At 63.7% G+C, this 111274-nt stretch carries 95 protein-coding genes, 2 tRNA genes, 1 other RNA gene and 1 riboswitch (1 of these 99 only partly in view); of the genes, 29 read left to right on the top strand and 69 right to left on the bottom strand.

Annotated features, from left to right (window positions below; translation table 11 throughout):
• Nucleotides 1-309: 309 nt before the first annotated feature.
• From HNP46_RS19860 to rlmE, 16 genes are all read right to left on the bottom strand, one after another.
• Nucleotides 310-1728, bottom strand: coding sequence for a DUF4013 domain-containing protein (locus HNP46_RS19860; RefSeq protein WP_184592305.1), 1419 nt, complete (start codon nucleotides 1726-1728; stop codon nucleotides 310-312).
• A 94-nt stretch (nucleotides 1729-1822) separates the two neighbouring features.
• Nucleotides 1823-3928 (bottom strand): polyribonucleotide nucleotidyltransferase, encoded by a 2106-nt coding sequence (gene pnp, locus HNP46_RS19855; RefSeq protein ID WP_184592303.1) that lies wholly within the window; start codon nucleotides 3926-3928, stop codon nucleotides 1823-1825.
• A 169-nt stretch (nucleotides 3929-4097) separates the two neighbouring features.
• Nucleotides 4098-4367: a 30S ribosomal protein S15 gene (gene rpsO / locus HNP46_RS19850; protein WP_045216763.1), complete on the bottom strand. Its 270-nt coding sequence runs from the start codon at nucleotides 4365-4367 to the stop codon at nucleotides 4098-4100.
• Between the two features lie 98 nt (nucleotides 4368-4465).
• A complete protein-coding gene (gene truB, locus HNP46_RS19845) occupies nucleotides 4466-5380 on the bottom strand; it encodes a tRNA pseudouridine(55) synthase TruB (protein WP_184592301.1) in 915 nt (304 codons plus the stop codon).
• Between the two features lie 3 nt (nucleotides 5381-5383).
• Nucleotides 5384-5770 (bottom strand): 30S ribosome-binding factor RbfA, encoded by a 387-nt coding sequence (gene rbfA / locus HNP46_RS19840; RefSeq protein ID WP_045216758.1) that lies wholly within the window; start codon nucleotides 5768-5770, stop codon nucleotides 5384-5386.
• Between the two features lie 106 nt (nucleotides 5771-5876).
• Nucleotides 5877-8405, bottom strand: coding sequence for a translation initiation factor IF-2 (gene infB / locus HNP46_RS19835; protein ID WP_184592299.1), 2529 nt, complete (start codon nucleotides 8403-8405; stop codon nucleotides 5877-5879).
• A 27-nt stretch (nucleotides 8406-8432) separates the two neighbouring features.
• The gene (nusA, locus tag HNP46_RS19830; protein ID WP_184592297.1) at nucleotides 8433-9914 is read right to left on the bottom strand and encodes a transcription termination factor NusA; all 1482 of its coding nucleotides are present in this window, start codon (nucleotides 9912-9914) and stop codon (nucleotides 8433-8435) included.
• 45 nt (nucleotides 9915-9959) lie between these two features.
• The gene (gene rimP / locus HNP46_RS19825; RefSeq protein WP_184592295.1) at nucleotides 9960-10418 is read right to left on the bottom strand and encodes a ribosome maturation factor RimP; all 459 of its coding nucleotides are present in this window, start codon (nucleotides 10416-10418) and stop codon (nucleotides 9960-9962) included.
• 126 nt (nucleotides 10419-10544) lie between these two features.
• Nucleotides 10545-10621: transfer RNA gene (locus HNP46_RS19820), tRNA-Met, on the bottom strand.
• A gap of 92 nt (nucleotides 10622-10713) precedes the next feature.
• Nucleotides 10714-10799: transfer RNA gene (locus HNP46_RS19815), tRNA-Leu, on the bottom strand.
• Between the two features lie 16 nt (nucleotides 10800-10815).
• On the bottom strand, nucleotides 10816-11208 hold the full coding sequence (gene secG, locus HNP46_RS19810) for a preprotein translocase subunit SecG (RefSeq protein ID WP_017518945.1): 393 nt from the start codon (nucleotides 11206-11208) through the stop codon (nucleotides 10816-10818).
• Nucleotides 11209-11210: 2 nt separating this feature from the next.
• A complete protein-coding gene (tpiA, locus tag HNP46_RS19805; RefSeq protein WP_184592292.1) occupies nucleotides 11211-11966 on the bottom strand; it encodes a triose-phosphate isomerase in 756 nt (251 codons plus the stop codon).
• 65 nt (nucleotides 11967-12031) lie between these two features.
• Nucleotides 12032-13372 carry a phosphoglucosamine mutase gene (gene glmM / locus HNP46_RS19800; protein ID WP_184592290.1) on the bottom strand — a complete coding sequence of 447 codons (1341 nt, stop codon included), beginning with the start codon at nucleotides 13370-13372 and terminating at the stop codon, nucleotides 12032-12034.
• A complete protein-coding gene (gene folP, locus HNP46_RS19795; RefSeq protein WP_184592288.1) occupies nucleotides 13369-14235 on the bottom strand; it encodes a dihydropteroate synthase in 867 nt (288 codons plus the stop codon). Before folP ends, glmM begins: the two co-directional genes overlap by 4 nt.
• 9 nt (nucleotides 14236-14244) lie before the next feature.
• Nucleotides 14245-16164 (bottom strand): ATP-dependent zinc metalloprotease FtsH, encoded by a 1920-nt coding sequence (gene ftsH / locus HNP46_RS19790; protein ID WP_184592286.1) that lies wholly within the window; start codon nucleotides 16162-16164, stop codon nucleotides 14245-14247.
• Between the two features lie 201 nt (nucleotides 16165-16365).
• Entirely contained in the window at nucleotides 16366-16989 is a 624-nt protein-coding gene (gene rlmE / locus HNP46_RS19785; protein ID WP_045216738.1) for a 23S rRNA (uridine(2552)-2'-O)-methyltransferase RlmE, read from the bottom strand.
• A gap of 78 nt (nucleotides 16990-17067) precedes the next feature.
• Between rlmE and HNP46_RS19780 the strand changes: the two genes are divergently transcribed.
• Complete coding sequence (locus tag HNP46_RS19780) at nucleotides 17068-17382, top strand: YhbY family RNA-binding protein (protein ID WP_184592284.1); 315 nt, start codon at nucleotides 17068-17070, stop codon at nucleotides 17380-17382.
• A 42-nt stretch (nucleotides 17383-17424) separates the two neighbouring features.
• Here HNP46_RS19780 and HNP46_RS19775 read toward each other — a convergent pair whose 3' ends face one another.
• The 9 genes from HNP46_RS19775 to grpE form a co-directional block, all read right to left on the bottom strand.
• Nucleotides 17425-17829 carry a DUF4149 domain-containing protein gene (locus tag HNP46_RS19775; protein ID WP_184592317.1) on the bottom strand — a complete coding sequence of 135 codons (405 nt, stop codon included), beginning with the start codon at nucleotides 17827-17829 and terminating at the stop codon, nucleotides 17425-17427.
• Nucleotides 17830-17839: 10 nt separating this feature from the next.
• The gene (gene greA / locus HNP46_RS19770) at nucleotides 17840-18316 is read right to left on the bottom strand and encodes a transcription elongation factor GreA (RefSeq protein WP_017518953.1); all 477 of its coding nucleotides are present in this window, start codon (nucleotides 18314-18316) and stop codon (nucleotides 17840-17842) included.
• Nucleotides 18313-21534: a carbamoyl-phosphate synthase large subunit gene (gene carB / locus HNP46_RS19765; RefSeq protein WP_184592282.1), complete on the bottom strand. Its 3222-nt coding sequence runs from the start codon at nucleotides 21532-21534 to the stop codon at nucleotides 18313-18315. The genes greA and carB overlap by 4 nt, the downstream gene beginning before the upstream one ends.
• A 19-nt stretch (nucleotides 21535-21553) precedes the next feature.
• On the bottom strand, nucleotides 21554-22207 hold the full coding sequence (gene leuE, locus HNP46_RS19760) for a leucine efflux protein LeuE (protein WP_026079047.1): 654 nt from the start codon (nucleotides 22205-22207) through the stop codon (nucleotides 21554-21556).
• 29 nt (nucleotides 22208-22236) lie between these two features.
• A complete protein-coding gene (gene carA / locus HNP46_RS19755) occupies nucleotides 22237-23373 on the bottom strand; it encodes a glutamine-hydrolyzing carbamoyl-phosphate synthase small subunit (RefSeq protein WP_184592275.1) in 1137 nt (378 codons plus the stop codon).
• A gap of 187 nt (nucleotides 23374-23560) precedes the next feature.
• The gene (gene dapB / locus HNP46_RS19750; protein ID WP_184592267.1) at nucleotides 23561-24367 is read right to left on the bottom strand and encodes a 4-hydroxy-tetrahydrodipicolinate reductase; all 807 of its coding nucleotides are present in this window, start codon (nucleotides 24365-24367) and stop codon (nucleotides 23561-23563) included.
• 79 nt (nucleotides 24368-24446) lie between these two features.
• Nucleotides 24447-25577 (bottom strand): molecular chaperone DnaJ, encoded by a 1131-nt coding sequence (gene dnaJ / locus HNP46_RS19745; RefSeq protein ID WP_184592265.1) that lies wholly within the window; start codon nucleotides 25575-25577, stop codon nucleotides 24447-24449.
• A 122-nt stretch (nucleotides 25578-25699) separates the two neighbouring features.
• The gene (dnaK, locus tag HNP46_RS19740; RefSeq protein ID WP_184592263.1) at nucleotides 25700-27616 is read right to left on the bottom strand and encodes a molecular chaperone DnaK; all 1917 of its coding nucleotides are present in this window, start codon (nucleotides 27614-27616) and stop codon (nucleotides 25700-25702) included.
• A 90-nt stretch (nucleotides 27617-27706) separates the two neighbouring features.
• A complete protein-coding gene (grpE, locus tag HNP46_RS19735) occupies nucleotides 27707-28270 on the bottom strand; it encodes a nucleotide exchange factor GrpE (protein WP_184592253.1) in 564 nt (187 codons plus the stop codon).
• 199 nt (nucleotides 28271-28469) lie between these two features.
• Here grpE and recN point away from each other — a divergent pair, with 199 nt between their 5' ends.
• Complete coding sequence (gene recN / locus HNP46_RS19730) at nucleotides 28470-30146, top strand: DNA repair protein RecN (RefSeq protein ID WP_184592251.1); 1677 nt, start codon at nucleotides 28470-28472, stop codon at nucleotides 30144-30146.
• Between the two features lie 153 nt (nucleotides 30147-30299).
• On the opposite strand, the gene fur is transcribed toward recN, so the two are convergent.
• Nucleotides 30300-30704, bottom strand: coding sequence for a ferric iron uptake transcriptional regulator (gene fur, locus HNP46_RS19725; RefSeq protein WP_009613072.1), 405 nt, complete (start codon nucleotides 30702-30704; stop codon nucleotides 30300-30302).
• A 96-nt stretch (nucleotides 30705-30800) separates the two neighbouring features.
• Here fur and HNP46_RS19720 point away from each other — a divergent pair, with 96 nt between their 5' ends.
• Nucleotides 30801-31337, top strand: a complete 537-nt coding sequence (locus HNP46_RS19720; RefSeq protein WP_184592249.1) for an outer membrane protein assembly factor BamE — start codon at nucleotides 30801-30803, stop codon at nucleotides 31335-31337.
• 88 nt (nucleotides 31338-31425) lie between these two features.
• Here HNP46_RS19720 and HNP46_RS19715 read toward each other — a convergent pair whose 3' ends face one another.
• Complete coding sequence (locus HNP46_RS19715; RefSeq protein WP_184592247.1) at nucleotides 31426-31734, bottom strand: RnfH family protein; 309 nt, start codon at nucleotides 31732-31734, stop codon at nucleotides 31426-31428.
• On the bottom strand, nucleotides 31727-32161 hold the full coding sequence (locus HNP46_RS19710; RefSeq protein WP_184592244.1) for a type II toxin-antitoxin system RatA family toxin: 435 nt from the start codon (nucleotides 32159-32161) through the stop codon (nucleotides 31727-31729). The genes HNP46_RS19715 and HNP46_RS19710 overlap by 8 nt, the downstream gene beginning before the upstream one ends.
• Before the next feature lie 164 nt (nucleotides 32162-32325).
• Between HNP46_RS19710 and smpB the strand changes: the two genes are divergently transcribed.
• Nucleotides 32326-32805 (top strand): SsrA-binding protein SmpB, encoded by a 480-nt coding sequence (smpB, locus tag HNP46_RS19705; protein ID WP_017518965.1) that lies wholly within the window; start codon nucleotides 32326-32328, stop codon nucleotides 32803-32805.
• A gap of 75 nt (nucleotides 32806-32880) precedes the next feature.
• Here smpB and HNP46_RS19700 read toward each other — a convergent pair whose 3' ends face one another.
• Nucleotides 32881-33648 (bottom strand): FCD domain-containing protein, encoded by a 768-nt coding sequence (locus HNP46_RS19700; RefSeq protein ID WP_184592242.1) that lies wholly within the window; start codon nucleotides 33646-33648, stop codon nucleotides 32881-32883.
• Between the two features lie 342 nt (nucleotides 33649-33990).
• Between HNP46_RS19700 and HNP46_RS19695 the strand changes: the two genes are divergently transcribed.
• The 13 genes from HNP46_RS19695 (at nucleotide 33991) to ssrA (ending at nucleotide 50903) form a co-directional block, all read left to right on the top strand.
• Nucleotides 33991-35667 (top strand): lactate permease LctP family transporter, encoded by a 1677-nt coding sequence (locus tag HNP46_RS19695; protein WP_184592240.1) that lies wholly within the window; start codon nucleotides 33991-33993, stop codon nucleotides 35665-35667.
• Nucleotides 35668-35778: 111 nt separating this feature from the next.
• On the top strand, nucleotides 35779-36924 hold the full coding sequence (gene lldD, locus HNP46_RS19690) for an FMN-dependent L-lactate dehydrogenase LldD (RefSeq protein WP_184592238.1): 1146 nt from the start codon (nucleotides 35779-35781) through the stop codon (nucleotides 36922-36924).
• A 184-nt stretch (nucleotides 36925-37108) separates the two neighbouring features.
• Nucleotides 37109-39922, top strand: a complete 2814-nt coding sequence (locus HNP46_RS19685) for an FAD-binding and (Fe-S)-binding domain-containing protein (RefSeq protein ID WP_184592229.1) — start codon at nucleotides 37109-37111, stop codon at nucleotides 39920-39922.
• A gap of 151 nt (nucleotides 39923-40073) precedes the next feature.
• On the top strand, nucleotides 40074-40556 hold the full coding sequence (speD, locus tag HNP46_RS19680) for an adenosylmethionine decarboxylase (protein ID WP_184592227.1): 483 nt from the start codon (nucleotides 40074-40076) through the stop codon (nucleotides 40554-40556).
• Nucleotides 40556-41677 carry a fused MFS/spermidine synthase gene (locus HNP46_RS19675; protein ID WP_184592225.1) on the top strand — a complete coding sequence of 374 codons (1122 nt, stop codon included), beginning with the start codon at nucleotides 40556-40558 and terminating at the stop codon, nucleotides 41675-41677. The genes speD and HNP46_RS19675 overlap by 1 nt, the downstream gene beginning before the upstream one ends.
• A gap of 2 nt (nucleotides 41678-41679) precedes the next feature.
• The gene (locus tag HNP46_RS19670; RefSeq protein WP_184592223.1) at nucleotides 41680-42540 is read left to right on the top strand and encodes a hypothetical protein; all 861 of its coding nucleotides are present in this window, start codon (nucleotides 41680-41682) and stop codon (nucleotides 42538-42540) included.
• A gap of 11 nt (nucleotides 42541-42551) precedes the next feature.
• Nucleotides 42552-43229: a response regulator gene (locus tag HNP46_RS19665; protein WP_184592221.1), complete on the top strand. Its 678-nt coding sequence runs from the start codon at nucleotides 42552-42554 to the stop codon at nucleotides 43227-43229.
• Nucleotides 43226-44623 carry a sensor histidine kinase gene (locus HNP46_RS19660; protein WP_184592219.1) on the top strand — a complete coding sequence of 466 codons (1398 nt, stop codon included), beginning with the start codon at nucleotides 43226-43228 and terminating at the stop codon, nucleotides 44621-44623. The genes HNP46_RS19665 and HNP46_RS19660 overlap by 4 nt, the downstream gene beginning before the upstream one ends.
• A 91-nt stretch (nucleotides 44624-44714) precedes the next feature.
• Nucleotides 44715-44975, top strand: a complete 261-nt coding sequence (locus HNP46_RS19655; RefSeq protein ID WP_184592217.1) for a hypothetical protein — start codon at nucleotides 44715-44717, stop codon at nucleotides 44973-44975.
• 177 nt (nucleotides 44976-45152) lie between these two features.
• The gene (locus tag HNP46_RS19650; RefSeq protein ID WP_184592214.1) at nucleotides 45153-48437 is read left to right on the top strand and encodes an acetyl-CoA carboxylase family protein; all 3285 of its coding nucleotides are present in this window, start codon (nucleotides 45153-45155) and stop codon (nucleotides 48435-48437) included.
• A gap of 37 nt (nucleotides 48438-48474) precedes the next feature.
• Nucleotides 48475-48642: riboswitch (yybP-ykoY riboswitch) on the top strand.
• Between the two features lie 51 nt (nucleotides 48643-48693).
• Nucleotides 48694-49707, top strand: coding sequence for a sodium:calcium antiporter (locus HNP46_RS19645; protein WP_184592212.1), 1014 nt, complete (start codon nucleotides 48694-48696; stop codon nucleotides 49705-49707).
• 86 nt (nucleotides 49708-49793) lie between these two features.
• Nucleotides 49794-50471, top strand: a complete 678-nt coding sequence (locus HNP46_RS19640; protein ID WP_184592210.1) for a type 1 glutamine amidotransferase domain-containing protein — start codon at nucleotides 49794-49796, stop codon at nucleotides 50469-50471.
• Nucleotides 50472-50545: 74 nt separating this feature from the next.
• Nucleotides 50546-50903, top strand: a transfer-messenger RNA (tmRNA) gene (gene ssrA, locus HNP46_RS19635).
• A 127-nt stretch (nucleotides 50904-51030) separates the two neighbouring features.
• On the opposite strand, the gene HNP46_RS19630 is transcribed toward ssrA, so the two are convergent.
• From HNP46_RS19630 to HNP46_RS19565, 14 genes are all read right to left on the bottom strand, one after another.
• Nucleotides 51031-52752, bottom strand: a complete 1722-nt coding sequence (locus HNP46_RS19630; RefSeq protein ID WP_184592208.1) for a hypothetical protein — start codon at nucleotides 52750-52752, stop codon at nucleotides 51031-51033.
• Nucleotides 52753-52852: 100 nt separating this feature from the next.
• The gene (locus HNP46_RS19625) at nucleotides 52853-53308 is read right to left on the bottom strand and encodes a hypothetical protein (protein ID WP_184592205.1); all 456 of its coding nucleotides are present in this window, start codon (nucleotides 53306-53308) and stop codon (nucleotides 52853-52855) included.
• A gap of 32 nt (nucleotides 53309-53340) precedes the next feature.
• Nucleotides 53341-54057 (bottom strand): alpha/beta fold hydrolase, encoded by a 717-nt coding sequence (locus HNP46_RS19620; RefSeq protein ID WP_184592203.1) that lies wholly within the window; start codon nucleotides 54055-54057, stop codon nucleotides 53341-53343.
• Nucleotides 54057-55661, bottom strand: a complete 1605-nt coding sequence (locus tag HNP46_RS19615; RefSeq protein ID WP_184592201.1) for a heparinase II/III family protein — start codon at nucleotides 55659-55661, stop codon at nucleotides 54057-54059. Before HNP46_RS19615 ends, HNP46_RS19620 begins: the two co-directional genes overlap by 1 nt.
• The gene (locus HNP46_RS19610) at nucleotides 55661-57838 is read right to left on the bottom strand and encodes a glycosyltransferase family protein (RefSeq protein WP_184592199.1); all 2178 of its coding nucleotides are present in this window, start codon (nucleotides 57836-57838) and stop codon (nucleotides 55661-55663) included. The genes HNP46_RS19615 and HNP46_RS19610 overlap by 1 nt, the downstream gene beginning before the upstream one ends.
• A 2-nt stretch (nucleotides 57839-57840) precedes the next feature.
• Nucleotides 57841-59931, bottom strand: coding sequence for a CgeB family protein (locus HNP46_RS19605; protein WP_184592197.1), 2091 nt, complete (start codon nucleotides 59929-59931; stop codon nucleotides 57841-57843).
• A 200-nt stretch (nucleotides 59932-60131) separates the two neighbouring features.
• A complete protein-coding gene (locus tag HNP46_RS19600) occupies nucleotides 60132-61316 on the bottom strand; it encodes a glycosyltransferase family 4 protein (RefSeq protein ID WP_184592195.1) in 1185 nt (394 codons plus the stop codon).
• On the bottom strand, nucleotides 61313-62542 hold the full coding sequence (locus HNP46_RS19595) for a glycosyltransferase family 4 protein (protein ID WP_260403215.1): 1230 nt from the start codon (nucleotides 62540-62542) through the stop codon (nucleotides 61313-61315). Before HNP46_RS19595 ends, HNP46_RS19600 begins: the two co-directional genes overlap by 4 nt.
• A 189-nt stretch (nucleotides 62543-62731) precedes the next feature.
• Nucleotides 62732-63994 (bottom strand): UDP-N-acetyl-D-mannosamine dehydrogenase, encoded by a 1263-nt coding sequence (gene wecC / locus HNP46_RS19590; RefSeq protein WP_184592191.1) that lies wholly within the window; start codon nucleotides 63992-63994, stop codon nucleotides 62732-62734.
• Complete coding sequence (gene wecB / locus HNP46_RS19585) at nucleotides 63991-65145, bottom strand: non-hydrolyzing UDP-N-acetylglucosamine 2-epimerase (protein WP_184592189.1); 1155 nt, start codon at nucleotides 65143-65145, stop codon at nucleotides 63991-63993. The genes wecC and wecB overlap by 4 nt, the downstream gene beginning before the upstream one ends.
• A 544-nt stretch (nucleotides 65146-65689) precedes the next feature.
• Nucleotides 65690-65989, bottom strand: a complete 300-nt coding sequence (locus HNP46_RS19580; RefSeq protein WP_184592187.1) for a hypothetical protein — start codon at nucleotides 65987-65989, stop codon at nucleotides 65690-65692.
• Nucleotides 65990-66102: 113 nt separating this feature from the next.
• On the bottom strand, nucleotides 66103-66774 hold the full coding sequence (locus HNP46_RS19575; RefSeq protein ID WP_184592185.1) for a YceH family protein: 672 nt from the start codon (nucleotides 66772-66774) through the stop codon (nucleotides 66103-66105).
• Nucleotides 66775-66835: 61 nt separating this feature from the next.
• The gene (locus tag HNP46_RS19570; protein WP_260403214.1) at nucleotides 66836-67630 is read right to left on the bottom strand and encodes a cache domain-containing protein; all 795 of its coding nucleotides are present in this window, start codon (nucleotides 67628-67630) and stop codon (nucleotides 66836-66838) included.
• A gap of 91 nt (nucleotides 67631-67721) precedes the next feature.
• Nucleotides 67722-68468 carry a FadR/GntR family transcriptional regulator gene (locus HNP46_RS19565; protein WP_260403213.1) on the bottom strand — a complete coding sequence of 249 codons (747 nt, stop codon included), beginning with the start codon at nucleotides 68466-68468 and terminating at the stop codon, nucleotides 67722-67724.
• Between the two features lie 294 nt (nucleotides 68469-68762).
• On the opposite strand from HNP46_RS19565, the gene HNP46_RS19560 reads away from it, so the two are divergent.
• Nucleotides 68763-70256: an aldehyde dehydrogenase gene (locus tag HNP46_RS19560; protein ID WP_184592183.1), complete on the top strand. Its 1494-nt coding sequence runs from the start codon at nucleotides 68763-68765 to the stop codon at nucleotides 70254-70256.
• Nucleotides 70257-70388: 132 nt separating this feature from the next.
• Nucleotides 70389-71873 (top strand): APC family permease, encoded by a 1485-nt coding sequence (locus HNP46_RS19555; RefSeq protein WP_184592181.1) that lies wholly within the window; start codon nucleotides 70389-70391, stop codon nucleotides 71871-71873.
• An 88-nt stretch (nucleotides 71874-71961) separates the two neighbouring features.
• On the opposite strand, the gene HNP46_RS19550 is transcribed toward HNP46_RS19555, so the two are convergent.
• From HNP46_RS19550 to HNP46_RS19520, 7 genes are all read right to left on the bottom strand, one after another.
• Nucleotides 71962-72633, bottom strand: a complete 672-nt coding sequence (locus HNP46_RS19550; RefSeq protein WP_184592179.1) for a flavin reductase family protein — start codon at nucleotides 72631-72633, stop codon at nucleotides 71962-71964.
• 11 nt (nucleotides 72634-72644) lie between these two features.
• Nucleotides 72645-74135, bottom strand: coding sequence for an amidohydrolase family protein (locus HNP46_RS19545; RefSeq protein ID WP_184592176.1), 1491 nt, complete (start codon nucleotides 74133-74135; stop codon nucleotides 72645-72647).
• Nucleotides 74132-75331 carry an amidohydrolase family protein gene (locus tag HNP46_RS19540; protein WP_184592168.1) on the bottom strand — a complete coding sequence of 400 codons (1200 nt, stop codon included), beginning with the start codon at nucleotides 75329-75331 and terminating at the stop codon, nucleotides 74132-74134. The genes HNP46_RS19545 and HNP46_RS19540 overlap by 4 nt, the downstream gene beginning before the upstream one ends.
• 212 nt (nucleotides 75332-75543) lie before the next feature.
• Nucleotides 75544-76596, bottom strand: coding sequence for an extracellular solute-binding protein (locus HNP46_RS19535; protein WP_184592165.1), 1053 nt, complete (start codon nucleotides 76594-76596; stop codon nucleotides 75544-75546).
• Between the two features lie 50 nt (nucleotides 76597-76646).
• Nucleotides 76647-77438, bottom strand: a complete 792-nt coding sequence (locus HNP46_RS19530; protein ID WP_038803366.1) for an ABC transporter permease — start codon at nucleotides 77436-77438, stop codon at nucleotides 76647-76649.
• Complete coding sequence (locus tag HNP46_RS19525) at nucleotides 77435-78346, bottom strand: ABC transporter permease (RefSeq protein WP_184592163.1); 912 nt, start codon at nucleotides 78344-78346, stop codon at nucleotides 77435-77437. The genes HNP46_RS19530 and HNP46_RS19525 overlap by 4 nt, the downstream gene beginning before the upstream one ends.
• Before the next feature lies 1 nt (nucleotide 78347).
• Nucleotides 78348-79418 (bottom strand): ABC transporter ATP-binding protein, encoded by a 1071-nt coding sequence (locus tag HNP46_RS19520; protein ID WP_017516843.1) that lies wholly within the window; start codon nucleotides 79416-79418, stop codon nucleotides 78348-78350.
• Nucleotides 79419-79558: 140 nt separating this feature from the next.
• Between HNP46_RS19520 and HNP46_RS19515 the strand changes: the two genes are divergently transcribed.
• Nucleotides 79559-80245: a GntR family transcriptional regulator gene (locus tag HNP46_RS19515; RefSeq protein WP_184592161.1), complete on the top strand. Its 687-nt coding sequence runs from the start codon at nucleotides 79559-79561 to the stop codon at nucleotides 80243-80245.
• Between the two features lie 256 nt (nucleotides 80246-80501).
• Here the strand turns inward: HNP46_RS19515 and yjiA are convergent, their stop codons facing one another.
• The 4 genes from yjiA to HNP46_RS19495 form a co-directional block, all read right to left on the bottom strand.
• Entirely contained in the window at nucleotides 80502-81500 is a 999-nt protein-coding gene (gene yjiA, locus HNP46_RS19510) for a GTPase (protein WP_184592159.1), read from the bottom strand.
• 93 nt (nucleotides 81501-81593) lie between these two features.
• Nucleotides 81594-81797, bottom strand: coding sequence for a YbdD/YjiX family protein (locus HNP46_RS19505; protein WP_015478970.1), 204 nt, complete (start codon nucleotides 81795-81797; stop codon nucleotides 81594-81596).
• Nucleotides 81798-81809: 12 nt separating this feature from the next.
• Entirely contained in the window at nucleotides 81810-83876 is a 2067-nt protein-coding gene (locus HNP46_RS19500; protein WP_184592157.1) for a carbon starvation CstA family protein, read from the bottom strand.
• Nucleotides 83877-84062: 186 nt separating this feature from the next.
• Entirely contained in the window at nucleotides 84063-84572 is a 510-nt protein-coding gene (locus HNP46_RS19495; RefSeq protein WP_184592155.1) for a DUF3015 domain-containing protein, read from the bottom strand.
• A gap of 179 nt (nucleotides 84573-84751) precedes the next feature.
• On the opposite strand from HNP46_RS19495, the gene HNP46_RS19490 reads away from it, so the two are divergent.
• Entirely contained in the window at nucleotides 84752-85120 is a 369-nt protein-coding gene (locus HNP46_RS19490; RefSeq protein WP_184592153.1) for a PilZ domain-containing protein, read from the top strand.
• Between the two features lie 112 nt (nucleotides 85121-85232).
• On the opposite strand, the gene radA is transcribed toward HNP46_RS19490, so the two are convergent.
• The 3 genes from radA to HNP46_RS19475 all read right to left on the bottom strand — a co-directional run bounded on the left by radA (nucleotide 85233) and on the right by HNP46_RS19475 (nucleotide 87220).
• Nucleotides 85233-86612 (bottom strand): DNA repair protein RadA, encoded by a 1380-nt coding sequence (gene radA, locus HNP46_RS19485; protein ID WP_184592150.1) that lies wholly within the window; start codon nucleotides 86610-86612, stop codon nucleotides 85233-85235.
• A gap of 54 nt (nucleotides 86613-86666) precedes the next feature.
• On the bottom strand, nucleotides 86667-86900 hold the full coding sequence (locus HNP46_RS19480; RefSeq protein ID WP_184592141.1) for a hypothetical protein: 234 nt from the start codon (nucleotides 86898-86900) through the stop codon (nucleotides 86667-86669).
• A 77-nt stretch (nucleotides 86901-86977) separates the two neighbouring features.
• Complete coding sequence (locus tag HNP46_RS19475) at nucleotides 86978-87220, bottom strand: YdcH family protein (protein ID WP_184592138.1); 243 nt, start codon at nucleotides 87218-87220, stop codon at nucleotides 86978-86980.
• Nucleotides 87221-87404: 184 nt separating this feature from the next.
• Here HNP46_RS19475 and mscL point away from each other — a divergent pair, with 184 nt between their 5' ends.
• On the top strand, nucleotides 87405-87821 hold the full coding sequence (mscL, locus tag HNP46_RS19470) for a large-conductance mechanosensitive channel protein MscL (RefSeq protein ID WP_184592134.1): 417 nt from the start codon (nucleotides 87405-87407) through the stop codon (nucleotides 87819-87821).
• A gap of 28 nt (nucleotides 87822-87849) precedes the next feature.
• Here mscL and HNP46_RS19465 read toward each other — a convergent pair whose 3' ends face one another.
• From HNP46_RS19465 to HNP46_RS19455, 3 genes are all read right to left on the bottom strand, one after another.
• Nucleotides 87850-89400, bottom strand: coding sequence for a TerC family protein (locus HNP46_RS19465; protein ID WP_184592131.1), 1551 nt, complete (start codon nucleotides 89398-89400; stop codon nucleotides 87850-87852).
• Between the two features lie 229 nt (nucleotides 89401-89629).
• A complete protein-coding gene (locus tag HNP46_RS19460; protein ID WP_184592127.1) occupies nucleotides 89630-90406 on the bottom strand; it encodes a ferredoxin--NADP reductase in 777 nt (258 codons plus the stop codon).
• A gap of 120 nt (nucleotides 90407-90526) precedes the next feature.
• The gene (locus HNP46_RS19455; protein ID WP_184592125.1) at nucleotides 90527-91519 is read right to left on the bottom strand and encodes a TRAP transporter substrate-binding protein; all 993 of its coding nucleotides are present in this window, start codon (nucleotides 91517-91519) and stop codon (nucleotides 90527-90529) included.
• A 335-nt stretch (nucleotides 91520-91854) separates the two neighbouring features.
• Between HNP46_RS19455 and HNP46_RS19450 the strand changes: the two genes are divergently transcribed.
• Entirely contained in the window at nucleotides 91855-92979 is a 1125-nt protein-coding gene (locus HNP46_RS19450) for a methyltransferase (RefSeq protein ID WP_184592123.1), read from the top strand.
• 64 nt (nucleotides 92980-93043) lie between these two features.
• Nucleotides 93044-93907, top strand: a complete 864-nt coding sequence (locus HNP46_RS19445) for an alpha/beta hydrolase (protein ID WP_260403212.1) — start codon at nucleotides 93044-93046, stop codon at nucleotides 93905-93907.
• Nucleotides 93908-94087: 180 nt separating this feature from the next.
• Here HNP46_RS19445 and HNP46_RS19440 read toward each other — a convergent pair whose 3' ends face one another.
• From HNP46_RS19440 to HNP46_RS19420, 5 genes are read right to left on the bottom strand one after another with little or no spacing between them, the layout of a single operon-like run.
• Entirely contained in the window at nucleotides 94088-94654 is a 567-nt protein-coding gene (locus HNP46_RS19440) for a nucleotidyltransferase family protein (RefSeq protein ID WP_184592119.1), read from the bottom strand.
• On the bottom strand, nucleotides 94651-95622 hold the full coding sequence (locus HNP46_RS19435; RefSeq protein WP_184592117.1) for an XdhC family protein: 972 nt from the start codon (nucleotides 95620-95622) through the stop codon (nucleotides 94651-94653). Before HNP46_RS19435 ends, HNP46_RS19440 begins: the two co-directional genes overlap by 4 nt.
• Before the next feature lie 3 nt (nucleotides 95623-95625).
• Nucleotides 95626-96837, bottom strand: coding sequence for a cytochrome c (locus tag HNP46_RS19430; protein ID WP_184592115.1), 1212 nt, complete (start codon nucleotides 96835-96837; stop codon nucleotides 95626-95628).
• Nucleotides 96838-96839: 2 nt separating this feature from the next.
• On the bottom strand, nucleotides 96840-97379 hold the full coding sequence (locus HNP46_RS19425) for a (2Fe-2S)-binding protein (RefSeq protein ID WP_184592113.1): 540 nt from the start codon (nucleotides 97377-97379) through the stop codon (nucleotides 96840-96842).
• Nucleotides 97372-100203, bottom strand: a complete 2832-nt coding sequence (locus HNP46_RS19420; protein WP_184592111.1) for a xanthine dehydrogenase family protein molybdopterin-binding subunit — start codon at nucleotides 100201-100203, stop codon at nucleotides 97372-97374. Before HNP46_RS19420 ends, HNP46_RS19425 begins: the two co-directional genes overlap by 8 nt.
• 321 nt (nucleotides 100204-100524) lie before the next feature.
• Between HNP46_RS19420 and HNP46_RS19415 the strand changes: the two genes are divergently transcribed.
• On the top strand, nucleotides 100525-101736 hold the full coding sequence (locus HNP46_RS19415; RefSeq protein ID WP_184592109.1) for an MFS transporter: 1212 nt from the start codon (nucleotides 100525-100527) through the stop codon (nucleotides 101734-101736).
• A 449-nt stretch (nucleotides 101737-102185) separates the two neighbouring features.
• Here the strand turns inward: HNP46_RS19415 and HNP46_RS19410 are convergent, their stop codons facing one another.
• From HNP46_RS19410 to HNP46_RS19400, 3 genes are read right to left on the bottom strand one after another with little or no spacing between them, the layout of a single operon-like run.
• Nucleotides 102186-102335, bottom strand: coding sequence for a DUF2474 domain-containing protein (locus HNP46_RS19410; protein ID WP_184592107.1), 150 nt, complete (start codon nucleotides 102333-102335; stop codon nucleotides 102186-102188).
• A gap of 11 nt (nucleotides 102336-102346) precedes the next feature.
• Nucleotides 102347-103354 (bottom strand): cytochrome d ubiquinol oxidase subunit II, encoded by a 1008-nt coding sequence (cydB, locus tag HNP46_RS19405; RefSeq protein WP_184592105.1) that lies wholly within the window; start codon nucleotides 103352-103354, stop codon nucleotides 102347-102349.
• A 3-nt stretch (nucleotides 103355-103357) separates the two neighbouring features.
• Entirely contained in the window at nucleotides 103358-104797 is a 1440-nt protein-coding gene (locus HNP46_RS19400; protein ID WP_184592103.1) for a cytochrome ubiquinol oxidase subunit I, read from the bottom strand.
• Between the two features lie 477 nt (nucleotides 104798-105274).
• Between HNP46_RS19400 and HNP46_RS19395 the strand changes: the two genes are divergently transcribed.
• The 3 genes from HNP46_RS19395 to HNP46_RS19385 all read left to right on the top strand — a co-directional run bounded on the left by HNP46_RS19395 (nucleotide 105275) and on the right by HNP46_RS19385 (nucleotide 108342).
• Nucleotides 105275-106054 (top strand): MetQ/NlpA family ABC transporter substrate-binding protein, encoded by a 780-nt coding sequence (locus tag HNP46_RS19395; RefSeq protein ID WP_184592101.1) that lies wholly within the window; start codon nucleotides 105275-105277, stop codon nucleotides 106052-106054.
• Between the two features lie 118 nt (nucleotides 106055-106172).
• Nucleotides 106173-107363 (top strand): trans-sulfuration enzyme family protein, encoded by a 1191-nt coding sequence (locus HNP46_RS19390; protein ID WP_184592099.1) that lies wholly within the window; start codon nucleotides 106173-106175, stop codon nucleotides 107361-107363.
• Between the two features lie 19 nt (nucleotides 107364-107382).
• On the top strand, nucleotides 107383-108342 hold the full coding sequence (locus tag HNP46_RS19385; protein ID WP_184592097.1) for a sigma 54-interacting transcriptional regulator: 960 nt from the start codon (nucleotides 107383-107385) through the stop codon (nucleotides 108340-108342).
• Between the two features lie 66 nt (nucleotides 108343-108408).
• On the opposite strand, the gene HNP46_RS19380 is transcribed toward HNP46_RS19385, so the two are convergent.
• Nucleotides 108409-108744: a hypothetical protein gene (locus HNP46_RS19380; protein ID WP_138214175.1), complete on the bottom strand. Its 336-nt coding sequence runs from the start codon at nucleotides 108742-108744 to the stop codon at nucleotides 108409-108411.
• Nucleotides 108745-109513: 769 nt separating this feature from the next.
• On the opposite strand from HNP46_RS19380, the gene betT reads away from it, so the two are divergent.
• Nucleotides 109514-111274 carry the 5' portion of a choline BCCT transporter BetT gene (gene betT / locus HNP46_RS19375; protein ID WP_184592311.1) on the top strand. It continues 198 nt past the right edge of the window, so 1761 of the gene's 1959 nt are visible here — the first part of the coding sequence; its start codon is at nucleotides 109514-109516; its stop codon lies beyond the right edge, outside the window.

Here is a 111274-nt window from a genome sequence, read left to right as displayed (position 1 = left end):
CGAGGACTATGAAGCCCTGCTGCCCTGGATCCTCAACGCGACTGAGTAACTGCGCCTACTCGCATCGCAAGGACGTCGTCAATCAAGCGCTTACGTTTGTTGAAACGTTTCATGGCGATTTCTCCTGAATTATTGGAAAACTGCGGCCCGTGCCTGGCAGCAGTTGCACAAGGACTATCGCAAGGCCTGTGCCAGCTTTTTGAATTCAGTAAAAACCTTTTAAATCAGCAACTTACAATTTAATCAAACTCCCGCCCCGCTTGCAGTTTGCACAGCCCGCCGTTGCGCTTCATGCAAGTTGCATGATCTTCATCCGGACTTTTTGCCCAACTTGGCCAGCACCGCTTCGAGTTGAACCACTTCGCCCATCTGCTCGAACGCCGGGTAGCGCTGGCGGATGAACGCCAGCAACTGCTGGGCCGGCTCGACCTGCCCGAGCTCCTCGGAGAAGCCGCGCGCGGCGAGCAGGTAGGCGCGGGGAATGCCGGGATAGTCCGGGAAGCGCTTGTGCAGGTTGCGCAGCAGGCTCAGGCCTTCGCGCGCCTTGTGCCGCTGCAGCAGGACCTCGGCCAGGCGTTCGCAGACCGAAGGGTCCTCCGGCAGGTAGTCGGCCTGCAGCTGTCGGGCATTGAGGAAGGCATTGGCGGCCAGCTGCGGATTGAGCCGGCTGGCCAGCGCCAGGTAGTGCGGCAGGTGGTTCAGGCATTCCGCCCGATCGTGGGTGGCGAACAGCAACTGGTGGTAGCGCTCGTTGAGCTTGAGGTCCTGGCGGCCTTCGCGCAGGGCTGCCAGCAGGATCTCCAGGGCGGCGCCGGTCTGCCCTTCCTTGACCCGCACCTCGGCCTCGGCCAACGCCTTGCGGCGATGCCATTCCGGCGCGGCAAACCCGGCAGGCGCATCCTCGCCGGCCGACACGTAGCCCAGCTCGCCCTGATACTGGAACACCGCATAGCCCATCATGGCGCACATCACCACGCTGAAATAACCGGTCAGCGCCGCCACCACTGGCACCATCACCACCCGCGGCAGGCCGTGGGACAGCAGCCAGCCCACGTAGGTGGGCGATTGCCAGAGGATGAACAGGAACACACAGAGGATCAGGTAGCGCCAGCCCATGGCGGCGATCACCTGGCCCACCTCGGCAGGGCTGAGCGCCGCCCCCAGGCTCTTGTCCAGGGACAGGCGGATGATGCTCGCCGGCAGCACCAGCATGATGGCGATATTGACCGCCCAGTAGATCGCCTCGCTGTGGAAGTCCGCCGCGATCCACAGCAGCACCAGGGCGATCAGGAACACCGCCAGTTGCTGGAAGAAGGTGCGCAGGCTGTCGGCACTGAAGGCCTCCAGCAGGCCGGGGGCGTCCTGGCCGCCGAAGCTCGCCGCTTCGATCACGCTGTGCAGGTACTTGGTCGCCACGCTGAGCAGCGCGATCCACAGCAGGAAGATCTTCGGCATGAACACACAGGCCAGGGCCAGCAAGGCACAGAAGGCCAGCGGACCGGTCTGGAAGGCGTAGGCGAAGAACTTCGGCAGGCGCTCCCAGAAGGGTTGCGCGGTATTTGCCGCGCCGAGGAAGCGCAGATGGCCACGGCACAGCGGGCACGCCGGCGCGTACTCCGGAGCGTCGGCATTGAGGGGAATGCAGCAGTCGCCGTAATGACGCTCGCAAGGCTGGCAATGCCAGGTCGCGGGCTGGGCGCTGTGGTAGTGGCAGTAACGCTTGTCCATCTCGGGGCATCCTTGGAGCGAGATCGGCGAATGGCGCATTCTCCAGGCAAAAAAAGAGGGCCCGCAAGGGGCCCTCTTTCATTTCACCGATCGCTTACACGCCAGAGGCTTCAGCAGCGGCGACGTCCTTGATGGACAGCTTGATGCGGCCACGGTTGTCGACGTCCAGAACCAGGACTTTGACTTCCTGGCCTTCCTGCAGAACGTCGGTGACCTTGTCGATGCGCTTGTCGCTGATCTGCGAGATGTGCACCAGACCATCCTTGCCCGGCAGGATGTTGACGAAGGCACCGAAGTCCACGATGCGCTCGACCTTGCCGACGTAGATCTTGCCGATCTCGGCTTCCGCGGTGATACCCAGGACGCGCTGCTTGGCGGCCTCGGCAGCTTCCTTGGTTTCGCCGTAGATCTTCACGCTGCCATCGTCTTCGATGTCGATCGAAGCCTTGGTCTCTTCGCAGATGCTGCGAATGGTGGCGCCGCCCTTGCCGATGACGTCGCGGATCTTGTCGGTGTCGATCTTCATCTGGATCATGGTCGGAGCGTTTTCCGACAGCTCGGCGCGCGGAGCGGCGATGATCTGGTTCATCTGGCCGAGGATGTTCAGGCGAGCTTCCAGGGCCTGGCCCAGGGCGATCTCCATGATCTCTTCGGTGATGCCGTTGATCTTGATGTCCATCTGCAGGGCGGTAACGCCCTTGTCGGTACCGGCGACCTTGAAGTCCATGTCGCCCAGGTGGTCTTCGTCACCCAGGATGTCGGTCAGGATGGCGAACTTCTCGCCTTCCTTCACCAGGCCCATGGCGATACCGGCAACCGGCGCCTTGACCGGTACACCGGCGTCCATCAGAGCCAGGGAAGCGCCGCAGACCGAAGCCATGGAGCTGGAGCCGTTGGACTCGGTGATCTCGGAAACCACACGGATGGTGTAGGGGAACTCGTCCTGGGTCGGCAGCATGGCCGCGACGCTGCGACGGGCCAGACGGCCGTGGCCGATTTCACGACGACCAGCGCTGCCCATGCGGCCACACTCGCCTACCGAGAACGGCGGGAAGTTGTAGTGCAGCATGAAGGGGTCTTTGCGCTCGCCTTCCAGGGTGTCCAGCAGCTGCGCATCACGGGCGGTGCCGAGGGTGGCAACGACCAGGGCCTGGGTTTCGCCACGGGTGAACAGCGCCGAACCGTGGGTCTTGCCCAGTACGCCGACTTCGATACGCAGCGGGCGTACGGTGCGGGTGTCGCGGCCGTCGATACGCGGCTTGCCGTTGACGATGTTCTCGCGAACGGTGCGGTATTCCAGCAGACCGAAGACTTCCTTGACTTCACCAGCGGAGAACTGGCCTTCGCCTTCACCGGCGAACTTGGCGACGATCTCTTCGCGCAGGGCGTCCAGGGCCGCGTAGCGATCCTGCTTGATGGTGATGGTGTAAGCCTCGGAGATGGCAGCACCGAACTCGGCCTTGATGGTGTTGACCAGAGCGGTGTTCTCGACCGGAGCGGACCAGTTCCAGGTCGGCTTGCCGGCTTCGGTGGCCAGTTCGGCAACAGCGCGGATAACCGCCTGGAATTCTTCGTGGGCGAACAGAACGGCGCCCAGCATCTGGTCTTCGGTCAGCTCGTCGGCTTCGGATTCAACCATCAGCACGGCGTCGGAGGTACCGGCCACGACCATGTCGAGGCTGGAGCTCTGCTGCTGCTCGTAGGTCGGGTTGAGGATGTAGCCGATTTCCGGGTGGAAGCCAACGCGGGCTGCACCGATCGGGCCGGCGAACGGAATGCCGGAGATCGCCAGGGCGGCGGAGGTGCCGATCATGGCAGCGATGTCCGGATCGGACTTCTTGTTGGTGGAAACGACGGTGCAGACGACCTGCACTTCGTTCATGAAGCCTTCCGGGAACAGCGGACGGATCGGACGGTCGATCAGGCGCGAGGTCAGGGTTTCCTTCTCGGAAGGACGGCCTTCACGCTTGAAGAAACCACCGGGGATGCGGCCGGCTGCGTAGGTCTTCTCCTGGTAGTGCACGGAGAGCGGGAAGAAGCTCTTGCTCGGGTCGGCCTGCTTGGCGCCCACCACGGTGCAGAGCACGGTGACGTCGTCCATGGTGACCAGGACAGCGCCGGTGGCCTGGCGGGCGATGCGGCCAGTCTCGAGGGTGACGGTCGACTGACCGAACTGGAATTTCTTGGTTACCGGGTTCACGGTTTCTCTACCTTCGCTTTAGTTGCCTTGGGGGAAATGGTGGAAATGCCGGGAGTCGGACCCGTTTTCATTCCCTGTAAAAGCGAGAAAGCCGGGAGCCAGGGCCGATGAGCGGTATACACCGCCCATCGACCCCGGACTCCCAGCTTCCCACTTCAGGCTTGCCGTCTTAGCGACGCAGGCCCAGGCGACCGATCAGGGCGCTGTAACGAGAGGTGTCCTTGCCCTTCAGGTAGTCCAGCAGCTTACGACGCTGGTTAACCATACGGATCAGGCCACGACGGGAGTGGTGGTCTTTGCCGTTGGCCTTGAAGTGGTCCTGCAGCTTGTTGATGTTGGCGGACAGCAGTGCAACCTGCACTTCCGGGGAACCGGTGTCGCCTTCAGCTTGCTTGTACTCGTTAACGATCTGGGCTTTTTCTTGGACGCTCAGTGCCATGATGGGGCTTCCTCTGAGGTAACAGGCCAGGGACTTCTCCCTGTGTTCATAGTAAGAGGAGTGACCGTGCCTGCTGACAGCCACCCTCGGTTTCGGCCTTAAGACCGAATCAGTCGACGCGGCGCCAGGCGCCCGTCTTCGACCACTTCACCGATACCGATGAAACGGCCTTCATGATCCTGCACCCGCAGCATGCCGAACTTCGGCATATCCGGGGCGCGTACCGGCTGACCATGCAGCCAGTAATAGGCGCTGTGCTCGGACAACTGCAGCAGCGGCCAGTGCTCCAGGCCGGCATCCACCGGCAGCAGGAAGCGGTCGAGGGCTTCGTTGCCACCCTCGGCATGGGCTTTCTCGAGTTCCTCCAGCGTCACCGACTGGTTCAGCTGGAAGGGACCTGCCTGTGTCCGGCGCAGGGCGGCGACGTGTGCGCCACAACCGAGTTCGCGGCCGAGGTCTTCAACCAGGGTGCGAATATAGGTGCCCTTGCTGCAGGAAACCGCCAGGGTCGCACGGGGCGACTCGAACGCGAGCATTTCCAGGCGCGCAATAGTAACAGAACGCGCCTCGCGCTCCACTACCTCTCCTGCACGGGCCAGCTTGTACAGCGGCTGGCCGTCCTTCTTCAGGGCCGAGTACATCGGCGGCACCTGCTCTATGTCGCCACGGAAGCGCGGCAACTGGGCCTCGACAGCTTCCCGACCGGCGGTCACTTCGCGCTGCTCGAGCACCTCACCTTCGGCATCGCCGGTGGTGGTCGTGGTGCCCAGCAGGGCGATGGTCTCGTAGGCCTTGTCGGCATCGAGCAGGTACTGGGAGAACTTGGTCGCCTCGCCAAAGCACAACGGCAGCACGCCGGTGGCCAGCGGATCGAGGCTGCCGGTATGCCCGGCCTTCTCGGCATTGAGCAGCCAGCGCACCTTCTGCAGGGCCTGGTTGGAGCTCATGCCCAGGGGCTTGTCAAGAATCAGCACACCGTTGACCGCACGGCGAATGCGTTTCACCTGGGCCACGCGTTACTCCTCGGAATCGCCGCCGCGACGATCGGCAGCCACTGCGCGCTCGATCAGCGCCGACAGCTCGGCACCACGGCGGATGCTGGCGTCGTAGCTGAAGTGCAGTTGCGGCACGGTGCGCAGCTTCATCGCCTTGCCCAGCTGCATGCGCAGGAAGCCGGCAGCATCGTTGAGGATGCTGGTGTTCTGCTTCACCACTTCGGCGTTGTCGTCCTGGCCCATTACGGTGACGTACACCTTGGCATGGGACAGGTCGCGGGCCACATCGACACCGGTGATGGTCACCAGGCCAAGGCGCGGGTCCTTGATTTCACGCTGGATCAGCAGCGCCAGTTCGCGCTGCATCTGGTCGCCGATACGCTGGGTACGGCTGTACTCTTTAGCCATTTTTCTAACCTGCTTGCCCGAGCCACGAGGCTCCTGGCCTGAAAGCGGCAAACGCCCGGGACGACTGGAAAGCCGGCCCGGGCGCTGCGTTCACGCTCGAATACCCTTACAGAGTACGAGCGACTTCGACCTTCTCGAACACTTCGATCTTGTCGCCGACGCGCACGTCGTTGTAGCTCTTCACGCCGATACCGCATTCCATGCCGGCACGCACTTCGGAGACGTCATCCTTGAAGCGACGCAGGGATTCCAGCTCGCCTTCGAAGATGACCACGTCGTCGCGCAGGACACGGATCGGACGGTTGCGGTGCACCAGACCCTCGGTGACCATGCAGCCGGCGACCGCGCCGAACTTCGGCGAACGGAACACGTCACGCACTTCGGCGATACCCAGGATGTTCTCGCGAACATCGCTGCCGAGCATGCCGGTCAGGGCTTTCTTGACGTCTTCGATGATGTCGTAGATCACGTTGTAGTAACGCATGTCGAGGCCTTCGGACTCGACGATCTTGCGCGCACCGGCGTCAGCACGGACGTTGAAGCCGAACAGCACCGCGTTGGAGGCCAGCGCCAGGTTGGCATCGGACTCGGTGATACCACCGACGCCGCCACCGACCACGCGAACCTGCACTTCGTCGTTGCCCAGGCCGCTGAGCGAGCCCTGCAGGGCTTCCAGCGAACCACGGACATCGGACTTGAGCACGATGTTGAGGGTCTTCTTCTCTTCCTGGCCCATGTTCTCGAAGATGTTTTCCAGCTTGCCGGCGTGGGCACGGGCCAGTTTCACTTCGCGGAACTTGCCCTGGCGGAACAGAGCGACTTCGCGGGCCTTCTTCTCGTCGGCGACCACGGTCATCTCGTCACCGGCGTCCGGGGTGCCATCCAGGCCGAGGATCTCGACCGGAATGGACGGACCGGCTTCCTTGATCGGCTTGCCGTTCTCGTCGAGCATCGCACGGACGCGGCCGTAGTTGACGCCGACCAGAACCATGTCGCCCTGACGCAGGGTGCCGTCCTGGACCAGCACGGTGGCTACCGGGCCACGGCCCTTGTCCAGACGCGACTCGACCACCACGCCACGGCCCGGGGCCGACGGAGTGGCTTTGAGTTCGAGTACTTCAGCCTGCAGCAGCACGGCTTCGAGCAGCTCGTCGACGCCGGTACCCATCTTCGCGGAGACGTGGACGTACGGAGCATCGCCGCCCCACTCTTCCGGGATCACGTCCAGAGCGGCCAGGCCGTTCTTGATGTTGTCCGGGTTGGCATCGGGCTTGTCGATCTTGTTCACCGCGACCACGATCGGCACGCCAGCCGCTTTCGCGTGCTGCACGGCTTCCTGGGTCTGCGGCATCACGCCGTCGTCCGCTGCCACCACGAGGATGACGATGTCGGTCGCCTGGGCACCACGGGCACGCATCGCGGTGAACGCGGCGTGGCCGGGGGTGTCGAGGAAGGTGACCATGCCGCGGTCGGTTTCCACGTGGTAGGCGCCGATGTGCTGGGTGATGCCGCCGGCTTCGCCAGCTGCCACCTTGGCACGACGGATGTAGTCGAGCAGCGAGGTCTTGCCGTGGTCGACGTGGCCCATGACGGTCACGACCGGCGCGCGGGAAACCGCCTCACCTTCGAACTTCAGGGATTCGGCCAGTTGCTCTTCCAGGGCGTTCTCGCTGACCAGCTTGACCTTGTGGCCGAGTTCTTCGGCGATCAGCTGGGCGGTCTCCTGGTCGAGTACCTGGTTGATGGTCACCGGGGTGCCCATCTTGAACATGAACTTGACGACCTCGGCGCCCTTCACCGACATCTGGGCAGCGAGCTCGCCCACGGTGATGGTCTCGCCGATATTCACTTCACGCACAATCGGTCCTGTCGGGCTCTGGAACCCGTGCTGGTTACGCTTCTTCAGCTTGCCCTTGCCGCGGCCACCGCCGCGACGGCCGAAGCTGTCGTCGTCGTCGCCACCACTGCGCACAACGCGCGGCGCGGTGGTCTTTTCCTTTTCCTTGATCGACGGGCGATGCTGCGCATGCTTGCGATCACGGCGCTCGTCTTCGTCATCGCGCTTGGGAGCACGACGAGGCTCTTCCTTCTTGTGGCCATCCGCAGCAGGAGCAGCAGCGGCCGGAGCAGCCGGCGCAGGAGCCGCGGCACGCGGCGCATCGGCAGCAACCGGAGCGACAGCAGCAGGCGCAGTGTCAGTGGCCTGGCGAGCGGCGTCCGCCTGACGACGGGCCTCTTCTGCGGCAGCGCGCTGACGGGACTCTTCCTCGGCCTTCAGACGAGCAGCTTCTTCAGCGGCACGCTGTTCTTCCAGCTCACGCTGGCGTTCGGCCTCGACTTCCGCGGGATCGCGCTTGACGTAGGTCTTCTTCTTGCGGACCTCGACGCTGACGGTCTTGCTGCCAGCGACCCGAATGGTCGAGGTGGTCTTGCGTTGCAGGGTGATCTTGCGCGGCTCTTCCGCGCGATCACCATGGCTGCCCTTCAGGTGGGCCAGCAGCGCCTGTTTCTCGCTGTCGGTCACTACCTGCTCGGCATCGTTATGGGGCAGACCCGCTTCACGCATCTGCAGCAGCAGGCGCTCCACCGGCGTATCGACCGTCTTGGCCAGTTCTTTCACCGTGACTTGCGTCATGCACTTCTCTCCTCAGGCCGCGAATGCTTACTCGAACCAATGGGCCCGGGCGGCCATGATCAACTTGCCGGCACGCTCTTCGTCCATGCCGTCGATGTCGAGCAGGTCGTCAATAGACTGCTCGGCAAGATCTTCACGGGTGGTTACGCCACGCAGTGCCAGGTCAACGGCCAGCTCTTTGGTCATGCCATCGAGGCTGAGCAGGTCTTCGGCAGGTTGTGCGTCAGCGAGTTTCTCTTCAGTGGCGATGGCTTTGGTCAGCAGACGGTCCTTGGCGCGCGAGCGCAGCTCATTGACGATGTCCTCGTCAAAGCCGTCGATGTTGAGCATCTCTTCCATCGGTACGTAGGCAATCTCTTCCAGGGTGGTGAAACCTTCTTCCACCAGAACCTGGGCGAGTTCTTCATCGACATCCAGCTCGTCGACGAAGCGCTGCAGGATGTCGCCAGTTTCAGCCTGCTGTTTGGCCTGGATATCGGCCTCGGTCATCACGTTCAGGGTCCAGCCGGTGAGCTGGCTGGCCAGACGGACGTTCTGGCCACTACGGCCGATGGCCTGTGCCAGGTTGTCCTCGGCGACGGCGATATCCATGGTGTGGGTATCTTCGTCGACGATGATCGCCGCCACTTCGGCCGGAGCCATGGCGTTGATCACGAACTGCGCGGGGTTGTCGTCCCACAGGACGATGTCCACGCGCTCGCCGCCCAGTTCGCCGGAGACGGCCTGGACGCGGGAACCACGCATACCGATGCAGGCGCCCTGCGGGTCGATACGCTTGTCCTTGGAGCGAACGGCGATCTTGGCGCGCGAACCCGGATCACGGGCGGCGGCCATCACGTCGATCAGTTGCTCGGCGATTTCCGGTACTTCGATGCGGAACAGCTCGATCAGCATTTCCGGCGCGGTACGCGACAGGACGAGCTGCGGACCGCGGTTCTCGCTGCGGATTTCCTTGAGCAGGGCACGCACGCGGGTGCCAACGCGGAAGGTCTCGCGCGGGATGATCTGGTCGCGGGCCAGCAGCGCTTCGGCGTTGTTGCCCAGGTCGACGATCACGTTGTCGCGAGTCACTTTCTTCACGGTACCGGAGATGATCTCGTTGACCTTCTCGCGGTAGGCGTCGACCACCTGGGCGCGCTCGGCCTCGCGGACCTTCTGCACGATGACCTGCTTGGCGGTCTGGGCGGCAATGCGACCGAACTCGATGGACTCGATCTTCTCTTCGATGACCGCGCCGGCCTTCATGCCCGGATGATCTTCCTGCACGTCTTCGACGGTCAGTTCCGATGCCGGGTTGGAGTAGTCCTCGTCCTCGACGATGGTCCAGCGACGGAAGGTTTCGTAGTTGCCGTTGGCGCGGTTGATTTCCACGCGCAGGTCAACCTCGTCCTCGAAACGCTTTTTGGTCGCGGTCGCCAGGGCCAGCTCCAGCGCTTCGAAAATCACGCCAGGCGGTACACCCTTCTCGTTGGATACCGACTCAACAACCAGCAGTACTTCTTTGCTCATCGTACGCCTCGCCTTTCAATCCATTGGAATCCGCGCTCTGGCGGCTCACTCAAATCGGGGAATGATGTTGGCCTTGTCGATCGAGTCGACCGGCAGCAGGTATTCATGGTCATCCACCAGGACCACCACATCCTGCTCCTCCACACCACGGAGAATGCCCTGGAAATTGCGCCGCCTTTCGAAGGGCGTGCGCAGCTTGATCTTCACCTGCTCGCCGACATAGCGGGCGAACTGTTCAAGTGTGAAGAGTGGCCGATCCATGCCGGGCGACGACACCTCCAGGGTGTACTCGCCGGTGATCGGGTCTTCCACATCCAGGATGCCGCTGACCTGACGACTGACGATCTCGCAGTCATCGATCAGGATGCCTTCCGGACGATCGATATAAACCCGGAGCAGGGAATGGCGACCTTGGGAAATGTATTCAAGGCCCCAGCACTCATAGCCGAGCGCTTCTACTACAGGGGCCAACAAGGCCTGCAACTGTTCTAGCTTGCTCGACACCTGATCGCCTCGCGTATGCTGTAGAAATAAAAAATGGGCGAAACGCCCATCCTTAAGGACCGCCCTACTCTGGCGGCACGGACTGTCCAGCTAGCAAAAAGCCCCTGAAAAGGGGCTCTGCCAAACTGGTTGCGGGAGCTGGATTTGAACCAACGACCTTCGGGTTATGAGCCCGACGAGCTACCAGACTGCTCCATCCCGCGTCAAAGCTGGTGCGAAATTATACGGTCGAGCCCCTTCAAGGTCAACCGAAACACCGAAACGACAAGGCCCGCACAGCGGGCCTTTTCGTATATGGTACCGAGGAGGGGACTCGAACCCCTACAGCCTATGGCCACTACCACCTCAAGGTAGCGTGTCTACCAATTCCACCACCTCGGCAAAAACTCTTGCCTGCTTACTTCTGCTCAGGAGCCGCCGGAACGTCGCCGTTACCGCCTGCAGGGGCTTGAGGTTGCCCTTGCGCGCCCGGCACATCGCTAGCTGCCGGAGCTTGTTCCTGCTTCTGCTCCATCACCGCTGGATCAGGAAGCCCAGCGTGACGAATTATATCAGCTTTTTCTTTAGCAAAATACGCTAAACCCAAGCTGGTAATGAAAAAAACTGCAGCCAGTACAGCAGTGAAGCGACTCAGGAAGGTAGCCGAACCCTGGCTACCAAAAACAGTACCCGAAGCGCCGGCACCAAACGACGCACCCGCGTCGGCCCCCTTGCCTTGCTGAAGCAGGACCAGCACAACCAGACCCAGCGCCATCAGCAGGTGAATCACGATTACAACTGTTTCCAGCATCTTCAGTTTCCTGCGGCGCGACAGATCGCACCGAACTCATCTGCATTCAGGGAAGCTCCACCAATGAGCCCCCCATCGATATCCGGCATGCCGAAAAGCTCGACAGCGTTGGCGGCCTTGACACTGCCGCCGTACAGGAGACGAAGGCCGCGGGCCACCTCTGCGTTTTCCGCCGAGATCTGCGCGCGAATCGCCGCATGTACTTCCTGGGCCTGCTCAGGAGAAGCGGTCAGCCCCGTCCCGATTGCCCATACCGGCTCGTAAGCCACAACGGCGCGGGAGAAAGCCCCGACACCCAGATCCTCGATCACCGAGCCCAACTGGCGCCCGACAACCTCAAGAGTCTTGCCCGCCTCACGCTGCTCGCGGGTTTCACCCACGCACAGGATCGGAACCAGGCCACACGACTGAGCCGCTGCAAACTTGCGGCTGATCACCCCATCGTTCTCGCCCAGGATCAGGCGACGCTCGGAATGACCCACCAGCACCAGGGAGCAGCTCGCATCCGCCAATTGGCTGGCTGCGATCTCGCCCGTCAAGGCACCCTGCATCGGCTCAACCGCGCAATTCTGCGCACCGACGGCAACTGCCTTTCCATCCAGACCTTGTACGACCTGGTTGATGTACAGACAGGGCGGAAACACCGCCACATCGACACCCGTGGGAAGAGCCAGTTGACGCAGGCCTTTGATCAGCTCCGTGACGCTGGAGCGGGTACCGTGCATTTTCCAATTACCGGCCACCAAGGGTCGACGCATGCTGTACCTCGCTGAGCAAAGTGGGCGCAGATATTACTCGACGCTTTTGGAACTGACAAGAGAAATCAAGCACATACCTCTGTAACGACTTTTGCCAGCTGCTCGGCGTAGGCACGCACACGAGTCTCCTCGTCACCTTCCACCATCACTCGGACCAGCGGTTCGGTGCCGGACTTGCGCAGCAGGACGCGGCCACGGCCAGCCATCTCTTCGGTGACCCTGGCGCAGGCGTCCTTGACTGCCGGATGTTCCAGCGGATCGACATCGCTGCCGGCAAAGCGCACGTTGATCAGCACCTGCGGGCACTTGCGGATGCCCATGCGCGCTTCGGCCAGGGTCTGGCCGCGGGTCTTGAGCGCCATCAACACCTGCAGCGCCGCGATGATCGCATCACCGGTGGTGGTGTGCTGGCAGCAGACCACGTGACCAGAATTCTCACCGCCCAGCTGCCAATCGCGCGCCTGCAGCTCGGACATCACGTAACGGTCGCCGACCTTGGCGCGCACGAACGGAATGTTCAGTTCCTGCAGCGCCAGTTCCAGCCCCAGGTTGCTCATCAGCGTACCGACCACGCCGCCATGCAGCTTGCCGCGATCAAGCAGGTCACGGGCGATGAGGTAGAGGATTTCGTCTCCGTCGATGATGGTGCCGGTGTGATCGACCATCATCACGCGGTCACCGTCGCCGTCGAAAGCGATGCCGATATCGGCGTGCTGCGCCAGCACCGCTTCCTGCAGAGCCCCCATGTGGGTGGAACCGCACTTGTCGTTGATGTTCAGGCCGTTGGGCTCGGCACCAATGACGAAGACTTCGGCGCCCAGCTCACGGAACACGTTGGGAGCAATCTTGTAGGTCGCACCGTGGGCGCAATCCAAGGCGATGCGCAGCCCGGCGAAGCTGGTGTTCGACGGCACGCTGCTCTTGCAGAACTCGATGTAGCGGCCTGCGGCGTCGTTGATCCGCGACACCTTGCCCAAACGGGCAGACTCGACCACGGTCATCGGCGCATCGAGCAGCTCCTCGATGATCAGCTCGACTTCATCGGGCAGCTTGGTGCCCTGGCCGGAGAAGAACTTGATGCCGTTGTCGTCGTGCGGATTGTGCGAGGCACTGATGACGATGCCGGCCTCGGCATGGAAGGTGCGGGTCAGGTAGGCGATACCCGGCGTCGGCATCGGGCCGAGCAGCATCACGTCAGCGCCTGCGGCGGACAGGCCGGCCTCCAGGGCCGACTCGAACATGTAGCCGGAGATGCGCGTGTCCTTGCCCACCAGCACACGGCACTTGCCCTGCTGACGGAAGGCCATGCCGACAGCCCAGCCCAGCTTGAGCACGAAGTCCGGCGTGATCGGCGGCGTACCGACGCGGCCACGGATACCATCGGTGCCGAAATACTTCCTGCTCATTGCTGCACTCCTTCTCTTGCGCTTTCCACCGCGTGGATCATTCGCACTACGTCTACTGTCTGGGCCACATCGTGCACCCGGATGATGCTGGCGCCCTTGCTCACTGCCAGGGCGGCCAGGGCAAGGCTGCCGTAAAGTCTTTCGCCGACCTCACGCTGCAATGCGCGGCCGATCATGCTCTTGCGGGACACGCCGACCAGGATCGGGCAGCCCATGTCGAGCAACTGCTCCATCTGGCGGAACAGGTTGAGGTTATGGCTCTGGGTCTTGGCAAAACCGAAGCCAGGATCGAGGACAATGCGCTCGCGGGCAATGCCCACGGCTTCGCAAGCCGCCAGCCGCTCATCGAGAAAACCACGGACCTCCTCGAGGATATCCGGGTAGCGCGGGTCGTCCTGCATATTCCCCGGCTCCCCGCGCATGTGCATCAGGCAGACCGGCAGGCCGGTATCGGCTGCCGCGTCCAGGGCGCCGTCGCGCTGCAGCGAGCGCACATCATTGATCAGCCCCGCTCCCAGGCGAGCGGTTTCGCGCATCACCGAGGGCGTGGACGTATCCACGGAAATGACCACGTCCAGCTCGCGAGCGATGGCCTCGACCACCGGCGCGACCCGTTCCAACTCCTCGGTGGGCGATACCACGCGAGCACCGGGACGGGTGGACTCGCCACCGATATCGATCAGCGTGGCGCCCGCTTCGACCATTTCCGCCGCATGGCGCAACGCCACGTCGAGCTGGTTGAAGCACCCGCCATCGGAGAAGGAATCAGGGGTGACATTGAGGATGCCCATGACGTGCGGGCGGCTTAAATCAAGAACCCGGTTGCCGCAAGGCAACCGGGTCGGGTGGTACAACGAACTCATTCAGTGCTCTCAGTGTTCGCCGGCAGGCCCGCCAATCGGGTTGTCCTGGCGACCGCCCTCGTCACGCGGCGCAGTGGCCGAGCCCGAGGAGCCGGAATTGCCGCCCTGCCAGTCACGCGGTTCGCGCGGGGTACGGCCGGCCATGATGTCGTCGATCTGGTCGGCGTCGATGGTTTCGTACTTCATCAGCGCGTCGGCCATCATGTCGAGCTTGTCGCGATTCTCTTCCAGCAGGCGCTTGGCGGTGCCGTAGCAGTCGTCGATGATGCGCCGCACTTCCTGGTCGATCAGCTTGGCGGTCTCACCCGAGATGTTCGAGTGCTGGCCACCGGCGCTACGGCCGAGGAAGACTTCGCCCTCTTCTTCCGCGTACATCAGCGGACCGAGTTTTTCCGACAGACCCCACTTGGTCACCATGTTCCGCGCCAGCTGGGTGGCACGCATGATGTCGTTGGAGGCGCCGGTGGTCACACCCTCGAAGCCCAGGGTCATCTCTTCGGCGATACGACCACCGAACAGCGAGCAGATCTGGCTTTCCAGCGCGCGCTTGGACAGGCTGTAGCGATCCTCTTCCGGCAGGAACATGGTCACGCCCAGGGCGCGGCCGCGCGGAATGATGGAAACCTTGTAGACCGGGTCGTGCTCCGGAACCAGGCGCCCAACGATGGCGTGACCGGCTTCGTGGAACGCGGTGTTCTTCTTCTCTTTCTCGGACATGACCATGGTCTTGCGCTCGGCGCCCATCATGATCTTGTCCTTGGCCAGTTCGAACTCACGCATGTCGACGATGCGCTTGTTGGAACGGGCAGCGAACAGCGAAGCCTCGTTGACCAGGTTGGCCAGGTCGGCACCGGAGAAGCCCGGGGTACCGCGCGCGATGACGGCCGGATCGACGTTGTCGCCCAGCGGCACCTTGCGCATGTGCACTTTGAGGATCTGCTCGCGACCACGGATGTCCGGCAGGCCGACCACCACCTGGCGGTCGAAGCGGCCCGGACGCAGCAGCGCGGGGTCGAGCACGTCCGGACGGTTGGTCGCGGCGATGACGATGATGCCGTCATTCATCTCGAAGCCGTCCATCTCCACCAGCAACTGGTTGAGGGTCTGTTCGCGCTCGTCGTGACCGCCGCCCAGGCCGGCGCCACGATGGCGGCCGACGGCGTCGATCTCGTCGATGAAGATGATGCAGGGGGCGTGCTTCTTGGCCTGGTCGAACATGTCGCGAACGCGCGAGGCGCCCACGCCGACGAACATTTCCACGAAGTCCGAACCGGAAATGGTGAAGAACGGTACCTTGGCTTCGCCGGCGATGGCCTTGGCCAGCAGGGTCTTACCGGTACCGGGCGGGCCGACCATCAGCACGCCGCGGGGGATACGGCCGCCCAGGCGCTGGAACTTGCCCGGATCGCGGAGGAATTCCACCAGCTCGCTGACTTCTTCCTTGGCCTCGTCGCAACCGGCAACGTCGGCGAAGGTGGTCTTCACCTGGTCTTCCGACAACAGGCGCGCCTTGCTCTTGCCGAAGCTCATCGGGCCGCCGCGGCCACCGCCGCCGCCCTGCATCTGGCGCATGAAGAACATGAAGACGGCGATGATCACCAGGATCGGGAAGCTGGCTACCAGGAGCTGCGTCCAGATGCTCTGCTGCTCGGGCTGCTTGCCTTCGACAACCACGTTGTTGTTGACCAGGTCACCGATCAGGCCGTTGTCCTGGATCGCCGGGCGGATGGTCTTGAAGGTGTCACCATCCTGGCGCTTGCCGGTGATGACGTAGCCGTCGACGGTCACGCGCTCGACCTTGCCGTCCTTCACCTGCTGGATGAAGTCGGAATAGTTGAGCGTCTGCGGCTCGCTCGGGCTGGAGAAGTTGTTCATCACGGTGACCAGTACCGCCGCGATGATCAGCCACAGGATCAGGTTCTTTGCCATGTCGTTCAATTGACTACCCTCTGAAGCCGGCTCCGCCCTGGAAACCGCTTCTCACGACGGCCAGACTCCTTCCGGCCAAAATTACTACACAACGCCCGCCGCCAGGCAGGCGCCGTCTGTAACCCTTTATGAACCCCGGCTTTCACCGGCACAAGCAAAACCTGCCAGGCATAGACCAGAAGCCCGCCCAATCATTCCAGTCTAGGCGCCGCGAAAGCCTCGTGCGAGCAGATACTGCTCCCGCGAACGGTCGCGGGACGACAGCGGTTTGCGCATCTGCACCTTCTCGAAGTTCTCGCGAACCATCTTGTGGTAAGCGTCGAAACCCTCACCCTGGAAGATCTTGATCAGGAAATCGCCGCCCGGACGCAGCACACGGGTGCACAGGTCTAGGGCCAGCTCGCAGAGGAACATCGCACGAGGCATGTCCACGGCGGGCAATCCACTCATATTGGGGGCCATATCGGAAATCACAAGGTCTACCGGATTTTCTCCGATGGCCTCGAGCAACTGGGCAAAAACCTCGTCCTCGGTGAAGTCACCCTGGATGAAGGTGACGTCCGGAATGCTGTCCATCGGCAGGATGTCGGAGGCGATCAGGGTACCCTTGTCGCCGATCACCCGGCTGGTGACCTGCGACCAGCCGCCCGGCGCAGCGCCGAGGTCGACCACGGTCATGCCGGGGCGCAGAATGCGATCCTTCTCCTGGATTTCCAGCAGCTTGTAGCTGGCGCGCGAGCGATAGCCGTCGCGCTGTGCCATCTTCACGTACGGATCGTCGAAATGTTCTTTCAGCCAGCGATGGCTAGTCTTGGAACGGGCCACGTATTACCTCGTCTGAGCGGCATCCCGGTAGTACCGAAACTCGGGTAGAATATCCGCCTTTTTCCCAGGGGTCAGATTATGGCGCTCTCTCAGGAGCAGAAAAAGCAGTTCAAATCTATCGGGCATCACCTGAAACCCGTATTGACCGTTGCTGAAAACGGTCTTTCGGAAGGTGTGATGGCCGAGCTTGAGCGTGCGCTCAACGATCATGAACTGATCAAGGTGCAGTTCCGTGTCGCCGAACGCGACGATCGTCGTGCGCTGATCGACGAACTCTGCCAGAACGGTAGCTGCGAACTGGTGCAGAGCATCGGCAAGATGGCGCTGATCTATCGTCGCAATCCCAAGCCGAACAAGAACCTGTCGAACATCAGCCGTTACAGCGGTCTCTGACAGTCAAGCCCGGTAGCGCGGAGCCGGCAAGGCTCCGCCGCGTCAGCTCCGTTCGTCCCGCCCCGGCGCCGGTTGCAGCACCAGCAGCAGTCCGCACAGCGCCACCACCAGGTAGTTGAACAGCAGCCAGCGCTGAGCGTCCGGCGCGACCTGGCGCACCACGAAATAAACCGCCGCCATCACCAGCACGGTGAGCAGCACCTGCCCCCGCGTTTCGCGAGTGAAGGCAGCGAGCCCGCGCGCCTGCCAGAGCACCAGGGCCTGGAGCAGCACGCAGAATCCGGCAAAACCCAGCAGCAACGGCTTCAGCCCGTCAGCGACGGTCTCCACCAGCAGCGGCGCCAGGCCGATCCTGTCCAGCGCCGGCAGCACCACGAACTGCAGCAGCCAGAGACCGCCGACCCAGAATGTCTGGGCCAGCAGCCAACTGACGGTGCCTGCGTTCAGCGATTGCCGATCAGGCGTGGCGGACTTCAACGATCTCGTACTCGACGTCGCCGCCTGGGGTTTTCACCAGGACCGCATCGCCTTCGGTCTTGCCGATCAGCGCACGGGCGATCGGCGAGTTGACCGAGATCTTGCTGTTCTTGATGTCCGCCTCGTCGTCGCCGACGATCTGGTAGGTCACGGTCTCGTCGGTCTCGACGTTGGCGATATCCACGGTGGTGCCGAAGATCACCTTGCCGCTGTGCGGAATGGTGGTCACGTCGATGATCTGCGCGTTGGACAGCTTGGCCTCGATGTCGCGGATGCGCGCCTCGGACATGCCCTGCTGCTCACGAGCCGCGTGGTATTCGGCGTTTTCCTTGAGGTCGCCCAGTTCACGCGCTTCGGCGATGGCCTGGGTGATCTGCGGACGCAGAACGGTCTTCAGGTATTTCAGTTCTTCTTCCAGGGCGCGAGCGCCCTGGACGGTCATTGGAAATTTGCTCATGCGTTGATCCCTGCATGGAGATCCTGCAGACGGCGAACGGTCTTCTCGGGACCGAACTTGAGCGCCTCACAGATCGCCTGCCCCGCCGCGATGGTGGTGGTGCAGTAGATCTTGTGCTGCAGGGCGTTACGACGGATGGAGTACGAGTCAGCGATGGACTGGCGACCTTCGGTGGTGTTGATGATCAGAGTGACTTCGTCGTTCTTGATCATGTCGACCACGTGGGGACGGCCCTCGGTCACCTTGTTCACGCGACGCACCGGCAGGCCGGCGGCCTCGATCACCTTGGCGGTACCGGCGGTGGCGACCACCTCGAAGCCCAGCGCGACCAGGTCGCGGGCGACCTGAACAGCTTGCGGCTTGTCGTCCTCGCGGACGCTGATGAAGGCGCAACCGGCGTTCGGCAGGATTTCGCTGGCGCCCAGCTGGGCCTTGGCGAATGCCTCACCGAAGCTGTCGCCGACCCCCATGACCTCGCCCGTGGATTTCATCTCTGGGCCGAGGATCGGGTCGACGCCGGGGAACTTGGCGAACGGGAACACCGCTTCCTTGACGCTATAGTACGGCGGGATCACCTCCTGGGTGAAGCCGACTTCGGCCAGGGTTTTGCCAGCCATGACGCGGGCCGCAACTTTGGCCAGGGATTCGCCGATGCACTTGGAGACGAACGGCACGGTACGGGACGCGCGCGGGTTCACCTCGATCACGTAGATGTCCTCGCCCTGCACGGCCATCTGCACGTTCATCAGACCGACCACGCCCAGCTCCAGGGCCATCTTCTTGACCTGCTCGCGGATCTCGTCCTGGATGTGCTCGGGCAGCGAGTACGGCGGCAGCGAGCAGGCGGAGTCACCGGAGTGCACGCCAGCCTGTTCGATGTGCTGCATGATCGCGCCGATCACCACGGTCTCGCCGTCGCACACCGCATCGATGTCGACTTCGATGGCGCAGTTGAGGAAGCGGTCCAGCAGCACCGGGCTGTCGTTGGAGACCTTCACGGCTTCGCGCATGTAGCGCTTGAGCTCTTCTTCCTGGTAGACGATTTCCATCGCGCGGCCGCCCAGTACGTAGGACGGGCGCACCACCATCGGGTAGCCGATGTTCTTCGACAGCTCCAGGGCCTGGTCTTCGCTGCGCGCGGTGGCGTTGGCCGGCTGGCGCAGGTTCAGGCGCTGGACCATCTGCTGGAAGCGCTCGCGGTCTTCGGCACGGTCGATGGCGTCCGGGCTGGTGCCGATGATCGGCACGCCGGCTTCTTCCAGGGCGCGGCAGAGTTTCAGCGGGGTCTGGCCGCCGTACTGGACGATGACGCCCTTGGGCTGTTCGACGCGGACGATTTCCAGCACGTCTTCCAGGGTCACCGGCTCGAAGTACAGGCGATCGGACGTGTCGTAGTCGGTGGAGACGGTTTCCGGGTTGCAGTTGACCATGATGGTCTCGTAACCGTCTTCACGCATGGCCAGCGCAGCGTGTACGCAGCAGTAGTCGAACTCGATGCCCTGGCCGATGCGGTTCGGACCGCCGCCCAGGATCATGATCTTGTCGCGGTTCGACGGATTGGCCTCGCACTCTTCCTCGTAGGTCGAGTACATGTAGGCGGTGTCGGTGGCGAATTCGGCGGCGCAGGTATCCACGCGCTTGTACACCGGCAGCACCTTGAGCTTGTGGCGATGGTTGCGCAGGTTCTTCTCGGTCACACCCAGCAGGGTAGCCAGGCGCGCATCGGAGAAGCCCTTGCGCTTGAGCTTGTACATCAGGTCGCGGTCGATGGCGGACAGACCCAGGGTCTTCACGCGCTCCTCGTCCTTGACCAGGTCTTCAATCTGCACCAGGAACCATTCATCGACATGGGTCAGGGCGAAGACTTCGGCAATGCTCTTGCCGGCACGGAAGGCGTCGGCGATGTACCAGATGCGGTCGGCGTTTGGCACGCTCAGCTCGCGCTTGAGGATGCCTTCGGCCTCGGGATTGCTCAGGTCGACCTTGGGATCGAAACCGGTGGCGCCCACTTCCAGGCCGCGCAGGGCTTTCTGCATGGACTCCTGGAAAGTACGACCGATGGCCATGACTTCACCCACGGATTTCATCTGGGTGGTCAGGCGGGCGTCGGCCTTCGGGAATTTCTCGAAGGCGAAACGCGGGATCTTGGTGACGACGTAGTCGATCGCCGGCTCGAAGGACGCCGGGGTGCGACCGCCGGTGATGTCGTTCTGCAGCTCGTCGAGGGTGTAGCCGACGGCCAGCTTGGCGGCGATCTTGGCGATCGGGAAGCCGGTGGCCTTGGAGGCCAGCGCCGAGGAACGCGACACGCGCGGGTTCATTTCGATCACGACCATGCGGCCGGTGTTCGGGCAGATGCCGAACTGCACGTTGGAACCGCCGGTTTCCACGCCGATCTCACGCAGCACCGCCAGCGAGGCGTTGCGCATGATCTGGTATTCCTTGTCGGTCAGGGTCTGCGCCGGCGCGACGGTGATCGAGTCACCGGTGTGCACGCCCATCGCGTCGAAGTTCTCGATGGCGCAGACGATGATGCAGTTGTCCTTCTTGTCGCGGACAACCTCCATCTCGTATTCCTTCCAGCCGATCAGCGATTCGTCGATCAGCAGCTCGTTGGTCGGCGACAGGTCCAGACCACGGGTGCAGATTTCCTCGAACTCTTCGCGGTTGTAGGCGATGCCGCCACCGGTGCCGCCCATGGTGAAGGACGGACGGATGATGCACGGGAAGTTGACCTTCTCCAGCACGCCGTAGGCTTCTTCCATGCTGTGGGCGATGCCCGAGCGCGGGCAGGCCAGGCCGATGTCGCGCATGGCCTTGTCGAAGCGCGAACGGTCTTCGGCCTTGTCGATGGTGTCGGCGTTGGCGCCGATCATTTCCACGCCGAACTGCTCGAGCACGCCGTGGCGCTCCAGGTCCAGGGCGCAGTTCAGAGCGGTCTGGCCGCCCATGGTCGGCAGCAGCGCATCAGGGCGCTCCTTCTCGATGATCTTGGCGACGGTCTGCCACTTGATCGGCTCGATGTAGGTGGCGTCGGCCATGGCCGGGTCGGTCATGATGGTGGCCGGGTTGGAGTTCACCAGGATGACACGGAAGCCTTCTTCCTTCAGGGCCTTGCAGGCCTGTGCGCCGGAGTAGTCGAACTCGCAGGCCTGGCCGATGACGATCGGGCCGGCGCCGAGGATCAGGATGCTCTTGATGTCTGTACGCTTGGGCATGGGACTCTCGTTGCAATATTCAGGAAAGGGTTGCGCTGGCCAGCTTCACGCCAAAGCCGACGAACAGGGCGCCGACGCCGCTCGAGGCGCCGGCAGCCAGCCGTTGCCGCCGACGGAACCAGGCCGCCAGACGCACACCGGAGAAAATCAGGAAACTCAGGTACAGGGCGCTGATGATCTCGAGGATCGTGCCCAGCACCAGGAACGACAGGCCGGGATAGGCGTAACCCGGGTCGACGAACTGGATGAAGAAGGAAATGAAGAAGAGGATCGCCTTGGGGTTGGACAGGCTCAGCAGCAGCGCCTTGCGGAACGGCTGGTTGACGTCCACTTCCTTGGCCGGCGCGGCGGCCGCTTCCAGCGGGTGGCGCAGCTTCTGCCAGCCGCCGCGGAGCATGCCGATACCCAGGTAGAACAGGTAGGCGGCGCCGACGTACTTCAGGCCCAGGAACAGCATCGGCTCGGCCTTGAGGACCGAGGCGATACCCAGCGCCGAGAGGAACATCAGGATCGCATCGCCGAGGAACACCGCACTCGCCGCCCGGTAGCCCGAAGCCACGCCGCGCTGGGCGGCGGTGGCGAGGACGAACAGCGAGTTCGGCCCCGGCAGCAGGACGATGAACAACGTACCCAGGACGTAGGTCCAGAGGTCGGTGATTCCCAGGGTCGGCATCATCTTCTTCTACCTCTTCGAGCTCGTACTCAGCGACGCTCGGCCATCGCCGCGATAAAGCGGTCGAACAGCGGAGCCACGTCGTGCGGGCCTGGGCTGGCTTCCGGGTGACCCTGGAAGCTGAAGGCCACCTTGTCGGTGCGTTCGATACCCTGCAGGGTGCCGTCGAACAGCGACTTGTGGGTGGCGCGCAGGTTGGCCGGCATGCTGCCTTCATCGACGGCGAAACCGTGGTTCTGGCTGGTGATCATCACCACGCCCGAATCCAGGTCCTGCACCGGGTGGTTGGCACCGTGGTGGCCGTGGCCCATCTTCAGGGTCTTGGCGCCGGAGGCCAGGGCCAGCAACTGGTGGCCCAGGCAGATGCCGAACACCGGGATCTCGGTGTCGAGAAACTCGCGGATGGCCTGGATGGCGTAGTCGCACGGCTCAGGGTCGCCAGGGCCGTTGGAGAGGAAGATGCCGTCCGGATTCAGGGCGAGCACTTCGCTGGCCGGGGTCTGCGCCGGCACCACGGTCAGGCGGCAGCCGCGGGCGACCAGCATGCGCAGGATGTTCAGCTTCACGCCGAAATCGTAGGCGACCACGTGGTACGGCAGGTCGGCAGCAGCGATGTCCGGATGGCTGTCGGTTTCCAGGTTCCACACGCTGGAACGCCACTCGTAGCGCTCGGTGGAGGAAACGACTTTCGCCAGGTCCATGCCCTTCAGGCCCGGGAAGCCGCGCGCCAGTTCGAGGGCCTTTTCCTCGGTGGCGTCGTCGCCGACCAGGATGCAGCCGTTCTGCGAACCCTTCTCGCGCAGGATGCGGGTCAGGCGGCGGGTATCGATGCCGGCGATGGCAACGGTGCCATTCTCTTTCAGGTAGTCCGGCAGGGACTGCTTGTCGCGCCAGCTGCTGGACAGCAGCGGCAGGTCACGGATGATCAGGCCGGCGGCCCAGACCTTGTTCGACTCGGCGTCCTCGGGCGTGGTGCCGGTGTTGCCGATGTGCGGGTAGGTCAGGGTGACGATCTGTTGGGCGTAGGAAGGATCGGTGAGGATTTCCTGGTAGCCGGTCATGGCGGTGTTGAACACCACCTCTCCGACGGTATGGCCGTCGGCGCCGATGGCTTCACCGCGAAAAACGCTGCCGTCGGCAAGTGCAAGTATGGCTGGCTTAGTCAAGAAGACCTCCCGTAGTTCAAGCCTGGCTGGGCGTGCGCAGATTGTAAAAAAGCGGGATGACATCTGAAGAAGTCATCCCGCTTTTTATGTGATCATGCTGCGCTACTTTTAGTGGACACACTAAAGCTGTAGTTTACAGAAATGCGACATCCTGGTCCACCTTTTGCACGACGTACGGCCATGCCGCTCAGCGCAGGCCGAGAACGTCCTGCATGTCGTACAGGCCATTGGCCTGCCCTTCCAGCCATTGCGCGGCACGCACGGCGCCGCGAGCGAAGGTCATGCGACTCGAAGCCTTGTGGGTGATTTCCACGCGCTCGCCATCAGCGGCGAACAGCACGGTGTGATCGCCCACCACGTCGCCGGCACGCACGGTGGCGAAGCCGATGGTCTCACGCGGACGGGCGCCGGTCTGGCCTTCGCGACCGTACACGGCCACCTTCTCCAGATCACGACCCAGCGCATTGGCGACCACTTCGCCCATGCGCAGTGCAGTGCCGGACGGCGCGTCGACCTTGTGGCGGTGGTGCGCTTCGAGAATCTCGATGTCCACGTCGTCGCCCAGCACGCGGGCAGCGGTATCGAGCAGCTTCAGGCAGAGGTTCACACCAACGCTGTAGTTGGCCGCGAAGACGATCGGGATGTCCTTCGCTGCTTCGCTGAGCAGCTCCTTCTCCGCCGCGGAGAAACCAGTGGTGCCGATAACCATGGCCTTGCCGGCCTTGCGGCAGACTTCCAGGTTCTTCAGGGTGACGGTCGGGTGGGTGAAGTCGATCAGCACGTCGAACTCGTCGACCACCTTGGCCAGGTCGCCCGACAGCGGCACACCGATGCGGCCCAGGCCGGCCAGCTCACCCGCGTCGGCGCCGACCAGCGTACTGTCCGGGCGATCGACCGCCGCGGTCAGGCCGGCACTGCCATTGGTCTGCTGGACCGCCTCGATCAGGGTCTTGCCCATGCGCCCGGCGGCGCCCATTACGGCTATACGTCGCATAAAAACAGCTCCAGGCTGTTGGCTGCAGGCTGCAGGCGCCGAGCTCCTGAAGCCTGCCGCCTGCCACCTGCCGCCGAAGTTAAAGATCGTCGAAGAAGCGCTTCATGCCTTCGAACCAGCCACTGGCCTTCGGCGAATTGGAAGAGTTGCCCTGCAGGGTATTGCGGAACTCTTCGAGCAGCTCGCGCTGACGCTTGTCCAGCTGCACCGGGGTCTCCACGACGACGCGGCACATCAGGTCGCCGGCACCGCCACCGCGCACTGGAGCGACGCCCTTGCCGCGCAGGCGGAACAGCTTGCCGGTCTGGGTGCCCTCGGGGATCTTCAGCTTGACGCGGCCATCCAGGGTCGGCACTTCCAGCTCGCCACCCAGGGCAGCGTCGGCGAAGCTGATCGGCACTTCGCAGTACAGGTGCTTGCCGTCGCGCTGGAAGATGTCGTGCTCGCGCACGTTCACCACCACGTACAGGTCGCCCGCCGGGCCACCGTGGGCGCCGGCTTCGCCTTCGCCAGTGAGACGGATGCGATCACCGGTATCGACGCCGGCCGGGACTTTCACCGACAGGGTCTTGTGCTCTTCCACGCGGCCCTGGCCATGGCACGAGCCACAGGGGTCGGTGATCATCTTGCCGCTGCCATGGCAGCGCGGGCAGGTCTGCTGCACCGAGAAGAAGCCCTGCTGCATGCGCACCTGACCGATACCACCGCAGGTGGTACAGGTGACCGGCGTGGTACCGGGCTTGGCGCCGCTGCCGCTGCAGGTCTTGCAGCCGACCAGGGTCGGAACACGGATGGTCACGGTGGTGCCGCGAACCGCGTCTTCCAGGTCCAGATCGAGGGTGTAGCGCAGGTCGGCGCCGCGCGCCGGACCGCCACGGGAGCCGCCACGACCGCCACTGCCACCGAAGAAGTCGCTGAAGACATCACCGAAGATGTCGGAGAAGCTCGCGCCACCGAAGCCCGCACCGCCGCCACCCATCTGCGGGTCGACGCCGGCATGGCCGTACTGGTCATAGGCCGCACGCTTGCTGGCGTCGGACAGGACCTCGTACGCCTCGTTGGCCTCCTTGAATTTGTCCTCGGCTTCCTTGTCGCCGGGATTGCGGTCCGGGTGGAACTTCATGGCGAGCCGGCGATAGGCCTTCTTCAGGTCCGCTTCGCTGGCGCCGCGCTCGACACCCAGTACCTCGTAAAAATCACGTTTGGCCATAAATTCTTTGCACCTTGAAAACCTTTCCCCCAGACACGCCAACGCGGGAGCAAGCCCCCGCGTGACGTTTCATGCGCACCGACACGCTGGTCGGTGCGCCGGGGCGGAAGTAAGCACGCGGCTTACTTGTTCTCCTTGACCTCTTCGAACTCGGCATCGACGACATCGTCGCCAGCCTTGTCATCAGCGGCCTCGCCCTGAGCAGCAGCGCCCGGCTGCGGCTGTTCGGCGTACATCTTCTGCGCCAGCGGAGTGGATGCCTGGGACAGCGCATTCATCTTCGCTTCGATCTCGGCCTTGTCGTCGCCCTTCACGGCAACTTCCAGCTCGCCCAGCGCCTTGTCGATGGCAGCCTTCTCTTCGGCAGTAGCCTTGTCGCCCGCCTCGGTGACCATCTTGCGAGTCGCGTGGACCAGCGCATCACCCTGGTTGCGGGCAGCGGCCAGTTCCTCGAACTTGCGGTCTTCCTCGGCATTCGCCTCGGCGTCGCGGACCATCTGCTGGATCTCGTCCTCGGACAGACCCGAAGAAGCCTTGATCACGATGGACTGCTGCTTGCCGGTGGCCTTGTCTTTAGCGCCGACGTGCAGGATGCCGTTGGCGTCGATGTCGAAGGTCACTTCGATCTGCGGCACACCGCGCGGAGCCGGCGGAATGTCGGCCAGGTCGAACTTGCCCAGCGACTTGTTCTGACCGGCTTGCTTGCGCTCGCCCTGCAGAACGTGGATGGTCACGGCGCCCTGGTTGTCATCGGCAGTGGAGAACACCTGCGACTTCTTGGTCGGGATGGTGGTGTTCTTGTCGATCAGCGCGGTCATCACGCCACCGAGGGTTTCGATACCCAGGGTCAGCGGGGTGACGTCGAGCAGCAGCACGTCCTTCACGTCACCGGCCAGCACGGCGCCCTGGATGGCAGCACCCATGGCCACGGCTTCGTCCGGGTTGACGTCCTTGCGCGCTTCCTTGCCGAAGAACTCGGCAACGGTCTTCTGCACCAGCGGCATGCGGGTCTGGCCGCCGACCAGGATCACTTCGTCGATCTTCGACACGTCCAGGCCTGCGTCTTTCAGCGCAACGCGGCACGGCTCGATGGTGCGGGTGACCAGGTCTTCCACCAGGGATTCCAGCTTGGCGCGGGAAACCTTGACGTTCAGGTGTTTCGGGCCGGAGGCGTCAGCGGTGACGTACGGCAGGTTGACGTCGGTCTGCTGGGTCGAGGACAGCTCGATCTTCGCCTTCTCGGCAGCTTCCTTCAGGCGCTGCATGGCCAGCGGGTCGCCCTTGAGGTCCATGCCGGATTCTTTCTTGAATTCCTCGACGAGGTAGTCGATCAGGCGCAGGTCGAAGTCTTCACCACCCAGGAAGGTGTCACCGTTGGTGGCCAGCACTTCGAACTGGTGCTCACCATCGACTTCGGCGATCTCGATCACGGACACGTCGAAGGTGCCGCCGCCCAGGTCATAGACGATGATGGTGTGGTCGCCCTTGGCCTTGTCCAGGCCATAGGCCAGCGCCGCCGCGGTCGGTTCGTTGATGATGCGCTTGACGTCCAGACCGGCGATGCGACCGGCGTCCTTGGTGGCCTGACGCTGGCTGTCGTTGAAGTAGGCCGGAACGGTGATGACCGCTTCGGTGACCGGCTCGCCCAGGTAGTCCTCGGCGGTCTTCTTCATCTTCTTCAGGACTTCGGCGGAGACCTGCGGCGGAGCCATCTTCTGGCCCTTGGCCTCGACCCAGGCGTCGCCGTTGTCAGCCTTGACGATCTTGTAAGGGACCATCTTGATGTCTTTCTGTACGACGTCTTCTTCGAAGCGACGGCCGATCAGGCGCTTCACCGCGTACAGGGTGTTGGTCGGGTTGGTCACGGCCTGGCGTTTCGCCGGCTGACCGACCAGGATTTCGCCGTCGTTGGCGTAGCCGATGATCGACGGGGTGGTACGAGCGCCTTCGGCGTTCTCGATGACCTTGACGTTACCGTTCTCCAGGATGGACACACAGGAGTTGGTGGTCCCCAGGTCGATACCAATGATTTTGCCCATATTTCACTCTCCAGAAATTAGATTCCGCGCTGACCCTGTTGCGGGTCTTTGGCTCGGTTGATTACCCAGATGGGGACCGGGTGGTGGATTTCAAGCCTTCTCGTCGATCGAAGGCGGAGTTTGTTCCGGTGCCTTGCTGACCACGACCATGGCCGGACGCAGCAGGCGACCGTTGAGCAGATAGCCCTTCTGGAACACCTTGACCACACTGCCCGGTTCGAGGCGATCACTCGCCTCCATGGCCATGGCCTGGTGGTGTTCGGGGTTGAACGGCTCGCCGTGCGGGTCGACCGGCTCGAGGTTGTAGCGCTTCAAGGTGTCGTGGAACATCTTCAGCGTCAGCTCGATGCCTTCGCGCATCGGCTTGATCGCTTCATCTTCCGGGTTCGACATCTCCAGCGCGCGCTCGAGGGTATCGACGATCGGCAGCAGGTCGCCGGCGAATTTCTCCAGGGCGAACTTGTGCGCCTTCTCCACGTCCTGCTCGGCACGGCGGCGGACGTTCTGCAGCTCGGCAACGGCGCGCAGGCTCTGATCCTTCGCCGCGGCGACCTGTTCTTCCAGTTCCAGCACGCGGGCGTTCAGATCCCCGGTAGCGCCGGTGTCCGGCTGCTCGTTGAACTGGGAATCCTGAGTCTGTTGTTCGTCAGACATGCCACTCTCCTAAAAAGAAAATAAGCCTTTGAAAACAAGGCGAACCCAATGGTCCGCGGCTCTGCCGTGTATATGGGGCGGCTTTTCCCGACTTCAAGGGCGCGACGCCAGGAGGCAACCTGCAAAGGCGACGAGGGAGAATTGCCAGCGGCAAAAAATACTGTATAAATAACCAGACCTATCTGCGGAGCCGCCGCCCATGCTGGTTCATCTGTCCGTGCACAACTACGCCATCGTCGAGCACCTCGATCTCGAGCTCGCCGCCGGCATGACCGTGATCACCGGCGAAACCGGCGCCGGCAAGTCGATCATGCTCGACGCCCTCGGCCTCGCCCTGGGCGACCGCGCCGACAGCGGCGTGGTTCGTCCCGGCTCGGACAAGGCGGACATTCTCGCCAGCTTCGATGTCAGCGCGATTGCCGAAGCCCGCGACTGGCTCGCCGAACGCGACCTGGAACAGGACGGCCCGTGCATCCTGCGTCGGGTGATCACCGCCGAAGGCCGCTCGCGCGGCTACATCAATGGCTCGCCCTGCCCTCTGAGCGATCTCAAGCACCTGGGCGAACTGCTCATCGACATCCATAGCCAGCACGAGCACCAGTCGCTGCTCAAGGCCGATACCCACCGTCGCCTGCTCGACGAATTCGCCGGCAGCCAGGACCTGGCGCGCCAGGTACACCTCGCCGCGCAGCGCTGGAAGCAGACCCGCCAGGAGCTGGACCGCCTGTCGCGCAACGGCGACGAGCAGCGCGCCCGCCACCAGTTGCTCAGCTACCAGCTGGAGGAACTGGAGAACCTCGGCCTGGGCGATAACGAACTGGAGTCACTGGAAGCCGAACACAAGACCCAGAGCAACGCCGGCAGCCTGATCGCCGCCTGCCGCCAGGTGGTCGAGCTGTGCAGCGAAAGCGATGCTGGCAACGTACTGTCGGCGCTGACTTCCAGCCTCAACCGCCTCACCGCCTTCCCGAGCCAGCCGGCTGCGCTGGGCGAAGCAGTGAACCTGCTGTCCAGCGCGCAGATCCAGGTAGAAGAAGCCATCGGCGAGTTGAACCGCTTCGTCGATCACTTCGACGCCGACCCGATGCGCCTGCAGCAACTGGAAGAGCGCATGGACGCCATCTACAGCCTCGCCCGCAAGCACCGTGTGCAGCCCCACGAACTGCAGGACCTGCAGCAGCGCCTGCTGGACGAGCTGGAAGCGCTGAATGCCGACGACGAAGCCGTGGAGCGGCTGGGCGATGAACTGACCGCCTATGCCCGCCATTATCAGGAAAAGGCTGACGAGCTCAGCCGCCTGCGCCAGGACGCCGCACCGAAACTGGCCAAGGCTGTGGAAGTGGAAATGCAGCGCCTGGGCATGCCGGGCGGACGCTTCGCCATCGAACTGCGTGAATCCAGCTCGGATGAACCGCAGGTCAACGGTCAGGAGCAACTGGAGTTCCTGGTCAGCGCCAACCCCGGCCAGCCGCTGAAGGGCCTGGCCAAGGTCGCCTCGGGCGGCGAACTGTCGCGTATCAGCCTGGCGATCCAGGTGATCACCGCGCAGACTTCGCGCATCCCCACCCTGGTCTTCGATGAAGTGGACGTCGGCATCGGCGGCCCCACCGCCGAAGTGGTCGGCCAGTTGCTGCGCCGCCTCGGCGATCGCGGCCAGGTGCTCACCGTCACCCACCTGCCCCAGGTCGCCGCCCAGGGCCACCAGCACCTGTTCGTGCACAAGGACCGCGACACCAGCGAAACCCGCACCGCCGTGGCCGACCTGAAGAGGGCCGAACGCATCGAGGAAATCGCCCGCATGCTTGGCGGCGTCGACCTGACCAAGGAATCCCTGGCCCACGCTCGCAAGATGGTCGACTCCGCCGTACAGAGTTGAACTTCACCCGTAGGAGCGAGCTTGCTCGCGAAGGAGTTTCCCGGCCGCTCCAGCGCTGGGCAGTTCGCGAGCGAGCTCGCTCCTACAAAAAAGAAAAGCGACCGGAAATGAAAACGGCGACCCGAGGGTCGCCGTTTCTGCATCTGCGTGCGCTTACTTCTTCTTGCGCACGTAGAGCACCAGGTTGTGATCGACAAGCTCGAAGCCGCGCTCCTTGACGATCTCCTTCTGGCGTTTCTCGATTTCCGAGTCCATGAACTCGATGACTTCGCCGGTATCGACGCAGACCATGTGGTCATGGTGACCGCTGTCGGCCAGCTCGAAGACGGCATGGCCGCCGTCGAAGTTGTGGCGCACCACCAGGCCGGCGGCTTCGAACTGGGTCAGGACGCGGTAGACGGTGGCCAGACCGACGTCTTCGCCCGCTTCCATCAGCGCTTTGTAGACATCCTCTGCGCTCATGTGGCGCTGCTCGGCGGAATCGAGCATCTGGAGGATCTTGACGCGCGGCAGGGTGACCTTCAGTCCGGCTTTGCGCAGTTCGCTATTTTCAACCATGTGTGCTTTCTCGGCGCGGAATGCTTCGCAGCATCTCTCAATACAGGTATGATCGGGATTTCGTCGCTCAGCCAAGATAGTGGAAGTCACCCCTTGATGCAAAACGCCAAGCTCATGCTGACCAGTCTCGCTTTCGGGCTGGGACTCGCCGCACTCGCCGGTTGCTCGTTCCCGGGGGTCTACAAGATCGACATCCAGCAGGGCAACGTTGTAACGCAGGATATGATAGACCAGTTGAAGCCTGGAATGACCCGGCGCCAAGTGCGGTTTATCATGGGCAACCCCCTGATCGTGGACACCTTCCACCCCAACCGCTGGGACTACCTGTACAGCATCCAGCCCGGCGGCGGTCAGCGCCAGCAGGAGCGGATGAGCCTGTACTTCGGCGCGAACGACCAGTTGGTCGGCCTGAACGGCGACTTCATGCCGGGCGTGAGCCGCGACGAGTCGATCCTCGGCAAGGACGGCGTCACTCCGCCGCTGGCCCCGGAAGCGCCGCAACAGCAGCCCGAGCAGCACAAGGACGAACCGGCCAAGCCCGGCTCCGTGGAAGAGCAGATCCAGAAGGAAGTCGACCAGGTGGAAACCGTGCCGGTCCCGACTCCGGAACCGCTGGACAAGGACCCGCAGTAAGGTCCCGCGCCAACGAAAAAGCCCGGCCGATGCCGGGCTTTTTGTTGCCTGCGATTTCCTGAGCTGGGCGGGATTCAGCCTTCGACGATCATCCTCGCGCCGCCTTCGCCCGCGCCGCACGCTGCTTGCGCACCTCCTTCGGGTCGACGAGCAGCGGCCGGTAAATCTCCACGCGATCCCCCTCTCGCAGCACGCGCTCTTCGGGATTGACCACCGCGTTGCCGAAGATGCCCAGCGGACAGCTCTGCACATCCAGGCCGGGAAACTGCCCGGCGATACCCGACAGCACTACCGCTTCACGCATCCGCGTACCGCACGGAACGCGAAGGGACAGCAGCGCCTGCTTTTCCGGCAGCGCGTAGACGACTTCAATCGCGATGCTTTCAGACTCAGCCATGCAGCTGCTTGGCGCGCTGGCAGAAGGCATCGACCATGGTGTTCGCCGCCTGGGTGAACAGCGGGCCGAGGGTTGCCTTCACCAGGGCACCTGCATAGTCGAAGGTGAGGTCGAGGGAAATCTTGCAGGCCTTGTCGCCCAGGGCCTTGAAGGTCCACACGCCATGCAGCTGGGTGAACGGGCCTTCCTCGAGATTCATCTCGATGCTCTGCCCCGGCACCAGCGTGTTACGCGTGGTGAAGTGCTGGGAGATGCTGCCCTTGGCCACGATAAGCTTGGCGCGCATGGCGGTTTCGCTCTCCTCCAGCACGGTGGAGGCGGAGCACCAGGGCAGGAACTCCGGATAGCGCGCCACATCGTTGACCAGGTCGTACAGCGCCTTCGCCGGATAGGGCAGCAGCGCCGAACGCTGGATATGCGTGCTCATAGACGTCTCGCTTTGTGTTGTGGGGCATCTGACCGAAACCGACGCCCGCTGATCAAAAAAACAGCGCGCATTCTCCGAGATTAGCCACGCACCCTCAAGCTTGCATGCCGTCGCACACTGTGCCGATAGCCGCGCGGCCGGCGACTCCCTATAATGCGCGGCCTATGGCTAAACAGAAGAAACACCCTTCGGGGACCATCGCGCAGAACAAGAAGGCTCTGCACGACTACTTCATCGAGCAGCGCTTCGAGGCAGGCGTCGCCCTGGCCGGCTGGGAAGTGAAAAGCCTGCGCGCCGGCAAGGCGCAGCTGGTGGACAGCTACGTGCTGCTCAAGGATGGCGAAGCCTGGCTGCTGGGCAGCCACATCACGCCGCTGACCACTGCCAGCACCCACGTCATTGCCGACCCGGTGCGCACGCGCAAGTTGCTGTTGCACAAGCGCGAGCTGGGCAAGCTGTTCGGTGCCGTGCAGCAGAAAGGCTACGCCTGCGTCGCGCTGTCGATGTACTGGAAGAAGCACCTGATCAAGTGCGAGATCGCACTGGCCAAGGGCAAGAAAGAGTACGACAAGCGCGGCACCGAGAAGGAGCGTGACTCCGACCGGGAAATCCAGCGCGCGATTCGTCACGGCAAGGACGATTAAAGCGGCTGCAGGCGGCAGGCTTCAGGCGGCAGGTAAGAGCGCGGAGCCTTGCCTGCAGCTGGCCAGCAGCCCGCCTCAGGCGCCCTGGCGTCGTTGCGCGCGCTGCAGGCGCAATTCCTTCGCCTGCACCTCGGCCAGCACTTCCTGCACGTAGTCGATATGCCGCTGGGAAATCTCCCGCGCCGCTTCCGCGTGCCCGCCGATAATCGCTTCATACAACTCGCGGTGCTGACGCATCAGCTGCTCGCGGGTCTCGTCGCGCTGCGCGTACATCCCGCCGATATTGGTCACCACGTTGCGCTTGAGCAGGTCGAACAGACCACGAATGGTGTGCAGCAGCACGGCGTTGTGGCTGGCCTCGGCGATGGCCAGGTGGAAGGCCGCATCTGCCGCCCCCTCCTCCGCACGACTGACCTTGCCCACGCGCTGATAGCAATCCTGCAGTGCATCGAAAGCCTGCTTCAGCCGCTGATGATCCACCTCGGTCGCGCGCAATGCGGCGTAGTAGGCGCAGGAGCCTTCCAGCGTGTGGCGAAACTCCAGCAGGTCGCGTTGCGCCTCCGGGTTGCTCTCCAGCAGGTGCAGCAGCGGATCGCTGAACATCGAACCCAACCCTTCGCTGACGTAGTTGCCGCCGCCCTGGCGGCTGACCAGCAGCCCCTTGGCGCCGAGCTTCTGGATCGCCTCGCGCAGTGACGGCCGAGACACGCCGAACTGCTCGGCCAGCACGCGCTCGGCGGGCAGCCGCTCGCCGGCCTTGAGGGTGCCCTCGAGGATCATCGCCTCCAGCCGCTCGACGATATCGTCCGACAGACGGCGCTGCTTGACCTGACCAAAACCCATGCTGGTGAACTCCCTCGATATGGCGCTCTGAGCCGCGCTCTATACAGCGCGCGGCCGCCTGCTGAATGCCGCCGCGCGCAACAGGAACAGTACGGCGTTGCGGCCAGGCTCGACAAAAGTCGCAGGGCAGCAAATTGACACGCCGCCAGCAGGGCTTTTACCCTGAGCGCTCGGCCTTGTAAATTGGTCTTACCAATTTACCGAAAGCCGAACTGCAAGGCAATCGATTCAAAAAATAAAGCCGCGATCAGTCGACCGTCTGCCCAAAGCGCCACAAGCGCATCGGAATCGCCCGACCGGCAACCAGGCCCTCCACCCAAAAACAATTAGGGAGCCAACCAGATGCAAACCTGGCAGCAGATCTACACCCCGCTCGGCAGCCTCGGCCTGTCCGCGCTGGTCGCCGTCATCCCGATCGTGTTCTTCTTCCTCGCCCTCGCCGTGTTCCGCCTCAAGGGCCACGTCGCCGGCAGCATCACCCTCGCCCTTTCGATCATCATCGCCATCGCCGCCTTCGGCATGCCCGCCGACATGGCCATCGCCGCCGCCGGCTATGGCTTCGCCTACGGCCTGTGGCCGATTGCCTGGATCATCGTCGCGGCGGTGTTCCTCTACAAGCTCACGGTCAAGAGCGGCCAGTTCGAGGTGATCCGCAGCTCGGTACTGTCGATCACCGGCGACCAGCGCCTGCAGGTGCTGCTGATCGGCTTCTCCTTCGGCGCCTTCCTCGAAGGTGCGGCGGGCTTCGGCGCGCCGGTGGCGATCACCGCCGCCCTGCTCGTCGGCCTGGGCTTCAACCCGCTGTACGCCGCGGGCCTGTGCTTGATCGCCAACACCGCACCGGTGGCCTTCGGCGCCCTGGGCATCCCGATCATCGTCGCGGGCCAGGTCACCGGCATCGACGCCTTCAAGATCGGCGCCATGACCGGCCGCCAGCTGCCGTTCCTGTCGATCCTCGTGCCGTTCTGGCTGGTGTTCATGATGGACGGCTTCAAGGGCGTGAAGGAAACCTGGCCGGCCGCGCTGGTTGCCGGCGGCAGCTTCGCCATCACCCAGTACTTCACCTCCAACTTCATCGGCCCGGAACTGCCGGACATCACCTCCGCCCTGGTCAGCCTGATCTGCCTGACCCTGTTCCTGAAGGTCTGGCAGCCGGCCAGCGAGCGTGAAGTGGTCGCCACTGCCGGCGGCGCCGCCGTCATGGGCGGCAACGGCCCGCGTGGCGCCGAGCCGACTCCGTACAGCTTCGGTGAAATCCTCAAGGCCTGGTCGCCGTTCCTGATCCTCACCGTGCTGGTCACCATCTGGACCCTGAAGCCGTTCAAGGCGGCCTTCGCTCCGGGCGGCGCGCTGTACAACCTGGTATTCAACTTCCCGATCCCGCACCTGGATCAACTGGTGGTCAAGGTCGCGCCCATCGTCGCCAACCCGACGCCGGTGGCGGCCGTGTTCAAGCTGGACCCGATCTCGGCCACCGGCACGGCGATCTTCCTCTCCGCGGTGATCTCCATGTTCGTGCTGCGCATCGGCGCGAAAACTGGTCTGACCACCTTCAAGGAGACCCTGGTCGAGCTGAAATGGCCGATCCTCTCCATCGGCATGGTGCTGGCCTTCGCCTTCGTCACCAACTATTCGGGCATGTCCACCACCCTGGCACTGGTCCTGGCCGGCACCGGTGCGGCCTTCCCGTTCTTCTCGCCGTTCCTCGGCTGGCTGGGCGTGTTCCTCACCGGTTCGGATACCTCCTCCAATGCCCTGTTCAGCTCGCTGCAGGCCACCACCGCGCACCAGATCGGGGTCAACGACACCCTGCTGGTGGCCGCCAACACCAGCGGCGGCGTGACCGGCAAGATGATCTCGCCGCAATCCATCGCCGTGGCCTGCGCCGCCACCGGCATGGTCGGCAAGGAATCCGACCTGTTCCGCTTCACCCTCAAGCACAGCCTGATGTTCGCCGCCATCGTGGGCCTGATCACCCTGGCCCAGGCGTACATCTTCACCGGCATGCTCGTGCACTAAAGCCCGCCCGGCTCCGCGCTGCGGCGCGGAGGTCCGTCCAAAGCAGCTAAGGTCTTTCGAGGTCATCGCGGCAACGCTGGCCTCGACAAGCCCCCCAACGATGAGAAGCCCATGATCATCTCTGCCTCTACCGACTACCGCGCCGCCGCCCAGCGCAAGCTGCCGCCGTTCCTCTTCCACTACGCCGACGGCGGCGCCTACGCCGAGCGCACCCTGCGCAACAACGTCGACGACCTGGCCAATATCGCCCTGCGCCAGCGCGTGCTGAAGAACATGTCCGAGCTGAGCCTGGAGACGAAGCTGTTCGACGAGACGTTGAGCATGCCCATCGCCCTGGCGCCGGTCGGCCTGACCGGCATGTACGCCCGGCGCGGCGAGGTACAGGCAGCCCGCGCGGCCGCCGCGAAAGGCATTCCGTTCACCATGTCCACGGTGTCGGTCTGCCCCATCGAGGAAGTCGCCCCGGCCATCGACCGGCCCATGTGGTTCCAGCTCTACGTGCTGAAGGACCGCGGCTTCATGCGCAATGCTCTGGAGCGCGCCAAGGCGGCCGGGGTGAAGACCCTGGTGTTCACCGTCGACATGCCCGTGCCGGGCGCCCGCTACCGCGACGCCCACGCCGGCATGAGCGGCCCGAATGCGCCCATGCGCCGCGTCTGGCAGGCCATGACCCATCCCGCCTGGGCCCTCGATGTCGGCCTGCTGGGCAAGCCCCACGACCTGGGCAATATCTCCAAGTACCGCGGCAATCCCACCGGCCTGGCCGACTACATCGGCTGGCTGGGCGCCAACTTCGATCCGTCGATCTCCTGGAAGGACCTGGAATGGATCCGTGAATTCTGGGACGGCCCGATGATCATCAAGGGCATCCTCGACCCGGAAGACGCCAAAGACGCGGTGAAATTCGGCGCCGACGGCATCGTCGTCTCCAACCACGGCGGCCGCCAGCTCGACGGCGTGCTCTCCAGTGCCCGCGCCCTGCCGGCGATTGCCGACGCAGTGAAGGGTGAACTGAAGATCCTCGCTGACTCCGGCATCCGCAACGGCCTGGACGTGGTACGCATGATCGCCCTGGGCGCGGACACCGTGCTCATCGGCCGCGCCTTCCTCTACGCCCTGGCCACCCACGGCGAAGCCGGGGTGAAGAACCTGCTGGAACTGTTCGAGAAGGAAATGCGCGTGGCCATGGTGCTCACCGGCGCCAAGTCGATCAGCGAGATCACCCGTGACTCGCTGGTACGCGAACTGGGCGCCTGAAGCCCTTTCGTAGGGCGCATAACCTGGAACAGGTTATCCGCCAGCACCTCTGCGGCGTATAACGCTGGCGCGTTATACGCCCTACGAGATTGGAAGCCTGGAAGTATCCCGGCTGCCGTGCTCTAAAAAGAACACCGATGGGCCGTCCAGCGGCCCACGCTCACCGATGATGAACGGAGCCGCCATGAGCCTCCCTGCCGCTTTCCTCGACACGGTTGAACACCTGATCCCCCGCGAGCGCCGCTTCGACGATCCGCTCTCGACCCTGGCCTTCGGTACCGATGCCAGCTTCTACCGGCTGATCCCCCAGCTGGTGATCCGCGTCGAGAGCGAAGACGAAGTCGCCAGCCTGCTCAAGTCCGCCCACGCCCACCAGGTCGCGGTGACCTTCCGCGCCGCCGGCACCAGTCTCTCCGGCCAGGCCGTGAGCGACTCGGTATTGCTGGTGCTGGGGGACAACTGGAACGGCCGCGACATCCGCGAGGGCGGCACGCAGATTCGCCTGCAGCCTGGCGTCATCGGCGCCCAGGCCAATGCCTGGCTCGCTCCGTTCGGTCGCAAGATCGGCCCTGACCCGGCCTCGATCAACGCCTGCAAGATCGGCGGCATCGTCGCCAACAACGCCAGCGGCATGTGCTGCGGCACCGCGCAGAACAGTTATCACACCCTGGCCGGCCTGCGCCTGCTGCTGGCCGACGGCACGCTGCTCGACAGTGAGCTGCCCGCCAGCGTCGCCGCCTTCCGAGACAGCCACGGCGCATTGCTCGACCAGCTCGCCGAACTGGGCCGGCAGACCCGCGCCAACACCGAGCTGGCCGCGAAGATCCGCCACAAGTACCGCCTGAAGAACACCACCGGGCTGTCACTGAACGCCCTGGTCGACTACGACGAGCCGCTGGATATCCTCACCCACCTGATGGTCGGTTCCGAGGGCACCCTGGGCTTCATCAGCGCGGTGACCTACGACACCGTGCCGGACCACCCGCACAAGGCCAGCGCGCTGATCGTCTTCCCTGATGTGGAGACCTGCTGCAAGGCCGTGACCGTGCTCAAGCAGCAACCGGTGTCCGCCGTGGAACTGCTGGACCGCCGCAGCCTGCGCTCGGTGGAAAACATGCAGGGCATGCCGGTGTGGGTGAAGAGCCTCTCCGAAGGCGCCTGTGCCCTGCTCATCGAATCCCGCGCGGCAACCCAGTCGCTGCTGCACGAACAACTCGCACAGATCAGCGCCTCCATTGCCGACTACCCGGTGGAGAAGCAGGTCGATTTCAGCGAAGACCCGCTGGTCTACAACCAGCTCTGGCGCATCCGCAAGGACACTTTCCCGGCCGTTGGCGCGGTGCGCGAGACCGGCACCACGGTGATCATCGAAGACGTCACCTTCCCCGTCGAGCAGCTGGCCGAAGGCGTCAATCGCCTGATCGAGCTGTTCGACAAGCACGGCTACGACGAAGCCATCCTGTTCGGCCACGCGCTGGAAGGGAACCTGCACTTCGTCTTCACCCAGGGTTTCGAATCGCCCGAACAGATCGCCCGCTACTCGGCCTTCATGGACGACGTCGCGCACCTGGTCGCCGTGGAGTACGGCGGCTCGCTCAAGGCCGAGCACGGCACCGGGCGCAATATGGCGCCCTTCGTCGAGCTGGAATGGGGCCACGACGCTTACCAGCTGATGTGGCAGCTCAAGCGCCTGCTCGACCCCACCGGCATCCTCAACCCCGGCGTGGTGCTGACCGACGATCCGCAATTGCACCTGAAGAACCTCAAGCCGCTGCCGGCCGCCGACGAGATCGTCGACAAGTGCATCGAGTGTGGTTTCTGCGAGCCGGTGTGCCCGTCCAAGGGGCTGACCCTCAGTCCGCGCCAGCGCATCGTCCTGTGGCGCGACATCCAGGCCAAGCGCCGCGCCGGCGTCGACACCACGGAGCTTGAGCGCGACTACCAGTACCAGGGCATCGACACCTGCGCCGCCACCGGCCTGTGCGCCCAGCGCTGCCCGGTGAACATCAACACCGGCGAGCTGATCAGGAAGCTGCGCGGTGAAGAAGCCCACCACGCCGGCACCGCCACCTGGCTCGCACGCAATTTCGCCACGGCCATGAAAGGCGCGAAGTTCATGCTGCATGCCGCCAACGGTGCGCGCATGCTGCTCGGCGCGCCGCGCCTGGCCCGTATCAGTGCCTCCATCAGCCAGGCCAGCAAAGGCCGCGTACCGCAATGGACGCCGGCGATGCCGCAGCCCGTGCACCTCGCGGCGCCATCGCAACTGGTGGATAACGGCAAGCCGCGCGTCGTCTATCTCACCGCCTGCGTGTCCCGCGCCATGGGCCCGGCGGCGGCCGACGAAGAGCAGATGCCGCTGATCGACAAGACCCGCCAGCTGCTGGAGAAAGCCGGCTACCAGGTGGTCTTCCCGGACAACGCCGACAACCTCTGCTGCGGCCAGCCGTTCGCCTCCAAGGGCTACCAGGAACAGGCCGACGCCAAGCGCGACGAACTGCTCGCCGAACTTCTGCGTACCAGCCGCGGCGGCCTCGACCCGATCTACTGCGACACCAGCCCCTGCACCCTGCGCCTGGTGCAGGAGCTGGCGGATGATCGGCTGAAGATCTACGACCCGGTGAAGTTCATCCGCACCCATCTGGTCGAGCGCCTGGACTTCCAGCCGCAGGACAAGCCGGTGGCCGTGCACGTCACCTGCAGCACCCAGCACCTGGGCGAAAGCCAGGCGCTGATCGACCTGGTCAAGCGCTGCACCCGCGAAGTGGTGATCCCCGAAGGCATCCACTGCTGCGGCTTCGCCGGCGACAAGGGCTTCACCACCCCCGAGCTGAACGCGCACTCGCTGCGCACGCTGAAGGACGCGGTGCAGTACTGCGAGGAAGGCGTCTCCACCAGCCGCACCTGCGAGATCGGCCTGTCCGCCCACGGCGGCATCGATTATCGCGGGGTCGTTTACCTGGTAGATCGAGTCACACGTCCTAAGGAAGCAGTCTGACAGTCCAGGAAAAATGCAGATTTTTCCTCAGCAAAACCGCTCTATTTCAGGCATTTCAGAGGGAAACCCGTTAATCAGGCCTTAACGCCGGCGCTCCTACTGTCGAATCGTCGCGAGGACATCCCTCGCACAACCGACAGCGGGAGGCGACATGGCTATTCAACCCCTGAGACTTGATCCGGTCACTGTGCTCGGCAAGCAGCTGATCATTGAACTGTTCGACTGCATCGACCGGCGTTTCGATGATCTTCAATGGATCGAAGACAGCATGCTGGATGCAGCACGGCAGGCGAACGCCACCATCATCACCTCGGCATTCCATAAATTCAGCCCGGTGGGTATTTCCGGCGTCGTGGTGATCGCCGAGTCCCACCTGGCCATCCACACCTGGCCCGAATACGGATATGCCGCGGTGGATATCTTCACGTGCGGGGAGGTTCTGGACGGCGCCAAGGCCGTCCAGGTACTCAATGAGCGGCTGGGTAGCCAGCATCACCTGATTTCGCACATGGATCGCGGGTTGGGCGGCCATCGGCTGGGACAGCTCTGCCGCAACCTCTCCGGCCATGGGGCGATGGACGAGCAGAATCCGGTCCCCAACTGCGTCATGTGCCAGAGCAAGGGAGCTGCATGATGGCCAACTCCCTTCTTTCCCAGATACTGAACGCCGACAACCTGCGCTATCAGGTGGACCTGTCGGGACTCGTACCAGCCGAAGAGGCCGCCCACCTCCCGCCGCTACCGCCGAATCACTTCTACTTCTATCCCCCTGACCCGGAGGTGGAGGGAGACGGTGCGACCACCTTCGTCGAGAGCAGCGATCCTTTCGATCAGTATCTCTATCGGCTGCGGCGCGTGGTCTTTCAAGGCCGTACACGCTGGCAGAATGTTCTGATCGCCGACACTTACAACTACGATCGCGTGCTGATGCTCGATGGTGCAATCCAGAGCGCAGAATCTGACGAATCGCTGTATCACGAACTGCTGGTGCAGCCGGCGATGCTCGCTCATGACAAGCCTCGCGATGTGCTGATCATTGGCGGAGGCGAAGGCGCGACATTGAGAGAAGTCCTCGCCCACGCCAGTGTACGGCGCGCCGTGATGGTCGATCTCGATCAGGAACTGGTGGAGTTATGCCGCGAGTATCTGCATCAGTGGCACCAGGGCGCCTTTGACGACCCCCGCTGCGAATTCGTCGCTGAAGACGGCCGCGCCTTCCTGGAACAGGACTCATCGCTCTACGACGTCGTGATCATCGACGTGGTCGATATGCTCGACAACGGACCGGCGCAGGCGCTCTACACCCGCCAATTCTACGAGTTGCTGACTACTCGACTGCGCCCCGGTGGCATCGTCGCCATACAGGGGCTGGAGTTCTCCCATTCCGATGACAAGCCACACGCCGCACTGGCGCGGACCCTGCGATGCGTATTCGATCAGGTGCATAGCTACCGCTGCCCGATTCCCTCGTTTCTTTCGTCGTGGGGTTTCCTGCTGGCATCGAACTGGTTCGACCCCAGCGCGTGGAGTGCAGAGGACATTGATCGGCGCGCAGATTTCAAACTAGGGCCACTCTGGCTTGACCATCTGGACGGTGCATTTCTGAAGGCATGCTTCGTCATGGATCGCGAAACCCGCTTTCTGCTGGCCCAACCCGGCCCCGTCCTGGAAGACGGCGTAACTTTCGTGGCGCCACCGGATATCGAAGAGATCGAGTTCGGCCCGGCTCAGTTCCCCGCACTACCGGGTCACTGACAATGACGACGGCCCTCGTCACTCGGCCGGTATTGAAAGCCTGCATCGCCCCCTGCCTGAGTTACCGGGTGCGCTTCGTACCGACGGCCGAGACCTCTGCATTCCCCATCCTCGCCCGGCTGCGCGACCCGCAGCCGGCGCTGGCGGTACTGGCTCGATACCAGGAGTTGGCGGAAGGCTCAGCGCTGCCTGCCGCCTTCGAGGATAACGAGCTCTGCGTCATTTTCGCGCGAGGCGGACTGCACACCAGCCTAGGCTGGAGACAAGGTCTGGAAGCGTGGATGGGCGAGGAGCTGCACGACTCCTCCCCTGTACTGGAAGCGCCCTCGTTCGGTGAGCGCGTGCTCTGGCGACCTGGCCGCGCAGTGGTTATCGGAAATGCAGAGCGCTATGACGAACTACTCGATGGCCTGATAGCGTTTGCATGGTATGAATATCGCCTTCGGCTACTGGAACAGGCGGTCGCAGCGGCCTGGCTCCCGGCGGCCGATCACATCAGACTGACCCACCAGGTCGCTCGCCGGGACCTGGCCCGCCAAGGACAGATCAACGGCTGCGTTCAAAGCACTACATCGTGGCGCATGGCGTTCGTAAGGGTTGAAGCGCACCTGGAAACGCCGCCGCGACACTTGGCGGGGCCCATCCAGCGTCTTTACAACGAACTGGCCGTGCAAGCCAATACCCATGATCGACTGGCAGCACTGGATGAGCGCATCGAAGTACTTCAGGATCTGTACGAGTTAGCCACCGACCGACTCAGCGAGTACCGTTACTTCCGGCGCGAGTTGCAAGTCGAATGGCTGATCGTCGCCATCCTGCTGATCGAGGCCGGCATGAGCCTCTGGGAACTGTGGAAGCGCTGAACGAGGCTGAGATGAGAATATTACTGGTCGAAGACGACCAACTGCTGGGTGATGGCATTCGCGCCGGCCTGGGCCTGGAAGGCGACACCGTAGACTGGGTCAGCGACGGCGTGGCCGCCGAACAGGCGCTGGAGACCGATGAGTTCGACCTGCTGGTGCTGGACCTCGGCCTGCCGCGCAAGGACGGCCTGGAAGTGCTGCGCGGCCTGCGCCGGCGCGGCGACCTCACGCCCGTGCTGATCCTTACCGCGCGCGACAAGGTGGCCGACCGCGTGGCCGGCCTCGACGCCGGCGCCGACGACTACCTGACCAAACCCTTCGACCTCGACGAACTGCTCGCCCGCGTCCGTGCCCTCACCCGCCGCCACACCGGTCGCGCCATTCCGCTGCTGCAACACGGCGACCTGACGCTGGACCCGGCTACCCATCAGGTCAGCCTGGGTGGCGAGCCGGTGGACCTGGCCCCGCGCGAATACGCCCTGCTGCGCCTGCTGCTGGAGCAGCGCGGCAAGGTGCTGTCGCGCGCGCGGCTGGTGGAAGCGCTGTACGGCTGGGATGGAGACCTGGAGAGCAATGCCATCGAAGTCCATATCCACCACCTGCGGCGCAAGCTGGGCAACAGCCTGATCCGCACCGTGCGTGGCATCGGCTACGGCATCGACCGTCCCGACGGCGCCCGCCGAGCTTGAACACCCCGCCACGCCGCGCCGGCTCCATCAGCCGGCGCCTGCTGCTGACCCTGATCGGCGGCGTCTCCCTGCTCTGGCTGGTCGCCGGCCTGTTCACCTACCACCTGACCCGCCAGCAGGTGAACCACCTCTACGACCAGGACATGATCGACTTCGGCCAGGCCGCCCTGAGCCTGGTCGACATCGCCGACTCCGTCGACGCCGCGCCGACGCCGCCCGGCGAGATTCTCTCGCGCAGCCGCAAGGCCATCGAAGGCCTGCCGCTGATCCACCGCGAAGCGACCCTGGGCTACTCCATCTGGTACCTGGGCGAGCCGCTGCTCACCACCGAGCGCGCGCCGCAAGGCCTGGACCACCTACCGCTGGGCTTCTCCGACCTGCAGCAGGACGGCGTGAACTACCGGGTGCTGCAGATCGAGTCCTCCGGTGCCGACCAGGTCCGAATCTGGGTCTTCGAAGACCTGCACTACCGCTCCAAGACCCTGCGCCTGCTGCTGTTCAGCGCACTGTTCCCGCTGCTGCTGGCGCTGCCGCTGTTCGCCGTGCTGGTCTGGTTCGGCGTGCGCCAGGGCCTGGCGCCGCTGCGCAGCCTGATCGAGCAGGTGCACCAGCGCAGCGCCCACAGCCTGCATCCCCTGGCGCTGAGCCGCGCTCCGGTGGAAGTGCACAGCCTGGTCGGCGAGCTCAACCTGCTGCTGGAACGCCTGAATACCGCAATGGAGGCCGAGCGCCGCCTGACCAGCGATGCCGCCCATGAAATCCGCACGCCGTTGGCCAGCCTGCGCACCCACGCCCAGGTGGCGCTGCGCTCCGCCGACCCGGCCGCCCACGCCCATGGCCTGCAGCAGGTCAGCCGTAGTGTGGAACGCATCAGTGCGCTGATGGAGCAGATCCTCCTGCTGGCCCGCCTGGACGCCGAGGAGCTGCACGAAATCTTCCGCCCGCTGAACCTCGGCTTGCTGGCCGAGGACACCATCGCCGAACTGGCGCCCCAGGCCATCGACAAGGGCATCGACCTGACCTTCGACAGCCAGGGTGCCAGCCTGCAGGGCGTCGCCCCCTGGCTGGAGCTGATGCTGACCAACCTGGTCGGCAATGCCCTACGCTACACCCCCGAAGGTGGCCGCGTGGAAGTGACCCTGAACAGCGACGAGCAACAGGTCGCCCTCTGGGTCCGCGACAACGGCCCTGGCGTCGCGCCGGCCGAGCATGCGGCAATCTTCACCCGCTTCTACCGCAGCCCGAGCGTCTCCAGCAGCCCCGGCAGCGGCCTGGGTCTGCCAATCGTCAAACGCATCGTGGAAATCCACCACGGTCGCATCAGCCTGCACGAAGGGCTGGACGGCCGCGGCCTGGGCGTGTGCGTGGAACTCCCGACCAGCGCCAGCCAATAAAGCTGAACGCGACGGGAAATCCGCCGGTCCACCCTGTACGGTCCGCTCATGCGGTCCGTGACAACCGGTCCACGTTGACAGGAGTACCGCCATGAAACGCACCGCCCTGCTCATTACCGCCGCCCTGCTGGCGTCCCCCGCGTTCGCCGCCGACCTGTGCAGCGACAACCTGCAGAAAGTCGACGATGCGGTGAAATCCACCAACAACACCCAGCTCCAGGAACAGGCCATGCGCCTGCAGGAAACCGCTGCCAAGGCGCAATCCTCCGGCGACACCAAGGCCTGCATCGCCGACACCGAAAAAGCCCTGAAACTGCTCAAGCAGACCAGTGATGGTGGGGCCAACGGGTGATCCCCGACGCGACGATCGGCCCGGCGCCGATCGTCGCCAGCCCCGCCATCGCGCCGCAGTAGCTCCATAAGGCGCGCGAAGCCATCGGCATTCGCGAGGCCGCAGTTCGTTCCCCCGCCCCGCCCGCTCCCTAAGATGGTGCGATTCCCGACCACAAGAATCACAACCGGAATCGCCATGCCCGTCTCCCGCCTGCTTATCGCCAACCGTGGCGAGATCGCCATCCGCATTGCCCGCGCCGCCGCCGAGCTGGGTATCCAGACGCTGGCGATCTACGCCGAGGACGACGCTACCTCGCTGCACACGCGACAGGCCGACCAGGCGGCCGCGCTGAGAGGGCGTGGTGCCAGCGCCTATCTCGACCAGCAGCAGATCATCGACATCGCCCTGGCGCAGGGTTGCGATGCGGTGCACCCAGGCTATGGCTTCCTTTCCGAGAACGCCGGCTTCGCGCGCCGCTGCGACGCCGCTGGCCTCACCTTCGTCGGGCCCTCGGCGGACGTGCTCGACGTCTTCGGTGACAAGGCCCGCGCCCGCGACCTGGCCCGTGACCACGGCGTGGCGCTGGCCGCCGGCAGCAACCGCGCCACCTCGCAGGAAGACGCCGAGCGCTTCTTCGGCGAACTGCCTGCTGGCGCCGGCATGATGATCAAGGCCCTGGCCGGCGGCGGCGGCCGCGGCATGCGCGCGGTACGCAGCATCGAAGAAATCGCCGAGGCCTACGCCCGCTGCCAGGCCGAAGCCCGTGCGGCCTTTGGCGACGATCGTCTCTATGTCGAAAGGCTGATCCAGCGCGCGCGCCACATCGAAGTGCAGGTGATCGGCGACGGCCGCGTCGTCAGCCATCTGTGGGAGCGCGACTGCACCCTGCAAAGGCGCAACCAGAAGCTGCTGGAAATCGCCCCCAGCCCCAACCTGCACCCACGCCTGCGCGGCGCCATCCTCGGCGCCGCCGTGCGCCTGGCCGAGGCAGTCAACTATCGCGGCCTGGGCACCTTCGAGTTCCTGCTGGACGAAGACAGCGGCGACTTCGTGTTCATGGAAGCCAACCCGCGCCTGCAGGTGGAGCACACCGTCACCGAAGCGGTGACCGGCATCGACCTGGTGCAGGCGCAACTGCGCATTGCCGCAGGCGCCAGCCTCGCCGAACTGAACCTGACCCAGGCCGAGATTCCCGCGCCGCGTGGCCACGCCGTGCAACTGCGGATCAACCTGGAAAGCCTTGCCAGCGACGGCACGCCCCATCTCGCCTGCGGCACCCTGAGCGCCTACGAGCCGCCCAGCGGCCCCGGCCTGCGGGTCGATGGCTACGGCTACGCCGGTTACCGCAATAGCGCCGGCTACGACTCGCTGCTGGCCAAGCTGATCGTCCACGGCAACGGCGGTTATCCACAGCTGGTGCAGCGCGCCTACCGCGCACTCTGCGAGTTCCGCCTGGAGGGTGTGGCGAGCAACATCCCGCTGCTGCTCAACCTGCTGCGCCAGCCGGCCGTGGCGGAAAACCAGGTCACCACCCGCTACATCGAAGACCACCTGCCGACGCTGCTGGGCGCACAGGATCACGCCCACCCGCACCGTTTCTTCAGCCATGCCGGCGCCGCGGCGGAGCCCCAGCGCGCCAGCGAAACGCCGGCCGGCTGCATACCGCTGGCCGCGCCCAGCGCCGGCGTACTGGTCAGCCTGGATGTGGCGGTCGGCGATGCCGTCGCCCAGGGCCAGACCATCGCCGTAGTCGAGGCGATGAAGATGGAATTCGAGGTGAAGGCCAGCGCCAGCGGCATCGTCCACAGCCTCGCCGCCACGCCCGGCGACAGTCTCGGCGAGGGTGATGCCCTGTTGTTCGTCGAGCCGGCGGACATCCAGGCCCAAGACGCCGAAAGCAGCGCGAGCATCGATCTCGACGCCATTCGCGCCGACCTCGCCGAAGTGCTCGAACGCCACGCCATCGGCCTCGACGAGCGCCGCCCGGAAGCCGTCGCCAAGCGCCACCGGATCGGCAAGCGCACCACCCGCGAAAACCTCGCCGACCTGCTCGATGCCGGCAGCTTCATCGAGTACGGCGCGCTGGCCATCGCCGCCCAGCGTCGGCGTCGCAGCGTCGAGGAACTGATCGCCAGCAGCCCTGCCGACGGCCTGGTCAGCGGCCTGGGCAGCATCAACGCCGCGCAGTTCGGCGACGAGAAGGCGCGCTGCCTGGTGCTGGCCTACGACTACACGGTATTCGCCGGCACCCAGGGGGTGATGAACCACAAGAAGACCGACCGCATGCTGCATCTCGCCGAGCAATGGCGCATCCCGCTGGTGCTCTACGCCGAAGGCGGTGGCGGGCGGCCGGGCGACACCGATTTCGTCGGCGTGGCCGGGCTGGACAACATGAGCTTCGTCGGCCTGGCACGGCTCTCCGGGCTGGTGCCGCTGGTGGGCGTGGTCTCCGGTCGCTGCTTCGCCGGCAACGCCGCGTTGCTGGGTTGCTGCGACGTGATCATCGCCACCCGCGATACCAGCCTGGGCATGGCGGGGCCGGCGATGATCGAGGGTGGCGGCCTGGGCAAATTCGCCCCCGAGGAAGTCGGCCCCAGCGACGTGCAGAGCGCCAACGGCGTCATCGACGTGCTGGTGGAGGACGAGGCCGAAGCCACCCGCATCGCCCGCCAGTACCTCGCCTACTTCCAGGGCGACACGGCCGATTGGCAATGCGTGGACCAGCGCCGGCTGCGCCACGCGGTGCCGGAGAACCGCCTGCGCGTCTACGACATCCGCCAGGTCATCGAGCAACTGGCCGACAGCGGCTCGGTACTGGAGCTGCGCCGTCACTTCGCCGCCGGCATGGTCACTGCGCTGGTGCGCATCGAAGGCAAACCCTTCGGCCTGATCGCCAACAACCCCATGCATCTGGGCGGTGCCATCGACGCCGAGGCCGGCGACAAGGCCGCGCGCTTCATGCAGCTGTGCGATGCCTTCGACCTGCCGATCATCTCGCTGTGCGACACCCCCGGCTTCATGGTCGGCCCGGAAGCAGAGAAGACCGGCACCGTGCGCCACGTCTCGCGCATGTTCGTCACCGCCGCGAGCCTCAGCGTGCCTTTCTTCACCGTAGTGCTGCGCAAGGGCTATGGCCTAGGTGCCCAGGCCATGGCTGCCGGCAGCTTCCACGCCGCACTGTTCACCGTCGCCTGGCCCAGCGGCGAGTTCGGCGCCATGGGTCTGGAAGGGGCGATCCGCCTGGGCTACGCCAAGGAGCTGGCCGCCGTTGAAGATGCGCAGGAACGCCAGGCGCTGTTCGACAAACTGGTCGCCGCCGCCTACCGCAACGGCAAGGGGTTGAACATGGCCAGCTACCTGGAGATCGACGACGTCATCGACCCGGCCGACACCCGCCGCTGGCTGCTGCGCGGCCTGGCCTCGACGCCGCGCCCGGCTGCTCGCCTGGGGAAAAAGCGCCCACTGATCGATACCTGGTGAGCCACGGCTTGAGCTGAGCGGCCGATCGGCTAGAATGCGCCCCGTCATTGGGGAGTAGCCGTCCGCTCAGCGGAGGTAACGTCAACACACTTGGCCCACCGGCCATGGCGCTACCAGCTTCATGCCTGGCAAGACCTTTGACCACGTGATCTCCGCAACGGCCGGGGAGACGCGTGGTCATGGGTATAAGACCGGCCGGGAGTTTCACCGTGATGCACCACCCCACTCTTCGCTCCATCCGCCTGGAGCTGCGCGCATGCTGACCTTCATCCTCGAACTGTTCGGCATGCTGCTGGTGATCCTGATCGCCGCCGAACTCTTCACCAACGCGCTGGAGCATTTCGGCGAACGCCTGGGGATTTCCGAAGGCGTCACCGGCTCACTGTTCGCCGCCGTCGGCACTGCGCTGCCGGAAACCCTGATCCCGCTGCTGGCCCTGTTCGCCGGCACCAGCAATGCCACCCTCAACGAGGAAGTCGGCGTGGGCGCCATCCTCGGCGCGCCGCTGATGCTTTCCACACTCTCCACCTGCCTGATGGCCTGCTTCGCCTGGCGCGCCCGCGGCCTGTTCGGGCGCATCCGCCCAGAGCGCACGGGGCTCAAGCGCGACCTGAATTTCTTCCTGGTCGCCTTCTGCTTCGCCACCATCGCCATGTTCGTCCCCGCCGAGATGCGCTCCGTACGCATCGCCCTCAGCGTGCTGCTGGTGCTCACCTACGTCGGCTACATCACCCTGACCATCCGCGCGTCCCAGAGCCTGGTGGACGACGGCCACGGTACCGAGGCCGATCACCACATGTACCTGTCGCGCATCGGCCTGCCGACCAACCTCGCCACCATCCTCCTGCAGTTGCTGCTGGGCCTGGGCCTGCTGGTGCTGGGCGCCAAGGGCTTCATCCATGGCGTCGAAGGCCTGTCGCACATCCTGGGTATTTCCGCACTGCTGCTGTCGCTGCTGATCATCCCCATCGCGACCGAGTTGCCGGAGAAGGTCAACAGCATCCTCTGGGTGCGCCGCGGCAAGGACACCCTGGCCTTCGGCAACATCAGCGGCGCCATGGTCTTCCAGGGCACGCTGCTGCCCGCCATCGGCATCCTGCTCACACCCTGGCAGCCGCGCATCGAAGTGCTCACCGGGGTGCTGGTGACCCTGGGCGCAGCGGCCTGGCTGCGGATCAACGCCCAGCGCGGCGGCGGCCTGCCGATCTGGGTGCTGCTGCTCAACGGCGCGCTGTACGCCGCCTATCTGGGTATCACCTTGTCGCGCTGACGCCCGTGGCGTATTGCCTACACTGACAGTCCGGGCTGCCGTTTCGGCGGCAGCCGCACGACTAGCGATACGCCGAAGGAGTGAGCATGAAAATCCTGGTAGTCCTGACCTCCCACGACCAGCTCGGCAGCACCGGCAAGAAAACCGGCTTCTGGCTCGAGGAGTTCGCCGCGCCCTACTACGTGTTCAAGGATGCCGGCGCCAGCCTGACCCTGGCCTCGCCCAAGGGCGGCCAACCGCCGCTCGACCCCAAGAGCGACGAGGAAGATGCGCAGACCCCGGCTACCCGGCGCTTCCGCCAGGACAGCGAAGCCCAGGCCGCGCTGGCCAATACCATCAAGCTCAGCGACGTGAAGGCCGACGACTACGACGCCGTGTTCTACCCAGGCGGCCACGGCCCGCTCTGGGACCTGGCCGAGGACCGCACCTCGGTGGCGCTGATCGAAGCCTTCCACTCCAGCGGCAAGCCGGTCTCCGCCGTCTGCCACGCCCCGGCCGTGTTCCGCCATCCCCACGGCCTCGACGGCAAGCCGCTGGTACAGGGCCGCCACGTCACCGGCTTCTCCAACAGCGAAGAGGACGCCGTCGGCCTCACCGATGTGGTGCCCTTCCTCGTCCAGGACATGCTCAAGGCCAACGGCGCCCGCTACAGCAAGGGCCCGGACTGGCAGAGCCACGTGGAAGTCGACCGCGGCCTGATCACCGGGCAGAACCCCGCCTCCTCCGAGGCAGTGGCCGAGGCTGTGCTGAAATTCCTGGCCTGACAACGGTTTGCGCCGCCCCGGGTGGCTATCGGGGCGGCTTTGCCGTACAATCGCCCACGACCTTTCCAGGTTTTGGGGCCGATTAGGATTCGACGCCGGTAACAAAACTCGAGGGGCATGCCGAGTAGGTGACAGTTCTCGTAAATCAGCTGCCACAACTTTATAGTTGCCAACGACGACAACTACGCCCTAGCAGCCTAAGTGCCGCTAGCAGACCCTAGGGGATGCCTGTAAACCCGAAGATTAGGTCTGTCATATAGAACAGGATCGCCGCCAAGTTCGCTGTAGACGTAACGGCTAAAACTCATACAGCTCGCTCCAAGCACCCTGCCTCTCGGGCGGCGCGGAGTTAACTCAGTAGAGAAGGCTAAGCATGTAGAACCGACAGCGGAGAACTGGCGGACGGGGGTTCAAATCCCCCCGGCTCCACCAAACGCAAACGATAAGCCCCTGATTTTCCTAGTGAATTTCAGGGGCTTTTTTATGCCAAGCTTTTTCCAGATACCCGACAACTTACGCATCACGCCGCAAGACATCGTCAAGGAGCCCGAGCAGCACCTCAGGTGGGCGGGGATTGCACGGTACCATTGACCGCCAGTATCTGCGGCAGCAGTTCGACGGCGGTCGCAATCTGCTGCCGGCCCAAGGCCCGCTCATAGGCGAACATCAGCGCAGATAGTACCACCACGGCTTCCGATACATGAGCAAGGCAGGCGCGGGTACTTCGAGCCTTTTTCAGGTTTTCCGCAAGGAGAGGCAACTCGTTGGGGTTGATAGGCCATGCGGCGCCTAGAGGCTCGAGAGTCCAACGCCCCCATTGACTGAGCACGGGCTGCCCATCTTGGCCGATCAATACGCTCTCGGCGGTAATGTCGGGGTTGAGGAATTGCAGCGGCAACTTCTGTATCGCCGCGAGGATACCGGAAAGCTGTTGCTCGAATTTCTCGATGTTCTCGCACTCAGTCGCATCTTTTGCGGCCACCTTGAGTCGCGCCGTCATCGAGAGTTCAAGACGCTGCCAAACTAATGGACGTGAGCGAGCGTAGCGCGATACCAGAGCTGCAGGCGGCTCGACTGCAAGCAGAAGCGCGGACGTTTCCAGTACTTTTGCCTTCAACTCCTTAAGACTGACTTTCTTCTCTGCTCCCATGCGAAAAACGAGGCAGTGCAAACCATCTACGTGACTCGCCCCGAGGAACTCCAGTGCGGGGAGTTGCAAGTCCGCACACTCAGCAAGCACAGTCGCCTCCTGAATGGCGAGGTCTCTGCGGTTCGCGTTGAACAGCTTGATGAGATACCCTCCGGTTTTCTCGGCGCTATCGGCGAGAACAACTTCCAGTGCCCCGACGTCGCTAGTAGCCAGTTGATGCCACTGGGTCTGCCCAAGCACCACGGTGCGCCCAACGACTTCCCTCAGGATATTACTGACCCACTGATTACGTTGGGGTTGATTCAGCAGGTGCCAAAAGCTCAGTTCTTTCGAGTCTACAGCCCCCTGAAAGGTGTGGCCGTGGAAGAATAGCGCATTGATCTGAGGCCGCTGCAGTCCAAGAAAATGAATATCGACGATCAGACTGGAGACTCGCTGGAAAGACTGTCGAACAACCAGCAGGGAAATGACAGCGACGAGCGCATTGCTTGAGCCATGGATCAGGAACCCCACCACGATGTAAGAAAAAGTGATGAAGAATCCACCAGCTGAAATTGAGTTCGCAATTTTCGCCACTGCCGGAGCGGAAACCCTTTCACTATCGAAATAACGTTGATAGCCAAGTGAGAGCAAAAGAAAGACAAACCCGAAAAAACCCACCAGTATTAAAAAAAGACGGTGATCTACCATAAGCATTATAAAAATAGCCGCCACGACAAACAAAAGCGCGGCAACACTTCTGGAGTAGCGCTGATAGGCCTGCGTTGCTATTTCATCCTGATTATTGAATAGTAAAATTTTGTTACTTCTGGAAATAAGCCTTCTAGCCCCGGCGTCAGAACTTTTCGCCACTATTTTTTCGGAAATAATATTTAGAGCATAGAAAAGCAGTGTGGCAACACTTAATGCCATGACAAGATTCGAATGCCCTACTGCCTTCAACTCATCCGGAAAATAGTGCGGAACCCTATTGGAACTGATGAGAATAATTACCTTGAGCGGCAGGAAGTAGGCGAGTAGCAGGGACACTTGGGAAAGCAGAGTCGCCGAAATCGAAATCGCAGTATAGACCGGCGCAATTCGGAAAAATTTCGAGCCAACAGATACAAGCCAGGCGGCAGTCGTCTTCATGGACTTCAAAAGGCTAAACATTATCAGACCACCCATCTCAAAACGACACCGCCAGGATAGGCCCGGTTATTTCCCGAACCGCCTCCAGATAGTTTGCAGATCAGATGCGCCAAAGTAGCGTCAGGCGCGTCTTGGCTGCTGCATCGCCTTTCCCACCTTCCAGATTCGCATAGGTCGCCCCGACAGCGGGATAGCCACGCTTCTGGTAATGCACTGCATAGGTATCAGCATTACTGGTCTTCACCTTACGCTGATAGCCCGCTTTCACGATGGTGGCGAACACCCGCCCTTCAATGGCCATGGACTGCTCATCCAACTCAAAGATATAGCGCTGAAATTTCCCGGAGTCATTACTAAAGACTACGTTGCGAATCAACTTTCCCTTTAGGGTGATACTGGCTCCATCCTTGAACGTTACAACTTGCTGACCATCGTCGGAAGTTGATAGCGAAGGCACCTCAGAAACGGCCTGCGCTTGAGGCTTTTCCTTCACAGCCTCATCACAGCCGGAGAGGGCCAACAAAGCGAAACATGCAAGCAGAACATTCCTTTTCATTTTTCCTTCACCCAAACACCTAGTATTAGATTTTATATCTTAAGAGCAGTGCAAATCAGCGGCAGTGCATCAGCCTTGGAAAGAGCGACATGTCCACTCTTGTACCCAGGCTTCTTATAGCCGATGAATTCGATATCAACATGCTCACTCTCTTGACACGCCGACACTTTCTCAGCAAAAGGCAACACATGAACCTTATAGTGATAGTCCTGCACTGAGCAAAAAATTCGAATCTGAGAGCCCACGGACTTTCTGACAAAAGAGAGAGGCTCCACCGTTTCTACGTCGATAGTTTTCCTAAGGAAGTTTTCATAAACATAGCGACTGCCCGGATGCCCACTCAAGAAAAGCTGCGGGCACTCTGCGATAGCCTTGGCACCGGGATGCAAGCTGGCCAGTACAACTGCAGCATACCCCCCCATGGAAGATCCATAGTAGAGCACTTCGTCAATCCCCTTCCCGGAGAGGAAGTCCTGTAATAGCACTGCGACTTCAGGTAGAACGAAATCCCCCGATGGCGAGATATACCAGCTTCCCATCGGGGTCTTGTAGGCATCCAGATGCTGGAAAGGATCATTGATATAAAGTACATTCACCTTTCCAGAAAGGTCATTTTCCCACGACAAACGCGGATAATAAGGATAGATATCCTTATCACTGGCAGATGGAAGGAATACGACTACCTTCCTACTATTAGGTGCAGAAAAAAAACTACATTCGCAGTCGCCGATCCGAGCGTCGATCCTCATCACTTTTCACCGATGCTTATCTTCACCCCGGATTGACCTCGCGAGGTCAACCAGACTCGGGTAGCGGCTTCGTCGCGCCCAAGGTGCTTGGAAAATATCGCGCTGTTCTCAGCGGATTCCGGGTCCCAGCCTTTGCAAGTGTAGGAACTACCAGCCTCGCCCAGGGCCGCTATGGTTAGCAGGAAGCTGTCAAATGACACTTGAAAGCCGCTATTCTGCGACTTGACCATAACGTCTTCAGTGAGCAGGAAATTGCTCCAGATTTCACCTTCGGATTCGGTAACATCGAGAATGGATATTTCGCCGTCACGTATCTTCGAGATATCCACGGAGCGCTCGACCTTGACGCCGTACATATGGCTTACGCCATGGAAAATCCCTCCCTCGCGAAGCTCCATGGTCGGCCGTTGCGGGACTTTTAATTTATCCCGAATGGCCTTCAATGGCAGCACCGGACACGAGTGAGCAAGAGAGGACCGTATAAATAACCGTTTGGCATCCTTCTCGTTATGACTTAAGAGACCACCATCACCGAAAACCACTCTCCCTGCATAATAGAAGAACACGGAAAGATCATCATCATGACGATGGTAGTTTGAGTCGTGGCAATTTTTTAACGAGAGGAAGAAATCCCTGCCCTGCTGATCCCTTCCTTTTACGACCAGATAACCAGAGTCTGAATAATCGTAAACGTTGAGCTCAGATTTGGTATTTTCCACCTCACTGAAATCGTCCCAACGGGTATCACCAATAATTGGCAACATACCGTCCGGCAGCGTAATCACCTTCAGAAACTCGGTCGCCTTTTCGATATGATCTCTTGCCTGAACGGATATTTCCGAGTCACCCAAAGCTTCAAGATTCAGCAGCCCCTTAAGCCGGGAAAGCATGAATTTCTGGTAACCTGGGCTATTCTCCTTATGCACTCCCTGGGGCGTAAAAGCAAAGTCCAACTCATCCTGAAGGCGCGCGAGAGACAGCGCCTTATAATCAGAAAATCTATTTCCAAAATACAGAGAAATAGTATAACTAATAAGCGACTGATCAAATCCATGATTGGTATGAATCGAGTAATTCTCTCGATCAGCCAGCCATGCCAAGTGCTCTTCGACAAGAGATACGAGATCAAGCTCTGTATTATTCTCTGCGACCAGAGCGCTCAACCCGCAATCCCAGCAGAAGACCAACCAATTTACGACATTTCTAACTCTGAACGCAGTAGCGTGATCATGCCAAGCAAGCGGCGAATCCGATGCTCGCATGGCCTTATTTCGCCAATTAATTACTGAGTTCACGCAAAACCTGAAGAACTCGCGTCGCTCTTCCTCGGACTGCAGTTCGAAACTACTGATAAACCAGGTCAAAAAGGGCAGCGACTGCATCTGCCACCACCAGTTTCGGTCTCGACCTTCCTCTGCCCAGTCAAACACTTCGAGATCAATAGCGCTATTGGAAAATCCTCGCAACTCTATTGTCCTCTCGAAGACAGCTTGTTTCAGAAATTTGAAATCATTTCGACTGGTACTCACATAGTTATTTTTTATGAACGCAAAGGCTGGCTTCTCAACGGCAGCGTGGAGTCTATTTAATTTATCGGTATACATTAGCCAGGCTCATTCAAATCTTGTAGTTTTGCACGCCACTGACGAGCAACAGTTCCGGAAGAGTACTGATCCAGGAATGGCTCGTACAAGCCACTCGCCTGCGCGCTGGGGATTGCCTTTCGTACGAGGTAAACGGCTTGATCGTTTCCAGTGACCACATTGGCCTTCGGCCAGATCTCATCTGCCCCGGGCCAGTTCCATATCACGGGTGTAGCACCAGTGAGCATCCCCTCACCCACCGCCATATGAAACGACTCGCCGTCCGACGGAGAGAGTATGTAACCTATCATTTTCAGCCATTCGTTCACGTCATCACCAGGCGGGTCAAAGATGACGCGATGGCGAAGTTTTTCGCTGCTGTTTATTCGATTGAAGATGGCTTTGTAATAGGCTGCCTCTTCTTCACGCTTAAGCAACCAGCCGTAGTCAAGGGGATGCGTTCCTTTGATCCGTAAACAGTATCGGGCGTCTTGCTGCAATAGAGTCTCGAGTAAATCCAGAGCCCGGTCCATGCGTTTCCGCATTGGCGCGACGCCAATCATTCCCAAGGTGAAGTCGGCGTCACTGGTCTTCTTCTCCGAGGTGAACTTTCTCTCATCGAGAAAGTTCGGAATGACGCTGGTTTTATCCGATGGAAAACCTGGGAATGCCTCCATCGCTTCCGCGCGAATTTGTTCGCTGACGAAAGCGATGTGATCGATTTTCTCCCAATCTGCCTCTGCCAGATAAGACAGCCTGACCTCTTGATAGTGAAAGCGGGCGACCAGCTTCTGGTCAGCTCGCTTATGCTGAGAAAACCACTTTATATTTCCCAGACACCACTCGCAGAAAATGATGTCGGCCTTTTCCAGAAGTTTTTGGCTAGCACTTTCGTTGTGCTTGTTGTGTCCCTGCCAGTGATCCATCAGGAACTCGAAGTCGCCAAACTCCTTCAACCTCTTCTTGAGTGGCAGGAAGAACTTCAAGTCATGCCCAGCGACCAGTATCTTGAGCTTGGTGTGGCGCTCACGTCTTCGGGCAATATCAGGCTTGCAGGAAAGCCATGTCCTAATCATTTCGACACGTGCAGAGAATGTATGTCGAGCAGCCAATGCCCGCAGCCTGTCTGCAGCCAGTTGTGCCTTTTCGTCGTCCAGCAGTCCACCACGAAGTTGAGCACGGAATTCGTCAAGACTATTCGCGTAGAGCGGATAGTCCTCACCCAGCAATTGTTCGTGCAGCGCATTGCGGTTCACGATCGCAGCACAGCCGGCGGCACCGTATTCTAGAATCTTGGTGGAGTACTCGACCGTGTCATTCATGCTCTCGGATCGCCACGACAGCCCAATTCGCGCCATCTGCAACTGCCCCATGACAGCTTCACGGCTGAGGGCACCAAGCCAGTTCAAGGAGGGTGTATTTTCCAGTGCCCTGGTCATTTTCTCCTTGTAATCTGGCGACGTGGTATCGCTATGGATTTTGTCGCCAATGACAACGAACTGGCTGTCCGGAACTGCGCGATTGACACCGGGCCAGCTCTCCGCCATTTCCAGCGTCTTCCAGTCGCTCTTGAATTTCCCGGCGTAGATAACCCTTCTCTCGCGTTCGGCGATGGGTAGGCAGGACAGAGGAAGATCGGGGATAACGGGGGTGTACAGAGAGAGCTTTCCCTCCGCCAAATCAGGGACAAGGGTTCTCCATAGATCGATGAAGCCAGGTGTCTGGCAGAGCAGGCGCTCGCAGCCGTGCGCGATTGCAGCCATGGTCTGCCGCTGTTCGGCAGTGTAGTCAGCGATGTCCTGCGGGATATCAGTCAAATAAATCCAAGTACGCTCGAGCAACTCAGGATGCTGGAGCAAATTCGTGGCAATCTCCAGACCACGAACAACACAGGTATCGTAGTGACTCTGCTGGAATAGCTTTCCCGCAAGCCCTGCCATTTGCTCCAGAGTGAGCCGCCGCAACTTTGCACCATTCCAGTACTTCGGCTCGGTACCATTGATAACGGTAACGCTGGAGTGATCAGTGAGTGGCTGAAACAGTTCCCCGCGTTCAGGCGCGCTCTTGGCGATGAAGTCGACGCGCGCAGCTCCTGTTTCCGCGAGAGCGAGACTGATCGTCTGGGACCAAATAGAGGACCCATCGATGTAGTTCAAGTCCGGGTTGGCGCAAACCAGTACGCGTTTTTTGCTAGTCATCATTAAAGCCCCGCGACGCTTTGGGTGAAGCTCGCTCTGAAGTACTCTTTGCTGTCAGCACAATAAAGCCGCGGGGAGGAAATCGCCCCCTCTGGTGCAGCAAATCGCCCATGCTGCAGAAACTCCTGCATCTGCCACAGTGCGCCGTCCATCTGCGCGTTCTGGCCGAACTGGAAAGCATCCTTCACCAGGGCCTTTGCCCAGCCACTGGCTTGCGGCTGGTAGCGCATCGCATTGGCCAGGTCACGCAGGTAATGGCGGCCGTAGCCGGCATGAGGACTCAGCCAGCCCGAGGCATCGTAGGTCACGGCTCTGGACTCGAATTCCGCCGAAGCGAAATAGCCCGGCTGTACCAGAACCACTTCCGCAGGCACCGGCAGATCAAAGAGGTCGGCCGCACCATGGCACTCGATGGCAATGGTGTAGTTCTGATAGACCTGCTGTTCGCACAGCTTGGTGACGCTGTAGAGTTCGGCCTCGCTGGACACCCTGGCGATGAGCAGGATGTTCGGGTCAATAGTGGTGACAGGCGGCAGCCCGACATGGCCGAACACGCTGTTGATCCGATGGGCATAGGTGTGGCGGGAGAACACCTCGCGAATTCCGAGCAAGCTGCGACGACGCCATTCGCGGTCGTCGGTAAGCAGCGTATGGATGGCTTCCTCGGCCTCCTGTTCGCTGCTGACCATCCACACCGCGTCGCTTTCGAACAGGTCCTCGATACCCTTGGCGTAGGTGCTCACCACGGGAGTGCCACAAGCCATCAGCTCGAATACACGACGAGAGAACATGGTGGGCGAGTCGGTCACCGAGTTGACGTTGAGAAACACCCGGTAGCGGCTGTATTCGGCGCAAAGCCGCTTGTACGGCAGGCTTCCTTTGATCCCCGCCTGGTACTCCTCGGGGAACGGGAACAGCCCCGTACCATGGTTACGATCGTAGATATCCAGGCCATGCCGGTTGGCAGCCTGCAGCAGCCAGCGCATGGCGCGACCGCGATTGGCGTGACGATCACCGTACCAGCTGCCCGCAAAGCAGGAGCGCGCCAAGCGGCCTTCAAGCGGAGCCGGCTGGTGCAGCTTGGGCTGGGCGGCAAAAGGCAGCGCATGTACGTTGGAGTTGCCGGTCCTGCGCCGATAGGACCCGCGCATATTTTCATCGGTGGTGAAGATATGGTCGGCCAGCTTGGCACTGCACATGAACTTGTCATGATGCACTGGATCTTCCTTGTTCCAGAAGACCATCGGAATGCCCTTGTCCCGCGCGTACTGCGACATGAAGGCAATTTCCTGACCCGGCTTGTTGGAATACTCGCCGACGCGGTATTGCCAGCTTCCCTGGTTTCCTTTCCAGGCGCTCTCGATGAAGAACATCGCCGGCTTGTACTTCTCCGCCAAGGCGTACCAATTGTCCGGGCGTGGCTGGATCAGGTTGACTTCCTGCTCAAAACAACCGGTGGTGAATTCGTCCATCACGCCGATCACGTAGGGCTTGTCGTTCTCGGGGTACTCCGGCCACCCCAGAATGCTGATAGCCGCCACTTCAGCTGATGGTGCGACGAACTGGACCACGTCCTTGGCCTTTTTGCGGGACAGAATTTCGACCTGGTCGATATGCACCGCTTCGCCCGGCTGGGTGTTGAAAGCGCAGAAGCCGACCTGCAGCCCGACTCCGCCTTCTGGAACCTTGAATTCGTATACCGTCACCACTTTGCCCAAGGTGGAGGCCAGGTACTTATAGGACGACTTCAGCTTTTCGGAACGCGCCAGGCGTCCGCTGGCTTCGGCCACTTCATTGCCGTCCAGATCGGTCAGCTTGATAAGTAGGAGCGCCTTCTTGCTGACCTCGCTGGTATTTTCATAAGTCACCGCAACCCTGATGGAGACCGTGTCGCCCGGCTTGACCGAGGCTTCGTTCCACTGCGGGGCGGACGACAGTGTCACACGCGTGCTCTTCACGATCTCGACAACGGGCAGGGGCTCACTGCTCTGCAACGTCCGGCGAACGGCCAGCTTCTTTTTCAAGACCAGTGATTCATAGATGCCCAGCTGTTGGGCGACTTTGCGCGCCCAGCGGCGCCCCCACGTTTTCATTTCCCTGCCCCTGCAAACTCAAAAAAATCAACTGCACTCTGCGTTATGGTTTCGCCGCCTGTGGGCCGCCGCACCCTGTGTCCCTACCGGCACTCTAGATCGTGACTTTCATGACCTCATCCGTGTTTCTTCTGTTTCTGTTTCCATGTCGTTGAGAGTCGCCGCCATCGCATCGCAACCTGCGCAAACAGCAGCTCAAGTCAGTGCATAACCTTCGAGATGTCTTTTGCCATCCGCTGCTTGATAAACGACCGCGAGTACTGCTCCACGAATTCACGCCGACAGGTCAACTGGAGCTCCAGGCGATCCAGCGCTTCTACGGCGCCCTCGATATCGCAGGGAGAGAAAATGGCCGCATTCTTGATGCGTTGCCGGGTAAAACGCCTCGGATAGCCCGAAAGCCCCGCCCAGATGGGTTTGTTGGTTGCCGCATACTCGAACAGCTTGGAAGGCAGGACCTTGCGGAACGCTTTCAAATTGTTGAGGTGCAGGAAGAGAACGTCGGCATCCTGGTACGTGCCGATCAACTGTTCACGCTTCATCGGCGGGCTGATCCGGACGTTGGTCACATCATGCTGATCCAGCGCGCGGATCAATTTGTCCGCCGCCCCGCCTGCCCCGACCAGATGAAACTCGACGCGGTCTTCCAGGCGCTTTGCCAGGCTCGGAAGGATGATGTGCAGGCCCTGACCAAGCCCCAGATTGCCCGCGTAGACAACCTTCAAACGCCCTTGCGTCGCCTGCGTACCTTCCTGCTGGGGCGAGCGGGACTTCAGGAACAGCTCATCCACACCATTGGTGTATTGCGCGAAAGTCAGCTCCGGGTAACGCCGTGAAAAGTAAGGCAGGAAGCCGGGTGAAATGAGGTTCACCCGGCTCGCCTGGCGGATGGTCCAGCGTTCGACCGGCGAGAAGACCCAGGCGGCCAGTGCCCCGAGGTGCCAGGGAAAGAGTTCGGGCAGCGTGTCGACAAAGATGTCGCGGATGTCGAGGTAGAGTCGGCGTGCTTTTCTGCGCGCGATCACCGCTCCCAGCACCGCCGTCATCAGGCGCGAGGAGGTCGCCAGAACCAGATCGTACTGTTGATGTTTGACGATCTTCAGCGCCCCTCGGGCAAAGGTCGTGAAAGCAGCCACCTGGTCGAACATACCGCTGCGATGCAACGGCAGGCCGACTCGATGAATGCTCACCGGGCCGTTCTGCTCGAACCTCGGCGCATTCTCGCGATAGCTGTGGTAGCGATTGGGCCGGGTTGTGACGACATCGATATGCGCCCTGCCCTCCAGCTCGCTCTGCAGCGATTTCACCAAGGCTTCAGCACGGAAAGAGCCCGCCGACAGATCTGGAGCGTAGTAGAAGCTCAGGACCAGAATGCGAAGGGTCATGAATCGCTGCTCACTTTCACGTCCATCGCAGCGAACAGGCCGCCATACAGTGATACCAGCAGGCTCTCCTGCGCCTCCCAGTTGAGCACCTTCGCGGCCTCTTTGGCGTTGCGTGCCAGCTCGGCGCGGTAAGGCAGATCGGCCGAGAGTTTTCTCAATGCCTCAACCAGCGCATCCAGGGACAGATCAGGAACAAGCAGCCCGACCTGGTACTGGCGGACGATGGAGCGGATTTCCGGCAGGTTGGTGGCAATGACCGGCAACCCACCGATCAGGTACTCGAAGAGTTTGTTCGAGTCGGTCGTGAAGTGATTCAGACAGGTGTTGTCGATCGGCTGAACGCCGATGTCTGCCGACGCTGTGTACTCGGGCAGATCTGCCAGCGCCACCGTCGGGATGAACCGCACGCGATCATTGATGCCCAGAGAGTCGGCCAGCTCGCCAAGCGATCGCGTCAGGCGCCCGCCGCCGATCAGGACGAAGTAGGTGTTCGGCACGGAGCCCGCAGCCTTGACGAGTTTGTGCAGCCCGCGCCCCTGCTGCAGCCCTCCCTGGTAGACCACGATCGGCCATGGCTGATCGAACCCGAGCTCCCTGCGAATTCTGCCGCTTGGCTGCCACTCGCTGAAGCGTGGCCTGTTCTGCAGTACCAGTGGCCGCGGTACGCCATAGGCACGAGCAAAGAACTTCGCTCGCGCCTGGGTCGTGGTGATCATCCCGTCAGCCCTGGGAGCCAGTCGCTTTTCGATCCAGCCAACGACCTGGCGGAAGCTGTTGTAGCCTTCCCGGCTCGTACTGATTTCATGGGCGTCATAGATCAGGTGGGCGCGGCTGAACCACGCCGCCAGCCACGCGGTGGGGAGCGTGTTCACATCGTGGCCGTGAACGACGTCCGGCTGGTAGCGAATCATCTGCAGCAACAGCTGCATGTGGGTCCAGATGCGCGCGACGACGCGCAAGCTCAGCTTGAGCGCAGAGACCTGGAGTTGTCCCTGCCCAGCCATGCCCGACGCGCGGTGCGGCGCGCCCTCTGAAACCTTCCGCCATGTCCAGAAAGGACTGCGCGGCACCCGCAGCACGCGGATACCGTCACTCAAGGTCTCCCGCTGACAAGTAATCCCTGGCGTATGGAGCGCGAAGACCTGCACCTGATAGCCGGCTCCCTGGAGCGTCTGCGCCTCCTTGAGGACCCGCGCATCATTGCGGAATTCGTTCCAGACGATCATGGCAACCCTACGCATGGGACTGCCCCGAGGAGGTGCCATTACGCTGGAGCGCCGCCCCTCGCTGGACTGGACGGTAAGCTCCGGACATGCCACCTGCGTTTGCGCAGACACTGAACCCGGAGCAAATCCGGGTCAGCTGCAACGAGGCCGAAGGGATGATCTGGGAACGGCTCATAAACTTGCCAGTCTTCAGCCCCGGGTGACGCCCGCCGCATCGATGACAATGGCACCGTCACGGACGCTGAACGACTCGCGGAACTCCCGATGCTTGACCAGCAATACATGAATATCAGCGCTGTCCTGAGCAAAGGCGAAATCGACATGCTCATGGTGTGCAAGCCGCCTCGGCAGGCTCTCGATATTCGGCTCGACCAGTTGCAGGGGGCATTCCAGCTCGTTGCCCAGACGCTCTGCGATGCCCAGTGCAGGGCTCTCGCGCAGGTCGTCGATGTCCGGTTTGAAAGCCAGCCCGTAGCAGGCGACCTTCACCTGGCTCGCGGACTTGCCGGGGTTCTTGATGAGGAAGTCGGCCAGCGCCACCTTGACCTTGTTGATCACCCACTCGGGTTTGCCATCATTCACTTCCCGGGCAGTACGGATCAGACGCGCCTGCTCGGGCGTCTTGCTGACGATGAACCAGGGATCCACGGCAATGCAGTGCCCACCCACTCCTGGACCAGGCTGGAGAATGCCGACCCGCGGGTGATGGTTGGCCAGGCGAATCAGTTCCCAGACATCGATGCCCAGCTTGTCGCAGATGATCGACAGCTCGTTGGCAAAGGCGATGTTCACGTCGCGGAAGCTGTTCTCGGTTAGCTTGCACATCTCCGCGGTGCGCGCGTCGGTGATGATGCACTCGCCCTCGACGAAGGTCTTGTACAGGCGCGCCGCCGCAGCGGAGCACTTGGCCGTCAGGCCGCCGATGATCCGGTCGTTCTCCACCAGCTCGCGCAGCACGTGGCCGGGCAGGACGCGCTCAGGGCAGTGGGCGATGCGGATGTCGGAATCTTCACCATGGGTCGCCGGGAAGCTCAGGTCCGGACGGGCTTCGGCCAGCCAGGCTGCCATCTGTTCGGTGGCACCAACCGGGGAAGTCGATTCGAGGATGACCAGGTCACCGCTCTTGAGGACCGCAGCGATGGATTTGCTGGCCGACTCGATGTAGGCCAGGTCCGGCTCGTGGTCGCCCTTGAAGGGGGTCGGCACGGCGATCAGGAAAGCGTCGGCCGGCTCGGGAACGGTGGTCGCGCGCAGGTAGCCTTCGGTCACCGCCGCGTGCACCACCATGTCGAGATCCGGCTCGATGATGTGGATTTCGCCGCGATTGATGGTATCGACGGCGTGCTGGTTGACGTCGACACCGATCACCTGCTTCTTGCGGGCAGCGAAAACCGCCGCGGTGGGCAGACCGATGTAGCCCAGACCAACTACCGAGATCCTTGCAAAGCTCATACTGCTTCCTTCGACTTGTCGTTACACAGGCCTGCCAGCGCCTCGAGAATCCGAGCGCACGCCTGGCCGTCACCATAGGGGTTGTGGGCAAAACTCATGGCGCGGTAGGCGCCTGCATCGGTGAGCAACTGCTGGAGATGGCGGGTGATGCTCTCCACCTCGGTACCCACCAGCTTGACGGTGCCGGCGGCCACGGCCTCGGGACGCTCGGTGGTATCGCGCATCACCAGGACCGGCTTGCCCAGGGACGGCGCCTCCTCCTGGATGCCGCCGGAGTCGGTCAGGATCAGGTAGGCGCGGCTCATCAGGTAAACGAACGGCAGGTAGTCCAGCGGCTCGATCAGGTGGACGTTGTTGATCCCCTGCAGGAGGCGGTTCACCGGCTCGCGCACATTGGGATTCAGATGCACCGGGTAGACCACGTCGACATCCGGGAAGGCCTTGGCGACCTCGGCCAGTGCCATGCAGATACGCTCAAAGCCGCCACCGAAGTTCTCCCGGCGATGGCCGGTGACCAGGACGATGCGGCGGCCTTCGGGGAGGAAGGCGAACTGTTCCTGGAAGCGCGCCTGCAGGGCAGCGTCACCACCATCGAGTTTGCGCACGACATCCAGCAGGGCATCGATCACGGTATTGCCGGTGACGTGGATGGTGGCAGGAGCAGCACCTTCGCGCAGCAGGTTGTCGCGGGAGTTGTCGGTGGGCGCGAAGTGCAGCGCCGCGAGAGCACCGGTCAGGCGACGATTGCCCTCTTCCGGCCAGGGCGAGTACAGGTTGTTGGTGCGCAAGCCGGCCTCGACGTGCGCCACCGGAATCTGCTGGTAGTAGGCGGCCAGGCTGGTGGCGAAAGTGGTCGCAGTATCGCCGTGCACCAGTACCACGTCCGGTTTGAACTCGGCCAGGATCGGCTTGAGCCCTTTCAGGATCGCGGTGGTGACGTCGGTGAGGTCCTGCCCGGCCTTCATGATCGCAAGGTCGTAGTCGGGGACCAGTTCAAACAGCTCCAGCACCTGATCCAGCATCTGGCGGTGCTGGCCGGTCACGCAGACCCGGGAGTCGAAGCGCGGGTCTGCCGCCAGGGCCAGGGCAAGCGGTGCCATCTTGATGGCTTCGGGACGCGTACCAAAAATGCTGAGGGTCTTGAGCTGCATGGTGCCTCTACTGCTGCGAAACGATAAAACGGTGCCATCGCCAGGTGCCGACAAAGGCACGACGAATGAGCGATTAGGACGCGGAGGGCAGGGAAGCAGGCTCACTGGAGCCCGAAGGACTTGCTAAAGGTGCAGGGGAACGTAGTGTCACCGCAGTCCCTTGCGATCGCCGAGCATCGCTCAAGCGAATATCTAGATAATGTCCCTATCCCGAATGCACCCTGCATTAAATGAAACCTAATAGGAATGCGATCAGTCCGAAAAAGGTTTCACGAACAAGGGATACGTCCGATATCGGGATGATATCAAAGATTAAGCTTTCATTAAAAACCTATCTATCCCACGCCAAAATACGCGAGAAATGGAATAAACAGAGGCTAATGCCCTGCTATTTCACGGCTTTTTCACGAAAAGAGAGCGAAGCCAGGATTCGGAGAAGGCGCGACGCAATGTCGCCACTCGTCGGGATGGAGGGATTCCTAGCGCACCGGGCCACGCGGGGCCCGGACCGCTGAAGCTGGCGTTCGGGAATGGATCTGCCTGCTCAGAGCGTCAACAGGCCCCGCTGGTCTGTCAGCATCTCAGTGGCTTGTTCGACGACTTCCACGCATGGCCTGCGCAACCTCAGCCGCTCTGCATTGCACAGCAGCGGCCCATCCTCGTCCTCGGCGCCAAACGGATCGTCGATCAGCACACCCTTGATCAGCCCCTGGCGGAACAGTTCGCGGATGGCGAACAGGTTCGCTTCGCGCGGGCCGGTGAGGTCGGCGATGGACTTGAAGTCGGTTTCCGTAAGCTGGCTGAGCACGGCAGCCAGCTGGGCCTGGGAGGGTTTGCGACTCATGGGGTGCTCCGAGGTAAAGCGGGGGCATGCATGACTATCGGGCGCAAATATTAACGCTGGATTAGCACTCTGACAGACTGATCGGGATCAGCCTATCAGAGGAATCTGCTTGTTCAGTCCCGCGATACGCCGAGTTCCAACAGGGCAAGACGCTCTTCCAGCGCCGCGATGCGGGCTTCCAGTTCGACCAGTCGCCCTTCGTCATGACCACCACCGTCGCTGCGCTCGCTGGAGGCGCGGCTGCCGCTGGAGGCAATCGCTGCCTCGCGATCTTCCTCGGTGCCCAGCAGGTGCATGTAGCGGTCTTCGCGCTGGCCGGACTGGCGCTCCAGCTGCGCGGCCATGCCACGGCTGGCGAGGCGCTCGAGCTGATGGCGGACTTCTTCGGTGTCGTCGAAGTCGTGCATGCGCTGGCTGCGGGTGAGCAGTTCGTTGAGGGTCTGCGGGCCGCGCAGGAACAGCAGGCCGAGCAGAATGACCTGCGGCTTGACCAGCTCCAGCGCCTTGTCCAGGCGCTGCTCCCAGCGGTCGGCGCGGCTGCCCATGACCAGGCGGGTCATCTCGCGGCCTTCGAGATGGCGCAGGGATTGGCCGACCTGGCCGGGGGTGAGGTTCATCACCGGTTCGCGACTGGTCTTCTGGTTGCACGCGGTGACCAGGGCGTTGAGGGTCAGCGGGTAGGCTTCGGGAGTGGTGAGCTGCTTTTCGATCAGGCAGCCGAGCACGCGGGTATCCACCGCGCTCAGGGCTTCGAAGTCGGAGAGAGTGTCGAGCGACTGGCTCATGGCGTTGTCCGTCAATGGATTAACCGCCCTAGCCTAGCCAATTGTGCGGCGTTTGGCAGCTTCAGGCAGCACCGGACAACCGACGCGCCTGCGGTCGCTCGATGACCGCCCAGTGCGAGAAGGACGCCGCCAGCTCCTGCTCGCGCCCCTGCCCGTCTCGTCCCAATAGGCGCCGGGCGAGGTCGCCGGTGAACCAGTTGGCGGTGTTGGCGGCCACCACGCGACCTTCGCCGTTGACCACCAGGGCCTCGTGGCCCATCTGCATCAGGCTGCCCAGCAGCACGCCTTCGAACTCGTGCAGGGCAATGTCGGCGGCGGCCACGCCGATGAAGCGGCCGTCCACCTGGATCGGCACGGAGAAGGCGAGGATATACAGGTCGGTACCGTAAAGGTCGACGAAGGGCCCGACCACCGAGGGCTGCCCGCTGGCACGCGGGCGGGAGAACCACGGCATGTTGAGGTAGTTGTAGAAGCTCTCGCTGCGCCGGTTGAAGTTCAGGCTCATGGGCACGACCTTGTCGCCGCGGCCGTGGTACCACCACTCCAGGTACATCTCCTGGTCGGCCAGCTCGCCCGGCTCGATCACCACGCCGGTACCGTGCAGGCGCGTACCATCATCGGTGAGGTCGTGCTGGATGCGCGGACGCAGTGCGCCGAGGTCCTTCGAGGACGGGCGCTTGCCCTCCTCCGCCAACACGCGCCAGATCCCCTCGACTTCACCGGCCAGCTCGTCGAGACGCTGGAAAACGTTACGGATGGAAGCGTCGATGCGCTGGGCACAGCGCTGGAGTTCATCCGTGGGTTGCTCGCTGGACATGACCGGGGCCTCGCTGTTCTTGTCGTTGTTCTTGCTCAAGGGCGAGCCAGACAGGCTCGCAAAGTAGGTTCGGTAAGTCAGTCTGTGCGCCCGTCCGGCCGCGCAGGGAAAGCAGCAAGCGCTGTGCCAGTCAGCCGTCGTCGGCCAGCAGGCTCAGGCGCAGGTTGATCAGCCGCTTGATGCCGCGGGTGACATGGGCCTCCGCCAGAGCACCGGCCAGGTTCGAGTCGCCGGCCCTGATCGCTTCGAGGATGGCGCGGTGCTCCTGCTCGATAGCCGTCGCTCCCGGGAAGCCTTCCACCGGCAGCCACAGCCACTCGCCGATTTCCGCCTGCAGGCGCGTCTCCGCGTGGGTCAGGCGAACGGATTGAGCGGCAACGGCGATCTCGATATGGAAGCGCGCGTCGGCGCGGCGTTGTTCCTGCCGGGTGCTGGCGTTCGCCAGCGCATCGAGGTACTGGGCGATGCGTGCCTGTTCGTCGGAGGTGGAGCGCTGTGCCGCGAGCCGCGCGGCAGCTCCGGCGATGGCGACATGCTCGTCCCCCAGGTCGCGCAGCTCCAGTGCACTCATCTGGCGCAACTGCCCCAGCAGGGCGTCCTCAGAGGTGTGCTGCGGCGAGCAGACGAAACTGCCGCCATTGCGCCCGCGCCGGGTCTCGATCACCCCGCGTTCACGCAGCTCTGCCAGGGCATCGCGCAGGGTCACGGTGGCAACACCGAACTGCATCGCCAGCTCGCTTTCGCTGGGCAGTTGCTCGCCTTCGGCGTAGAGGCCGAGGTCGACCATTTCCACCAGCCGACGCGCGACCTCCTCGGTGCGCCCTTCCTGGCGCAGGCGCATGAAACTGGCGGGGCGGACTTTCCTGAATTCGTTCATAGGCAGCCATGCGAGGGGCGCTGACGCTTCCTGCGCGAAATCTTCCTGTGCGGGTGTTGAAAGCGAGTCTACCGGCAAGCCTGGCTTGGGCATCGCTAAAACTATGTCTCCATATTTTTAAATCGCTTTCCGGACTTTCAGCAAGGTCTTTCGCCACTGAAAGCCCATCAGAACGCTCATTTTTCGACCTGTATTGGCAACCGCAAAAACATAAGATATGGTTTCAAATGTATTTGCCAGCGACGGTCCGCAGGCCGTCTCCGCCAACAACAGCAAGAACGAGGAGCGATACGCATGAGCCAGCCAACCCGCGCCGAATGGGAAGCCCGCGCCAAGGCCCTGAAGATCGAAGGCCGCGCCTTCATCCAGGGTGAATACCTTGCCGCCGCCTCCGGAGAAACCTTCGATTGCATCAGCCCGGTGGACGGCCGCCTGCTGGCCAAGGTCGCCAGCTGCGGTGAAGCCGACGCCGAACGCGCCGTGCAGAGCGCCCGCGCCACCTTCACTTCCGGTGTCTGGTCGCGGGAAGCCCCGGCGACCCGCAAGGCCGTGATGATCCGCTTCGCCGCCCTGCTGGAAGAGCACGCCGAAGAGCTGGCGCTGCTGGAAACCCTGGACATGGGCAAACCCATAGGCGATTCGCTGAACGTCGACCTGCCGGGCGCCGCCGACTCGCTGCGCTGGAGTGGCGAGGCCATCGACAAGGTCTACGACGAGGTGGCCGCCACTTCCCACGACCAACTCGGCCTGGTTACCCGCGAGCCGGTGGGCGTGGTCGCCGCCATCGTGCCGTGGAACTTCCCGCTGATGATGGCCGCCTGGAAACTCGGCCCGGCGCTGGCCACCGGCAACTCGGTGATCCTCAAGCCGTCCGAGCGCTCGCCGCTGACCGCCATCCGCGTCGCCCAGCTGGCCATCGATGCCGGCATTCCCGCTGGCGTACTGAACGTGCTGCCGGGCTACGGCCACACCGTCGGCAAGGCCCTGGCGCTGCACATGGATGTCGACACCGCGGTGTTCACCGGCTCCACCAAGATCGCCAAGCAGCTGATGGTCTACGCCGGCGAATCGAACATGAAGCGCGTCTGGCTGGAAGCCGGCGGCAAGAGCCCGAACATCGTCTTCGAGGATGCCCCGGACCTGCAGGCCGCTGCCGAAGCCGCCGCCGCGGCCATCGCCTTCAACCAGGGCGAAGTGTGCACTGCCGGCTCGCGCCTGCTGGTGCAGAAGTCGATCAAGGCGAAGTTCCTGCCGCTGGTGGTCGAAGCCCTCAAGGGCTGGAAGGCCGGCCACCCGCTGGACCCGGAAACCAACGTCGGCGCGCTGGTCGACGGCCGTCAGCTTGAGCAGGTGCTGGGCTACATCCAGGCCGGCCAGGACGAAGGCGCGAAGATCCTCACCGGCGGCAAACGTGTGCTGGAAGAAACCGGCGGCACCTACGTCGAGCCGACCCTGTTCGACGGCGTGAGCAACGCGATGAAGATCGCCCGCGAGGAAATCTTCGGTCCGGTGCTCTCGGTCATCGAGTTCGAAGACGCCGAGGAAGCGATCCGCATCGCCAACGACACCCAGTACGGGCTGGCGGCGGCGGTCTGGACCCGCGACATCTCCAAAGCCCACCTCACCGCCCGCGCCCTGCGCGCCGGCAGCGTGTGGGTGAACATGTACGACGGCGGCGACATGACCGCGCCCTTCGGCGGCTTCAAGCAGTCGGGCAACGGTCGCGACAAGTCGCTGCACGCCTTCGACAAGTACACGGAGCTGAAGGCGACCTGGATCAAGCTGTAACGCGATCCGGCAATACGAGAGGTTTGGAGCAAGACGGCGCGCGGCCGCCACCGCGCGCCGAACAATAACAACAACGCTTTCCGTTGCACCCGATTGGCTGCCGACGCGAAAACCTCAGACAGGAACTCCACGATGAACAGCTCGACCCAGCCAGGCGCCGCCCTGGACCGCGACGCGGAACAACTCCGCGCGCTGGGCTACACCTCTAATTTCGAACGCAGTATGACCCTCTGGCAGAACTTCGCCCTGGGCTTCACCTACCTCTCGCCGGTAGTCGGCGTGTACACCCTGTTCGGCCTGTGCCTGGCCGCCGGCGGCCCGCCGATGTTCTGGTCCTACCTGCTGGTGGGCATCGGCCAGATGCTGGTGTGCCTGATCTTCTGCGAAGTGGTCTCGCAGTTCCCGATTTCCGGCGGCGTCTACCCCTGGGCCCGGCGCCTGGTGGGCAAGCGCTGGGCCTGGATGGTCGGCTGGATCTACTCCGTCTCGCTGTGCGTGACCATCGCTGCCGTGGCCCTCGGCGCCGGCCCTTACATCGCCACGCTGCTCGGCTTCGAATCCACGCCGGTGACCAATACCCTGGTCGCCCTGGCGCTGACGGTGATCGCCACCCTGCTGAACCTGTCCGGCACCAAGCTGCTGGCCCGCGTGGCGATGTTCGGCTTCATCTGCGAGCTGCTCGGCGCGCTGGTGATCGGCACCTATCTGCTGATCTTCGAACGCCACCAACCATTCTCGGTGCTGTTCAACACCTTCGACATCCGCATCGACGGCAGCTACTGGCCGGCGTTCCTCACCGCCTCGCTGGCCGGCATGTTCCTCTACTACGGGTTCGAGGCCTGCGGTGACGTCGCCGAGGAAACCCCGAAACCCAGCCGGCGGATTCCCAAGGCCATGCGCATGACCATCTGGATCGGCGGTGGCGCGGCCATCTTCGCCGCCCTGGCGCTGATCCTCGCGGTACCGGACATGCAGGCGGTGATTTCCGGCGCCGACAAGGACCCGATGACCACCATCCTCGACAACGCCTTCGGCGTCACCGGCGCGCGCCTGGTGATGGCGGTGATCATCGTCTCCTTCGTTTCCTGCGTGCTCAGCCTGCAGGCCGCTGCCAGCCGCCTGCTGTACTCCTATGCCCGCGACGAGATGGTGATGGGCAGCGGCCTGCTCAAGCGCCTGTCGCCCAACACCCACGTGCCGGTTGCGGCACTGATCGCCTGCGGCGTGATCCCCAGCGTGATCGTCTGCGCCGGCTTCTACCTGCAGAACGCCATCGCCATGGTGGTGAGCTTCGCCGCCATCGGCATCTACCTGTCGTTCCAGATGATCGTCGGCGGCGCCCTGTTCGCCCGCCTGCGCGGCTGGAAACCCACCGGCGCCTTCACCCTGGGCAACTGGGGGTGGATCGTGAACATCCTGGCGCTGACCTACGGCGTGCTGGCGATCATCAACATGTCCTGGCCGCGCACGCCGGATGCGCCCTGGTACCTGAACTACGGGATCATTCTGGTGGGCGGCATCGTGATCGTCCTGGGCCTGGCCTACATGACCCTGTTCCGCCCCTACGACAAGGGCACCGCGCCCCATGGAGATGCGTGGAAGCTGCATCAGCGGTAAGCGTTGGAGTGAAACGAAAACGCCCGGCGGGATGCCGGGCGTTCTTGTTTTCACGCAGACGCTTTTTTGCAGGATTGGTATTCGACGGTTATGCCAGTTCTTCGGTAACGGGCCAGAGACGCTTGCCGGCGCCGGGTTCGTCCAGCCACTGCTTGAGCGAACGCGTCGGCAGCTCGAAGTATTCCCGTGTGCGCGAGTAGCCATGCCCGCCCATGCGGCCGACGGCGTCGAGGCCGAGCTGGTCGATGTAGAGCGTGGCCGGGTCGATCAGGTCGTCGCGGACGTGGGCCATCAGGACTTCGCCGAGGATGATCTCCCGCGACTGGCCGATGGACAGCGCCATCATCCGCCGGCACTCCAGCGCCACAGGGGCTTCAGCGATGCGCGGGCAGCCGACGCGGGTGCCGGGGATGGCGGTGAGGCCGGCGGCGACCAGTTCGTCGAAGCCCGGCTCGAAGGGCACGGCGCAGACGTTCATGGCTTCCACCAGCGCATCGGAGACGATGTTCACGGTGAATTCCTGGTTCTGCCGGATGTTCAGCGTGGTGTCCTTGGGGCTCAGGTCGCTGTAGTTCTCCACGCCCAGGGCGAGGATCGGCGGGTCGGCCGAGAGGGCGTTGAAGAAGCTGAACGGCGCGGCGTTGGCGCGGCCCTCGGCGTCGATGGTGGTGACCAGGGCGATGGGCCGGGGCACCACGCTGCCGATCAGGATCTTGTATTTCTCGCGGGCGGACAGCTGCTGGAAGTCGAAGCTGAGCATGGGTTGATCCTTCAATGGGCGTGCGCGTCGACCAGCGGTGCGTCGGCGCTGTACGGGTCGGCAAAGGGAATCGCGGAACGGAACAGCGTGCGCCACGGTGGGTTACCGAAGGCGCGTTCGGCGTGGTGCTGCATCTGCTTCTGGAACAGCGCGTCGGCGCGGCGTTGCAGGTCGGCATAATCGATCCCGAGCACCTGGCCGTCCTGCATCACGCTGCGGCCGTCGATGAAGCTGGCGATGCAGTCGTCGCCACGGCCGGCGGTGAACAGGTTCTTCAGCGGGTCGAAGAACGGGCCCTGGTGAAAGTCGCCCAGGCGGAACACGGTGATGTCCGCACGGGCGCCGACGGCCAGGCGGCCAATGTCATCGCGGCCCAGCGCCTGGGCGCCGCCGAGGGTCGCGGTGTTGTACAGGTCAAGCATGCGCGTGTGCTCGGCATCGGCTTCCTTCACCCGTGCGATGTTCAGGCCCTGGCGTAGCTGGTCGAGCATGTCCGCCGGGAAGGTGTCGGTGCCCATGGCGAGGTTGATACCCCGCGCGCGGTAGGCGCCGAACGAGTCCAGCGCATCGCCTTCGCGGGCGAACACCACCGGGCAATGCACCAGGCTCGTGCCGGTGTCGGCGAGACGCTGCAACTCGTGCTCACCGCTGTGCAGGATGCCGTGGGGCAGCACGCTGCGCGGGTTGAGCAGGCCATGGCTGTCGAGCCATTGCAGCGAGGAGGTGTCGCGCAGACGGCGGACCAGTTCCACTTCGTAGCGCGACTGGCAGCAGTGCAGGCGCAGCGGCGCATTCAGTTCGCGCTGCACGGCGGCGGTGCGCTCCAGCAGAGCTGGCGTGCAGGTCTCGATGCGATCGGGCAGCAGCGCGCCGCGTACCAGGCCGTTGTGGGCGCCGTCAAAATCGCGGAAGAAGCGTTCGGCTTCCTGCAATCCGGCAAGGCCGGCGGCTTCGTCCCAGTGCTGCGCGGAGCTGCCATCGGCACGGACGTAGGTCATGCCGCTCATGTAGCAGGGGCCAAGGTAGGTGCGCAGGCCGAGTTCGGCGGAAAGCGCGGCGACTCCGGCGAATTCGTCGTAATGCTCGGCCCAGCGCCGGTAGTACATGGAGGTGATCGGCATGGCGGTGGTGATGCCGTTGCGGATCAGCTGGGTGAAGGCGTAGCGGTACTTGAACAGTTCCTCGTCCGGGCTGTAGCACTCGCTCGGTCCGGCGCGCAGGTAGTCTTCGGACCAGACGCGGCCCATGTTCCACTCGGCGCCGTTGTCCAGGGTGAGCACGGTGGAGTCGAGGTCGCCCAGCGCGTCGAGATCGATGAAGCCAGGGCCGATCAGCGCGTGGCCGTAGTCGATCCACTGGCTGACTTCACCAGAGAAGCCGCGGCCGACGAAGAGGATTTCCCCTCCTTCGAACACCACTTCGCCGTGGCGCCAGAGCACGTGCTGCTTGCCATCGAAGCCGACCACGAAACTGGCTTTCAGGCCGATGCGTGGGGTGCTCACAAACGCGACTCCAGGAAGCGGCCGTTCTCGGCAATCAACCTGCCGGCCTTGAACACCTGGCGCTGCACCGGGCGCGCGACCACGGCTTCACCGAGGGTCTCGACCGGCAGCAGAAGGAAGTCCGCCAGCGCGCCGACTTCGATACGCGCCGGCTCGCGACCCAGCGCACAGGCACCGTTGTCGGTGGCCGCGGCGAAGGCGGCGGCAAGGTCGTCGTCCTTGCACAGGTCGAAGCGGAAGGCGAGCAGCATGGCGCGCTCGAGCATGTCGCCGTTGCCCATGGGCGACCAGGCATCGCGGATGCCGTCGCTGCCCAGGCACAGGTTGACGCCGGCTTCGCGCAGGACGAGGAACGGCGGTACCGGGGTGTCGGCGGGCGCCGAGCTCATCAGGGAAATGTCCAGCTCGGAGAGGCGCTCGGCCAGCGGCTCGATCTGCTCCCAGGGCGCCATGCCCAGGCAGTAGGCGTGGCTGATCATCACCTTGCCCTGCAGGCCGTGGCGCTCGGTGTAGTCGGCGATGCGGGCGATCTGCCAGAGGCCCAGTTCGCCCTTGTCGTGCAGGTGGATGTCGACACCGCGGCCAAACTCCACGGCGAGGCCGAAGACGATATCGAGCTGGGCAATGGGGTCGTCGTCGATACCGCAGGGGTCGAGGCCACCGACGTTTTCCACGCCCAGCGCCAGCGCTTCGCGCATCAGCTCGGCGGTGCCGGGGCGGCTGACCAGGCCGGTCTGCGGGAAGACCACGAACTGCATGTCGATGAGATCGGCGTAGCGCTCGCGCAGCGCCTGCATGGCGACCACGTGGCGCAGCCCCAGCTCGGGGTCGATGTCCACGTGGCAGCGGAAGGTCAGCGAGCCACGGGCGATGCATTGCTCCAGCAGCGCGCCGGCACGTGCAGCGATGGGCGCTTCGATCTCGCGCAGCACGCGGCGCTCGTTGGCGATGTAGTCCTTGAGCGTGGGGCCGGCGCTGTTGGGCCGCCAGGATTGGCCCCAGAGGGTCTTGTCCAGGTGGCAGTGGCTTTCCACCAGCGGCGGCAGCAGGAGCTGGCCGGCGCCGTCGATGTCGCCGGCCTGCGGCGCGGTGTTGCTGGCCGGGCGGCGCTCGGCGATGCGACCGTCACGGATGAGGAAGTCTTCCGCTGCATTGCCCAGCGGACGGATATTGCGCAGCCAGTAGCTGTCGGTCATGGGGACCTCGAAATCGGTGGAGTGCTTCAAGAGCGCCTGTCACCCCTTGAAGATTCAGCGCAGATGCATCCCCCTCACCCCAGCCCTCTCCCTCAGGGAGAGGGGGCCGTCTGTGCCGGCTGATGCAATGGTTTCATCCTGCGCCGATCAGTCCCCTCTCCCGCGTGCGGGAGAGGGTTAGGGTGAGGGCGCTCTTGCGAAGATTAGTTGTCTCAGCCCTTGAGCTTGGACCAGATGCGGTCCTGCAGCTCGCGGGACTTGTTGCTGCATTCCTTTTCCAGGCGCAGGCGCGAGGCGTACTCCTCGGGCATGTTGATCGCGTCCATGACCTTCCACTTGGCGTCCAGCAGCTGGTCGGTCTGGATGCCGTTGGAATAGGCGATGGCGTTGGTCACCGCGGCGGCGTTCTCCGGTTTCATCATCCAGTTGATGAAGACCTTGGCGTTCTCCGGGTGCGGCGCGCTTTTCGGCACGGCGAAGTTGTCCTGGAAGGACGCCACGCCTTCGCGCGGGTAGACGTACTTGATGGTGCTCTTCTGCAGCGTGGCGCGGGCAGTGGAGCCGTTCCAGTTCTGCATCAGCACCACTTCGCCGGAGGCCATGCGGTCCACGGTGTTGTCGGAGCTGTACATCTTCAGGAAGGGTTTCTGTTTCAGCAGCAGCTCGAGGATCTTCTTGGCGTCCTGCGGGTTCTCGGTGCACTCGTCGACGTTCAGGTAATGCGCGGCGGCGTTGATCAGGCTGCTGGGGGTGTCCAGCGCGGCGACCTGGCCCTGCAACTCGGGGCGCGGCTCGAAGAACTCCTTCCACGAGTCATCCAGCTTGCCGCCTGGCACCCGCGCGCTGTCGTAGGAGAACCCGGTGGTGCCCCACAGGTACGGCGCCGAATACTTGCGACCGGGGTCGAAGGCCGGGTCGCGGAAGGCCGGTTTCACGTACTGGAAGTTGGCCAGCGTCGGCGTGTCGATTTCCCGCAGCAGGTCCTGCTTGATCAGCGTCTGCATGATCGAGTGCGACGGCACGATCACGTCGTACGCCGCACCCCCGGCCTGCAGCTTGGCCAGCAGGGTTTCGTTGCTGTCGTAGCCGTCCATGGTGACCTTGATGCCGGTCTCCTTCTCGAACTTGGCCAGCAGTTCCACTGGGTAGTAGTCGGTCCAGTTGTAGAAGAACAGCTGCTTGGGCTCCTCGGCCTGGGCGACTCCCGCCGCCAGCAGAGCGAGGGACAAACCGGCAAGGCCGTGACGCAGGGCATTCAACTTCATGACGAACTCCAGAAATGAAAGGTCCGAAAGCAGAGGGTCGGCAGTCTTGATCAGGCGTCCGGTTTGCCGCGCTGGCCGAGCCAGTACGACAGCACCACGAGGACGATGGAAATCACCAGCATGAGCGTCGAGATGGCGTTGATCTCGGGCGTTACCCCGGCCTTGATGGCCGAGAAGATGTAGACCGGCAGCGTCGTCGAGCCGGGGCCGGCGACGAAGAAGGTCATGATGAAATCGTCGAGGCTGACCACGAACGCCAGCACCGCGCCGGACAGCACCGCCGGCCACAGCAGCGGCAGGGTCACCCGGCGAAATACCTGATAGGGGCTGGCGTAGAGGTCCCCGGCGGCTTCCAGCAGGCTCTTGTCCAGGTCGTTCAGGCGCGCGCGGATGGGCAGGTAGGCGAACGGAATGCAGAAGCCGACGTGGGCGACGATCACCGTCAGCAGGCCGAGCTTGATGCCCAGGGACATGAACAGCAGCAGCGTGGCCACCGCGATGACGATCTCCGGCAGGATCAGCGGCAGGTTGATGCCGCCCTCCACCAGCCGCCGCCCGTAGAACGGCCGCGAGGTCGCCAGCGCCGCCGCCAGGGCGATCGCCGTGGACAGTACGGTGGCGAAGCCGGCAACCACCAGCGAGTTGAACGCCGCCGCCTGGATCGAGGGGTTGGCGACTATCTTGCCGTACCAGGCGAAGGAGAATTCGGTCCACACCGTGGCCGAGCGGTTGGCGTTGAAGCTGTAGGCGATCAACACGAAGATCGGCAGGTACAGGTAGGCCAGCACCAGCAGGCTGGTCTCGCGGGTGCCGGGGAGTTTCTTCAGGTGCTGGGCGATCATGCGTTGGCTCCTCCCAGGTGGACGGCCTTGGCGGCGCGGCGGCTATACAGGGCGAACGCGATCAGCGCGAGCAGCATGATCGCCAGCAGCAGGAACGACAGCGAGCCGCCCAGCGGCCAGTTGCGCGCGGTACCGAACTGCTGCTGGATCAGGTTGCCGATCATCAGGGTCTTGCCGCCGCCGAGGATCGCCGGGGTGATGAAGGCGCCCAGGCTCGGCACGAACACCAGCAGGGAGCCGGCGATCACGCCGGGCATGGACAGCGGCAGGATCACCCGGCGCAGCGCCTTCCAGCGATTCGCGCCAAGGTCATAGGCGGCTTCCACCAGGCGCCAGTCGAGCTTCTCCAGGGTCGAGTAGATCGGCAGGATCATGAACGGCAGGAAGCTGTAGACCAGGCCGACACAGACCGCGAAGTCGTTGTACAGCAGGGTGATGCCGCCGGCCTGGGGGAACAGCGCATTGACCGTCTGGGCGATCCAGCCGTGCTCGCGCAGGATGATCAGCCAGGCGTAGTTGCGGATCAGCAGGTTGGTCCAGAACGGGATGGTGATCAGCAGCACCATGAGGTTGCGCGAGCGCTCGCTGAGGCTGGTCATCCACAGCGCCACCGGGAAGCCGAACAGGAAGCACAGCAGCGTGGTACCGCCGGCCTGGAACAGCGAGCGCAGCAGCGCCTGGGCGTAGACCCAGTTGAGCTCCAGGTTGCCGTCGAAGTCTTCCTGGAAGAACAGCTGCACGTAGCTCTGGATCTGCCAGTCGGCATGCCAGTCGACGCCGCCGTAGAGGTTGCGCGGCAGCAGGCTGATGTAACCCATGATCGCCAGCGGGATGGCGATCAGCCCGAGCAGCGTCAGCGCCACTGGGCTGAGCAACAACAGGCGGCGAGTGGTGGGCGACTCGTTCATCTCAGGCCTCCATCAGCAGGCAGGCCTGGGGCGGCAGGTGCACCGCCACGGCCTCGCCGACGTCGCGGGCGCGGCCGCCCTCGTTGCTCTCGCGCAGGGTGATCTGCGAGGCATCCGGCAGGCGGCAGCGGTACAGCGTGGCGGTGCCGACGTACATCACCGTCTCGATCACCGCGCGCAGGTGGTGCGGCTGGGAGGGGTCGACCAGCTTCGAACGCTCCGGACGGAAGGCCAGTTGCACGCTGGCGCTGCTCAGGCCGGCTGGCAGTTCGCAGGGAATTTCCGCCGCCATGGCGTTGGGGTGGAAGCCACCCTGGCGCATCTGCCCGGGGAGGAAGTTGATGTCGCCGATGAACTGCGCGACGAAGCGATGGGTCGGGCGTTCGTAGATTTCGTTGGGCGTGCCGATCTGCATGATGTTGCCGTGGGACATCACGGCGATGCGGTCGGACAGGGTCAGCGCTTCTTCCTGGTCGTGGGTGACGAAGATGAAGGTGATGCCCGCCTCTTCCTGCACGCGCTTGAGCTCGACCTGCATCTCCTTGCGCAGCTTCAGGTCCAGCGCCGAGAGCGGTTCGTCGAGCAGCAGCACCGAGGGCTTGGGCGCCAGCGCACGGGCCAGGGCCACGCGTTGCTGCTGGCCACCGGAGAGCTCGGCCGGCTTGCGCCGCGCCAGGTGTTCCATCTGCACCAGCGCGAGCATCTCCTTCACCCGCCCGGGAATCTCGCCGCGCGCCAGGCCCTGCATCTCCAGGCCGAAGGCAATGTTCTCGCTCACCGACATGTGCGGGAACAGTGCGTAACTCTGGAATACGGTGTTGATGCGGCGGCGATACGGAGGCAGGTCGTTGACCCGCTCGCCGCCGACCAGGATGTCGCCGCTGGTGACGTTCTCGAAGCCGGCGATGCTGCGCAGCAGCGTGGTCTTGCCGCAGCCGGACGGCCCCAGCAGGGTGAAGAACTCGTTATGGGCGATGTCGACCGACACTTCATTGAGGGCGGGAGCGACGTTGGGATCGTCGGTGTAGCGTTTGCTGACCCGACGCACCTCGACTGACGACGAGTGATTCATTTTGGTGCATTCCTCTTGTTTTTGTATGCAATATTTGAATGCAATCTAGAAATAGCGGATGTATTTTTCTTCTGCAACTGGTTTTGCACGGACGGTTTTGCGGCATCCTTTGAAGGGTCAAGCAAGAGGCGGAGTCAGCCATGACGGAGAAATACCCCGAGTCCACGGTGGAACGTGTCTACCAAGGGGTTTACGAGGCGATCAGCAAGCGCAGCCTGCGCCCCGGCATGAAGCTGGGCGAGGCGGCTTTGGCGGAATTGTTCAAGGTCAGCCGCACGTCGGTGCGCGCGGCGCTGAAACATCTGGAAGCGGACGGGCTGGTGTCCAGCGCGCTCAACAAGGGTGCATGGGTGTCGCTACCCAGCGACGAGGAGATCCGCTCGCTGTTCGAAACGAGGCGGCTGATCGAGATCGGTATCGTCAGCGAACTCTGCCGCCGTGCCGACAGCGCGATCATCCAGGACCTGCGTGATCACGTGGCCCAGGAAGACGCCGCCCACGACCATGACCACGCGCAGTTCGTCCAGCTGCTGGGCGAGTTCCACCTGAAACTCGCGGCGGCGCTGAACAATCCGGTGCTGCTGGGCTTCTTCCGCAAGCTGATCGAACGCGCCTCGCTCTACGCCACCACCCTGGACGACGAGGAGCACGAGACCTGCCGCGAGAACGAGCACCTGCGGTTGATCGAGTTCATCGAGGCGGGCAACCAGGCGGCGGCCATCGAGCTGACCTGCATGCACCTGAACGGTATCGAGCAGGCGATTCTCAAGGCGGCCGGGAACCTGAAGGCGGACTATCACCCGCTCAAGCATCTGATCGGTGGCTGAGCCGCGCGGACGCCCTGTGTAGGAGCGAGCTTGCCCGCGAACCTTGCCCCCAGGCTGACTGCACAGCTAATCCCCAACACCGGTCGGCCCCCTCTCCCTGAAGGGAGAGGGGGCTATTCGCAGCGACGCCTGATTCAGAACGTAGGGCGCATAACCTGGAACAGGTTATCCGCCAGCCTTTGGTGGCGGATAACGCTGGCGCGTTATGCGCCCTACGAAGGCAAAAAAACGCCCGGCACTTGCCGGGCGTTTCCATTCAGGCGGTCGGGCCGCCCGTGATGCGGTCGAAGCCGCGGCGGATCTCATCTTCGGGCAGGTTGTCGCCGATGAAGACGATCACGCTCTCGCGCTGCTCGTTGCCCTTCCACTCGGTGTCCCAATCGAAGCCATACAGCCGCAGCACGCCCTGGAACACCAGGCGACGCTCCTCGCCGGCGATGTTCAGCACGCCCTTGTAACGCAGCAGCGAGTTGCCGTGCCATTGCAGCAGGTCGTCCATGAACTCGTTGAGGTGCTCGATATCCAGCGGGTTGTCGCTGCGCAGCACCAGGGTGGTGATGCGGTCTGTGGTGTCCGCCGCCGGGCGTACGGGACGCAGCAGCGGGCGCAGGCCGAGCTCGGCATTGAGGTTGAAACCGCGCACGTCGAGCAGGCGTTCCAGTTCGATGGCGCCATGCTCCACCGCGTGGATTTCCGCACGACGGTTGATGCGTTGCAGGCGCTCCACCAGCGCCTCGTACTGTTCGGGCGACACCAGGTCGCGCTTGCTCACCAGGATGCGGTCGCCGAAGCCGACCTGGGCCTGGGCGATGGCTTCCTGCAGATGGCGCTCGGCGTTGGCGGCGTCCACCAGGGTGATGATGCCGTCGAGCAGGTAGCGCTCGCGCAGGGTCTCGTCGACGAAGAAGGTCTGCGCCACCGGGGCCGGGTCGGCCAGGCCGGTGCACTCGATCACCACGCGGTCGAAGTCCAGCTCGCCACTGTCGCGGCGCTCCAACAGTACGTACAGCGCGCGCTCCAGGTCGCTATTGATGGTGCAGCAGACGCAGCCGTTGGACAGCGTCGTCACCTGCACTGCGTCGTCGCCGAGCAATTGAGCGTCGATCGGCGTGTCGCTGAATTCGTTCTCGATCACGGCGATCTTCAGGCCATGTTCGGCCTTGAGGATGTGCTTGAGCAGGGTGGTCTTGCCGGCCCCGAGGAAGCCGGTGAGGACAGTCACCGGAATCTGCGGCGCGCTTGCGGAATCGGTCATGGGAACATCCAGGCAATCAGAATGGAAAACGAGCAGAAATGAAAACGGGCCGCGATCGCTCGCGGCCCGTCCGTTATACACCCATCCGCGCGGTCAACAGCAGCGGATCGGCCTTCCCTTGCCGCCACCGTAACGCGCCTCCTGGCGCTCGCGGAAGAACTCCTCGTAGGTCATCGGAGTCTTGTCCGGGTGCTTGTTCTGCATGTGCTGAACGTAGGTGTCGTAATCGGGCATGCCGACCAGCATGCGGGCGGCCTGCCCGAGGTACTTACCCATGCGGCTGAGGTCGTTGAACATGATGCTCCTCCGTCAGGCGTCCGGGATCGGCTCGAACGGAGCTTCCTTGTCGGTGCGCTCCTTCTTGGTCCAGGCGCTGGCGCCCACCTTGATCGCGTACACCAGCACGCTGAACACCACCAGCAGGAACAGCACGGTGAGGCCGGCGTTGATGTAGGCGTTCATCATCACGTGCTGCATCTGGCCGATGTCCTTGGCCGGGGCGATGATCTGCCCGGCGTCCAGGCCGGCGGAGTACTTCTTGCCCAGGGCGATGAAGCCCACGGCCGGGTTGCTGTCGAACAGCTTGATCAGCCCGGCGGTGGTGGTGCAGATCAGCAGCCAGGCGGCCGGCAGGGCGGTCACCCAGACGTACTGCTGGCGCTTCATCTTGATCAGCACGACGGTGGAGAGCATCAGCGCGATGCCGGCGAGCATCTGGTTGGAGATGCCGAACAGCGGCCACAGCGTGTTGATGCCACCCAGCGGATCGACCACACCCTGGTACAGCAGCCAGCCCCACAGCGCGACGCAGCCGCCGGTGCCGATGATGTTGGCGGTCCAGGATTCGGTCTTCTTCAGCGCCGGGACGAAGTTGCCCAGCAGGTCCTGCAGCATGAAGCGCCCGGCACGGGTGCCGGCGTCCACCGCGGTGAGGATGAACAGCGCCTCGAAGAGGATCGCGAAGTGGTACCAGAAGGCCATGGTGTTCTCACCCGGCAGTACCTGGTGAAGGATGTGCGCAATGCCCACGGCGAGGGTCGGCGCACCGCCGGCACGGGCCAGGATGGTGGTCTCGCCGATGTCCTTGGCGGTCTGGGTCAGTACTTCCGGGGTGATGGTGAAGCCCCAGCTGCTGACGGTCTGGGCCACCGCGACGACGTCGGTACCGACCACGGCCGGCGGGCTGTTCATGGCGAAGTAGATGCCCGGTTCGATGACCGAGGCGGCGACCATCGCCATGATGGCCACGAAGGATTCCATCAGCATGCCGCCGTAGCCGATGTAGCGGGCGTCCGGCTCGCGGTTGAGCAGCTTGGGCGTGGTGCCCGAGGAGATCAGCGCGTGGAAGCCGGAGACGGCGCCACAGGCGATGGTGATGAACAGGAACGGGAACAGGCCGCCCTTCCACACCGGGCCGGTTCCGTCGGTGAACTGGGTCAGCGCCGGCATCTTCAGTTCCGGCGAGACGATCACGATGCCGATGGCCAGGGCGATGATGGTGCCGATCTTGAGGAAGGTCGACAGGTAGTCACGCGGTGCCAGCAGCAGCCACACCGGCAGGACCGAGGCAATCGCGCCGTAGGCGATCAGCATCCAGACGATCTGCACGCCATGGAAGGTGAACACCGGGGCCCACTCGGGGCTGGCGGCGATCTGCCCGCCGAGCCAGATGGAGCCCAGCAGCAGGATGATGCCCACCACGGAAATCTCGCCGATGCGGCCCGGGCGGATGTAGCGCATGTACACGCCCATGAACAGTGCGATCGGGATGGTCGCCAGCACGGTGAACATGCCCCACGGGCTTTCGGCCAGGGCCTTCACCACGATCAGCGCGAGCACTGCGAGGATGATGATCATGATCAGGAACGCGCCGAACAGAGCGATGGTCCCCGCCACCTGCCCCATTTCCTCGCGCACCAGTTCACCCAGGGAACGCCCGTTGCGGCGGCTGGAGATGAACAGGACCATGAAATCCTGCACGGCACCGGCCAGCACCACGCCGGCGATCAGCCAGAGCGTGCCGGGCAGGTAACCCATCTGCGCAGCCAGTACGGGACCGACCAGCGGGCCGGCGCCGGCGATGGCGGCGAAGTGGTGACCGAAGAGGATGTGCTTGTTGGTCGGGACGTAGTCCAGGCCGTCGTTGTTGAGGACCGCGGGGGTCGCTCGGTTGGGGTCCAGTTGCATCACCCTGGTGGCGATGAACAGGCTGTAGTAGCGGTAGGCGACCAGGTAGATGGCCACTGCCGCGACGACGATCCACAGTGCGTTGATGGCTTCGCCGCGGCGCAGTGCCACGACTCCCAAGGCAAATGCACCGACTATCGCCACCGCCAGCCAGGCGAGATGACGTAGCAGGCTGTTGTTATTGTTCATAGCGAGGCTTCCGACAGTTTGAAGGCGAGAATTCGCAGAAAAATTCTAGTCTTTTCCAGCGACCCATTCATACGACCTTAGTCTAGAGCGGTTACGCGCTTATTGCCGGAGGTCAAAACGTCGGACCGCTGGGTCAGGAAATGAAAAGGCCCGCCGGGGGCGGGCCTTTTGCGGCGCAGCAGTCGATCAGGCTGGTTGCTTGGCGTACTGCGCCAGCACCTGGTCGCGGCTCATCACAGCCAGGGTGTTGTTCAGCACCTGCTCGCCGGTGGCGTCCTTGGAAGCGAAGATTTCACCGAAGTGCTGCTGGGTGACCTGGGCGAAATGCGCGCGGTCCTGGGTCGGGATGCCCAGCAGGACGGCGTAGGCGTCCAGTGCTTCGCCATGGCCCTGGGCCATGTTCTCGGCGATGTTGTCGAGCATGCCGTTCATGGCAAAGATCGAGCGGCCGCCGTAGGTGATGCGCTGGCTGGCGTCGCAACCGTTGGTGCCGGAGGTCAGGCCGAAGGTGGCATTGCCCGAGGTGCCGTTGGTGGTGGTGGCCAGCAGGTGCGGGAACAGGCCGCGCTGACCGTCGAACATCATGTTGCCCCAGCCGCAACCCTTGCCGCTCTGGCCGGCTTCATCCGCGTGCGCGGCCAGGCTGGCAACGCTGATAACCCCGAAAATCAGACCCTTGATGATTTTATTGTCCATGCTCTGCACTCCGCAGTTGTATTGGATTGACGCCCATGGAGCTTTGGCGAGGGTCCGCAGGCTGTCAAACTCAAGCGGGCTGTGTCTGACAGACGAAACATCAGCAATCGGCGTACGACGCGTCGGCAATGCCTTGCGTCTATAGTGAGGCGAAGCAGAAACGGCCGGAGAGCCATGACATGACTGACGATCACGACGAGCGCCGGCGCTTCCAGCGCATCGCCTTCGACGCCGGCACCGAGATCAGCCAGGGCGACCAGCGCTGGAAGGTGACGCTGCTGGACCTGTCACTGCAGGGCCTGCTGGTGCAGCGACCGGAACACTGGAACATCGTTGCCGCCGAGCCGGTGCAGGTGCGCATCTACCTGGGCTTCGACGTCAACGTCTATATGGAGGCGGACCTCGCCTGGGAGCGCGAGGGCCTGCTGGGCTTCAACTGCCGGCATATCGACCTGGATTCCATCAGCCATCTGCGCCGCCTGGTAGAACTGAATCTGGGCGATGAATCGCTGCTGGAGCGGGAGCTGACGCTGCTCAGCGAGCATTGAAATACCGTGCCGGCGATGGCCGATCGCGGACAGAGTCCGCTCCTACGAAAATGCCGACCCGGGTGTAGGAGCGGACTCCGTCCGCGATCGCTCAGCCCAACGCTGAAGGTTCCTACTCGAACAACGCATCCAGCGCCTGCTCCAGGCGCGTCACGGCGATCACCTGCAGGCCGGGCGGCGACTCCTTCGGCGCGTTGCCCTTGGGCACGATGGCGCGCTTGAAGCCGTGCTTGGCCGCTTCCTTCAGACGCTCCTGACCGCTGGGCACCGGGCGCACCTCGCCGGACAGGCCGACCTCGCCGAACACCAGCAACTGGTGGTCCAGCGGGCGGTTGCGCAGGCTGGACATCACCGCTGCCATCAGCGCCAGGTCTGACGCCGTCTCCAGAACCTTCACACCACCGACTACGTTGAGGAACACGTCCTGGTCGTAGGTCGGGATGCCGCCGTGGCGGTGCAGCACCGCCAGCAGCATCGCCAGGCGGTTCTGGTCCAGACCCAGGGTGACGCGACGCGGGTTGGCCAGGTGGCTGGTGTCCACCAGCGCCTGCACTTCCACCAGCATCGGTCGCGAGCCTTCCCAGGTGGCCATCACCACACTGCCCGGCACCGATTCCTGGGCACGGGTGAGGAAGATTGCCGAGGGGTTGGACACTTCCTTCAGTCCCTTGTCGGTCATGGCGAACACGCCCAACTCGTTAACCGCGCCGAAGCGGTTCTTCACTGCCCGCAGCAGGCGCAGGCGGCCGTCGGATTCGCCCTCGAAATACAGCACGGTGTCGACCATGTGCTCCAGCACGCGCGGGCCGGCCAGGGAGCCTTCCTTGGTGACGTGGCCGACCAGGAAGATCGCCGTGCCGCTCTGCTTGGCGAAACGCACCAGCAGCGCCGCGCTCTCGCGCACCTGGGCGACGCCGCCGGGCGCGGATTGCAGCTGTTCGGTGAAGATGGTCTGGATCGAGTCGATCACCATCACCTTGGGCTGCTCCTGGCGCGCCGTGGCGATGATGGTCTCGATGCAGGTCTCGGTCATGACCTTGAGCTTGTCTTCCGGCAAGCCCAGGCGGCGGGCGCGCATGGCGACCTGCTGCTGGGATTCCTCACCGGTGACGTAGAGTGCCGGCAGGCGCGTGGCGATGTTGCAGAGGGTCTGCAGGAGGATGGTGGACTTGCCGATGCCGGGGTCGCCGCCGATCAGCACCACCGAGCCGTCGACCAGGCCGCCGCCCAGGGCGCGGTCCAGCTCCGCCGAGGCGGTGGAGAAGCGCGGCATTTCCTCGACACTGACTTCGGCGAGGGTCTTGATGTTGGCCTGCTGGCCCGCCCAGCCACCACGGCCGGAGGAGCTGCTGCCCGAGCCGCCGGTGGGGGTGGTGTCGATGACGGTCTCGACCAGGGTGTTCCAGGCGCCGCAATCAGGGCACTGGCCGGCCCATTTCGGGTAGGTGGCGCCGCACTCGGTGCAGCCGTACATGCGCTTGGCCTTGGCCATGGGCGGACTCCGACGAAAACAAAGTCCGCATCATAGCCAATCGGGCCAGGCGCTTCAGCCCGCCAGGCGGCGGTACTGGCTTTCCATGTCGTGCTTGAGGCTTTCGCGACGCATCAGCAGCGAGGCCAGGGTGCAGTCGGGGCGTTCGACGCCCTCCTCCACACGGCCGATGCGCTGGTCGAGCAACTCGTACTGCAGCTTCAGGCGCACCAGGCGTTCCTGGGCGCGCAGGGCTTCGACATTGCGTTTGGAGGCTTTGCTGGCGGAGGAGGAGATGGCTTTGCGCATGGCGGTGGCACCAGACGAGAAAATGATGACGGGAGCCTACTCCTCGCTCCGACTCGCACCCTTGACTCTGGTCAAGCTCAACCGGATCGCTTGAGCAGGTCGGCGATCTCGTCCTTCAGGGTCACGCGCTGCAGCTTGAGGGAATTGAGCGACAGGTCGTCCATGGCTTCGCGACCGTCCTCGATGTCGTAGATCTTCCTATCCAGCTCCTCGTAGCTGGCGGCCATGCGGGTGAAGTTCGCGTCCTTTCCGTGCAACCGGGTCATCAGGGCCTTCTGGTCGGGGAATTCACGGGACAGGGGATGATGCTCGAGCGGCATGGCGGGCCTCCTTCTGTGGGTGCGTGGGCATTGAGGAACTGCTCGGTAAGCCTAGACCACCCCGCGCAAGCGCCCAGAACCGCCGGTCATGCCGGTGGAATTGCCCGCGCACGGGCTGTTCAGACGACGACAGGCCGCTACACTGCGGCTGTCCCCCTCTTTTTCCCGCTCAAGGAGTCTGTGCATGAGTCTGCTCAACGAATTCAAGGCCTTCGCCGTCAAGGGCAACGTGGTCGACATGGCCGTCGGTATCATCATCGGCGCCGCGTTCGGCAAGATCGTCTCGTCCTTCGTCGGCGACGTGATCATGCCGCCCATCGGCCTGCTGATCGGCGGCGTGGACTTCTCGGACCTGGCGATCACCCTCAAGGCCGCCGAGGGCCAGACACCCGCGGTGGTGCTGGCCTACGGCAAATTCATTCAGACCTGCCTGGACTTCATCATCGTCGCCTTCGCCATCTTCATGGGCGTGAAGGCCATCAACCGCCTCAAGCGCGAAGAGGCCGTGGCCCCCACCGCACCGCCGGTGCCGACGCCCGAAGAAACCCTGCTGACCGAGATCCGCGACCTGCTCAAGCAGCAGAACAACCGCGCTCCCTGAGCCTCAGGCCTGGCGCCGCCCCCTGGCGTCAGCCCGGCGGCGTCAGCAGCACACGGCCGATGCGCCGCTCGCTGACGTCGGTCACCTCCAGGCGCCAGCCGCCCAGTTCCAGCGTGTCACCCTTGGCCGGCAAGCGGCCAAGGTGCTTGAGCGCCAGTCCGCCGAGGGTCTGGTACTCCGCCGTCGGGCGGGCGTGGAAGCCGACCCGTTCGGCCAGCGCCGACAGGGTTACGGCACCGTCCACCCGATAAGCGCCCTCCTCCGGCTCGATGTCCGTACCGGACACCTCGCTGGCATCCGGCAGCTCACCGGCGATGGCCTCCAGCACGTCGGTCATGCTCAGCATGCCCTCGAAGCCGCCGAACTCGTTGACCACGAAGGCCAGGTGGGTCGAGGCCCCGCGCATCTGCTCCAGGGCGCCCAGTACGGTGCTGCTGTCGGGCAGGCTCAGCGGCTCGCGCAGCAGCGGCAGGATGTCCAGCTCGCGGCCCTGCAGCAGGTCGGCGAACAGCTCCTTCTTGTGCACGTAGCCCAGCGGTTCGTCGATGTTGCCTTCGCGGATCACCAGCAGGCGCGAATACGGCGATTCCAGCAGCGCGCGGCGGATATTCTCCGGGCTGTCAGCCACGTCCACCCGGTGCACGCGCTGACGGTCGATCATCACGGCTTTCACCGGACGCTCGGCCAGGCCCAGTACGCCGCTGATCATCACCCGCTCACGGCGGTGGAACGGGGCGTCGGCGCCATCGTCCTCACCCACCAGGTCGGCGATGTCCTCACCCACTTCGTCGGCGTCGACTTTGCCGCCCATCAGCCGCAACACAGCGTGGGCGGTGCGCTGACGCAGGCCACGCTGTCCGCGCTGACTCTTCTGGCGCTTCCAGCGCACCAACTGGTTGGCCATCTCGATCAGCAGGCTGAAGCCGATGGCGGCGTACAGGTAGCCTTTGGGAATGTGGAAGCCCAGGCCTTCGGCAGTCAGGCTGAAGCCGATCATCAGCAGGAAGCCCAGGCAGAGCATGATCACCGTCGGGTGTTCGTTGACGAAGCGGGTCAGCGGCTTGCTGGCCACCATCATCAGGCCGATGGAGAAGATGACCGCGATCATCATCACTTCCAGCTGCTCGACCATGCCCACGGCGGTGATCACCGCGTCGAGGGAGAACACCGCATCCAGCACCACGATCTGCGCAACTACCGGCCAGAAGGCGGCGTAGACGCGCTTGCCGTTGGATGTGTGTACGCGGCCTTCCAGGCGTTCATGCAGTTCCAGCGTGGCCTTGAACAGCAGGAACAGACCACCGAACAACATGATCAGGTCGCGGCCGGAGAAGCTCTTGCCGAATACTTCGATCAGCGGTTCGGTGAGCGTGACCAGCCAGGAAATGCTCGCCAGCAGGCCCAGGCGCATCAGCAGCGCCAAGGACAGGCCGATCAGCCGCGCGCGGTCGCGCAGGTGCGGCGGCAGCTTGTCCGCAAGGATCGCGATGAAGACCAGGTTATCGATGCCGAGCACCAGCTCGAGCAGGATCAGGGTGAGCAGGCCGAGCCAGGCCGTGGGGTCCATCAGCCATTCCATGTCCACTCACCTCGCTGGGTGCGCGCCATGGCCGGCTGGGAAGGCTTATCCGCGAACGCGGGTGCCGGGGGAGGTTCGCCGAACGCCGGCTCTACGAAGGTAGGTACCGGGGCCGGCGTTGTACTTTGACTGTCCATAGGGTCCGAAAAAAGGGAAACGGACGCCCATCCTAAGGGCAAAGCCCCACGGCCCTAAGGGGACAATCTTTTCAAAATCTATCGGGCCGCAATTACCAATAGTTTTCCACGGCGATCTGCCCGGGCTTGCGCGTCAGCGCCAGGCTCATGCCGCGGGCCTTCAGCACGGCACGGGTGTCCTCGATCATCTGCGGGTTGCCACAGAGCATCACGCGCGAATGTTCCGGAGTCAGTTCCAGACCGGCGGCGCGTTCCAGCTCGCCGTTCTCGATCAGCGTGGTGATCCGCGCATTCAGGCAGCCGGGCACCTGCTCGCGGGTCACCACCGGGATGAACTGCAGCTTGTGGATATGTTCGGCCAGATGCTCCATGGCGCCGAAGCTGGCGATCAGGTCGCGGTAGGCCAGCTCCTTTTCCTCGCGGGCGCTGTAGACCAGCTTGATGGTCTCGAAGCGCTCCCACACCTCGAAGTCCTGCAGGATCGACAGGAACGGTGCAAGGCCAGTGCCGGTGGACAGCAGCCAGAGGTCGCGGCCATCGGGAAAGCGGTCGAGGGTGAGGAAGCCGAAGGCCTGGCGGTCCACCAGCAACTGGTCACCGACGCGCAGGCGGCTCAGCTCGCTGGTGAATTCGCCGCCGGGCACGACGATGGAGAAGAATTCGAGGAAGTCGTCGTGGGGCGCCGAAACCATCGAATAGGCACGCCAGACGATGCTGCCGCTGGGCTTGTACACGCCCAGGCGGGCGAACTGCCCGGCGCGGAAGCGGTAGCCGCTGTCGCGCGTGGTGCGCAGGGTGAACAGGCTCGGGGTGAGCGTCTGCACTTCCAACAGGGTCTGGCGGGTGAACTTCTCTTCGCTGGCGGTCATCGTCCGCTCCTTTGCAGGCAACGGCCCATTTTCCCGTATTCCCGCCGCGAGAAACACCCGCAAGGCTTGTGGCTATCGGCAAAGATCGCCACAAGCCTGCGCTGGATCAGTGCCCGCCGGTCAATGCTTGCGGTTCACCACCTGGGCGGCGCGCAGCACGTCGGTGCCGATCTCGCCCTCGAACTGCTTCCACAGCGGCTGCATGGCGGCACGCCAGGCTTCGCGTTCGGCCGGGGTCAGGGCGATGATGCGCGCCTTGCCATTGCCGACCACGTGCTCGCGCTCCTTCTGGTTCAGCGCCTCGGCGTCCTTGTTCACCTCGACGGTGACCTCTTCGATGATGCTTTCCAGCTGGGTGCGCACCGGGTACGGCATGCTGTTCCAGAACTTCTGGTTGCTGATCACCATGTAGCTGAGCACACCGTGGTTGGTCTCGGTGATAAACGGCTGCGCGCTGTCGAGTTTCTGGCTGCCGATGTTCGACCAGGTGTTCTCGGTGCCCTGCACCTTGCCGTCCTGCAGCGCCTTGAGGGTTTCGGCGAAGGGCAGCTTCACCGCCGTGGCGTCGAGCAGGCCGAACTGGGCAGTGATCACCGAAGACGGCTGGATGCGGAAAGCCAGGCCCTTGGCATCGGCCGGCGCGCGCAGCTCGCGGTTGGCCGAAAGCTGCTTCATGCCGTTGTTCCAGTAACCCAGGCCGTAGATGCCCGAGCGCGCCATGGAGTGCAGCAGTTCGCGGCTCTTGTCGCGCTTCTGGAAGCGTTTCACCGCCTCCAGGTCGTCGAACAGGAACGGCAGATCGAAGACTTCCAGCTGCCTGGTATAGCCCTCGAACTTCGACAGCGACGGCGCCAGCATCTGCACCTTGCCGTCCTGCAGCGCCTGCAGTTCGTCGGCATCGCCGAACAGCGTGGAATTGGGGAACACCTCGACCTTCACCTGGCCGGCCAGGCGCTCTTCCACCAGCTTCTTGAACAGCAGCGCGCCACGGCCCTTGGGCGTGTCATCGGCGACGACGTGGGAGAACTTGATCACGATGGGCGCATCGGCGAGAACCGGCTGGGCCACGAGGAAAAGGGCGGACAGCGCCACCCCGAGCAACGACTTGTACATCGACATCCTTATGCAATGGCAATAGCCCGGCGCGCGAACGGGGTCGCGTGTCGAGGATTCGTGAAGACTTGGAAGGGTGGCCGTCGGTCGGCGGAGACGCGCTCCGGGATCGGGCCCTACCGGGTCGCGAGGGGCGCCCGGTTATTATTGGGAAGCCGCCGCGCAGACGAGCGCGGGCGGATAGGTCATAATTTTTCGGTATAACGCGCGCGCGCACAAGCAGCGGCACGTAAACCACGTCTCAAATTGATGACAATCTCGTTGCAATCAGCAGTGCCTCATTGCCAACGAAGTAGCACCTCTATCTCAGCCATTTCCGTCGTTTCGAGAGTCCCATGCCCGTCCTCGCCAGCCCCTTCGCCCAGCTCGACCTGGTCCGCCACCCCGAACAGCGCGAGGACCCGCTGCAGGCCTTCGATGCGGCCGACGAGTACCTGCTCGCCCATCTCCACGAGCAGGGCGTCGGTGCGGACAGCCGCGTGCTGGTGCTCAACGACAGCTTCGGCGCCCTTGCCGCCAGCCTCGCGCCCCATGTGCGCCTGACCAGCAGCGGCGATTCGCACCTGGGCTTTATCGCCCTGGAGCGCAACCTGGAGCGCAACGGCCTGAGTGAAGCGCCGCTGACCTTCGTCCCTGGCAGCGAAACCCCGCAAGGCCCGTTCGACCACGTACTGATCCGCGTGCCCAAGACCCTGGCGCTGCTGGAGGAACAACTGATCCGCCTGCACGGCCAGCTCGCGCCGGGTGCGAAAGTCGTCGCTGCCGGCATGATCAAACACCTGCCACGTGCCGCCGGCGACCTGCTGGAACAGTACATCGGCCCCATGCAGGCCTCGCTGGCGGTGAAGAAAGCCCGCCTGCTGGTGGCCACTGCCGAGGAGCGCCCCGCACCCTCCTCGCCCTACCCCAGCCGCTACCGCCTGGACAAACCGGCACTGACCCTGGTCAACCACGCCAACGTGTTCTGCCGCGAAGGCCTGGACATCGGCACCCGCGCCTTCCTTCCGCACCTGCCGCAGGTTCACCACGCCGTGCGCGCGGCGGACCTGGGCTGTGGCAACGGCGTGCTGGGCATCGCCTTCGCCCTGCTCAATCCGCAGGCCGAGCTGACGCTGGTGGACGAGTCGTACATGGCGGTGCAGTCCGCCCGCGAAAACTGGCAGGCCGCCCTCGGCGAGCGCCCGGTGGACATCCACCCCGACGACGGCCTCGCCAGCCAGCCCGCCGACTCCCTGGACCTGATCCTCTGCAACCCGCCCTTCCACCAGCAGCAGGTGGTCGGCGACTTCCTCGCCTGGCGCATGTTCCAGCAGGCCCGCGCGGCGCTGGTCACCGGCGGCGAACTGTGGATCGTCGGCAACCGCCACCTGGGCTACCACGCCAAGCTCAAGCGCCTGTTCCGCGGCGTTGATCAAGTGGCGGCGAATCCGAAGTTCGTGGTGCTGAAAGCGACCAAATAAGCTGCCGGGATTGCTCCGGCCCGCGCGCCGGAGCAGCATGGATCGCCCTTGCCAGGATGCCGCCATGACTGCCCAGGAACCCGTCCTCCTCTCACCGGAATTCATCCGCACCGCCGACGGCGTCGATCTGGCCTTGCGCCGCGTAGGCCCGGCCGATGGCGTGCCGGTGGTGCTGACCCACGGCACCTTTTCCAATCATCGCAGTTGCCTGGGGCTGGCCAGCTACCTGGGCAGCCAGGGTTTCGCCTGCTGGCTGTTCGACTGGCGCGGGCATGGTGACAGCGGGCGCAATGACTTTCGCCACAGCTTCGATGACGTGGCCGAGCAGGACGTACCGGCGATTCTCGATGCCGTGAGGCAGCGCAGTGGGCACGCGGCGCTGCACTGGATCGGCCATTCTGGCGGTGGGCTGATCGTATCCATGTGGGCGGCGCGGCATCCCGAACTGGCGCAGCAGAAGTTGCGCTCGCTTGTGCTGATCGGCTCCCAGGCCACGGCGGCCGGCGCCAGCCTGCGGCACTGGCTGGCGCTCCAGGCGTTCGACTGGATGCTGCGCTGGCGGCGCATCGCACCCAGCCGGGCGAAGAGCGTCGGCCCCGAGGCGGAGAGCGCCCGACTGATGCGCCAGTGGTGCCAGTGGAATTTCCGCCGGCGCTTCGATTCGCTGGACGGCTTCGACTACCTGGCGGGGCTCTCTGCCGTCGCGCTGCCGGTGCTGGGTGTGGCGGGCAGCGGCGATACCTTCATTGCGCCGGTCGCGGGGTGCGAGGCGCTGGTGAAGGCGTTCGCTGGCGATCAGGCCGAGCTGGAAGTGTTCGGCCTGGCGGGCGGTGCGCGGGAGGATTACAGCCACAACCGGCTGCTGCTGTCGCGCAATGCCAGCCTGGAAATCTGGCCGCGGATTGCGCAGTGGCTGGGGCAGCGTTGATCACCGTAGGGCGAATAACCTGGAACAGGTTATCCGCCGGTGAGAATGCGGCGGATAACGCTGGCGCGTTATTCGCCCTACAACATCCCCCATGATCAGGGCCGAGTGCAAATCGTAGGAGCGGACTCCGTCCGCGATGCTTCCCGGCGCGATGCGGACCCATCGCGGATGAATCCGCTCCTACGAGAGTAGAGCGTCCGGCGTATCAACGTCGCGCAGCACGCCGGGGTCGGTGACTTCCAGCGTGACGCACCGGTCGCGATGGGCCTGGACCACTGTCCGTGCACCTTCGTCACCGGTGAGGTGAGTCAGCGCGGACCAGAAGTCTCGACCGAAGATCACCGGATGGCCGCGCTGACCATCGAATAGCGGAAAGAGAATGGTCGAAGCGTTGGCCGCCCCGGTGAGCGCACGCAGGGTTTGCGCAGCGATCCACGGCATGTCGCCCAGCAGAATGGCTACAGCCACAGCATCGCAGTCGCTCAAGGAAGCAGCGCCGGCCGCCAGGCTGTGACCCATACCGAGCGCCGCCTCCGGGCTGTGGATAACCCGGCAGCCGGAAGGCAGGCCGAAATCCTCCGCTCGCTCGCCGTCACGCAGCACCACGCGCACTTCATCGAACACCGCCTGGGCACACTCGACGCTGTGCGCCAGCAGGCTGCGCCCATCAGGCAAGGTGGCGCGGCGCTTGTCCGCGCCGAAGCGCGAGCCCCGGCCGGCGGCCAGGACCAGCGCGACGACCGTCACAGCGCCTCGCGGGCGATGCCGCTGCGGGTGCGGAGGATGTCGGCGAGCACGGCCATGGCGATTTCCGCCGGGGTCTTGCTGCCCAGGTTGAGGCCGATGGGCGCATGGATGCGCGCCAGCTCGGTCTCGCCCAGGCCACCGACGCGGTGCAGGCGTTCGCGGCGCTTGTCGGAGGTGGTGCGCGAGCCCATCACGCCGATGTAGAAGGCTTCGGTGCGCACGGCTTCGAGCATCGCCAAGTCGTCGATCTTCGGATCGTGGGTCAGGGCAACCACGGCGGTGTCCGCGTGGCAGCCGCCGTTGGCGATGAAGATCGACGGCAGTTCACGGCGGATCTCGATGCCGTCCAGCACCACGCCGTCCAGCGCTTCTTCGCGGGGATCACAGAGAATCACCTCGAAGCCCAGGCCCTTGCCGAACTCGGCGCAGAAATGCGCGACGCTGGAGTAACCCGCCAGCAGCAGGCGTTGCGCAGCACCGACGCGCAGCAGTACGCGGGCTTCATCGCGCTCGACGCGCGGGCCGTGCTCGTGGTCGTCGCTCAGGCGGCGGCTGCCGTCCTGCAGGTTCACTTCGCGCAGCAGGCGACGCTGGCCGAGCAGCGCCGATTCCAATTCGCGCAGGTGGGCCTGCACTTCGCAATCGGGTGCGAGGTTTTCCACCAGCACGTCGAGAATGCCGCCGCAGGGCAGGCGGATGTTCGTGCGGGTATCGGTGCCGTCGCCGTAGCGCACGACGACCACCGGCTCACTGAATTCGCCCTCGGCGACGCGTTCGAGGAAGTCATCCTCGACGCAGCCGCCGGACAGCGAGCCCACCCACTGGCCGCTGGCGTTGACCGCCAGCAGCGAGCCCGGCGCACGGGGCGCCGAGCCGTAGGTGAAGAGCACGCTGCACAGCCACACGCGCTGCCCGGCATTGGACCATTGGAGCGCCTGCCGGACGACTTGCAGATCAAGATGCTGCACGACTCACTCCGCCTTCAGCTGAGCGACCTGTTGTACGCCCATGTCGCCCGGCAGGCCACCCCAGGCCTGGCGCAGGTAGTTGATGAGGTCGGTGAGCTGCTCGTCACTGAGCTTGTCGGCGAAGCCCGGCATCGGCTGCATGCGCTCGAAACCGGTGAACTGCTGCTCGCGGATGCCTTCGACTATGACCTTGGCCAGGTTGCGCGAATCGGCCAGGCGCAGGGTGGTGTTGCCCTGCATGGCCACGGCGATGTGCGGCTTGCCCTCGCCGTCGTTGCCGTGGCAGCCGGCGCAGACGTTGAGGTACTGCTGGCGGCCGCGCCTGGCGCTGTCGCTGAGCTGGTCCTGAGCAACCGTCTGCACCACCTTGGCCTGCGGCGGCTGATCGCCCAGCAGGTAGGTGGACATGGCCGCCAGGTCCTCGTCACCCAGGTGCTGGGTACTCAGGTGCATCACCGGGAACATCTCGTTGAACATGCTGCCCTGGGGGCTCATGCCGTGCTTGAGGAAGCCGGTCAGGTCGGCGCCGGTCCAGCCGCGCTCGGCGAGGTCCTGGGCCAACAGGCTGGGGGCGCTGTAGCCATTGAGCAGGCCGCCGCTCAGGCGTTTGTCCTGCTCCAGGGCGCCGATCTGGTTGCGTGGGGTGTGGCACTCGCCGCAGTGGCCGAGCACTTCCACCAGGTACTGGCCGCGCTGGTACGCCGCACTCTTGCCCTCGGCACTCTCCAGCTGGACGCTCTTGCCGTAGAGCATGTTCCAGCCGGTCAGGCCCAGGCGCACGTTGAACGGGAAGCTCAGGCTGGTTTCCGGAGCGGCGCGGTGCACCGGCGTCTGGTTCATCAGGTAGGCGTAGAGGGCATCGCTGTCCTCGCGCTTGATGAGGTGGTACGAGGTGTAGGGCATGGCCGGGTAGAGGTTGGCGCCGTCCTTGCGCTTGCCCTCGGTGAGGGCGGCGAAGAACTCGTCGGCGCTGTAGTTGCCGATGCCGAAGTCCTTGTCCGGGGTGATGTTGCTGCCGTAGATGGTGCCGAACGGCGAGTGGATCGGCAGGCCGCCGGCAAACGGCGCGCCGCCCTCGGCGGTGTGGCAGGCCATGCAGTCGGCGGCCCGGGAGACGTACTCGCCGCGCTTGATCAGCTCCTGGTCAGAGGCTTGTGCGCTGAGCGCCAGGCCGAGACCGACAGCCAGCGCGAGGCCGGAAAGAATGCGCTGCATGCTTAGCCCTCCCTGACCAGGCCGAGATCGGTCAGCACTTCACGGGTGGCGTCGTAGTAACGCACGTACCCGGTGCAGCGACAGATGTGGTGGCCGAGGCTCGCCTCGATGGTCGATTCCAGCTCGCTCTTCTTCAGCGGCTGGCGCTGGGCCTTCTCCACCAGCACCGTGGCGGCGTTGACGAAGCCCGGCGCGCAGTAGCTGCACTGGAAGGCGAAGCGGTCGACGAACTTCTGCTGGATCGGGTTCAGTTCCTTCACCGAACCGTCTTCCTCACGCTTGGCGTGGCCCTCGATGGTGCGCACCTTCTTGCCTTCGAAGTAGTGCGCGCCGGTGATGCAGGTGCGCACTTCCTCGCTGGTGCCGTCGGGGTTGTCGACGATCACCACGCAGGCATGGCAGATGCCCTGGCCGCAGCCCAGGCGCGAACCGGTGAGGTTCTGGTACTCGTGCAGGTAGTCGATCATCGGCAGGTCCTCGGGAACCTCGACCGGACCGACGGTTTGACCATTGATGGTCAGGTTGAGCGGACGGTTAGCCATTGAGGGCCTCCTTGATGCGAGCGGGGGTGATGGGCAGGTCGCGGACACGCTTGCCGATGGCGTGGGCCACGGCGTTGCCGATGGCGCCGACCACCGGGATCATTACCACTTCGGCGATGCCCTTGGACGGATCGCTGGGCGAGAGCGGCGGAAGGATTTCCGAGCTCTGCTGCCAGACCGCCACGTCCTTCGCCTTCGGGAGACGGTAGCGGTTGAAGTTCCAGTCGCCCTCACCCGGGCCCCCCTCATACAGCGGCATGTCTTCCAGCAGCGCATGGCCGATGCCCATGGCGACACCGCCTTCGAGCTGGCCCTTGACCAGTTCGGGCACCAGCACGCGGCCACACTCGATCCAGCTGTGGTGGTTGAGCACGGTGACGTCGCCGTTGCCCTTGTTCACCTTCAACTCGACGATGGTCGCCACCGGGCTGTAGTAGGTGACCATGGCGTTGTTCAGCTGCGGCGACGGATAGCCCGTGTTCTGGCGATCCAGCAGGTGGAAGCCGGCGCTGTTCATCTGCGCCTTCTTCGCGCCCGGCGCGCCATCGCCGTACTTCACCGCCAGCGCGTCGAGTGGCAGGCGCTCGCGCACGCCGTCGATGACGAAGTCGGCTTCCGCCCAGCTCCAGCGGTTGAAGCCGTGGACGCTGGCACCGGTGACCAGGCCCAGCTCGTGGGCGGTCCTGGCCAGTTGCACGAAGTCCAGCGGCTCCAGGCCGTTGGCGGTCAGCTTGCCGTCGACCCAGTGGGCATCTTCGCGACGCACCACCAGCGGGTTGGCCGAACCACCGAACGGGCCCTTGCCCCAGAGGTGCAGCGCCGCCGGCCACAGGCCGTGGTTGAACAGCACGCGCGAGGCTTCGCGGGTGGCGTGGCTGAAGTAGTAGGCCGAGTTGGTCGCCGACGACGGCGAGGCCAGCTTGGCGACCCAGCGCGGATTGCGCAGCGCGGCGTCCTGCTCGGCCTGGCTGACCACATACGGGTTGCCGCTGGTGATCAGTTGCAGCTCCGGCCACTCGGTCTCGGCGGTGCGCACTTCGTCCGCCGGGCGGCCGAGGAAGTCACCGACCACGAAGGCCTGGGAAGTGGACATGCCAGTGCCCAGCTCGGTGCCGATGTGGCGCAGGAACACGCGGCCGTCGGCGTCGAATTCGACGTGGGCCATGGGCGATTCGGAACCGGTACCGAAGTCCTTCTGGGTAATGGCGAAGCCGACGCCGTACCAGTGGTCCGGGTCCTTGGCGTCCATTTCCTTCTTGCGTGCGTCGCGGTTCTTCCACCAGTCGTGGACGGCGGCCTTGTCGAGGATTTCATGCAGGCGCAGCGCACCGGCGGGCACGGCGCCCTGGGTGTTCTTCATGCCCGATTTCATGGCGTTGACGCGGCGCAGCTCGATGGCGTCGACACCGAGGATGTTGGCGACTTCGTCCACCATCATCTCGGTGGCCGCCATGCTCTGCAGCGTGCCGTAGCCACGCATCGAGCCGGCTTCGACACCGCGCGAATGGTAGGCGGTCACCGACAGGTCGTTCTGCGGCATGTAGTAGATCGACTGCGCCGCCGTGGCACCCACCGCCGCTACCGAGGGGCTGTAGTTGATGCGGCCGCCGCCGTCGACGTTCATGTCGGCGCGGAAGATCTTGAAACTCAGGTCGTTCTTGTCCACCGCCAGCTGGTAGCGGATGTCGAACGGGTGGCGCTTGATGCCGCTCTGGAACTGCTCGTAGCGGTCATTGGCCAGGCGCACCGGTACACCTTCGCCATACAGCGCGGCGACCGCGGCGTAGAAGACGAAGATGTTGTTGTCCTTGGAGCCGTAACCCACGGTGTAGCCGGGGTGCATGTTCAGCTTGTTCAGCGCGAAGCGCGACGGCTTGATCATGTGCACGCATTCACTGGCCACTTCGAACGGGCACTGGGTGGCGACCACGAAGTGCAGGCTGCCGGTGCTGGCGTCGTACCAGCCGTTGCCGTTGTCCGGCTCCAGCGCCGCCGGCTCGATGGACGGGGTCTTGTAGCGCTGCTCGAAGACCAGCCAGTTTTCCGGCGGGTTGTCGATCTGCTGCTTGATCTGCTGGGCGTAGAACAGGCCCTGCTCGGTCAGGTCGCCGTGCAGCTTGGGTTCCGCCGTCCACACCGGCTTGCGGTTGAGGATGGTGGGGAAGAGCATCGAGTCCTTCAGGCTGGAGAACTCGTCGTCATCGAACGGCGTCTTGCCGCCCACGCGCACGAAACGGAAGCTGCCGTAGGGGTCACGCTGGTACAGCGGCGCCTGGGCGCCGTAGCGGATGGCCTTGTCGTTGAACTTCAGCTTGAGCTTGGCCTGGCGATAGCGCTCGAAATCCTTCCAGATCAGGATCGCCACCGGATGGCCGATGAACATCGGTACCTGGCCGACCGGCAGCAGCGGGTCCGGCGAATGGGCTTCGGGCCAGGCGATGCCGTCCTTCTTCAGGTCCTCGGCGGTGACGATGCGGTCCGGCTGCAGCTCGGCGCCCAGCCAGGACAGGTCGATGCCAGCGAACAGGCGGTCGGCCTTGGTGATCTTCAGCAGCATGGCGTGGCCCTGCTGCTGCGGCCAGCCGGGCATGTCCTTGGAGCGGATGTCGCGGGCGAACACCTTGTTGCCGCAGACCTTGGACAGCGCGTCGTTACGGAAGCGCGCCTTGCCGTCATGGCCCATCCACTGCTGGGGCGAGACGGTGACGGCGTTTTCCATCAGGGCAGCGAAGGCCCGGCTGCCGAGCGGCGCCATGGTCACGCTGACACCGGCAATCAGCCCGCCTTGCAGGAAGGCGCGCCGGGAAATATCACGGTTGGACATGGTTCATCCTCTGGACGGTGAAGGCCCGCCCATGTCGTTTTTGGCTGTGCTGGAGAGAGTTCGGAGGCCGCACAATCGCGGGCGTCTCGGGGATGGCGCCGGGGGAAGGATCCTGCAGAAAAACCTGACTCTTCTGTCAACTTTAACGCACCTCGATGGCGCGAAGCAAAGTCAATCGGGCGGCTTGTCGCGGTGATGCAAATTTTAGTCGACCCATCGAGACTATTCGCCAATAGCGGATTGCACCGACGACAAGCGGAAAAGTGTTACACCGTGCTACGCTGGCCAGCCCTTGCTTAGCCTCCTAACAAAGTCCCGCCCATGACCGCCGAAGCCACGTCACTGCTGCGTCACCGCCCCTTCCTCGCCTTCTGGCTGGCCCGCGTCTGTACCGCCAGCGCGTTCCAGATGATCACCGTGGCCATCGGCTGGCACATCTACGAGCTGACCCACAACGTGCTCGACCTCGGCCTGGTGGGATTGGTGGAGTTCACCCCGCGCGTGCTGTTCATGCTGCACACCGGCCACGTCGCCGATCGCTACGACCGCCGGCGCATCGCCTCGCTCTGCCAGGTCGCCCAGGGCCTGATCGCCGTGGCGCTGGTGGTGGGCGCCAGCACCGACAACGTGACCCGCGAGATGATCTTCGTGATGGCCTTCCTGCTGGGCACCGCGCGGGCCTTCGAGATGCCCACCACCCAGGCGCTGCTGCCGAACATCGTGCCCACCGCGCTGTTCCCCCGCGCGGTGGCAGCTTCCGCCTCGGCAATGCAGGCGGCGACCATCGCGGCGCCGGCCTTCGGCGGCTTCCTCTATGCCTTCGGCGCCTTCTGGGTCTACACACCCACTGCGGTGCTGTATTTCATCGCCTGCGCCCTGGTGCTTACCCTGCCCTCGCGCCAGGCGCCAGCCGCCCAGGGCAAGGCCACGCTGGAATCGCTGCTGGCGGGCATTCGCTTCATCCGCAGCCGCCCGGACATCTTCGGCGCCATCTCGCTGGACCTGTTCGCCGTGCTGCTGGGCGGCGCCACCGCGCTGCTGCCGGTGTTCGCCAAGGACATCCTGCTCACCGGTCCCTGGGGCCTGGGCCTGCTGCGCTCGGCGCCGGCGGTGGGCGCGCTGCTGATGTCGTTCTGGCTGGCGCGCTTCCCCATCGAGCGCAACGTCGGGCGGATCATGTTCGCCGCCGTGGGGATCTTCGGCGTCACCACCATCGCCTTCGGCCTCTCGACTTCGTTCTGGTTCTCCCTGGCAGTGCTGGTGGTGCTGGGCGCGGCGGACATGATCAGCATGGTCATCCGCGGCGCCTTCGTGCAGCTGGAAACCCCGGACGAAATGCGCGGCCGGGTCAGCGCGGTGAACGGCCTGTTCATCGGCGCCTCGAACCAGCTGGGCGAGTTCGAATCCGGCCTCACCGCCCACTGGCTCGGCACCGTGCCGGCGGTGGTGCTGGGTGGCGTCGGCACCCTGGTGGTTACCGGGGTGTGGATGAAGCTGTTCCCCACCCTGGCCAAGCGCGACAAGTTGCACTGATTCCTACCACAGCTGATCGCGAACCGAGTCCGCTCCTTCAGTCACCGGATGCCACTACCGTAGGATGGCGTGGAGCGAAGCGATACCCATCGATTGATGCGCGAAACCGCTGATGGGTATCGCAAGCTCCACCCATCCTACGGGCCTCACCGGCTACTCCGGCGCTGGGCGGTTCGCGAGCAAGCTCGCTCCTACGAAAAACCCTCCACTCCCGCTCACGAAATCTGCCAGCGGGGGCCCCTGTAGGAGCGGAGTTTCTCCGCGATCACCGCGATAGCGGTGTACACCGCAATGGCCGGCCTGGCGGCCGGATTCGCGGATAAATCCGCTCCTACGTGGAGCCACCTCCGATCCTCGCGCAAAAAAAATCCCCCGCTGGAAGCACCAGTGAGGGATGTGGGAACGGACGCCGGGGGACGGCGCCCGGATGGGATCGTTGCAGGCGCGGACTAGTGCGGCGTGCCCAACCCCGCCGCACTCATGAACAGACGCATCAGCCAGGCCGCCACGCCCAGGCCGGCGACACTCAGCACCCAGATCAGCACCAGCCAGCCCAGTCGCTTGTGCAGCGGTGCCGTCTCCTGTTCTTCATGGGTCATTGCGCGCACCTCTAGTGGTAGCCGTCGCCGTGCTTCACCTTGCCGCGGAACACGTAGTAGCTCCACGCGGTGTAGACGAGGATGAAGGGGATGATGAACAGCGCGCCCACCAGCATGAAGCCCAGGCTCTGCGGCGGCGCCGCGGCGTCCCAGATCGACATCGACGGCGGGATGATGTTCGGCCACAGGCTGATGCCCAGCCCGCTGTAGCCGAGGAAGATCAGCGCCAGGGTGAGCAGGAATGGCTTCACGTGGTCATTGCGCGCCACCGAGCGCAGCAGGCCGTAGAAGGTCAGCAACACCAGCAGCGGCACCGGCAGGAACCAGAACAGGTTCGGCAGGCTGAACCAGCGCTGGGCGATCTCGCCGTGGGCCAGTGGCGTCCACAGGCTGACCACGCCGATCACCGCCAGCAGCACCAGCGCCAGCGGGCGCGCCAGGTCGTGCATGCGCTCCTGCAGCTTGCCTTCGGTCTTCATGATCAGCCAGGTGCAGCCCAGCAGGCTGTAGGCAACCACCAGGCCGAGGCCGCAGAACAGCGGGAACGGCGCCAGCCAGTCCAGCGCACCGCCGGCGAAGGCGCGGTTCTCCACCGGGATGCCCTCGATGAAGGCGCCCAGCGCGACGCCCTGGAAGAAGGTCGCCACCAGCGAACCAACGATGAACGACTTGTCCCACAGGTGACGCTTGTTGGCCCGCGCCTTGAAGCGGAACTCGAAGGCCACGCCGCGGAAGATCAACCCGACGAGCATCAGGATCAGCGGCAGGTAGAGCGCCGAGAGCACGGCCGAGTAGGCCACCGGGAAGGCACCGAACAGCGCAGCGCCGCCCAGTACCAGCCAGGTCTCGTTGCCGTCCCAGACCGGCGCCACGGTGTTCATCATCACGTCACGGTCGCCCTCGTCCTGGAAGAACGGATAGAGCATGCCGATCCCCAGGTCGAAGCCGTCCATGACCACGTACATCATGATCCCGAAAATGATGATGATCGCCCAGATCAACGGAAGATCGATTCCCATGGCTCAGTTCCTCCCTGCCGGGCTGGCGGTGTCATCGTCGTCGAAGTTCTCCTCGGCGGCGGACAGCGGACGCGCCGCCGTGCGTTTCTGGCCCGCGCCACCGTGGGCGACATCGCGGCCTTCGTGGGTGACCGGGCCCTTGCGCACCAGGCGCATCATGTAGCCGATGCCCACGCCGAACAGGGTGAAGTACACCAGCACGAACATCACCAGGGTCAGGCTCATCTGCGTGACGCTGTGGTTGGACACCGCATCGCTGGTGCGCATCAGCCCGTAGACGACCCAGGGCTGGCGACCGATCTCGGTGGTGAACCAGCCGGCGAGGATCGCGATCAGGCCGGACGGCCCCATCCACAGCACCAGATGCAGGAACGCGCGGTTCTCGAACAGCCGCTTGCGCCAACGCAGCCAGACACTCCACAGGCCAACCAGGATCATCAGCAGCCCCAGGCCGACCATGATGCGGAACGACCAGAAGATGATGGTGGAGTTGGGCCGGTCGGCTTTCGGGAAGTCCTTCAGCGCCGGGATCGGTTCGCTCAGGCTGTGGTTCAGGATCAGGCTGCCGAGCACCGGAATCTCGATCTTGAAGCGGGTTTCCTCGCGCTCCATGTCCGGCCAGCCGACCAGGATCAGCGGCGTCGGGCCGCCTTCGCTGTTGTCCCAGTGGCCTTCGATGGCGGCGATCTTCGCCGGCTGGTGCTTGAGGGTGTTCAAGCCGTGGGCGTCACCGACCATGGCCTGGATCGGCGCGACGATCAGCGCCATCCACATGGCCATCGAGAGCATCTTGCGGATCGCCGGGTTGTCGCGGCCGCGCAGCAGGTGCCAGGCCGCCGAGGCGCCGACGAAGAAGGCGGTGGCGACGAACGAGGCGATCGCCATGTGCAGCAGGCGATAGGGGAAGGACGGGTTGAAGATGATCGCGACCCAGTCCACCGGCACCACGATGCCGTTGACGATCTCGTGGCCCTGCGGGGTCTGCATCCAGCTGTTGGAAGCGAGGATCCAGAAGGTGGAGATCAGCGTGCCGATGGCCACCATCACCGTGGCGAAGAAGTGCAGGCCCGGGCCGACGCGGTGCCAGCCGAAGAGCATGACGCCGAGGAAGCCGGCTTCCAGGAAGAACGCCGTGAGCACTTCATAGGTCAGCAGCGGGCCGGTGACGCTCCCGGCAAAAGCCGAGAAGGCGCTCCAGTTGGTGCCGAACTGGTAGGCCATGACCAGGCCGGAGACCACGCCCATGCCGAAGTTGACGGCGAAGATCTTCGACCAGAAGTGATAGAGGTCGCGGTAGACCTCCTCGTGGGTCTTCAGCCACAGGCCTTCGAGCACCGCCAGGTAGCTGGCGAGGCCGATGGTGATGGCAGGGAAGATGATGTGGAAGGACACGGTAAAGGCGAACTGGATCCGGGCCAGGTCGAGCGCCTCTAATCCGAACATGACGATTCCTCTTCAGGCTGACGCCAACCCCACGGAAGGGTCGGGCACCGTACCTTGCGCATGCGCAGGGCGTTCTTGCGTGATGGCTGTTTGCTCTAAGACTTCAGTTTCGAGCCACCGATCTGCTGTCGGTTCGGGTTCTTTTCGCCGCTCAATCAGAATGGACCACCATCCGCATTGACGCCGCTCAAGAAACTGCATCGATCTTACGCGCGCCCGGTGCGCGGGCAGCAGTGGTGGGTTGCCGCGCGACGGGGTGTCGCGCGACAGCTTGTCTCAGGCCGGGGCGAGCCTGCTGTATGAACAAAATCGAATATGAAAATGAAAAATTAATATTTTATTGGAATAAAAAGACCGGGTAAGTTTCGCCTCAACCGCCGCCGAGTGAGCTGCGGAAAAAGACTCCACCGCCCGTACGAAGGCCACATCCCGGCCGGCCCGGACGCCAGCGGTCACCTGCCCCACAAGGACATCGCAATGAAAAAGCTGCTGCTTCTGACCGCCCTCGCCGCTGCCTTCAGCACTTCCGCCTTCGCCAACGAGAAGCTGGTCGTCGCCGCCACCCCGATCCCCCACGCCGAGATCCTCGAGCTGATCAAGCCGACCCTGGCCAAGGAAGGCGTGGACCTGGAGATCAAGGTCTTCACCGACTACGTACAGCCCAACGTGCAGGTCGCCGAGAAGCGCCTGGACGCCAACTACTTCCAGACCAAGCCGTACCTGGACAACTTCAACGCCGGCAAGGGCACCAACCTGGTCACCGTGACCGGCGTGCACGTCGAGCCCTTCGGCGGCTATTCGAAGAAGTACAAGTCCATCGACCAGCTGCCTGACGGCGCCACCGTCGCCATCCCCAACGAAGGCAGCAACAGCGGCCGCGCCCTGCTTCTGCTGCAGAAGGCCGGTGTGATCAAGCTGAAAGACCCGAGCAACGCCCTGGCCACCCCGAAAGACATCGCCGAGAACCCCAAGCACCTGAAGTTCAAGGAGCTGGAATCGGCCCTGCTGCCGCGCGTGCTGGACCAGGTCGACCTGGACCTGATCAACACCAACTACGCGCTGGAAGCCAAGCTCAACCCGGTGAAGGACGCGCTGATCCTCGAAGACCGCAACTCGCCCTACGTGAACTACCTGGTGGCGCGCCCGGACAACAAGGACAGCGATGCGCTGAAGAAGCTCTCCGCCGCCCTGACCAGCCCGGAAGTCAAAGCCTTCATCGAGAAGAAGTACAACGGCGCCGTGGTGCCGGCCTTCTGATCCGTCGCCCGGCACGCCGCCGGGCGCAACGACTCCCACGCTGGGCGCGCCTCGTGCGCACCCGCTTCGACGCCGGTGGGCAGGTTCCACCGGCGTTTTTCTTTCCGAGGTCCACGCCATGAGCGACCACGCCAAAGGCCCCTCCACCCGCGCCGTGCACGCCGGCCACGACGCCGACCGGCGCATGGTCACCCGCGCCAAGAGCCAGCCGATCTACCAGAGCTCGGTGTTCGTCTACGACTCCCTGGAGCAGGTCGACGACTTCCTCGCCGGCAACCCCGACAACTACATGTACACGCGCATCGGCAACCCCAACCACAGTGCCGTGGAAGAGCTGCTGCGGGAACTGGAAGGCGGCCAGGACGCGCTGTTCTCCGCCTCCGGCATGGCGGCCATTTCCGCAGCATTGCTGGGCGTGCTCGGCGCCGGTGACCACCTGATCGCCAGCCGCGAGCTGTACGGCACCACCCAGAGCCTGATCGAGAAGGAACTGGCGCGCTTCGGCATCGCCTCCAGCCTGCTCGACCTCAACGACCTGGCAGCGGTGGAAGCGGCGATCACCCCGAGCACCAGGCTGATCTACACCGAGACCGCCTCCAACCCGCTGGTGCGCATCAGCAACGTTCCGGCGCTGGCCGACCTCGCGCACCGCCACGGCCTCAAGCTGCTGGTGGACAACACCTTCCTCTCGCCGGTGCTCTACCAACCGTTGCGCGATGGCGCCGACCTGGTGATCCACAGCACCACCAAGTACCTCAACGGCCACAGCGATGCCATGGGCGGCGCGCTGGTGGGTGACGCGCAGTGGATCGCCGCCGCGCGACGCTTCCAGATCAACGCCGGCGGCAGCGCCAGCCCCTTCGAGAGCTGGCTGAATTTCCGCGGCGCCAAGACCCTGGCCCTGCGCATGAAGGCCCATTCGCAGAACGCCCAGGCGCTGGCCGAAGCCCTCGAAGCGCATCCGCAGGTGGCCCGCGTGTTCTACCCCGGCCTGCCCTCGCACCCGGACTTCGAGCTGGCGCAGCGGCTGTTCCGCAAGGGCCATTCGGGCATGTTGAGCTTCACCCTGAAGGGCGGCCTGGACCAGGTCGACACGCTGATCGGCGCGCTGCAACTGGCCGAGTTCGCCCCGTCGCTGGCCGGTGTCGCCAGCAGCATCACCCACCCCGGCAAGACCTCGCACCGCGCGCTGTCCGCCGAGGCCCTGACCGCGCTGGACATCCACGACGGCACCATCCGTGTGTCGGTGGGCATCGAGGACAGCGAGGACATCGTCCGCGACTTCCTGCAGGCGCTGGACGCGCTGTAAGAGCAGAAGGAGATTCCCCATGAACGCACCCCACGCGCCGCTACCGCTGCTGACCTTCCCCGACGCCGACAAGAGCCCGCTGAGCATCCGCGCCAAGGCGCTGGTGTTCTTCGACCCGCGCTCCCACGCCGTGCGCGACGAGGTGGAGCGCCTGGCGCCGTTGCCGCAGCCGGTGCTGATCCACGGCGAGACCGGCACCGGCAAGGAGCTGCTGGCCCGCCACATCCACCGCGCCAGCGAACGCCCCGGCCTGTTCGTCGCGGTGAGCTGCAGCGCGCTGAGCCGCAACTACGCCGACGCCGAACTGTTCGGCTACGCGCCGGGCGCACACAACGGCCCGGTGGGCAGCCGCGCCGGTTGGTTCGGTTCGGCCAATGGCGGCACCTTGTACCTGGACGAGATCGCCGACCTGCCGCTGTCGCTGCAACAGAAACTGCTGCGCGTGCTGCAGGAGCGCGAAGTGCTGCGCGTCGGCGCCCGCGAGCCGGTGCCGGTGGACGTACGGCTGGTCGCGGCCACCAGCATCGACCTGGGCCAGGCGGTGAAAGCCGGGAAATTCCTCGAAGGGCTGCAGCAGTACCTGCACGACGGCAACCTCACGCTGCCACCGCTGCGCGAACGCATCGGCGATATCCAGCCGCTGGCCGAATACTTCCTCGGCGTGCATGCACAACGCCTGGAACTGCCGGTGCCGCAGATCGCCAGCGACACCCAGCGCGCCCTGGAAGGCTATTCGTGGCCGGGGAATATCCGCGAGCTGGAGAACGTCATCCACTTCGCCCTGCTGGTCAGTCCGGACGAGGAGATTCGCCCGGAGCACCTGAATTTTTCTGGCGGCGTAGCGGGGTCAGGCGGCTTGGCGGGTGCAGGCGGCGTAGCGGAAGTGAGCGTCGAAGCGCTGGAGCGACTGGCGCACCAGCCCGGCGTCGAAGCGCAGCTGCGGGCGCTGCTGCAACGCCTGGAGCACGAGCGCGGCTGACGCCGCGCTGTAGTCGCCAGCGCGACCCGAAGGGCCGCGCACGGGCGACAGCATGCAACTGGGGTGTTACTTGGTGGCGGTGTTCGAGTGAGCGACCACCGGGGTGCACGACGGGTTGGTCAGCTTGGCCGGATCGGTCAGCAGGCCCGGCATCATGCGCGAGGTGCAGTTGAAGATGCGGCCCTTGGTGGTGGTGGCGACGTAGGAGAGTTCCTGGCCACCCAGGGCGTCCGGCTGACCGGCTTTCACGTCGCTGACGACCAGCTCGTCGGAGGAAGCCAGGCCGATCATCTGGGCGGTAGCGGCTTGCAGCGGAACGATGGCCTGGTTGGTGGTCATGGTCTGGCAGCCGGCGAGCGATGCGAAGAGTGCAGTGGCAATGGCGATGCGTTTGAAGTCCATCTCGAGATGCTCCCTGTTGGTGGTTTTTTGTCCTGCCGGGGGAGACTAACGGAATAGGCGAGTCAATCGCCATAGACGATTTACAAGTTTTTCACGAAAAACTGCACACCCGTTCAAGTTTCAGGACTTGAACCCGCTCTAGTTCGCCAATTGTGCTATGCGAGGACCTGTTTCACGCCGCTGACAGCCGTTTATCGCGTGAAAGCCACGCGCTACGCTGAACCGTTTCACCTCAGGCGACGAATGGTCGCAGTGAAAGGCCTCGCCGACTCGCAGGGCGGCAGGAGGGAAACCTGAGCAAAGAGTCAAAAACAGGACTAATCACCGCATATCAATATGAAAGCAGTCTCATCGACCGGCTCAATACCTCACATCAAGACCATTCACTTCTTTTCGTCACAATCTTCAGGGAAAATGGCTATCAGGCAGTCGGGACCCAATTTCCCCGACGCCATTGGAGACTATCGTGACCAGCTTCGCCGCTCTTGCTAACTTCTTCGCCGCCACCGCCTTCCTGACCGCGCCTGCCAAGGCCGACCCGGAACGCCGTGAGATCCGTGAGGCGAAAAAGAACCGCCGCAAGTAAGCAGTACCCGCTCCGCTCGGCCCTTGCACAGGGCCGGCGGCGGGACCATCGGTCCCGCCGATTGGCTTTCCAGGGCCTTCCCGTGTTTTCATTGAATGCTTGTTCAAGAAAAATCGAGGAACCCCGCCCGTTTTGTCCGCTGCACAATCGCCCCCGTCCGTAACGCCCGCTCCCACCATGCGCATGAACCCACCGGTCTTCTACGGTGCGGCCGCGCTGATCCTGTTTTTCGCGATCCTTGTCATCAGCCAGCCGCAACAGGCCGGTGAATGGCTGCTCGCCGCGCAGTCCTGGGCCGCCGACACCGTCGGCTGGTACTACCTGCTGGCGATGACGCTGTACCTGATCTTCGTGGTGGTCACCGCGCTTTCCGGCTATGGAAAGATCAAGCTCGGTGCCGACCACGACGAGCCGGAATTCAGCTACCTGTCCTGGGCCGGCATGCTGTTCGCCGCCGGCATCAGCATTACTCTGTTCTTCTTCTGCGTCTCCGAGCCGCTGACCCACTTCGCCCAGCCGCCGCAAGGCGAGGCCGGCACTCCGGAAGCGGCGCGCCAGGCCATGCAGCTGCTGTTCCTGCACTGGGGCCTGCACGGCTGGGGCGTGTTCGCCCTGGTGGCGATGGCGCTGGCCTACTTCGCCTACCGCCACAACCTGCCGTTGGCGCTGCGCTCGGCGCTCTACCCGCTGATCGGCAAGCGCATCAACGGCCCCATCGGCTACACCGTGGACTGCTTCAGCATCATTGCCACGGTGTTCGGCCTGGGCGCGGACATGGGCTTCGGCGTACTGCAGCTCAACGCCGGCCTGGACTTCCTCTTCGGCATCGCCCACAGCCACCCGGTGCAGATGACCCTGATCGCGCTGATGATGGGCGCGGCCATCCTGGTCGCCATCTCCGGCGTCGACAAGGGCATCCGTCTGCTGTCGGACATCAACATGCTGCTGGCCTGCGCGCTGCTGCTCTTCGTGCTGTTCGCCGGCCCCACCCAGCACCTGCTCAACACCCTGGTGCAGAACATCGGCGACTACCTCGGCGCCCTGCCGACCAAGAGCTTCGACCTCTATGCCTACGGCAAGGACGGCAGCGACTGGCTGGGTGGCTGGACGGTGTTCTACTGGGCCTGGTGGATCGCCTGGGCGCCCTTCGTCGGCCTGTTCATCGCGCGCATCTCGCGCGGGCGGACGATCCGCGAATTCGTCTTCGGCGTGCTGTTCATCCCGCTGGGGTTCACCCTGGCGTGGATGTCGATCTTCGGCAACAGCGCCCTCGATCAGGTGCTCAACCACGGCTTCAGCGAACTGGGGCGGGTGGCCATCGCCGATCCGTCCATGGCGCTCTACCAGATACTGCAGAACTACCCGGCCAGCCGCATGGTGATCGCGGTGACGGTGCTGGTCAGTTTCGTGTTCTTCGTCACCTCGGCGGACTCGGGCACCGTGGTGCTCTCCACCCTCTCCGCCCACGGCGGCAGCGCCGACGATGACGGCCCGAAATGGCTGCGGGTGTTCTGGGGCGTGGCCACCGCGCTGGTCACCGGCGGCCTGCTGTTCGCCGGCAGCATCGATGCGCTGAAATCAGCGGTGGTGCTCACCTCGCTGCCCTTCTCGCTGATCCTGCTGCTGATGATGTGGGGCCTGCACAAGGCCTTCTACCTCGAATCCCAGCGCCAGCGCGCGCGCACCCATTCCCTGGCACCGCCGCCCTCGGCCAAGCCCGGCGGCTGGAAACGGCGCATCTCCCAGGCGGTGCACTTCCCCACGCGCGACGAGGTGTACCGCTTCATGGTCGACGTGGTCAGCCCGGCGATCGCCGAGGTCTCCGAAGTGTTCCGCGAGAAAGGCCTGCAGGTGGATTCGGACCTGGACCTGGGCAACCTGGAAATCGGCCTGGAGATCGGCCACGGCGCGCAGCATCCGTTCCTCTATCAGGTGTCGATGCGC

The organism is Pseudomonas nitroreducens, assembly GCF_014204515.1.
Classification (GTDB): Bacteria; Pseudomonadota; Gammaproteobacteria; order Pseudomonadales; family Pseudomonadaceae; genus Pseudomonas; species Pseudomonas nitritireducens_A.
This window is presented reverse-complemented; position numbering and strand designations above follow the sequence as displayed.

Bases quoted from the DNA above. Each gene is read 5' to 3' on its own strand.
- wecB (WP_184592189.1), bottom strand. From the start codon at position 65,145: ATGCAGCTCAAGACCCTCAGCATTTTTGGTACGCGTCCCGAAGCCATC.
- wecC (WP_184592191.1), bottom strand. From the start codon at position 63,994: ATGAGCTTTGCAAGGATCTCGGTAGTTGGTCTGGGCTACATCGGTCTG.
- HNP46_RS19575 (WP_184592185.1), bottom strand. From the start codon at position 66,774: ATGAGCCAGTCGCTCGACACTCTCTCCGACTTCGAAGCCCTGAGCGCG.
- smpB (WP_017518965.1), top strand. From the start codon at position 32,326: ATGGCTAAACAGAAGAAACACCCTTCGGGGACCATCGCGCAGAACAAG.
- HNP46_RS19560 (WP_184592183.1), top strand. From the start codon at position 68,763: ATGAGCCAGCCAACCCGCGCCGAATGGGAAGCCCGCGCCAAGGCCCTG.
- HNP46_RS19675 (WP_184592225.1), top strand. From the start codon at position 40,556: ATGGCCAACTCCCTTCTTTCCCAGATACTGAACGCCGACAACCTGCGC.
- HNP46_RS19445 (WP_260403212.1), top strand. From the start codon at position 93,044: ATGACTGCCCAGGAACCCGTCCTCCTCTCACCGGAATTCATCCGCACC.
- HNP46_RS19400 (WP_184592103.1), bottom strand. From the start codon at position 104,797: ATGTTCGGATTAGAGGCGCTCGACCTGGCCCGGATCCAGTTCGCCTTT.
- folP (WP_184592288.1), bottom strand. From the start codon at position 14,235: ATGAGTTCGTTGTACCACCCGACCCGGTTGCCTTGCGGCAACCGGGTT.
- fur (WP_009613072.1), bottom strand. From the start codon at position 30,704: ATGGTTGAAAATAGCGAACTGCGCAAAGCCGGACTGAAGGTCACCCTG.
- HNP46_RS19530 (WP_038803366.1), bottom strand. From the start codon at position 77,438: ATGATCGCCCAGCACCTGAAGAAACTCCCCGGCACCCGCGAGACCAGC.
- HNP46_RS19420 (WP_184592111.1), bottom strand. From the start codon at position 100,203: ATGTCCAACCGTGATATTTCCCGGCGCGCCTTCCTGCAAGGCGGGCTG.
- HNP46_RS19390 (WP_184592099.1), top strand. From the start codon at position 106,173: ATGAGCGACCACGCCAAAGGCCCCTCCACCCGCGCCGTGCACGCCGGC.
- HNP46_RS19535 (WP_184592165.1), bottom strand. From the start codon at position 76,596: ATGAAGTTGAATGCCCTGCGTCACGGCCTTGCCGGTTTGTCCCTCGCT.
- HNP46_RS19615 (WP_184592201.1), bottom strand. From the start codon at position 55,661: ATGTATACCGATAAATTAAATAGACTCCACGCTGCCGTTGAGAAGCCA.
- HNP46_RS19665 (WP_184592221.1), top strand. From the start codon at position 42,552: ATGAGAATATTACTGGTCGAAGACGACCAACTGCTGGGTGATGGCATT.
- HNP46_RS19430 (WP_184592115.1), bottom strand. From the start codon at position 96,837: ATGCAGCGCATTCTTTCCGGCCTCGCGCTGGCTGTCGGTCTCGGCCTG.
- cydB (WP_184592105.1), bottom strand. From the start codon at position 103,354: ATGGGAATCGATCTTCCGTTGATCTGGGCGATCATCATCATTTTCGGG.
- HNP46_RS19540 (WP_184592168.1), bottom strand. From the start codon at position 75,331: ATGACCGACAGCTACTGGCTGCGCAATATCCGTCCGCTGGGCAATGCA.
- radA (WP_184592150.1), bottom strand. From the start codon at position 86,612: ATGGCCAAGGCCAAGCGCATGTACGGCTGCACCGAGTGCGGCGCCACC.
- HNP46_RS19780 (WP_184592284.1), top strand. From the start codon at position 17,068: ATGGCGCTCTCTCAGGAGCAGAAAAAGCAGTTCAAATCTATCGGGCAT.
- HNP46_RS19605 (WP_184592197.1), bottom strand. From the start codon at position 59,931: ATGAAAACGTGGGGGCGCCGCTGGGCGCGCAAAGTCGCCCAACAGCTG.
- HNP46_RS19515 (WP_184592161.1), top strand. From the start codon at position 79,559: ATGACGGAGAAATACCCCGAGTCCACGGTGGAACGTGTCTACCAAGGG.
- HNP46_RS19670 (WP_184592223.1), top strand. From the start codon at position 41,680: ATGACGACGGCCCTCGTCACTCGGCCGGTATTGAAAGCCTGCATCGCC.
- recN (WP_184592251.1), top strand. From the start codon at position 28,470: ATGCTGGTTCATCTGTCCGTGCACAACTACGCCATCGTCGAGCACCTC.
- HNP46_RS19720 (WP_184592249.1), top strand. From the start codon at position 30,801: ATGCAAAACGCCAAGCTCATGCTGACCAGTCTCGCTTTCGGGCTGGGA.
- tpiA (WP_184592292.1), bottom strand. From the start codon at position 11,966: ATGCGTCGACCCTTGGTGGCCGGTAATTGGAAAATGCACGGTACCCGC.
- HNP46_RS19610 (WP_184592199.1), bottom strand. From the start codon at position 57,838: ATGACTAGCAAAAAACGCGTACTGGTTTGCGCCAACCCGGACTTGAAC.
- nusA (WP_184592297.1), bottom strand. From the start codon at position 9,914: ATGAGCAAAGAAGTACTGCTGGTTGTTGAGTCGGTATCCAACGAGAAG.
- secG (WP_017518945.1), bottom strand. From the start codon at position 11,208: ATGCTGGAAACAGTTGTAATCGTGATTCACCTGCTGATGGCGCTGGGT.
- HNP46_RS19385 (WP_184592097.1), top strand. From the start codon at position 107,383: ATGAACGCACCCCACGCGCCGCTACCGCTGCTGACCTTCCCCGACGCC.
- HNP46_RS19630 (WP_184592208.1), bottom strand. From the start codon at position 52,752: ATGAAGACGACTGCCGCCTGGCTTGTATCTGTTGGCTCGAAATTTTTC.
- HNP46_RS19505 (WP_015478970.1), bottom strand. From the start codon at position 81,797: ATGTTCAACGACCTCAGCCGCATGGGTAAGTACCTCGGGCAGGCCGCC.
- HNP46_RS19455 (WP_184592125.1), bottom strand. From the start codon at position 91,519: ATGTACAAGTCGTTGCTCGGGGTGGCGCTGTCCGCCCTTTTCCTCGTG.
- HNP46_RS19465 (WP_184592131.1), bottom strand. From the start codon at position 89,400: ATGGAATGGCTGATGGACCCCACGGCCTGGCTCGGCCTGCTCACCCTG.
- HNP46_RS19580 (WP_184592187.1), bottom strand. From the start codon at position 65,989: ATGAGTCGCAAACCCTCCCAGGCCCAGCTGGCTGCCGTGCTCAGCCAG.
- HNP46_RS19550 (WP_184592179.1), bottom strand. From the start codon at position 72,633: ATGCTCAGCTTCGACTTCCAGCAGCTGTCCGCCCGCGAGAAATACAAG.
- HNP46_RS19380 (WP_138214175.1), bottom strand. From the start codon at position 108,744: ATGGACTTCAAACGCATCGCCATTGCCACTGCACTCTTCGCATCGCTC.
- HNP46_RS19700 (WP_184592242.1), bottom strand. From the start codon at position 33,648: ATGGGTTTTGGTCAGGTCAAGCAGCGCCGTCTGTCGGACGATATCGTC.
- HNP46_RS19595 (WP_260403215.1), bottom strand. From the start codon at position 62,542: ATGATCGTCTGGAACGAATTCCGCAATGATGCGCGGGTCCTCAAGGAG.
- greA (WP_017518953.1), bottom strand. From the start codon at position 18,316: ATGAGCAAATTTCCAATGACCGTCCAGGGCGCTCGCGCCCTGGAAGAA.
- HNP46_RS19695 (WP_184592240.1), top strand. From the start codon at position 33,991: ATGCAAACCTGGCAGCAGATCTACACCCCGCTCGGCAGCCTCGGCCTG.
- HNP46_RS19495 (WP_184592155.1), bottom strand. From the start codon at position 84,572: ATGGACAATAAAATCATCAAGGGTCTGATTTTCGGGGTTATCAGCGTT.
- HNP46_RS19410 (WP_184592107.1), bottom strand. From the start codon at position 102,335: ATGACCCATGAAGAACAGGAGACGGCACCGCTGCACAAGCGACTGGGC.
- HNP46_RS19480 (WP_184592141.1), bottom strand. From the start codon at position 86,900: ATGCGCAAAGCCATCTCCTCCTCCGCCAGCAAAGCCTCCAAACGCAAT.
- mscL (WP_184592134.1), top strand. From the start codon at position 87,405: ATGAGTCTGCTCAACGAATTCAAGGCCTTCGCCGTCAAGGGCAACGTG.
- HNP46_RS19625 (WP_184592205.1), bottom strand. From the start codon at position 53,308: ATGAAAAGGAATGTTCTGCTTGCATGTTTCGCTTTGTTGGCCCTCTCC.
- HNP46_RS19525 (WP_184592163.1), bottom strand. From the start codon at position 78,346: ATGAACGAGTCGCCCACCACTCGCCGCCTGTTGTTGCTCAGCCCAGTG.
- HNP46_RS19415 (WP_184592109.1), top strand. From the start codon at position 100,525: ATGACCGCCGAAGCCACGTCACTGCTGCGTCACCGCCCCTTCCTCGCC.
- HNP46_RS19520 (WP_017516843.1), bottom strand. From the start codon at position 79,418: ATGAATCACTCGTCGTCAGTCGAGGTGCGTCGGGTCAGCAAACGCTAC.
- dapB (WP_184592267.1), bottom strand. From the start codon at position 24,367: ATGCGACGTATAGCCGTAATGGGCGCCGCCGGGCGCATGGGCAAGACC.
- HNP46_RS19395 (WP_184592101.1), top strand. From the start codon at position 105,275: ATGAAAAAGCTGCTGCTTCTGACCGCCCTCGCCGCTGCCTTCAGCACT.
- HNP46_RS19860 (WP_184592305.1), bottom strand. From the start codon at position 1,728: ATGGACAAGCGTTACTGCCACTACCACAGCGCCCAGCCCGCGACCTGG.
- rbfA (WP_045216758.1), bottom strand. From the start codon at position 5,770: ATGGCTAAAGAGTACAGCCGTACCCAGCGTATCGGCGACCAGATGCAG.
- rpsO (WP_045216763.1), bottom strand. From the start codon at position 4,367: ATGGCACTGAGCGTCCAAGAAAAAGCCCAGATCGTTAACGAGTACAAG.
- HNP46_RS19600 (WP_184592195.1), bottom strand. From the start codon at position 61,316: ATGACCCTTCGCATTCTGGTCCTGAGCTTCTACTACGCTCCAGATCTG.
- HNP46_RS19475 (WP_184592138.1), bottom strand. From the start codon at position 87,220: ATGCCGCTCGAGCATCATCCCCTGTCCCGTGAATTCCCCGACCAGAAG.
- HNP46_RS19555 (WP_184592181.1), top strand. From the start codon at position 70,389: ATGAACAGCTCGACCCAGCCAGGCGCCGCCCTGGACCGCGACGCGGAA.
- lldD (WP_184592238.1), top strand. From the start codon at position 35,779: ATGATCATCTCTGCCTCTACCGACTACCGCGCCGCCGCCCAGCGCAAG.
- HNP46_RS19685 (WP_184592229.1), top strand. From the start codon at position 37,109: ATGAGCCTCCCTGCCGCTTTCCTCGACACGGTTGAACACCTGATCCCC.
- dnaJ (WP_184592265.1), bottom strand. From the start codon at position 25,577: ATGGCCAAACGTGATTTTTACGAGGTACTGGGTGTCGAGCGCGGCGCC.
- grpE (WP_184592253.1), bottom strand. From the start codon at position 28,270: ATGTCTGACGAACAACAGACTCAGGATTCCCAGTTCAACGAGCAGCCG.
- ftsH (WP_184592286.1), bottom strand. From the start codon at position 16,164: ATGGCAAAGAACCTGATCCTGTGGCTGATCATCGCGGCGGTACTGGTC.
- speD (WP_184592227.1), top strand. From the start codon at position 40,074: ATGGCTATTCAACCCCTGAGACTTGATCCGGTCACTGTGCTCGGCAAG.
- HNP46_RS19710 (WP_184592244.1), bottom strand. From the start codon at position 32,161: ATGAGCACGCATATCCAGCGTTCGGCGCTGCTGCCCTATCCGGCGAAG.
- HNP46_RS19715 (WP_184592247.1), bottom strand. From the start codon at position 31,734: ATGGCTGAGTCTGAAAGCATCGCGATTGAAGTCGTCTACGCGCTGCCG.
- yjiA (WP_184592159.1), bottom strand. From the start codon at position 81,500: ATGACCGATTCCGCAAGCGCGCCGCAGATTCCGGTGACTGTCCTCACC.
- HNP46_RS19620 (WP_184592203.1), bottom strand. From the start codon at position 54,057: ATGAGGATCGACGCTCGGATCGGCGACTGCGAATGTAGTTTTTTTTCT.
- dnaK (WP_184592263.1), bottom strand. From the start codon at position 27,616: ATGGGCAAAATCATTGGTATCGACCTGGGGACCACCAACTCCTGTGTG.
- leuE (WP_026079047.1), bottom strand. From the start codon at position 22,207: ATGCCGACCCTGGGAATCACCGACCTCTGGACCTACGTCCTGGGTACG.
- HNP46_RS19650 (WP_184592214.1), top strand. From the start codon at position 45,153: ATGCCCGTCTCCCGCCTGCTTATCGCCAACCGTGGCGAGATCGCCATC.
- HNP46_RS19655 (WP_184592217.1), top strand. From the start codon at position 44,715: ATGAAACGCACCGCCCTGCTCATTACCGCCGCCCTGCTGGCGTCCCCC.
- HNP46_RS19500 (WP_184592157.1), bottom strand. From the start codon at position 83,876: ATGAACAATAACAACAGCCTGCTACGTCATCTCGCCTGGCTGGCGGTG.
- HNP46_RS19645 (WP_184592212.1), top strand. From the start codon at position 48,694: ATGCTGACCTTCATCCTCGAACTGTTCGGCATGCTGCTGGTGATCCTG.
- HNP46_RS19425 (WP_184592113.1), bottom strand. From the start codon at position 97,379: ATGGCTAACCGTCCGCTCAACCTGACCATCAATGGTCAAACCGTCGGT.
- HNP46_RS19640 (WP_184592210.1), top strand. From the start codon at position 49,794: ATGAAAATCCTGGTAGTCCTGACCTCCCACGACCAGCTCGGCAGCACC.
- infB (WP_184592299.1), bottom strand. From the start codon at position 8,405: ATGACGCAAGTCACGGTGAAAGAACTGGCCAAGACGGTCGATACGCCG.
- HNP46_RS19450 (WP_184592123.1), top strand. From the start codon at position 91,855: ATGCCCGTCCTCGCCAGCCCCTTCGCCCAGCTCGACCTGGTCCGCCAC.
- HNP46_RS19565 (WP_260403213.1), bottom strand. From the start codon at position 68,468: ATGAACGAATTCAGGAAAGTCCGCCCCGCCAGTTTCATGCGCCTGCGC.
- HNP46_RS19490 (WP_184592153.1), top strand. From the start codon at position 84,752: ATGACTGACGATCACGACGAGCGCCGGCGCTTCCAGCGCATCGCCTTC.
- carB (WP_184592282.1), bottom strand. From the start codon at position 21,534: ATGCCCAAGCGTACAGACATCAAGAGCATCCTGATCCTCGGCGCCGGC.
- glmM (WP_184592290.1), bottom strand. From the start codon at position 13,372: ATGAGCAGGAAGTATTTCGGCACCGATGGTATCCGTGGCCGCGTCGGT.
- HNP46_RS19460 (WP_184592127.1), bottom strand. From the start codon at position 90,406: ATGACCGCCAGCGAAGAGAAGTTCACCCGCCAGACCCTGTTGGAAGTG.